At 30.3% G+C, this 115,343-nt stretch carries 108 protein-coding genes, 1 pseudogene and 1 riboswitch (2 of these 110 only partly in view); of the genes and pseudogenes, 90 read left to right on the forward strand and 19 right to left on the reverse strand.

Annotation, left to right across the window (positions count from 1 at the left end):
* The 15 genes from rlmD to RR561_RS01410 form a co-directional block, all read left to right on the forward strand.
* Window positions 1-697, forward strand: partial view of a 23S rRNA (uracil(1939)-C(5))-methyltransferase RlmD gene (gene rlmD, locus RR561_RS01340; RefSeq protein ID WP_332505636.1) — the 3' portion only. Its footprint begins 668 nt before the window's first position; 697 of the gene's 1,365 nt are visible here — the last part of the coding sequence; the start codon falls outside the window, past its left edge; the stop codon is at window positions 695-697.
* 199 nt (window positions 698-896) lie between these two features.
* Complete coding sequence (locus RR561_RS01345) at window positions 897-2,195, forward strand: protein kinase domain-containing protein (protein ID WP_332505637.1); 1,299 nt, start codon at window positions 897-899, stop codon at window positions 2,193-2,195.
* An 88-nt stretch (window positions 2,196-2,283) separates the two neighbouring features.
* Window positions 2,284-3,165: a hypothetical protein gene (locus tag RR561_RS01350; protein ID WP_332505638.1), complete on the forward strand. Its 882-nt coding sequence runs from the start codon at window positions 2,284-2,286 to the stop codon at window positions 3,163-3,165.
* Between the two features lie 128 nt (window positions 3,166-3,293).
* Entirely contained in the window at window positions 3,294-3,509 is a 216-nt protein-coding gene (locus RR561_RS01355) for a hypothetical protein (RefSeq protein WP_332505639.1), read from the forward strand.
* The gene (locus tag RR561_RS01360; RefSeq protein WP_332505640.1) at window positions 3,503-3,742 is read left to right on the forward strand and encodes a hypothetical protein; all 240 of its coding nucleotides are present in this window, start codon (window positions 3,503-3,505) and stop codon (window positions 3,740-3,742) included. Before RR561_RS01355 ends, RR561_RS01360 begins: the two co-directional genes overlap by 7 nt.
* Window positions 3,743-3,868: 126 nt before the next feature.
* Window positions 3,869-4,825, forward strand: a complete 957-nt coding sequence (locus RR561_RS01365) for a hypothetical protein (protein WP_332505641.1) — start codon at window positions 3,869-3,871, stop codon at window positions 4,823-4,825.
* A gap of 515 nt (window positions 4,826-5,340) precedes the next feature.
* Complete coding sequence (locus RR561_RS01370) at window positions 5,341-5,562, forward strand: helix-turn-helix domain-containing protein (protein WP_332505642.1); 222 nt, start codon at window positions 5,341-5,343, stop codon at window positions 5,560-5,562.
* Window positions 5,563-5,582: 20 nt separating this feature from the next.
* Window positions 5,583-6,188, forward strand: a complete 606-nt coding sequence (locus tag RR561_RS01375) for a DUF1819 family protein (RefSeq protein WP_332505643.1) — start codon at window positions 5,583-5,585, stop codon at window positions 6,186-6,188.
* 14 nt (window positions 6,189-6,202) lie between these two features.
* Window positions 6,203-6,760 carry a DUF1788 domain-containing protein gene (locus RR561_RS01380; protein ID WP_332505644.1) on the forward strand — a complete coding sequence of 186 codons (558 nt, stop codon included), beginning with the start codon at window positions 6,203-6,205 and terminating at the stop codon, window positions 6,758-6,760.
* A gap of 20 nt (window positions 6,761-6,780) precedes the next feature.
* Window positions 6,781-10,374 carry a BREX system P-loop protein BrxC gene (gene brxC / locus RR561_RS01385; RefSeq protein ID WP_332505645.1) on the forward strand — a complete coding sequence of 1,198 codons (3,594 nt, stop codon included), beginning with the start codon at window positions 6,781-6,783 and terminating at the stop codon, window positions 10,372-10,374.
* Window positions 10,375-10,403: 29 nt separating this feature from the next.
* Window positions 10,404-13,937, forward strand: coding sequence for a BREX-1 system adenine-specific DNA-methyltransferase PglX (gene pglX, locus RR561_RS01390; RefSeq protein ID WP_332505646.1), 3,534 nt, complete (start codon window positions 10,404-10,406; stop codon window positions 13,935-13,937).
* Window positions 13,938-13,951: 14 nt separating this feature from the next.
* Window positions 13,952-16,546 (forward strand): BREX-1 system phosphatase PglZ type A, encoded by a 2,595-nt coding sequence (gene pglZ / locus RR561_RS01395; protein ID WP_332505647.1) that lies wholly within the window; start codon window positions 13,952-13,954, stop codon window positions 16,544-16,546.
* Window positions 16,547-16,562: 16 nt separating this feature from the next.
* Window positions 16,563-18,611 (forward strand): protease Lon-related BREX system protein BrxL, encoded by a 2,049-nt coding sequence (gene brxL, locus RR561_RS01400; RefSeq protein WP_332505648.1) that lies wholly within the window; start codon window positions 16,563-16,565, stop codon window positions 18,609-18,611.
* Window positions 18,612-18,674: 63 nt separating this feature from the next.
* Window positions 18,675-19,631 (forward strand): nucleotidyltransferase domain-containing protein, encoded by a 957-nt coding sequence (locus tag RR561_RS01405; protein WP_332505649.1) that lies wholly within the window; start codon window positions 18,675-18,677, stop codon window positions 19,629-19,631.
* Window positions 19,615-20,163, forward strand: a complete 549-nt coding sequence (locus RR561_RS01410; RefSeq protein ID WP_332505650.1) for a hypothetical protein — start codon at window positions 19,615-19,617, stop codon at window positions 20,161-20,163. Before RR561_RS01405 ends, RR561_RS01410 begins: the two co-directional genes overlap by 17 nt.
* 173 nt (window positions 20,164-20,336) lie before the next feature.
* Here the strand turns inward: RR561_RS01410 and RR561_RS01415 are convergent, their stop codons facing one another.
* On the reverse strand, window positions 20,337-20,690 hold the full coding sequence (locus RR561_RS01415; protein ID WP_332505651.1) for a plasmid mobilization protein: 354 nt from the start codon (window positions 20,688-20,690) through the stop codon (window positions 20,337-20,339).
* A 400-nt stretch (window positions 20,691-21,090) separates the two neighbouring features.
* On the opposite strand from RR561_RS01415, the gene RR561_RS01420 reads away from it, so the two are divergent.
* Together RR561_RS01420 and RR561_RS01425 are read left to right on the forward strand one after the other, a co-directional pair.
* Entirely contained in the window at window positions 21,091-21,225 is a 135-nt protein-coding gene (locus tag RR561_RS01420) for an SHOCT domain-containing protein (RefSeq protein WP_332505825.1), read from the forward strand.
* Window positions 21,226-21,281: 56 nt separating this feature from the next.
* Window positions 21,282-21,602 (forward strand): annotated as a pseudogene (locus tag RR561_RS01425) (recombinase family protein); the annotation flags it as partial.
* A 99-nt stretch (window positions 21,603-21,701) separates the two neighbouring features.
* Here RR561_RS01425 and RR561_RS01430 read toward each other — a convergent pair.
* From RR561_RS01430 to RR561_RS01440, 3 genes are all read right to left on the reverse strand, one after another.
* The gene (locus RR561_RS01430; RefSeq protein ID WP_332505653.1) at window positions 21,702-22,418 is read right to left on the reverse strand and encodes a permease; all 717 of its coding nucleotides are present in this window, start codon (window positions 22,416-22,418) and stop codon (window positions 21,702-21,704) included.
* Complete coding sequence (locus tag RR561_RS01435) at window positions 22,415-22,801, reverse strand: permease (protein ID WP_332505654.1); 387 nt, start codon at window positions 22,799-22,801, stop codon at window positions 22,415-22,417. The genes RR561_RS01430 and RR561_RS01435 overlap by 4 nt, the downstream gene beginning before the upstream one ends.
* A 112-nt stretch (window positions 22,802-22,913) precedes the next feature.
* Complete coding sequence (locus RR561_RS01440) at window positions 22,914-23,228, reverse strand: cupin domain-containing protein (RefSeq protein ID WP_058258301.1); 315 nt, start codon at window positions 23,226-23,228, stop codon at window positions 22,914-22,916.
* 121 nt (window positions 23,229-23,349) lie between these two features.
* Between RR561_RS01440 and RR561_RS01445 the strand changes: the two genes are divergently transcribed.
* From RR561_RS01445 to RR561_RS01530, 18 genes are all read left to right on the forward strand, one after another.
* On the forward strand, window positions 23,350-23,988 hold the full coding sequence (locus tag RR561_RS01445; protein WP_106776106.1) for a Crp/Fnr family transcriptional regulator: 639 nt from the start codon (window positions 23,350-23,352) through the stop codon (window positions 23,986-23,988).
* Window positions 23,989-24,156: 168 nt separating this feature from the next.
* Window positions 24,157-24,402, forward strand: a complete 246-nt coding sequence (locus RR561_RS01450) for an SHOCT domain-containing protein (protein ID WP_332505655.1) — start codon at window positions 24,157-24,159, stop codon at window positions 24,400-24,402.
* A 52-nt stretch (window positions 24,403-24,454) separates the two neighbouring features.
* On the forward strand, window positions 24,455-25,012 hold the full coding sequence (locus RR561_RS01455; protein WP_332505656.1) for a recombinase family protein: 558 nt from the start codon (window positions 24,455-24,457) through the stop codon (window positions 25,010-25,012).
* Window positions 25,013-25,969, forward strand: a complete 957-nt coding sequence (locus tag RR561_RS01460) for a recombinase family protein (RefSeq protein ID WP_332505657.1) — start codon at window positions 25,013-25,015, stop codon at window positions 25,967-25,969.
* 49 nt (window positions 25,970-26,018) lie between these two features.
* A complete protein-coding gene (locus tag RR561_RS01465; protein ID WP_332505658.1) occupies window positions 26,019-26,447 on the forward strand; it encodes a recombinase in 429 nt (142 codons plus the stop codon).
* Window positions 26,437-27,357 (forward strand): recombinase zinc beta ribbon domain-containing protein, encoded by a 921-nt coding sequence (locus RR561_RS01470; protein WP_332505659.1) that lies wholly within the window; start codon window positions 26,437-26,439, stop codon window positions 27,355-27,357. Before RR561_RS01465 ends, RR561_RS01470 begins: the two co-directional genes overlap by 11 nt.
* Before the next feature lie 142 nt (window positions 27,358-27,499).
* Window positions 27,500-27,724 carry a helix-turn-helix domain-containing protein gene (locus RR561_RS01475; RefSeq protein WP_106776109.1) on the forward strand — a complete coding sequence of 75 codons (225 nt, stop codon included), beginning with the start codon at window positions 27,500-27,502 and terminating at the stop codon, window positions 27,722-27,724.
* Window positions 27,725-27,802: 78 nt separating this feature from the next.
* Window positions 27,803-28,423, forward strand: a complete 621-nt coding sequence (locus tag RR561_RS01480; protein WP_332505660.1) for a hypothetical protein — start codon at window positions 27,803-27,805, stop codon at window positions 28,421-28,423.
* A gap of 41 nt (window positions 28,424-28,464) precedes the next feature.
* A complete protein-coding gene (locus RR561_RS01485; protein WP_106776110.1) occupies window positions 28,465-28,746 on the forward strand; it encodes a hypothetical protein in 282 nt (93 codons plus the stop codon).
* Between the two features lie 54 nt (window positions 28,747-28,800).
* Window positions 28,801-32,451: an AAA family ATPase gene (locus RR561_RS01490; protein ID WP_332505661.1), complete on the forward strand. Its 3,651-nt coding sequence runs from the start codon at window positions 28,801-28,803 to the stop codon at window positions 32,449-32,451.
* Between the two features lie 16 nt (window positions 32,452-32,467).
* Entirely contained in the window at window positions 32,468-33,772 is a 1,305-nt protein-coding gene (locus tag RR561_RS01495; protein WP_106776111.1) for an McrC family protein, read from the forward strand.
* 423 nt (window positions 33,773-34,195) lie between these two features.
* The gene (locus RR561_RS01500; RefSeq protein ID WP_106776112.1) at window positions 34,196-34,726 is read left to right on the forward strand and encodes a 2'-5' RNA ligase family protein; all 531 of its coding nucleotides are present in this window, start codon (window positions 34,196-34,198) and stop codon (window positions 34,724-34,726) included.
* A gap of 126 nt (window positions 34,727-34,852) precedes the next feature.
* A complete protein-coding gene (locus RR561_RS01505; protein WP_242969012.1) occupies window positions 34,853-35,230 on the forward strand; it encodes a hypothetical protein in 378 nt (125 codons plus the stop codon).
* A 91-nt stretch (window positions 35,231-35,321) separates the two neighbouring features.
* The gene (locus RR561_RS01510) at window positions 35,322-35,933 is read left to right on the forward strand and encodes a virulence RhuM family protein (RefSeq protein ID WP_242969013.1); all 612 of its coding nucleotides are present in this window, start codon (window positions 35,322-35,324) and stop codon (window positions 35,931-35,933) included.
* A 44-nt stretch (window positions 35,934-35,977) separates the two neighbouring features.
* Window positions 35,978-36,130 (forward strand): hypothetical protein, encoded by a 153-nt coding sequence (locus tag RR561_RS01515; protein ID WP_170062423.1) that lies wholly within the window; start codon window positions 35,978-35,980, stop codon window positions 36,128-36,130.
* Between the two features lie 86 nt (window positions 36,131-36,216).
* Window positions 36,217-36,450, forward strand: a complete 234-nt coding sequence (locus RR561_RS01520; protein WP_106776113.1) for a DUF6429 family protein — start codon at window positions 36,217-36,219, stop codon at window positions 36,448-36,450.
* Window positions 36,451-36,860: 410 nt separating this feature from the next.
* Window positions 36,861-37,463: a TetR/AcrR family transcriptional regulator gene (locus RR561_RS01525; protein WP_106776114.1), complete on the forward strand. Its 603-nt coding sequence runs from the start codon at window positions 36,861-36,863 to the stop codon at window positions 37,461-37,463.
* Window positions 37,464-37,497: 34 nt separating this feature from the next.
* Window positions 37,498-37,932 (forward strand): PEP/pyruvate-binding domain-containing protein, encoded by a 435-nt coding sequence (locus RR561_RS01530; protein ID WP_106776115.1) that lies wholly within the window; start codon window positions 37,498-37,500, stop codon window positions 37,930-37,932.
* On the opposite strand, the gene RR561_RS01535 is transcribed toward RR561_RS01530, so the two are convergent.
* Window positions 37,896-38,237, reverse strand: coding sequence for a helix-turn-helix transcriptional regulator (locus tag RR561_RS01535; protein ID WP_332505662.1), 342 nt, complete (start codon window positions 38,235-38,237; stop codon window positions 37,896-37,898). The two genes, RR561_RS01530 and RR561_RS01535, sit on opposite strands and share 37 nt — an antisense overlap.
* Before the next feature lie 267 nt (window positions 38,238-38,504).
* On the reverse strand, window positions 38,505-39,155 hold the full coding sequence (locus RR561_RS01540) for an IS3 family transposase (protein ID WP_332505826.1): 651 nt from the start codon (window positions 39,153-39,155) through the stop codon (window positions 38,505-38,507).
* A 229-nt stretch (window positions 39,156-39,384) separates the two neighbouring features.
* On the opposite strand from RR561_RS01540, the gene RR561_RS01545 reads away from it, so the two are divergent.
* Window positions 39,385-39,528, forward strand: coding sequence for a sigma factor-like helix-turn-helix DNA-binding protein (locus RR561_RS01545; protein WP_330403896.1), 144 nt, complete (start codon window positions 39,385-39,387; stop codon window positions 39,526-39,528).
* A 184-nt stretch (window positions 39,529-39,712) separates the two neighbouring features.
* On the opposite strand, the gene RR561_RS01550 is transcribed toward RR561_RS01545, so the two are convergent.
* Window positions 39,713-39,895: a hypothetical protein gene (locus RR561_RS01550; protein ID WP_207654542.1), complete on the reverse strand. Its 183-nt coding sequence runs from the start codon at window positions 39,893-39,895 to the stop codon at window positions 39,713-39,715.
* A gap of 268 nt (window positions 39,896-40,163) precedes the next feature.
* Here RR561_RS01550 and RR561_RS01555 point away from each other — a divergent pair, with 268 nt between their 5' ends.
* The 9 genes from RR561_RS01555 to RR561_RS01595 all read left to right on the forward strand — a co-directional run bounded on the left by RR561_RS01555 (window position 40,164) and on the right by RR561_RS01595 (window position 52,552).
* Window positions 40,164-40,964, forward strand: coding sequence for an SDR family NAD(P)-dependent oxidoreductase (locus RR561_RS01555; protein ID WP_106776118.1), 801 nt, complete (start codon window positions 40,164-40,166; stop codon window positions 40,962-40,964).
* Window positions 40,965-41,507: 543 nt separating this feature from the next.
* Window positions 41,508-41,831 carry a ThuA domain-containing protein gene (locus RR561_RS01560; RefSeq protein ID WP_242969014.1) on the forward strand — a complete coding sequence of 108 codons (324 nt, stop codon included), beginning with the start codon at window positions 41,508-41,510 and terminating at the stop codon, window positions 41,829-41,831.
* A 19-nt stretch (window positions 41,832-41,850) separates the two neighbouring features.
* Entirely contained in the window at window positions 41,851-42,279 is a 429-nt protein-coding gene (locus RR561_RS01565; protein WP_242969015.1) for a nitroreductase family protein, read from the forward strand.
* Between the two features lie 331 nt (window positions 42,280-42,610).
* Window positions 42,611-42,796, forward strand: a complete 186-nt coding sequence (locus RR561_RS01570) for a hypothetical protein (protein ID WP_146130756.1) — start codon at window positions 42,611-42,613, stop codon at window positions 42,794-42,796.
* Between the two features lie 435 nt (window positions 42,797-43,231).
* Window positions 43,232-44,611 (forward strand): DUF262 domain-containing protein, encoded by a 1,380-nt coding sequence (locus tag RR561_RS01575; protein ID WP_332505663.1) that lies wholly within the window; start codon window positions 43,232-43,234, stop codon window positions 44,609-44,611.
* Complete coding sequence (locus tag RR561_RS01580) at window positions 44,601-46,433, forward strand: DUF262 domain-containing protein (protein ID WP_332505664.1); 1,833 nt, start codon at window positions 44,601-44,603, stop codon at window positions 46,431-46,433. The genes RR561_RS01575 and RR561_RS01580 overlap by 11 nt, the downstream gene beginning before the upstream one ends.
* Window positions 46,434-46,686: 253 nt before the next feature.
* Window positions 46,687-48,231, forward strand: coding sequence for a type I restriction-modification system subunit M (locus RR561_RS01585; RefSeq protein WP_332505665.1), 1,545 nt, complete (start codon window positions 46,687-46,689; stop codon window positions 48,229-48,231).
* Entirely contained in the window at window positions 48,228-49,385 is a 1,158-nt protein-coding gene (locus RR561_RS01590; protein WP_332505666.1) for a restriction endonuclease subunit S, read from the forward strand. The genes RR561_RS01585 and RR561_RS01590 overlap by 4 nt, the downstream gene beginning before the upstream one ends.
* 68 nt (window positions 49,386-49,453) lie before the next feature.
* A complete protein-coding gene (locus RR561_RS01595) occupies window positions 49,454-52,552 on the forward strand; it encodes a type I restriction endonuclease subunit R (RefSeq protein ID WP_332505667.1) in 3,099 nt (1,032 codons plus the stop codon).
* 156 nt (window positions 52,553-52,708) lie between these two features.
* Here the strand turns inward: RR561_RS01595 and RR561_RS01600 are convergent, their stop codons facing one another.
* Window positions 52,709-53,542 carry a MerR family transcriptional regulator gene (locus tag RR561_RS01600; RefSeq protein ID WP_332505668.1) on the reverse strand — a complete coding sequence of 278 codons (834 nt, stop codon included), beginning with the start codon at window positions 53,540-53,542 and terminating at the stop codon, window positions 52,709-52,711.
* Window positions 53,543-53,716: 174 nt separating this feature from the next.
* Between RR561_RS01600 and RR561_RS01605 the strand changes: the two genes are divergently transcribed.
* The 4 genes from RR561_RS01605 to RR561_RS01620 all read left to right on the forward strand — a co-directional run bounded on the left by RR561_RS01605 (window position 53,717) and on the right by RR561_RS01620 (window position 59,449).
* Window positions 53,717-55,456 carry an ABC transporter ATP-binding protein gene (locus tag RR561_RS01605; protein ID WP_332505669.1) on the forward strand — a complete coding sequence of 580 codons (1,740 nt, stop codon included), beginning with the start codon at window positions 53,717-53,719 and terminating at the stop codon, window positions 55,454-55,456.
* Window positions 55,453-57,207 carry an ABC transporter ATP-binding protein gene (locus tag RR561_RS01610; protein WP_106776161.1) on the forward strand — a complete coding sequence of 585 codons (1,755 nt, stop codon included), beginning with the start codon at window positions 55,453-55,455 and terminating at the stop codon, window positions 57,205-57,207. Before RR561_RS01605 ends, RR561_RS01610 begins: the two co-directional genes overlap by 4 nt.
* 300 nt (window positions 57,208-57,507) lie before the next feature.
* Window positions 57,508-58,266, forward strand: coding sequence for an acyl-CoA dehydratase activase (locus RR561_RS01615; protein WP_332505670.1), 759 nt, complete (start codon window positions 57,508-57,510; stop codon window positions 58,264-58,266).
* 25 nt (window positions 58,267-58,291) lie between these two features.
* Window positions 58,292-59,449 carry a double-cubane-cluster-containing anaerobic reductase gene (locus RR561_RS01620; RefSeq protein WP_332505671.1) on the forward strand — a complete coding sequence of 386 codons (1,158 nt, stop codon included), beginning with the start codon at window positions 58,292-58,294 and terminating at the stop codon, window positions 59,447-59,449.
* A 405-nt stretch (window positions 59,450-59,854) separates the two neighbouring features.
* On the opposite strand, the gene RR561_RS01625 is transcribed toward RR561_RS01620, so the two are convergent.
* The 4 genes from RR561_RS01625 to RR561_RS01640 form a co-directional block, all read right to left on the reverse strand.
* Window positions 59,855-60,832, reverse strand: coding sequence for a cell wall-binding repeat-containing protein (locus RR561_RS01625; RefSeq protein ID WP_332505672.1), 978 nt, complete (start codon window positions 60,830-60,832; stop codon window positions 59,855-59,857).
* Window positions 60,833-60,857: 25 nt separating this feature from the next.
* Window positions 60,858-61,853 carry a cell wall-binding repeat-containing protein gene (locus tag RR561_RS01630; protein WP_332505673.1) on the reverse strand — a complete coding sequence of 332 codons (996 nt, stop codon included), beginning with the start codon at window positions 61,851-61,853 and terminating at the stop codon, window positions 60,858-60,860.
* Between the two features lie 615 nt (window positions 61,854-62,468).
* A complete protein-coding gene (locus tag RR561_RS01635; RefSeq protein WP_332505674.1) occupies window positions 62,469-63,785 on the reverse strand; it encodes a CynX/NimT family MFS transporter in 1,317 nt (438 codons plus the stop codon).
* A 917-nt stretch (window positions 63,786-64,702) separates the two neighbouring features.
* Window positions 64,703-65,164 (reverse strand): MarR family winged helix-turn-helix transcriptional regulator, encoded by a 462-nt coding sequence (locus RR561_RS01640; RefSeq protein ID WP_332505675.1) that lies wholly within the window; start codon window positions 65,162-65,164, stop codon window positions 64,703-64,705.
* Between the two features lie 292 nt (window positions 65,165-65,456).
* Between RR561_RS01640 and RR561_RS01645 the strand changes: the two genes are divergently transcribed.
* From RR561_RS01645 to RR561_RS01670, 6 genes are all read left to right on the forward strand, one after another.
* On the forward strand, window positions 65,457-66,434 hold the full coding sequence (locus RR561_RS01645; RefSeq protein ID WP_332505676.1) for a helix-turn-helix domain-containing protein: 978 nt from the start codon (window positions 65,457-65,459) through the stop codon (window positions 66,432-66,434).
* A 67-nt stretch (window positions 66,435-66,501) separates the two neighbouring features.
* Window positions 66,502-67,095, forward strand: a complete 594-nt coding sequence (locus RR561_RS01650; protein ID WP_332505677.1) for an MptD family putative ECF transporter S component — start codon at window positions 66,502-66,504, stop codon at window positions 67,093-67,095.
* Window positions 67,092-67,769 carry an energy-coupling factor transporter transmembrane component T family protein gene (locus RR561_RS01655; RefSeq protein ID WP_332505678.1) on the forward strand — a complete coding sequence of 226 codons (678 nt, stop codon included), beginning with the start codon at window positions 67,092-67,094 and terminating at the stop codon, window positions 67,767-67,769. The genes RR561_RS01650 and RR561_RS01655 overlap by 4 nt, the downstream gene beginning before the upstream one ends.
* Window positions 67,766-69,214, forward strand: coding sequence for an ABC transporter ATP-binding protein (locus RR561_RS01660; RefSeq protein WP_332505679.1), 1,449 nt, complete (start codon window positions 67,766-67,768; stop codon window positions 69,212-69,214). The genes RR561_RS01655 and RR561_RS01660 overlap by 4 nt, the downstream gene beginning before the upstream one ends.
* Window positions 69,215-69,555: 341 nt before the next feature.
* Window positions 69,556-70,002 carry an Lrp/AsnC family transcriptional regulator gene (locus RR561_RS01665; RefSeq protein ID WP_332505680.1) on the forward strand — a complete coding sequence of 149 codons (447 nt, stop codon included), beginning with the start codon at window positions 69,556-69,558 and terminating at the stop codon, window positions 70,000-70,002.
* Window positions 70,003-70,027: 25 nt separating this feature from the next.
* Window positions 70,028-70,945 (forward strand): NAD(P)-dependent oxidoreductase, encoded by a 918-nt coding sequence (locus RR561_RS01670; RefSeq protein ID WP_332505681.1) that lies wholly within the window; start codon window positions 70,028-70,030, stop codon window positions 70,943-70,945.
* A gap of 314 nt (window positions 70,946-71,259) precedes the next feature.
* Here RR561_RS01670 and RR561_RS01675 read toward each other — a convergent pair whose 3' ends face one another.
* Complete coding sequence (locus RR561_RS01675) at window positions 71,260-72,600, reverse strand: aminotransferase-like domain-containing protein (protein ID WP_332505682.1); 1,341 nt, start codon at window positions 72,598-72,600, stop codon at window positions 71,260-71,262.
* A 102-nt stretch (window positions 72,601-72,702) separates the two neighbouring features.
* Between RR561_RS01675 and RR561_RS01680 the strand changes: the two genes are divergently transcribed.
* From RR561_RS01680 to RR561_RS01730, 11 genes are all read left to right on the forward strand, one after another.
* Window positions 72,703-73,617, forward strand: a complete 915-nt coding sequence (locus RR561_RS01680; protein ID WP_332505683.1) for a DMT family transporter — start codon at window positions 72,703-72,705, stop codon at window positions 73,615-73,617.
* 66 nt (window positions 73,618-73,683) lie between these two features.
* Entirely contained in the window at window positions 73,684-74,040 is a 357-nt protein-coding gene (locus RR561_RS01685; RefSeq protein WP_332505684.1) for a VOC family protein, read from the forward strand.
* A gap of 183 nt (window positions 74,041-74,223) precedes the next feature.
* On the forward strand, window positions 74,224-74,703 hold the full coding sequence (locus tag RR561_RS01690; protein ID WP_442952287.1) for a Csac_0668 family 2Fe-2S cluster-binding (seleno)protein: 480 nt from the start codon (window positions 74,224-74,226) through the stop codon (window positions 74,701-74,703).
* Window positions 74,704-75,033: 330 nt separating this feature from the next.
* The gene (locus RR561_RS01695) at window positions 75,034-75,861 is read left to right on the forward strand and encodes an exodeoxyribonuclease III (RefSeq protein WP_332505686.1); all 828 of its coding nucleotides are present in this window, start codon (window positions 75,034-75,036) and stop codon (window positions 75,859-75,861) included.
* Window positions 75,862-76,497: 636 nt separating this feature from the next.
* The gene (locus RR561_RS01700) at window positions 76,498-77,091 is read left to right on the forward strand and encodes a carbonic anhydrase (protein WP_332505687.1); all 594 of its coding nucleotides are present in this window, start codon (window positions 76,498-76,500) and stop codon (window positions 77,089-77,091) included.
* 226 nt (window positions 77,092-77,317) lie between these two features.
* Complete coding sequence (locus tag RR561_RS01705) at window positions 77,318-77,860, forward strand: GNAT family N-acetyltransferase (RefSeq protein ID WP_332505688.1); 543 nt, start codon at window positions 77,318-77,320, stop codon at window positions 77,858-77,860.
* Between the two features lie 69 nt (window positions 77,861-77,929).
* Window positions 77,930-78,844, forward strand: a complete 915-nt coding sequence (locus RR561_RS01710; RefSeq protein ID WP_332505689.1) for a GNAT family N-acetyltransferase — start codon at window positions 77,930-77,932, stop codon at window positions 78,842-78,844.
* Window positions 78,845-78,958: 114 nt separating this feature from the next.
* Complete coding sequence (locus RR561_RS01715) at window positions 78,959-79,390, forward strand: VOC family protein (RefSeq protein WP_332505690.1); 432 nt, start codon at window positions 78,959-78,961, stop codon at window positions 79,388-79,390.
* 157 nt (window positions 79,391-79,547) lie between these two features.
* Entirely contained in the window at window positions 79,548-79,919 is a 372-nt protein-coding gene (locus RR561_RS01720) for a VOC family protein (protein WP_332505691.1), read from the forward strand.
* 91 nt (window positions 79,920-80,010) lie between these two features.
* A complete protein-coding gene (locus RR561_RS01725; RefSeq protein ID WP_332505692.1) occupies window positions 80,011-80,556 on the forward strand; it encodes a GNAT family N-acetyltransferase in 546 nt (181 codons plus the stop codon).
* A gap of 337 nt (window positions 80,557-80,893) precedes the next feature.
* Entirely contained in the window at window positions 80,894-81,679 is a 786-nt protein-coding gene (locus RR561_RS01730; RefSeq protein ID WP_332505693.1) for a PhzF family phenazine biosynthesis protein, read from the forward strand.
* Between the two features lie 224 nt (window positions 81,680-81,903).
* Here RR561_RS01730 and RR561_RS01735 read toward each other — a convergent pair whose 3' ends face one another.
* The gene (locus tag RR561_RS01735) at window positions 81,904-82,218 is read right to left on the reverse strand and encodes a hypothetical protein (RefSeq protein ID WP_332505694.1); all 315 of its coding nucleotides are present in this window, start codon (window positions 82,216-82,218) and stop codon (window positions 81,904-81,906) included.
* A gap of 245 nt (window positions 82,219-82,463) precedes the next feature.
* Here RR561_RS01735 and RR561_RS01740 point away from each other — a divergent pair, with 245 nt between their 5' ends.
* From RR561_RS01740 to RR561_RS01755, 4 genes are all read left to right on the forward strand, one after another.
* Window positions 82,464-83,135, forward strand: coding sequence for a flavodoxin family protein (locus tag RR561_RS01740; protein ID WP_332505695.1), 672 nt, complete (start codon window positions 82,464-82,466; stop codon window positions 83,133-83,135).
* Window positions 83,136-83,411: 276 nt separating this feature from the next.
* Window positions 83,412-83,747, forward strand: a complete 336-nt coding sequence (locus RR561_RS01745) for an LPS biosynthesis protein (RefSeq protein ID WP_332505696.1) — start codon at window positions 83,412-83,414, stop codon at window positions 83,745-83,747.
* A 304-nt stretch (window positions 83,748-84,051) separates the two neighbouring features.
* The gene (locus RR561_RS01750) at window positions 84,052-84,909 is read left to right on the forward strand and encodes an AraC family transcriptional regulator (protein ID WP_332505697.1); all 858 of its coding nucleotides are present in this window, start codon (window positions 84,052-84,054) and stop codon (window positions 84,907-84,909) included.
* A gap of 559 nt (window positions 84,910-85,468) precedes the next feature.
* Window positions 85,469-85,834: a DUF4180 domain-containing protein gene (locus RR561_RS01755; RefSeq protein ID WP_332505698.1), complete on the forward strand. Its 366-nt coding sequence runs from the start codon at window positions 85,469-85,471 to the stop codon at window positions 85,832-85,834.
* A 220-nt stretch (window positions 85,835-86,054) separates the two neighbouring features.
* On the opposite strand, the gene RR561_RS01760 is transcribed toward RR561_RS01755, so the two are convergent.
* A complete protein-coding gene (locus RR561_RS01760; RefSeq protein WP_332505699.1) occupies window positions 86,055-87,509 on the reverse strand; it encodes a hypothetical protein in 1,455 nt (484 codons plus the stop codon).
* Between the two features lie 490 nt (window positions 87,510-87,999).
* Between RR561_RS01760 and RR561_RS01765 the strand changes: the two genes are divergently transcribed.
* The 11 genes from RR561_RS01765 to prdB all read left to right on the forward strand — a co-directional run bounded on the left by RR561_RS01765 (window position 88,000) and on the right by prdB (window position 103,516).
* On the forward strand, window positions 88,000-91,986 hold the full coding sequence (locus RR561_RS01765; protein WP_332505700.1) for a Cna B-type domain-containing protein: 3,987 nt from the start codon (window positions 88,000-88,002) through the stop codon (window positions 91,984-91,986).
* Window positions 91,961-92,662, forward strand: a complete 702-nt coding sequence (locus tag RR561_RS01770; protein ID WP_332505701.1) for a class C sortase — start codon at window positions 91,961-91,963, stop codon at window positions 92,660-92,662. Before RR561_RS01765 ends, RR561_RS01770 begins: the two co-directional genes overlap by 26 nt.
* A 150-nt stretch (window positions 92,663-92,812) precedes the next feature.
* The gene (locus tag RR561_RS01775; RefSeq protein WP_332505702.1) at window positions 92,813-93,154 is read left to right on the forward strand and encodes a zinc ribbon domain-containing protein YjdM; all 342 of its coding nucleotides are present in this window, start codon (window positions 92,813-92,815) and stop codon (window positions 93,152-93,154) included.
* Between the two features lie 96 nt (window positions 93,155-93,250).
* Entirely contained in the window at window positions 93,251-94,699 is a 1,449-nt protein-coding gene (locus tag RR561_RS01780; protein ID WP_332505703.1) for a DEAD/DEAH box helicase, read from the forward strand.
* A 393-nt stretch (window positions 94,700-95,092) separates the two neighbouring features.
* Window positions 95,093-96,457: a sensor histidine kinase gene (locus RR561_RS01785; RefSeq protein WP_332505704.1), complete on the forward strand. Its 1,365-nt coding sequence runs from the start codon at window positions 95,093-95,095 to the stop codon at window positions 96,455-96,457.
* A gap of 21 nt (window positions 96,458-96,478) precedes the next feature.
* Window positions 96,479-97,192 carry a LytR/AlgR family response regulator transcription factor gene (locus tag RR561_RS01790; RefSeq protein WP_332505705.1) on the forward strand — a complete coding sequence of 238 codons (714 nt, stop codon included), beginning with the start codon at window positions 96,479-96,481 and terminating at the stop codon, window positions 97,190-97,192.
* A gap of 732 nt (window positions 97,193-97,924) precedes the next feature.
* Window positions 97,925-99,169: a glycine/sarcosine/betaine reductase component B subunit gene (locus tag RR561_RS01795; RefSeq protein WP_332505706.1), complete on the forward strand. Its 1,245-nt coding sequence runs from the start codon at window positions 97,925-97,927 to the stop codon at window positions 99,167-99,169.
* Window positions 99,144-100,481, forward strand: coding sequence for a proline reductase-associated electron transfer protein PrdC (prdC, locus tag RR561_RS01800; protein ID WP_332505707.1), 1,338 nt, complete (start codon window positions 99,144-99,146; stop codon window positions 100,479-100,481). The genes RR561_RS01795 and prdC overlap by 26 nt, the downstream gene beginning before the upstream one ends.
* A gap of 66 nt (window positions 100,482-100,547) precedes the next feature.
* On the forward strand, window positions 100,548-102,329 hold the full coding sequence (prdA, locus tag RR561_RS01805) for a D-proline reductase (dithiol) proprotein PrdA (protein ID WP_332505708.1): 1,782 nt from the start codon (window positions 100,548-100,550) through the stop codon (window positions 102,327-102,329).
* Window position 102,330: 1 nt separating this feature from the next.
* The gene (locus RR561_RS01810) at window positions 102,331-102,750 is read left to right on the forward strand and encodes a CBO2463/CBO2479 domain-containing protein (protein WP_332505709.1); all 420 of its coding nucleotides are present in this window, start codon (window positions 102,331-102,333) and stop codon (window positions 102,748-102,750) included.
* 40 nt (window positions 102,751-102,790) lie between these two features.
* The gene (prdB, locus tag RR561_RS01815; RefSeq protein WP_332505710.1) at window positions 102,791-103,516 is read left to right on the forward strand and encodes a D-proline reductase (dithiol) protein PrdB; all 726 of its coding nucleotides are present in this window, start codon (window positions 102,791-102,793) and stop codon (window positions 103,514-103,516) included.
* An 88-nt stretch (window positions 103,517-103,604) separates the two neighbouring features.
* Here the strand turns inward: prdB and RR561_RS01820 are convergent, their stop codons facing one another.
* Window positions 103,605-103,832 carry a DUF2798 domain-containing protein gene (locus RR561_RS01820; RefSeq protein WP_332505711.1) on the reverse strand — a complete coding sequence of 76 codons (228 nt, stop codon included), beginning with the start codon at window positions 103,830-103,832 and terminating at the stop codon, window positions 103,605-103,607.
* 594 nt (window positions 103,833-104,426) lie between these two features.
* Window positions 104,427-104,589: riboswitch (M-box (ykoK) riboswitch) on the forward strand.
* A 68-nt stretch (window positions 104,590-104,657) separates the two neighbouring features.
* On the opposite strand from RR561_RS01820, the gene RR561_RS01825 reads away from it, so the two are divergent.
* The 6 genes from RR561_RS01825 to RR561_RS01850 all read left to right on the forward strand — a co-directional run bounded on the left by RR561_RS01825 (window position 104,658) and on the right by RR561_RS01850 (window position 109,534).
* Window positions 104,658-105,332 (forward strand): MgtC/SapB family protein, encoded by a 675-nt coding sequence (locus RR561_RS01825; RefSeq protein ID WP_332505712.1) that lies wholly within the window; start codon window positions 104,658-104,660, stop codon window positions 105,330-105,332.
* A 212-nt stretch (window positions 105,333-105,544) separates the two neighbouring features.
* Window positions 105,545-105,874 carry a tRNA-binding protein gene (locus tag RR561_RS01830; protein WP_332505713.1) on the forward strand — a complete coding sequence of 110 codons (330 nt, stop codon included), beginning with the start codon at window positions 105,545-105,547 and terminating at the stop codon, window positions 105,872-105,874.
* Between the two features lie 150 nt (window positions 105,875-106,024).
* Window positions 106,025-106,447 carry a GNAT family N-acetyltransferase gene (locus tag RR561_RS01835; protein WP_332505714.1) on the forward strand — a complete coding sequence of 141 codons (423 nt, stop codon included), beginning with the start codon at window positions 106,025-106,027 and terminating at the stop codon, window positions 106,445-106,447.
* A gap of 32 nt (window positions 106,448-106,479) precedes the next feature.
* Entirely contained in the window at window positions 106,480-106,749 is a 270-nt protein-coding gene (locus tag RR561_RS01840) for a hypothetical protein (RefSeq protein ID WP_332505715.1), read from the forward strand.
* Window positions 106,750-107,213: 464 nt separating this feature from the next.
* A complete protein-coding gene (locus RR561_RS01845) occupies window positions 107,214-107,672 on the forward strand; it encodes a hypothetical protein (RefSeq protein WP_332505716.1) in 459 nt (152 codons plus the stop codon).
* A 764-nt stretch (window positions 107,673-108,436) separates the two neighbouring features.
* Window positions 108,437-109,534: a glycerol dehydrogenase gene (locus RR561_RS01850; RefSeq protein WP_332505717.1), complete on the forward strand. Its 1,098-nt coding sequence runs from the start codon at window positions 108,437-108,439 to the stop codon at window positions 109,532-109,534.
* Between the two features lie 482 nt (window positions 109,535-110,016).
* On the opposite strand, the gene RR561_RS01855 is transcribed toward RR561_RS01850, so the two are convergent.
* Genes RR561_RS01855 through RR561_RS01865 form a run of 3 tightly spaced genes read right to left on the reverse strand, consistent with a single transcriptional unit; the run spans window position 110,017 to window position 111,889 of the window.
* Window positions 110,017-110,832 carry a hypothetical protein gene (locus tag RR561_RS01855; RefSeq protein ID WP_332505718.1) on the reverse strand — a complete coding sequence of 272 codons (816 nt, stop codon included), beginning with the start codon at window positions 110,830-110,832 and terminating at the stop codon, window positions 110,017-110,019.
* Entirely contained in the window at window positions 110,826-111,524 is a 699-nt protein-coding gene (locus RR561_RS01860) for an ABC transporter ATP-binding protein (protein ID WP_332505719.1), read from the reverse strand. Before RR561_RS01860 ends, RR561_RS01855 begins: the two co-directional genes overlap by 7 nt.
* Complete coding sequence (locus RR561_RS01865; RefSeq protein ID WP_332505720.1) at window positions 111,524-111,889, reverse strand: GntR family transcriptional regulator; 366 nt, start codon at window positions 111,887-111,889, stop codon at window positions 111,524-111,526. Before RR561_RS01865 ends, RR561_RS01860 begins: the two co-directional genes overlap by 1 nt.
* A 331-nt stretch (window positions 111,890-112,220) precedes the next feature.
* Between RR561_RS01865 and RR561_RS01870 the strand changes: the two genes are divergently transcribed.
* From RR561_RS01870 to RR561_RS01880, 3 genes are all read left to right on the forward strand, one after another.
* Entirely contained in the window at window positions 112,221-112,439 is a 219-nt protein-coding gene (locus tag RR561_RS01870; RefSeq protein ID WP_332505721.1) for a YdbC family protein, read from the forward strand.
* Window positions 112,440-112,805: 366 nt separating this feature from the next.
* Window positions 112,806-114,599 carry an oleate hydratase gene (locus RR561_RS01875; protein WP_332505722.1) on the forward strand — a complete coding sequence of 598 codons (1,794 nt, stop codon included), beginning with the start codon at window positions 112,806-112,808 and terminating at the stop codon, window positions 114,597-114,599.
* A gap of 108 nt (window positions 114,600-114,707) precedes the next feature.
* Window positions 114,708-115,343, forward strand: the 5' portion of a protein-coding gene (locus RR561_RS01880) for a hypothetical protein (RefSeq protein ID WP_332505723.1). The gene runs 1,464 nt beyond the window's last position; the window shows 636 of its 2,100 coding nt (coding positions 1-636); it begins with the start codon at window positions 114,708-114,710; its stop codon lies off the right edge, out of view.

Below are 115,343 nucleotides of genomic sequence, written 5' to 3' on the forward strand. Positions count from 1 at the left end.
GAATGAATTTGCAAATATGTTGAGATCTCTAGAGTTGGAAAATGAAATAGTAAGCATACTTCATACTATAAATGACGGAATGGCAGACGCAGTTCAATGTGACGAACTAAGAGTGATATACGGAAGAGACTACTTTAATGAAGAAGTTCTAGGACTTAAATTCAAGGTATCTCCTTTCTCATTCTTCCAAACAAACACAAAGGGAGCAGAGAAGCTATATGAAATAGCCAGAGACTTTGCAGGAGATAAGGGAGATGGCAAGGTTGTATTTGACCTTTACAGTGGAACAGGTACAATAGGTCAGCTAATGGCTCAAAGTGCAAGAAAAGTATACGGAATAGAATTGGTAGAAGAAGCAGTAGAAGCAGCCAATCAAAATGCCAAGCTAAACAATCTAGACAACTGCCAATTCATAGCAGGTGACGTAGCTAAGGTAGTCAGCGAACTTCCAGAAAAGGCAGACCTAATAATAGTAGACCCACCAAGAGCGGGTGTACTAGGAAATGGTGTAAAAGATATAGCTGAATTTGGAGCAGGAGAAATCGTATATGTCAGCTGTAACCCAAAGTCATTGGTAGACAACCTAGTTGAATTTCAGTCTAGGGGGTATAAGGTGGAGAAGGTTCAGTTGATGGACATGTTCCCGAATACACCGCATGTTGAGACGGTAGTGTTGATGTCAAGAAAATGCAGATAGTTATATCAATATAAATGTGGAGTTTGGCAATGAAGAAGAGCAGATTCCTATTGATGGAATAGCGAAAAGAGCCAAAGAATATAAATATATACAATAAAAAAAGCAATATAATGGAGATGTTTTGATGAAACATGTATAATAAAGAAAAGTTATAGTATTATAAAATTTTATACTACGAGTCATAATAAGGGGGGGTTATATGGCGAGAAAGGCTGATGTTAAAGGTGGTAATGGTGATATAATATTTAATATAGAAGCTGGTACTGCTAGAAAGTATTTGAGAAACACCTCTACCCTAGAACGGGTTCAACGATTTAAACGAGAACTCGATCTCTTTCAAGAAATTTGCAAACATCCAATACCAAACGTTGTCGAAGTATTAGATGTTTATATTAATAATGATAAAGTTTCTGAGTCTTATATTGAAATGAAAAAATATGATGGTTCTCTGTATGATATTTTAGAAATAACAAGGGGAAATGTTAAAATATCATTTGAACTGATTTTACCAGTTATTAAGGCACTACATACCCTTTGTGAGGGTAATCCACCGATCTACCACAGGGATATCAAACCGGATAACATCCTGCTTTTGAAAGTAGATAATGTGTACACGTTGCATCTAACAGATTTCGGAACCTGCTTTTTGAATGATGGAAGCGAACGAATAACCCCTGACAATATAGCTGTTGGTCCTAGAATGTTTATTGCTCCAGAATATGAAAAGGGGCGTGTAGAAGCAGTAACTGAAAAAGGAGATATATTTTCTATAGGAAAAGTAATATGGTGTATGATCAATGGTGTAGAAGATGACTTTATGCCATCTAATTTCTGGTTTGTAAAGGAATACGATCTGACAAAACGTTTCCCTGATAACTTTGACATGGTTATTGCGAATACTATTATTGCATCATGCCTAAATATTAACCCAAATGAAAGGAGCAACTATTCGACTTTGATTAAACAAATTGAGAACTATTCCGAAACTGGAAAGCTGTCACTAGAGGAAGAACGTCAATATAAAGTTAAGTTGTACCAGGAGAAGCGAGGAATGGAACTTTTAGAGATAAAAGAAAAAAACAGGTTACTGGTTAATAACTTCAGCCAGTGCTTTGTCAAAGCACTGGCTGAATTAGCCCAAGTACATCCTGGTTTTGATTTGATTGAAAAACTTAATGAAGAGTATTGTAGAAAGTCAAAAGATGGAATTGACTATACATCTATTAATGTTGAGGATAATTCAGCACACTACTTATATGATATTACTCATGATCGCATTTATTTTTCGATTAATTATAATCCAGCTCATGGTGAGGAGAGATATTGTAATGTTACTATTTGGTACAAAATATCAACATCACAGAATGGAAGAACAATTAGATTTAGCTATGCTGAAAATGGATCAATGATATGTGATTTTAATGGAATATCCGAACTTTTAGATGTAAGCGTTTTGGAAAAAATCATGAACTCTATAATTGATGAATATATCGAATAGAGTTACAATTTAACTTCTCATTATGTTTATTAATATAAAGGCTTCTAATTTTTATATGAAATAATTTATCTGATTTTAATAGGGTTCCATGATGATAGCTTGTGGAGATATGTTTCAAAATAGTACAACCGTGGAGACGGTTGTAGCTTTAATTGTCGGGTGGCAGACTGCGGATGAAAAAAATGTGCTGAAAAAATATTTTGATTTTGAGAAGAAGTATTCGGATAGAAGATCGGATGGAGAATTAAAAAGTACTACACTAAAAAAAAGATATTTTAAAAATGTATTTGCTTCTTTAAATCAAGGTAATATAGAATTTATTCTTGATCTTTTTTCTATATTTGATAATAATGTATTATTGTATTTTTCTGTTAGCAGTAAAATTGAATATATAATAAATCAACTGTTTTCAAATTATAAAAATAATATTTGGGAAGACATGGATATGATGAGATATTCCATAGTTAAAGCAATAGTGAGCTATCAACAAGAAGAAATTATTTTGGGCATGTATAAAAATACAGGTGAATTAGTTCAGTTGTTGAAAATTTTTTTTAATAAAAGAGTTAATGCTAATAAAACTAATCCAAAATTGAAAGAACACGAAACTCTTGCATTTAAACAAATTTTGATATTATTAGATGATATAAACGCAAAATTTGATATTAATTGGAATTATGATATTGCTTTTTATGGTTTTAAAAATTATCTGATAGAAAAGGATATCTCTAAGTATTTATTATTTTTAGATAGAGAGGGTGACGATAGTAATACATTAAAGGCCGCAAAACAAGTAGGATTGACTTTTGTAACAGAAGTTGATTCAAAAGAAATAACAGGGATTAGAATGGCTGATATGCTTGTAGGTATAATTTCTAAATTACTTAAATCTTTATATGAGGAATTGAGATATAATTCTATTGAAGACGGATTAAATAAAAAAATCTTAGGGAAGATTGGTTCAATTTAAATGAACAACAATTACTTCTATATAAAAAGTTAACATATATTATTTGCAAAGTTAACAATGCTTGGTATAAGTCGTTTTGTGGGATTTATTCTGATGATTTTATTCTTTTAGTTTCTCTACTTAACTATATGAGTAGTTTTGATACAGTTAATGAAATTAAAGCTGTAGATAAGAAAATGCACGGTGAACACTTTAATGCATATGCTTGCAAGGAATTGGAAAGTTATTTTGTGAGAATGGGATCGAAGTTGCCAATTGATCCAATTCCAGGAGGGGAAAGGACTATTTTTATAATCAAAGAGGGGCAAAAGAGTTCTTTAATTCATCAAAGCAACCGTTGTTAAAAATAAATGAAGTATCTAAGATTTTTAACATCTTGTCAGTTGGTATTTCAAATGATGGTAATGCAATGATAACAGTTTCTGATAATAAGAATTTTCTGTGCTATAGACTTCCGAATGAATTATTTGAATGGGCAATGACTTGTGTAGACTTTGCGAATATGGGTGATAATGTATTTCCATCAAAAGTGAAGTTTACAAAAAACGGTGACAGTTATTATGCAGATATCCTATAAAAGTAAAATGATTTGATAGTATTTATAATTAGTGAAGCTTTAAGGGTTATAAATGTTTAAAAAAAGATAAGTAATATTTGTTAATAAGTTAAAATCATATTTTAAATCTATGGGGAGGGAATAGAAATGGCCAGTATTTGGAGATTGCATACAAAAACAGATGGAAAAAATGTTGCTAAGTATTGTATTGAAAATAAGGTGATAGCATTAGGGTGGAGTCTTTGTGATTTGCATATTAAAGATCATGATGAAGAAAGTTTAATTAGAAAAGAAAGAGAAAAAATTAGAACATTAGACGATTATACAAAAATAATAGAGAGATATAATATATATGGAGGTAAGCTTGATGGAAATATTAAAAGACTTACTACCAACATGGAACAAGATGATCTAATATGGTTAAGAGATAAAGGTGTTTTTTATTTAGGTAGAGTAACAGAGAAAAGCTTATACTCTTATAAAGTTGATGACTTCACTTTGGAAAATGATGCGACTAATCAATTGACAAATATAGACTGGTATGAAATAGGAGATGTATCTAAAGTGCCAGGCTCGTTAGCTAATAAATTTATAATGGGTTATACACTTCAACGGATTCACGATAATTCAATAGGAATATTTTCAAAACTAAAATATAATGAAAAATCTGGAAAAGAAATATATGCTAGTATTAATTTTGATATAAATAAAGATTCATTCTTTTCATTACTATCGCCTGAAGATCTAGAAGATTTATTAGCCTTGTGGTTATATAAAGAATTTGAATATATTACTATACCTTCAACAAATAAAAGATCTACTCAGCTATATGAATATGTTATGATTAATACTGTAACTGGGGAAAATGTTTTTACACAGGTAAAACAAGGATCTACGAAAATAGATGCAAATAATTATAAAGATTTAAACGGTGAAGTTTGGTTATTAACCACTAAAGGAACAGTACAAAATGAGGGTGTATCAGCAAAAATTAAAGTGGCAGATCCCAACGTGATAAAAAACTTTGCATTATCTGAAGATAACTATAACTTATTGCCAGAAAAGATAAAAAGCTGGGGAAGATATTATAAAAATAAGAGATAGGTTTATATAGTAAAAGCATTAAGCAAAAGTGCTTAGAAAATATTTTGATATTTTAGTGTTGTTAATTATAGTTAGTGGATACAAAAAAATAAAGATAAAAATGAAAAATCAGCAAGGGGGTAAAGCTTGCTGATTTTTCTATATATGGATTTAGAACTATCAAGAGAAAACTATAGAACTATTAAAATGAAAAAAATTACCATAGAAAGATTAGATTGATAGAGCAATATTTATATTTAGAAGAGAATAAAAAAAGTAATTCTATTAAAGTCGTATATAAACTGAAATGGTGTTTATTGCAATTAGCTTGGGATGGATTAGTAGTAAATGAATCATCAGTTGATGTGTTAATTTTTAGAGCTAGGACTTATAGTCTAATAAGGTTAAAAATCTATGTAAGAAATGGTTCAAATTTGTATATATTCAAAACTATATAATCATGATACAATTAAATATGGATATAATTTACGCAAACACGTAGAAGTATTATATATAGAAAATAATAAGGAGGATATATGGGATTCAGCTACAATAAACTTTGGAAGATTTTAATTGACAAAGATATGAATAAGACAGAGTTCCAGAAAGCTGTTGAATTGAGTCCTACCACAGTAGCAAAACTAGGTAAGAATGAGACAGTAAATATGGAAATTCTAGCTCGCATTTGTGATTATTTTGAATGCAGCATAGAAGACATAGTTTCTTACAGTCCTAAAAAAAGAAATCATGAAAATTAAGATGAATAAGGAGGTGCTTTATGGATAGTAATGCGCCATATATAGCTTCTCTTACAAGAGAACCTTTTATGTATTATGAAATGAAAGTAACTGCAAAGTTACTTATGGAAGGATTAAGTGAAAAAGAAGCTATAGATAAAATATTTAAAGAAAATCTTTATCAGTATCCTACAGAAAGAAGCCTTAAAATAAGAGCAAGAGCTTGTATAAGAAGATTAAATGCACTTGAAGACAAAGAACTTATATCCTGGATTATAAATAGACCAATAGATATCTCAAGACAAATTTGTCTATTTGCAATGATGAAAGATTCAAGGCTTACATGGGAGTTTATGGTTACTGTTATTGGAGAGAAATACAGAACTCGGAATTTTTCTTATGGCAGAATGGATCTAAATATATTTTTTAATAGACTTCAAGAACAAAATGATACTGTAGCAAGTTGGAGTGATTCAACAATTAACAAGCTTAAATCGGTATTTTCTAGTCTATTAAAAGAAAATGGATACATAGATAAAACCAGTTCTAAAAGGATTAATGAAGTGCTTTTAGATTATAAACTAAAAAATAAAATAATAGAAAGTGGAGATGCAACTTGTCTTTCAGCTTTCAATTACTTTGAGTAAAGGAGTGTAGCAGAGTGAGTAATATAAATGAAAAACTTGATAGATTAAGAAGTTTATTTCAAGATCAAGATTTTCTTACGGGAAAAGGGCTTAGTAACGAAGTAAATATACGCATGTTTTGCTATAATCCCGAAGATGAGATGGTTGTAAGACATTTTACAAAGCAACTTGAAAAGGATAATTCCCTGGATTGCAATCTTATTTGCTATAATCTTTATAATGTGTTTTTGGAAATATGTGAGGAGAAAAATATTATTAATAAGATTCCAGATATGGAAAAAAAGAATGGAAGCGAACGTCTTAAAGATAAAATATTAAAGTTTTCAACAACAAAAGCTTTTGCAAAAAAAATGCAGTATGAGCCACATGAGAAAGGAGATGTTCTTCTACTTACGGGAGTGGGTGAAGTATATCCTTTTATGAGGATTCATTCTCTTTTAGAAGAATTGCAGACATTATTTGATGATATTCCTATAGTTGTTCTTTATCCAGGAGGTTTTGATGGTAGATCAGTAATATTATTTAATGAATTTACACCAAATGAGTACTATAGGGCATTTAATATAATTTAAAAAGTAGGGAGGGAATGTAATTGAGAATACAAAATATGTTTTATGATGACATCAATAGAGAGATAAATGGTGTTATTAAAGTTGATCAAGATACGCAAGGTATAATAGAACAGGAGCTTTCAGAATATGTTATTACGAGGGAACTTAAGAAACACTTTATAAGTTTCTTTAATTACTATTCAGATTCTTTTGATAAACCCACTTCTGATACAGGTGTATGGATCTCTGGCTTCTTTGGAAGTGGTAAATCTCACTTCTTGAAAATACTTTCATATATTTTAGAAAATAAAGAAGTAAATAGAATTAAGACTGTAGAGAGATTCAGAGAAAAATTCATTGATGATTCAGCAACTTTTATGCTGATTGATAAATCAACACAGGATCTTACAGAAACAATTCTATTTAATATTGATATAGAAGGGCCTATGGAAAAAAACAAGACAGCAGTTTTAAGAGTATTTGCTAAGATGTTTTATAAACACCTTGGATTTTATGGTGAAAATCTTAAAGTTGCAAAACTTGAACAATATGTTGATAGGAGAGAAAAAACAGAAGAGTTTAGACGTGTTTTTGAAGAAAAAAATGGTGATTCATGGATGAATTCAAGAGATGTATTTGATTTCTGTGAAGATGAAGTAGTTGAAACACTTAAGCAAGTTCTTGGTATGAGTGAAACAGCAGCGAGAAACTGGTTTGACTCATCTGAAGAAATTGATATTTCAATAGCACAGCTTGTGTCTGAAATTAAAGAGTATGTTAATAGTAAGCCAGATAATTATAGGCTTCTTTTCATGATTGATGAGGTAGGACAGTATGTAGGTGCTGATACTGATATGCTTCTTAATCTTCAATCTTTAGTTGAAAAGATAGGCTCTGAGTGTATGGGAAAAGTCTGGGTAATGTGTACTGGACAGGAGGCTCTTGATGAAATAATTAAAACAAGGGCAGATGAGTTTTCAAGAATACAGGCAAGATTCAAGACAAGGCTTTCACTTTCTTCATCATCAGCAGATGAGGTTATTCAAAAGAGAATTCTAAAGAAAAATAATGAGTCCAAAGCTTATCTTGAAGATGTTTATGATAAACAGGAAAGTGTTATGGACAATCTCTTTAAATTTAGAGAAGCAGTCGGAGATATAAGAGGTTTTGAAGGACCGGGAGAATTCTCTGTAAACTTTCCCTTTGTGCCATATCAGTTCATCCTTATGCAGAAGGTATTTTCTGAAATTAGAAAACATGGTAATGCAGGAAAGCATTTATCAGGTGGAGAAAGATCTATGCTTTCTGGATTTCAGGAAGCTGCACAAAGGGTTCAGGATAGGGATGAGTATGCAATAATTCCTTTTTGGATGTTTTATGACACAGTTCATACTTTTCTTGATAGTTCAATTAGAAGAGTAATAGAAAGAGCAGAAAGAGCAGCACGAGATGATAAGGGTCTTGAACCTATAGATGCTAATGTCTTGAAGCTTCTTTACATGATTAGGTATGTTGAAGATATACCTGCAAATCTTGATAATATTATAATTATGATGGCTGAAGATATAAGAGTGGATAAGATTGATGAAAGAAACAAGATTCAAAAATCACTAGATAGGCTTATTCACCAGAACTATATTGCAAGAACAGGAGATACATATAATTTTCTTACTGATGCAGAGCAAGATGTAGAAAGAGAAATCAGAGATGAATATGTAGATCCAAGCGAGATTACAAGAAAAATTTCTGAAATGATTTTTGGGAATATATATACAACAAAAAAATTCCGTTATGAAAAGAAATATGACTTTGAATTTGATAAAAAAGTAGATGGTGTAAATTATGGTAATCCAGTTGGAGGAATGGAACTAGAGATTCTTACTATTGCAACAAACGTAATAGATAAACAGGAACTTAGACTGATGACTGAATCTCAGAACAAGGTTCTTGTGGTACTTGAGGATACGGAATACTACAACTTCATAGAAAATGCTATGAAAATAGATAAGTTTGCAAGAAAGAAGAATATCCCACAACTTCCAAAATCAATGCAAGATATTATAAGAAGTAAACAAGACGATGCTGAGCATTTTAAAGAGGATGCCTTAGTGGAACTTAAAGAGGCTTTTATGAAAGCAAAGTTTTATATAAATGGAGATAGGGCTACAGTAAAAGCTGGAACACCACAAGCTAAAATTGATGAAGCATTAGAGTATCTAGTTTCTAATGTATATAATAAACTTGACTTGATTACAAAAAATGCAGATTCAGATGAAGATATTTATAAGATTCTTGATGGAAGAGAAGATGATGGTATAATGCCAGGACTAGAGTCCAACAGAAAGGCAGCAACTGAGATTGAAACCTACCTAATAGCTCAAAACCAGCAACACCTTCCTACCAATATGGCAGATGTTCAGAAAAGATTCACATCTATTCCTTATGGATGGCGAGAAAGAGATGTTGCAGCTGTAGTTGCAAGATTAATCTATGAACAAAAAGTAATTGTTAAATACGGTGGAGAAACCATAAGAACAGATGATGAGAGGCTTCCAGAACTTTTATATAAGAGAAGTGAAATAGGGAAAACAAAGATTCAAAAACGTGAAATGATAAGTATTCAAAAGATAAAAGAGGCAAGAGACTTTTTAAGAGAATTCTTTGATCTTATGGATGTGCCAGAAGATGATGATGGACTTGTAGATTTTATTATTTTAAAATTTGAAAAACTAGAAGTGCATTATGATGAATTACTTAATAAATATGAGGGCAATAACTATCCTGATAAAAAGAAAATAATTGAAGCCAAGGCTACTGTATCAGATTTACTTTATGCAAAGACAGATAATATCGCCCTTGTAAACAAACTTATTGATATGGAAGATGAGCTTGAAGATATGCAGGAAGATATGGAATCTATCGAAGACTTCTTTAAGTCACAGGTAGATACATTTGATGAAGCAAGAAGACTGGAAAGCTTGCTTCGTTCAGACCTTGATTACCTTCAAAATGAAAGCGAAGTAAACGATGCACTTAATAAAATTAGACTTATAGTCGATATTAATCCCAAAAAAGACAATTTTGATTATAGTGATGTTCCCAGACTTAATAATTATATGAAGGTTGTAAGAGAAGGACATAATAGGCTTCTTAATGGCAAGCGTGAAAAAATCCTTGAAATTGTAAGGCAGTGTATGGAAGAAATCCATAGTGGAGATAGAAATGATAGTTTTATCTTAGATATAATTAAAAAGACTGATGATTTTTATACACAAAAGAAAAAGGAAATTGCTGAAACAGAAAGTCTTAGAATTCTTGATGGATTTATTCCTAGTCTTTGGTCTGAAAAGGATCGGGCTGTTAAAGATATAATTGCTATTGAAAAAAGTAATGCTGAAGCTGAAAGAAGACGTAATAATGAAGAAGGAAAGCAAAGTAGAGAAAATTATATAGTAAAAGAAAATGAAGTATCAGCTAAGCCTCAAAAGAAAAAGCATATTAAGAAATTCTATAGGCAATCAATATTCCCTGCAAGAACTCTTGAAAGTGAGAGTGAAATAAGGGAATATGTAAAGAGTATTGAAAAAAACCTTATGACTCTCTTAGGAGATTGTGATGGTGTAGAAATAGAATAAGAATAAGAAAAAGAAAGGAATGGGAGGATATGAATAAAGCAGCGATAAAAAACTTTGCAATCTGGGCAAGAAGAGAACTTATCGAAAAAGTTACTAAGAAAGCAAAGATATATGGAATAGAAAAAGATAAAGAAATGAAGGAGATGGATACTGCTCTTAATGGGCAGGTCCTGACTTCTGATGATAAAAAAGCAAGAAGAATATTAATTGAAAAAATAGATAAAGATGGCTTTTATGAAACTATAGAAGAGGTTGCTTATACATGGTTTAACCGTTTTATAGCCATAAGATTCATGGAAGTAAATGGATATATGCCTAGCCATATAAGAGTTTTCACTTCAGAAAATAATGAGTTTGAACCTCAGATTCTGTCAGAAGCTATACATATTGATTTACCAGGGCTTGATAAGTCAAAGGTTCTAGAACTTTATAATGCTGGTAACAAGGAAGAGGAACTTTTCAATTATCTTTTTATCACTCAATGTAATGCTTTAAACGAAGTTCTTCCAGGAATGTTTCAAAAACTAAATGACTACACAGAGCTTCTTCTCCCAGATGGGCTTTTAAGAGATGATTCTGTAATAGATGTAATGATAAGTGAAATACCTGAGGAAGACTGGAAAGAACAAGTTCAGATAATAGGGTGGCTGTATCAATATTATAATGAGGAAATAAAGGATAATGTTATCAATGTTACAAAGAGGAAGAGTATTGAAAAAAAGGATATCCCAGCTGCTACACAAATATTTACTACTGATTGGGTAGTTAGATATATAGTTGATAATTCATTAGGAAGATATTGGGTTGAACGAAATCCTGATAGCGATTTAAAAGATAAACTTGAATTCTTTATAATGCCAAAGAATGGTGAAATAGAATATATTGATGAAAAAATAGATCCAAGGCATTTAAGGATACTTGACAACTGTGTTGGCTCAGGTCATTTTCCTTTATATGAATTTGATGTTCTTATGGAGATATACAAGGAATGTGGATATAGGGAAAGGGAAGCCGCTGAATATATTTTAAGTGAGAATCTATATGGTTTAGACATAGATGAGAGGGCAAGGCAACTTGCATATTTTTCACTTATGATGAAAGCCCGTTCTTACAGTAGGAGAATTTTAAATAAAGGCATTGAGCCCCATATATATGCAATACCTGATTCTAATAATATAGATAGAAAATACTTTGAAATATTTGGGAATAGCTTAGCGGTAGAAGAAAAAGAAGAAGCAAGAAAATCAATAGAAAAACTATTAGCTACTTTTAAAGATGGAAAAAACTATGGTTCCATTTTAAAAGTTGAAAAAGTTGACTTTGAACTTTGTAGAAGATTTATAGAAGATATGGATTTAGGACAAATAGATTTATTTACTTATAATTTTGACGAATTCCAAAAGGAGATAAAGAATATAATCGATGTAGCTGAAGTTATGACTATAAAATATGATGTTGTAGCTACAAATCCACCATATCTAAATAGGATGAATGGACAACTTAAAGAATATGTCAATAAAAATTATAGGGATTATAAGACGGATTTATTTTCAGTATTCATGTATAGAAACTTCGATTTTTGTAAACCAAGTGGATATTCAGGTTTTATGACACCCAATGTATGGATGTTTTTAAAATCATACGAGGAATTGAGAAAGTTCATTGTTGAAAACAAATCGATAGACTCATTAATACAGATAGCAAAAGGGGCTTTTTTTCAAGAAGCAACAGTTGATGTTATCGCATTTGTTTTTAAAAATTCGACTTCAAATAATCCAGGTAAATATATAAGGCTAGAGGAATTTAAGGGTGGTATGGAAGTTCAGAAAGAAAAAGTTCTTGAAGCAATAGAAAATCCACATTGTGTGTATTTCTATGAGACAAACACAGATAATTTTTTAAAAATCCCTGGAATACCAATAGCATATTGGATTAGTCAGAATGCAATAGATAATTATGTTAAAGGAAAATTAGTTAAAGAGATTTCAAGTCCTAAAACTGGCATGACAACGGCTGATAATAATAGATTTTTAAGATTTTGGCATGAAATCAGTATAACCAAAATGAAAGATGATGCAAAAAGTGCTGAGGAGGCATTAATCTCAAAGATGAAATGGTTTCCTTATTGCAAAGGCGGTGGATATAAACGTTGGTATGGATATAATGAATATGTTGTAAATTGGGAAAATGATGGATTTGAAATAAAAAACAATATTAAACCTAATGGGAAAAAGGCGGCAAGTGTAAGAAATGAAGATATGTATTTTAAAAAAATTATAACATGGTCTACTATAACTTCGAGCATTTTTTCCTGTAGATATGTATCAAATGGACACTTATTTGATTCTGGGGGATCAAGTATAAAAGCAAAAGATAATATAGAATATTTGCTTGCTGTTTTAAATAGTAAAATAGGACAATTCTATTTAGATATATCTAATGCAACAATTAATTATCAACCTGGGGATATTGGAAGAATCCCAATTATTTATTCAACAAATCACATTGATAATATTAACAAAATAGCAAAAAATAATATTGAAATTTCAAATCAAGATTGGGATATGCACGAAACCTCATGGGGCTTTGGAAAGTCTCCATTACTTTCAAATAAAGTGGATGGAAGAGTCAAAACAGCTTATGAATCATATAAATTTGAAGTGAATGAAAGATTTACAAAGCTTAAAGAAAATGAGGAAGAACTAAATTGTATACTTATAGGGATATATAATCTTGAAGATGAGGTTACTCCTGTAGTATCTGATAGAGATATTACAGTAGCTAAAATCTTTGATGATAAAAAAGATATAGATGACGAAATAAAAGGTAATAAGTATGTGATGACTCGTGAAGATGTGGTGAAGAATTTCTTATCCTACTTTATTGGTTGTGCCATGGGAAGGTATTCTCTAGATGAAGAAGGTCTTGTATTTGCAGGTGGAGAGTTTGATTTTTCAAAATACAATAGCTTTAAAGCAGATAAAGAAGGTATTCTTCCGGTAACAGATCAAGAGTATTTTAAAGATGATATTGTAGAGAGTTTTGTTAAGTTCTTAAAAGTTACTTTTGGAGAAGAACATCTAAATGAAAATCTTGATTTTATAGCTTCAGAGCTTAAAGGTAGGCAGAGTGATAGCAGTAGGAAAAGAATAAGAAATTATTTCTTAAATGATTTTTATAAGGATCACTGTAAGATGTATCAAAAACTCCCTATTTATTGGCAATATGACTCTGGTAAGAATGATGCTTGTAGGGGCTTGTTTTACCTTCATAGATATGATAAGGATATGTTTGCTAGAATAAGAATCAACTATGTTTTTGAAATACAGGATAGATATAAACAAGAACTTGCAAGAGTGGAAGAAACCATAACAAAATCAAGTGGTAGTCAAAAAATAGAACTTCAAAAGCGTGCAGATGAACTTAAAAAGAAAATTATTGAGTCTCAACAATTTGAAGAGAAAGTCCAGCACATAGCAGATTCTTATATAGAAATAGACCTAGATGATGGTGTAAAAGAAAATTATAAAATATTTAAGGATGTATTGGCTAAGATTAAATAGAGGAGGTGGCAGGTTTGGATTTAGAAGAAATTTTAAAAGACTTGCAGAAAAGATTTAAGGAACCCTATCCTGAATTTTATAATAGGAGAATTATCTTTTGGATGGATAGGGATAGAGAATTTGAAGATGAAATTGATAATCTTGAAATCCCAGATGTAAAAACAATAAAAATGTCTGAAAACAATAAGTTCAGAGTAAAAAAACTACTGTCTTTTGATGATCAAGAATCAGACTTTCTTGTTTACTGTCCTCTTATTTTCAATATCAAAGAAGATAACTGGATAAATGATGTTATGAAATACAGTGAGGAATTTAGGGCGGATCTTGTATCTATACAGATTGACGAAATGAATTTACCAGATAGCATTGCTATTAGAAAATCTATAAAAGTTTATAAGAAGTTCTTTAATGCTAAAGCAAGAAGAGAACTTATAAAGAAAAAGGCAAGTAGAATTGAAAATCCCGCACATTTAGAACTTGCTATTATGAGTGAGATTGCAGGATGTGAAATGCAGCCAGGACTTATTATCAGAGAAGTTTTGAAAGCAGGTATTGAAAATGATGAGAATGATATTTATCAGGAATTTATAAATTATGAAATAGATGAAACTTTCTGGAGAATGGTAGGACAAGGAACAGGTTATCAAAGTGAAGAAAAGAGCCTAGAAAATTTATCTATTCATATACTGCTTACTGCAGCTTCAAGAAATATAAATAAAGAAGTATTTATAGGACTTGATAATTTTATTTCTAGGCCACATGAAGCTTTTTGTTTTCAATTTGTCGAGGACTGGCTTAGAAATGCTAATGAGAAAAGGAGCCTATATGAACTTGTCCGTTATGTAGAAAAAGAAATTCAACTTGATGAAAGACTGATGAATCTTGATATATCACATTTTGAGAGCAACGAAGCTTTTCCATGTGTTGATGAAATTATACTTATAAAGCTTATGACAAACATTAAAAATGACATCATAGATCCTGAAGATATTTCAGGTATATGTGATAAAAGAAGAGTTGGAGCCTGGTATGAAGAATTTAATTCATACTATGAAGGCATTTATAACATGGGCAAAATGAAGGATTTCTATAATAAAAACCAAGCATCATTCCATATGACAAGTGCGAAGGAAGTTTGGAAATCCTATACAGATAAATTTTATTTAATGGATACCTATTATAGAAAATTTCAGAGGGCATATCAGAAAAGCCTTAGAAATTCAAATGCTAAGCTTGATGATTTATTTAAATTTACGGTAGATAGGGCTGAAGGTATATATAAGCATTGGTTCCTAGATGATCTCCTTACTAACTGGTCTAATGTTAGCGGTAGAGAGTTTGAAGAGTATGGAAAAATTTCTGAGATTAAACAGCAGGTTGACTTCTATGACAATAATATTAAAAATGCTAAGACAAAAGTCTATGTAATTATTTCAGATGCAATGCGTTATGAGGTGGCAAAAGAGCTTGCTATAGAATTAAAACAGGATATGCAATGTAAGATAGAAATTGATGATATGGCGGGGATATTCCCTACTATTACACCTTTTGGAATGGCTGCATTGCTTCCTAATAATGGGCTTCAAACTGAAATTAGAAATAATAATCTCAAAGTTCTTATTGATGGCGAATCAACAGATATGCCTAATAGAGAAAAGGTTTTACAAAAGGCTAATAAGGATTCTAGAGTGCTTAAATATGACGATTTGATTCATATGAAGAGAGAAGAGAGAAAAGCTCAAGTAAAAGGTATGGAAGTTGTTTATATATATCATGATCAAATAGATGCAGCCAGCCATACATCAGATTCAAATGTTTTCTCTGCTTGTGATAAGGCTATAGATGAAATTAAGAATCTGGTTAGAATTCTTGTGCATGAGTTTTCAGCTGTAAATATAATGATTACCTCAGATCATGGTTTTCTTTATACTTATGAAGAGTTTACTGAGGATGATAAGGTATCTAAAGAAGGCTTTGAAGGTGTTGTTGATTACGGTAGAAGATATGCAATAATGGACAATTCCGCTAATCCAAGTTTCTTGATGCCTATAAAATTTGTTGATGAAGGATCGGGGCTTAAAGGATTTGCACCGAAGCATAATATTCGTATTAAAAAGCAAGGTGGAGGAATCAACTTTGTTCATGGAGGAATCTCACTTCAGGAAATGGTAGTTCCATTAATTAGATACAGACATTTAAGAAATGATAACAAAGAATACCAGAGAAACAGGAATAAATATGATATTAAACCTGTAGAACTTAATATTTTATCAACAGTAAGAAAAATAAGCAATATGATATTCAACCTGTCTTTCTATCAAAGTGAAATGCTTTCAGTAAATAGAGAAGCTGCTAATTTCCTTCTTTATTTTGTTGATGAATATGGAGAGAAAGTCTCTGATGAAGTTCGTATTATAGCTGATAAAAATACTGAGAATGAGCAAGATAGAGTATTTAATGTAACATTTAACTTGAAAGCTGGGAAATATGATAATAAAAAGACTTATAACCTTGTTATTTATGAAGAGTCAGGTCAGATTCTTCCAAAGAAGATTGAGTTTGCAATAGATATTCCCTTTGCCACAGGTGAATATGATTTCTTTAGTTAAGGAGGGGTGACTAGATATGGAAGATGTGAGTTCAAGAACTGTAATAAAGCAAAAACTTAGAGAAAATTTTGACGGGAAAATAGTAGCAAAAGATTTGACTAAAAAAATCAAAGAAGGAGCTAATGTTCCTGTATATGTTTTGGAGTTTTTGCTTGGGCAGTATTGCAGTAGTGATGATGAAGAAATTATAGAAAAAGGTGTTGCTACAGTTAAAAAGATTCTTTCAGATAACTTTGTTAGACCAGATGAAGCTCAGAAAATACTTTCTATATTAAGAGAAAAAGGTAGCTTTTCCATTATAGATAAGGTAACAGTAAAACTAAACATAAGAAAAAATAGGTATGAAGCGGAGTTTTCAAACCTAGGACTTAGTGATATTCCAGTACCAGAAGAATATCCAACAAGATATGATAGGCTTCTTTGTGGTGGTATATGGTGTATGATTCAACTTGATTATGATTATGATGAGAATGAGCAGAACAAAAATCCTATTAGCATTACAAGGCTTACACCTATTCAAATGCCACAGGTGGATATAAAAGAGCTTAAAGAAGGTAGAAGCAAATTTACAAAAGAAGAATGGATAGATGTTATGCTTCGTTCTATTGGTATGGAGCCTAATGAATTTGAAGAAAGAGAAAAATGGTTGTTGCTTACAAGATTAATTCCACTTGTGGAAAATAATTTTAATCTATGTGAATTGGGTCCCAGAAGTACAGGGAAATCTCATATTTATAAGGAGATTTCCCCTAATAGTATTCTTGTGTCTGGAGGACAGACTACTGTTGCAAATTTGTTTTACAATATGGGAAGAAAAACAATTGGTCTTGTAGGGCTTTGGGATTGTGTAGCATTTGATGAAGTTGCAGGAATAAAATTCAAAGATAATGATGGTATACAGATTATGAAAGACTATATGGCATCAGGCTCTTTTGCAAGGGGAAAAGAAGAAAAAGCCGCATCGGCTTCAATGGTATTTGTAGGTAATATTAATCAAAGTGTAGATGTACTTTTGAAAACTTCCAGCTTGTTTGATCCATTTCCAGAGGAAATGGCAATAGATACAGCTTTTCTTGATAGAATGCATTGTTATCTTCCGGGTTGGGAGATTCCTAAATTTAGACCTGAGCATTTTACAAATGATTACGGTTTTATTACTGATTATCTTGCAGAATTTATGAGGGAACTTCGCAAGGATCAGTATGGAGATAGCTTAGACAAGTATTTTAGATTAGGCAAGAATCTCAATCAAAGAGATACTATTGCAGTTAGAAAAATGGTTAATGGATATTTGAAAATTGTATATCCACATGGTGAATTTATAAAAGATGATCTTGAAGAAATACTATGCTTATCTCTTGAGATGAGAAGAAGAGTGAAGGAGCAACTAAAGAAAATAGGTGGTATGGAATTTTATGATGTAAACTTCTCATATATAGATTTAGATACTTTTGAGGAAAAATATGTAGGCGTTCCTGAACAGGGAGCTGATAAACTAATTCCTGATGGTATGCTAAATCCAGGACAAGTTTATACAATTGCTAGTGGAGGAAATGGAATGATTGGTTGCTATAGACTGGAGTCTCAAATGCTTCCTGGTAATGGAAAATTTGATAGAACAGGACTTGGGACTAATCGTGAAGCTAAGGAAGCAAGTAATACAGCCTTTAATTATCTAAAAGCCAATGGTAATAGAATTAGTGGTTCAATAAGTACAACTACCCAAAATTATATTATAAACTATCAAGATTTACAGGGTATAGGAATGACAGGAAATCTAGGTCTTCCTACTCTAATTGCATTATGCTCAATTGCCCTTGGAAAACCTGTTTTAAGTAACTTGGCGGTACTTGGAGAAATAAGTATCGGTGGAAGTATTATGAAGGTTACAGAAATTGCAGATAGTCTTCAAGTTGCACTTGATAGTGGAGCAAAGAAAGTTCTTATACCTAGCACGTCCTTTGTAGATTTTGGAACAGTACCTGCAGAACTAATGAGTGCCTTTCAAATAATTCCATATCAAAGTGCCGAAGATGCTGTATTTAAAGCTTTGGGGGTGGAGTGATTTTGAATATATTAGTAATAAAACTTGTCATTATAAAATGTTGAAAGGGGTTGACTTAATTTTATGATTTTTACTGAAGAACAATTAAAAGATTATGCTAAGCCACTTAGTGAAACTGAAGAAAATCAATGTAAAAATGCTATAAGAATGGTATCAAATGCATTAAAAGATTTGGGTCTTAGTGAAAATGAAATGGAGACTATATATGGTGCTTCTACAGCATATCAAATTAGAATGAGTGGTGGTCTTAGTGGGTATGATATTAAATTGTTTTTGCAAGGTTCTTATGCAAATAATACAAATGTAAGAGGACATAGCGATGTTGACATTGCAGTAGTACAGGAGGATATATTTCGACCTGCATACAGATTAAATGTATCTGGAGCAGACTATGGATTTACAAATGCTACTCCCAGGGTTAAAAGCTTTAAAGATGAAGTTGAGGATGTTTTAAGAAAGTATTTTGATAAAGATATTGAAAGAAAAAATAAATCAATAAAAATTAATGGTAACTCATATAGAAAAGATACCGATAGTGTACCATCAATGAGACATAGAAACTATAGGCAAGATTATACATTTGATAAAGAAAACTATATCGGTGGTATTTTAATAAAAGCTGATGATGGCCAAGAAATAATTAATTACCCAGAGCAACACATAAAAAATGGAGTAGAAAAAAACAATGATACAAATTATTACTTTAAAAAGATGGTTAGAATTGCTAAAGAACTTAGATACCAAATGAAAGATTTAAGATATCCATATGCCCAAAAAGCAAGTTCTTTTGGTGTAGAATGTCTTTTGTGGAATGTTCCAAATGAATACTTTACCAAATACAGTACTTATCGTTACGCTTTTGATGAGATTGTTGGGTACCTATATGATAATAGATATTCTGTTATTAATTTTCTGGAAGTTAATAACATAAAAAAGTTATGTGATGATTCACCTGATAGACGAGACATTTACAAAGGATTTATAGAAGAATTGAAAGGTTTTTATGAATATGAAATCTAAAATTAATTACTTATTAAAGTTATCAGCAATCGTTTGTGGTGTTATCTTCCTAATTTTAAAATATTTTAAAGGATCAGGTTCATTGTTAGATAATTGGGAGCTAATTACAGAGGCGGCAGGATATAGTGCTATATTTACTTTGGTATATGAAAAATTCATTTGGAGAATAGACCCTTTAATTAAAATACCTAAATTAGAAAAAGAATATGATGGAATAATAAAATATGAATTTAATGGATCCCGAGGAACTAAGAATGTAGATATAGAGATTTTCCAAACATTAACTACTATAAATATTTCAATAAAAAGTGATGAAATTACAAGTAATAGTATAACAAGTGAGTTAATAGAAGAAAACAATCAATTCATACTATACTATACCTATATTACCCAGCCAAAGAATGAATTTAGTGATAATAATCCAATTCAATATGGTACTAGCAAGCTTTTAGTTGATAATAAGGATGAATTTCATGGAATATATTGGACAACCAGTAAGACTAAAGGAGATATTTATTTTAAATCAAAATAAAAAGAGGTCGAGAATTTCTACCTCTCTACCTCTTTACCTAAATAATTATCATAGTTTTCCTTATACTGATATAATCTATCTTGCTCTAGGCGGGACTGATTGAGTTTCTCAATAAGAGACTCTTTTTTATATGAAGATTTTCAAGGTCTTCATATATCTTTGTAATTGCCATTTTACTCAGCCTTATTCATATATTTTCTTGTCAGGATATTTTGAATTTTAATTATTTCTCTTGAGATATCATCATTTTCTTTTTTCAAATCCTGAATATCTTCTCTATAGATTATTCCAGTAATATTTACTCTCTTTGTTATCTGATTAAGGTTACTAGAATTCTTCCCTATTAGAGTTTGTAGCCTTCTAAAAACATCCATATCAATTACAAATATAGGGGCTTCAAGGACACATTTTCTAATAAAATGTCCCATTGACTTTGACTTACTTATTTCAAGTTTCTTCTTAAAAAGTTCTTTTTCTTCTGTTGTTAACTTAATTTCAAGACGTTCATTCCTAAATCTATTTGCCATATGAATCCTCCTTTTCTTTTTATTTATAAGAGGGTATTAGGGGTGTCCCCTAAATCATTCCGATAGGAACAAGTAGAAAATTGGATAAAAAGAAGCGAACCTAAAAGGGTTCGCTTCATCAATTTTCTCGTAAGTGTCCGTACACTTACTGTGCTTGCTTATTAAAGTTTTTAAAAGCAGGCATTAAGCTAAGTATTTGATTTATTTTCTAATATTACCGCACTATGGATAAAATGTCAGCGTGGATTAGCCGCTTTTGGTGTGCATTTTTGTTTATTCTTTTCAAAAACTTTTTAAAATAGCGAATCAAGCGGGTCATATTTTCACTGTTATATATATAGGGGGACTTAAGTAGCCTTATGAGAATAAAGAAAGTCTTGGTGGTCTTTTAAAGGAGGACATATTAGAATATAGCATTCAGCTTGCCATGCTTAGGCAATTATTAAGTGAAAAGCTAATAAACAAGCAAGAATACTTTAAGATTAAAAAGCTTCTTATGGAAAAATATAAGATTTCTTCAGATTTGACCTGCTAAATTTAACTAGTCGCGGTAGAATAGGATTGTATAGAAGAATACAAAAGTGAGGTGAGATTATGAAGAAGGTTGAAGTTATAAAAGGTGAAGGTCTTTTAAACGGTAGAAGAAATGGTGAAGAGATAAAATTAAAAAGAGTGGCAGCCTATTGTAGGGTTAGTACCGATAGTGAGGATCAGCTTCAAAGTTATCATTCCCAGGTCAAATATTATACAGACTTAATCAATGAAAATCCTGATTGGACTATGGCGGGAATCTATGCTGATGAAGCCATCACAGGCACACAGATAGACAAAAGACTGGATTTTCAAAGGCTAATAAATGATTGTATGAATGGTGATATAGATATGATTATCACCAAATCTATATCCAGATTTTATGATTAACATTTATTTACTACAAAATGATAAAGGCCATGCTGTCTAGATTAAAATCTAGACAGCATGGCCTTTATTCATGGTTTTAGTTTGATGAATCTATAAATCACTTTCAATCGCCTTAACTGGGCAAACCTTTACTGCTTCATTAAGTTTTTCCTTATTTACTGTATCTTCATCATAATCCTTAACAAAAGCTTTTTTCCCATCCATTTTAAATACTTCAGGGTAAGTTTTAACACATGAGCTACATCCAATACAAGCCTTTTTATTAATTTCTATACCAACTTTTAATTCTTCCTTATTCGGAATATCTTCATCTTTTATTATTTTATTAGTAATCCAAGAAAATATGATTATAGCTAAAACAGTTAGAACCCAACGTATGATCATAAACTTAGGACCTAGGAATTTTGCCTCGTTTAAAAGCATTGGTATCTTAATTACAGCCCAAGAGCTTAAAATAACTACAATATTTCTTATAGAAGCTCCTTTTTTATGAAGCATTATTGATATTGGGAAGGCAGCATAAATAGGACCTGCTGAAATGCTACCAATTATAAATGATAAGACTAACCCTTTTCCCTTTGCTTCCTTTCCTAAAAGTTGCATTATCTTATCCTTAGGAACCCATAAATCTAAAAGGGCTGTTAAAACAAAAATTACAGGCATTATTATCAACATTTCTTTTATATAATAAGCACTATTTTTGACTGACTCAAAGGCCATTGTTGGCCTAAAAATACTTATTAAAAGGTATACAAGAAGAACTAGTATAAAAAATAAATTATCTTTTGCTTTTTTAATTATGTTCATATAATTACCCCCATTACAAGTGCAATAACTATTGCAAAAACAAAGCTAAAGCCGTTACGAACTAAGGTGAATTTAGTACCAAACTCCTTTTTTTCCAGTGGAAATGTAACAAGTCCAACCATGGTAAGAGTAGTCAAGAAAGCTACTGAAGGGACAGTACCTACTCCTGCATCTACTAAAGTTCCTATCAAAGGAAAGGCTATAAATGCTGGAACGAGGGTAATTGTTCCAAGTAAAGCCGAACCAACAGTTGCCAGAAAAAGAGACTGCTTGCTTACAAAGCTTGCAATTTCTGTAGGGGGTAAAAATGTTAGGATTAGACCTATTGCTAAAATAATAGAAAAAATGCTTATGGCCATACCTTTTCCCATATTAAGTGCCATTTTTAAAGCCTTTTTCGTTTTAGCACCATCCTTTTTAAAGGATATGAAAAGAAAAACAAGAGTAATTAACCATAAAATAATTGTAAATATATCCACTTTTATCGCCCTCCTTTTAAGCTTTTGGTGCTGGTGCTTTTACAACAATGATTTCTAGTGTTTCTTTATGAAGATTTTTTACATTCATTTTTGTCCCCTCTGGAATCTTTAATAAGGTATTGTAGCTGTATTCATGAGCTTCTTGTTCATCTAAAGCTATAGATAGAACTCCTCTTATAACAGTCATATAGACATTGGAGTTTGAATAATGCTCTGGTAAACCTTCATTCTCATTAAAAACCATGTGTAGATAATGTATATTTTCATCGAATATAACTTTTTCTACTGCTTTTTCATTGCCTTTTGATAAATTAAATGTTTTTTCTATCATTCTAAATCTCTCCTTTATTATTTTAAAATTAAACTTTATATTTCAATCTTACCATCATAAAACTAAATACAATAGACACCTATGTTTCTTTTTGTTATAATTAAAATAAAAAGGAGAACTTATGATTAATATATTAGAGAATATATCACTCTTTAGAAATGTAGATACTTTACTTTTAAAAAATGTGATTGGAACCTATAATCTTCAAAATAGAATTTATAATAAGGGTAAAACTGTTCATGACCAAAACGAAGTTTGTTCTGGAATAGATGTAATTCTATCAGGCAAGCTTGTTGCTTACTCTTTAACTAGTCATGGTTCAGAAACAACTGTATTTGAATTTACTAGTGGTGGTGTAGTAGGGGCTAATCTTTTGTTTGGTGATAATAACAAATATCCTTTAAATATTTATAGTATAGAGGAAACTAGTCTGATATATATCCCCAAATCTGCTGTAGACACATTGTTGAAAGATCAGCTTTTTGCAATAGAGTTTATAAAAATTTTATCTTCTAACTCACAAGCTCTTAATAGAAAAATTGCAATATACACCCAAAAATCTTTAAGAGAAAATCTCATAAACTACCTGTCTGCTCAAGCCAATATTCAAAATTCTAAAACAATCTATCTTCCCATAAGTAAAAAACAACTTGCAGACCATCTTGGTGTTCAAAGGCCTTCTTTATTTCGTGAATTAAAAAACATGAAGGATGAAGGACTGATTGAAATTAATAACAGAATAATTACTTTACTGATTTAGTAAACATCTAATATTCTCCACCCTTTACTAGTGATTAATGCCTTTATAAAATATGATTAACGTATAAAAGCCTGTGGGAAAACTCCTGCAGGCATTTTTTTATGTTCTTTTTTAAATAACCTCAACTTTTAGCCTTTCCTGTGGCTATTAAGTAGGAGGTAGTGCTATATGAAAGAAATAGAAAATAAAAAGACAAGTAAAATATCCAATGCAATTTTAGAAGAGGAAAATTTATCTACAAGAATATCTGATGATCAGCTGCAAGGAGAATTTAACTATTCACAGGCTGAAAAAATCTTAAAAAAAATGTTTAATAAGGGGCTAATAGACGAGGTGGAATTTAACAAAATTACTGAATTAAATCGTGAAACGTTCTCACCTATTTTAGTAAAGATAATGCCCTTAAATCGTTGATATATAAGGGTTTTAACCGTAACATGTGACCTAGCAAAGAGGAGGTGAGACAGTGATAAAGATAACAAAAATTGAAGCAAATAGACCAGATCCGTTTGCTAATCCCAAATTAAGGGTTGCTGCTTATTGTAGAGTATCTACAGATAGTAATGAACAACTTGAAAGCCTAAAAGCACAAACAACTTATTATGAAAAACATATAAAAGCTAATCCTGAATGGGAGTATGCAGGTATTTATTATGATGAGGGGATTAGTGGCACTAAAAAAGAAAATAGAGAAGGTCTACAAAGTCTTATAGCAGCTTGTGAAAATAAGCAAATTGATTTGATAATTACAAAATCTATAAGTAGATTGGCTAGAAATACAATGGACTGCCTTGAGATGGTTAGACAGTTAATTGAAATTGGAGTGTTTATATATTTTGAAAAAGAAAATATTAACACCCAGTCCATGGAAAGTGAGCTAATGCTTTCTATCTTAAGTAGTCTAGCAGAGAGCGAGTCAACATCCATTTCAGAAAACAATAAATGGGCAGTTCAGAAACGATTTCAAAATGGGACCTTTAAAATAGCATATCCACCATATGGCTATGAAAATATAGATGGGTAAATGGTAGTAAATAAAGAGCAGGCTGAAATAGTAAAGTACATTTTTAGTCAAGCTTTAGCTGGTAAGGGAACTGGGAAAATAGCTAATGCACTTAATAATAGAAACATTCCTTCTAAAAGAGGAGGCAAATGGTCAGGAACTACTATTCGTGGAATTTTAGTAAATGAAAAATATGTAGGTGACGCTCTTTTGCAGAAAACATACACAGATAGTAGTTTTAATAGACGTACCAACTATGGAGAGAAAAATAAGTACCTTATTCAAGATCATCACGAGACAATTATAAGCCGAGAGGATTTTGAAAAGGCTGATTTAATCTTGGAACAAAGAGCAAGGGAAAAGGGAATTGAAAAAAGGAATTCAAAATATCAAAACAGATACAGCTTCTCAAGTAAGATAATTTGCTCCGAATGCGGAGGGACCTTTAAAAGAGGAATCCATTCTACAGGCAAAATCAAATATGTAGCGTGGACCTGCAATACGCATCTGACGCATAAAGAGGAATGTTCCATGCTCTTTATCAGGGATGAGGATATAAAGAATGCTTTTATAACCATGATGAATAAGTTAATCTTTGGCAAAGATTTTATTTTAAAACCTCTCTTTAATAAAATTAAAATAATGAGCAAATCAGGCAACCGTTCAAAGATTGAGACTCTAGAAAAACAAATTGAAAGCAATAGAAAGCAACAAGATTTACTAGTAAGCCTTATGGCCAAGAAATATTTAGAGCCAGCTCTTTTTAACAAGGAAAAGAATAAACTTCAAATGGAGGAAAATAACCTTATAGAAGAAAAAGAAGGTCTAATCCAAGACTTAAATGGAGAGTTATCAAAAGGACAGGAAGTTAGTAGTCTAATAAAATATACAAATAAAACGGCTATGTTAACAGCTTTTGATGATGAAGCTTTTATTCATCATGTGGATAGAATTATAGTTTTTCAAGAGAAGAGATAGGCTTTGTTTTAAAGTGTGGAGTTAGACTTAGGGAAAGGATGTGAGGTTTATGGGACATACACCTTATGGATACAAGATAGAAAATGGTGCAGCTTTTATTGATGAGGAAAAAGCTAATAGGATACAAGCCTTTTTTAAGGAATATTTATCTGGACTATCCTTAAGTGCTGCAGCTAAGAAGGCAGGTATTAATGCTTACCATGGGACAGCGGGAAATATGCTAAGAAACAAAAAGTATCTAGGAGATGGATTTTACCCAGCCATAGTTGACAAAGAAATATTTGAACAGGCGGAAATTGAAAGGCAAAAAAGAGCCAGGAAGCTAGGCAGAGTATATGAAAGTAAAGAGCAAGAAAAGCCAGAGCAAGAGTTTGATTTTACTATAGGTTCTATAGATGAAGATTATGAAGACCCTTTTACTCAAGCTGAATATGTTTATGGCTTAATAAGAAGAAAGGAGCATTCAAATGATACCTAATAGGAATGTAGTTATTATTCCATCAATGAAGCGATCTGGTAATAACGGTAATAAAGATGAAATACCTAAACTAAGAGTAGCTGCATATTGCAGAGTTTCCACAGATAGTGAAGAACAGTCCAGCAGCTACGATGTGCAAATAGAGCACTATACTGAATTTATTAAAAAGAAAAATGAAGGACATCTTCCCCAGTATTATGTTGAAAATAGCCATGAATCGATTATTCCCAAAGAATTATACTTGCAAGTTCAGGAGGAAATTCATCGAAGAAGCAATATCTACACAGGAGAAGGCAAGAACAAACGAATTTATAGTAGTAAGTACGCATTAAGTGCCATCACCTTCTGTGGAGATTGTGGCGATATTTATAGACGGGTCTATTGGAATATCCACGGAAGAAAAGAATTTGTCTGGCGATGTGTGACTAGAATCGAGCAAGGTCCTGAAGTTTGTAAGAACCGAACCGTAAAAGAAGATGAGCTCTACGGTGCTGTAATGACCGCAATTAATAAGCTGCTTGCAGGTGGGAACAATATGATAAAGACACTGGAAGAGAATATTCATGCGGTGATTGGCGAAACCACAGAATACCAAATTTCAGAGATTAACAACTCACTAGAGGAAAAACAAAAAGAACTCATCAAGCTGGCTAATAAGGGGCAAGACTATGAACACTTGGCAGAAGAGATTGATGAGCTGAGAGACAAGCGACAGACCCTTTTAGTAGAAGATGCCTCCCTTAGTGGCGAGAACGAGCGAATCAATGAGTTGATTGAATTTATCCGCAAGAACAAATTCCGCACCTTAGAATATGACGATAAGCTTGTAAGGAAGATAATCCAGAACGTTACAGTCTATGAAGACCACTTCGTCATATCCTTTAAATCTGGTATTGAAATGGAAATATGAAAAACAGAAGTAAATAGCCCATGACTCTGAAGTAGAGTTGTGGGTTTTCTTATGCTTGCTGATTATAATAATATTTTAATAACTATTGTGTTTATCAACCAAATGGTTTATAATATTCTTAGCGTAAACTTGGAGGTGCTGTATGACTACGGCAGAAATGATTAAAGAACTGTGTGAGCAAATGAATATAAGTGTTTCCGAACTTGCTAGACGTATCGGACAGACTCCACAGAATTTCAATAAAAAATTACAACGAGAAACAGTAACCTTGGATGAGTTGAAGGCCATAGCTGACGCCTTGGATATTAAATTTGAGCAGGTATTCACTTTGCCTGATGGCAATGAAATAAAGACTGGTAATGAGTAAAGGAGGTGGCCTGATATGATGATCAGTCCAGAAAGTTATTATGAAGAGTACCTTAAAGGAAAAACTAGAGAACAGATAGTGTCGACGATCCGGGGACTTAAGCAAGAAATAGGTCGCCTTAAAAATACGATGGAAAGCCCTGAATATGGCATTAAAGAAATCGTGCATCCGAGTGAAGATACGCGTCTGCACTGTACTCGTGAATACCTGGAAAGAGCGAGACAAGCCTATGCTGAAGCTAGTGGGACTTATACCTTATCAAAATCAGAACAAAAGGCTGCTGACTTTAATGCGAATATAGATGCAATCTGCAAGATTACATTTAGCATCGGAGGCTTCTTTGGAGGCTACCGGAGCTATGTTGTAGAACTAACAGATGGATTGAAAGCCTATACAAAAATATGGGAAGGTGAAAAACTACTCTCGCTATGGGATGAGTATAACGAAGAGCCTTTTAGAAAGGACACTTTTATTGATGTACTTAAGGATCTTCACATTGGTGAATGGCGTAGACGATATTCTACTGAACGCTTCGGATACACGGTATGTGATGGTACCCAATGGGAGTTAGAATTTGAATACAACAATGGCTATAAGCCAGTAAGATTTAATGGTGACAACTCATACCCTTATAACTTCGATAAGTTCCAGATGCTATTTGGTATTGAGGAAGCTGGGGAGGAAGAAGATGATGAGTAGGTTTACAATTTATTTGGCTCAAATTGAAAGGAGGCAAATATTTGGAATGTAAGTTATATTATCCACAAAATGAGGAATTAATCGTTCTTACATATTATAAAAAATGGGAGAAAAAAATAAAATACATTGAAAAAAGTTACAGTTCATTTATGGGGTCATATGTAGTGTTTTTTCATCTATTTGATGCAAGCGATCGGGAAACAATTAACATATATCATGATGATGAGAAAATTTTAGATTCAATTATTCGGGAGGCAGTTTATGAAAACTATATTGATTTATCTAAGTATTATCAATATGATCAGCTAGATCTGGATACTTAATAGAAGGACCGAATAAACAAATTTAGAATAAAATTTAATTGAAGGGGTGTTTAGATGGGAAAAGATGAGACCATGAGAGATAACATAATAACAGAATGGATTATTTCTGGAAATCCTAAAAAGTATAATGTAGTTGGTGCTTTTCATGAACTAGGTAAAGTAGATTGGAAACAGAGTACGAATATTTCTGAAGGTGATATCGTTTATATTTACGTTTCTGACACAATCCAAGCGGTACGTTTTAAATGCAGAGCAAATAAAGTTAATATGAAACAGCCGGATATTGATGATAGTAAATTTGACGTTTCAGGGGAATTTGACGGAACTTATGGAAGATACATGGAACTGGAAATGTTAGAGGAATTTCCAGAAACATTATTTTCTAGAAAGATATTAGAGAATTATGGATTTTCTTCACCACAGAGTCCAATACGACTTCCTGTACAATTGAAAACATACATGGACTTGATTCAAAAATTAAGGGATTCTGAAGAAATGGATCCTGATAAACACGATGGTACTTATGAGCTCGTTAGAGAAACTATAAGGGCTTATTCAGAAATGGATGATCTAAGTGTTTGTGATTACAATGACTTAAATCTTGTTTATCTTATGACGGTAGGTACATGGAAGCACAAAGTCTTATCAAAGAAGAAAATTATTGATTCTAGTAATCTTCCTGGAAAAAGTAAAGAGAAACTTAAGGCCTTACTTGATCTTATTTGGAAAAGAGCTCAAAACAAAGAGTATACAAATAGTGATGGGTCTTTTGGAATGTTTGGCACTGGTTTTTTTTCATTTAAGGGAAAGACAGATAAAGATTCTCCTCAAAAATTTATAAAAGCCTGTGTAGACATACTTGATATTGAAGATGATGATCAGATTTTCGATAGATTTGAAAAAGTGTTGGATAAAAAATATCATGGTATGAAAGCCGCATCTGCATCAATGGTATTACACTGCTTAAAACCATTTACATTTCCTATTTTCAATAGCAATATGGGTTCTGACAATATATACGTTTATCTTGGAATTGATCTAGATAAGAAAACAGAAGTACATACTTATATAAGGAACTGTCGCCAAGTAAAAAAATACAGAGACGAAAAATTTAATATAAAGAATTATAGAATTTTTGATATGGCTGCTTGGAACATAGGAAAAGAACACTCACAGACAGATATTGACTATATTGGTGTTCTTGATTATTTGGATAACAACCGAGATATTCCTTACTCAAATCCTGAAGCTCAAGGTGTTGAAGAGAAAGAAAAACAACGTTTACTAGAAATTAAACATAAAGGTCAGGCTACAGTAGCTGAAATGAAAAAAATGGTTGCTATTTGTAACGAACGGTTTGGGTTAGATAAATGTGAACCCATGTCATGGCTTGACGGCTCAAACACAAAAACAAGAAGATATCTAAGGGCCCAGATGAAATATGGACAGTATGGGGATAATCCTATTAGTATCTCGATCTTTGTAGAGTTATCTGATGAAACTAATAAAAGTAGGTATCGTTTTAGTTTGGAAATAAAGAATGACAGTTCGGATAAGTATCAGATGAAAAAATATCATAGTTTTTTGGATTTGCCAGTTGATAAAGAAAACTCTCTTGTTTATGTTTCTGGAAGTAATGAATTTGGTGCCACAAAGGTTTTAAGTGAATCTGTAGATGAAATAAATCAGAAAATTGCTGATGGTGTTTATAAAAAAGTTCAACTTTGTAGAGTCCAAGAGTGGGTGGATGAATTAACCAATGATGATTATGAAAATGTAATGTTTGAGGCGATTGAATCATTGATCCCTTACTATGAGCACGTTCTAGGAATCGAAAATATAACATACTGGCCAAGTTTAGAAGAATATAATCCCAATATTAGTAAAGATGAATGGTTAAATATTTTATTAGACGAAGGAATCACTAGTAAAGAAGATTTAAAAATGTTCAAGTGCATGCTTCTAGAGGGAGGAGAATCAACATGTGCGAATCTCGCTACAAGGCATGGTAACACTGCTTCATCATACAATATGAGAGGAAGCAATTATGGCAAGAAAATTGTAGATGCAATCGATCACGTCACACCATGCCCGGATGGAGAAAAAAATAGATATTTTCCAATTCCTTTTGTGGGAAGAAATGTCATAGAAGATGGGAATAAAAGATATTCATGGAAGCTTAGGGATGAGTTAAAGGAGGCATTAGAAGAGATGAACTTATCAAAAATGGATCTAACCAATTTGGAAGCTCAAGACATTGAGTATGATAAAAATCTAATACTATATGGACCTCCTGGAACCGGAAAGACATATCATTCTGCCACATATGCAGTAGCAATTTGTGACAATAAGTCTTTGGATGAGTTAACCGATTATGATGCTGTCATGAAACGTTACAATGAGTTAAAGAATGAGCAACGTATTGTGTTCACTACATTTCATCAATCATATGGGTACGAAGAGTTTATTGAAGGTATTAAACCTGTGATCTCAGATGAACGTTCTGATGGTAGCGGAGATGTATCTTATAAAGTTGTGCCAGGCATATTTAAAAGATTCTGTGAAACTGCAAAGAAAACAAAAGTGAAAATGGATAAATTTGATATACCAGAAGATGCATCGGTATGGAAAGCAACAGTGCGTACTTCTGTTAGTGAAGACTGCTTTAAGAATAATCGTGTACGTATTGATTGGGGGATAGAGAGTAAAGGTGCTTCAGCATTTGTTAATGACATGAAACTTGGTGACATTATTATAACTACAAATGGTTCGAGAAGTAAGATAAATGGTATTGCCGTTATCACAAAAGATGAAGCATATTCTCTTGATAGCGAAGATGATGCAACTACAAGAGATGTAATGTGGCTAGCAACACATATAGATGAAGATATAAAAGACATTAATATGAATAGGATGTTGCATAGGATGACCGTTGCCCGTGTTCCAGCCATGCAGGTTAGTGACATCGTCTCCTTAGCAAAAAAATATAACTCTGATCTATATAACACTGAAATTGAGCAAAATGAGAAACCATATGTATTTATAATAGATGAAATTAATAGAGGAAATATATCAAAAATCTTTGGTGAATTGATCACCCTTATAGAGTGTACAAAGCGAGAAGGAATGCCAGAAGCTACTGAAGCTGTACTACCTTATTCAGGGGATCCTTTTAGTATACCTAAAAATGTTTATATACTTGGAACGATGAATACTGCTGATAGATCCATTGCTCTGATGGATACAGCACTAAGAAGAAGATTTAGCTTTTTAGAAATGATGCCTGAAACGGAAATATTACGTTCCATAGGAGCAGACAAGGTTGGAGATCTAAATGTAGCAGATATGCTTGATGTAATCAATGAAAGAATTGGTTTTTTGTATGATAGAGAGCATACAATTGGCCATGCATTTTTTACAGATTTAAAGGATGACGCTTCAATTGAACGATTGAAATGTATTTTTGAAAAATCAGTAATTCCTTTATTACAGGAGTACTTTTATGAAGACTACCAAAAAATCCAGATGATCCTGGGTGATGATGGTAAAGAAAATCCTGACTTGAAATTTATAAAAGATGAAAAAGTGATTGCAAAGAATATTTTCAAAGGTAATGTTGAAGATATTATAGATTTGCCAGAAAAGAAATATTCTATTAATAAAGAAGCATTGTCCAATATTCAAAGCTATATAGAGATACTGTAAAGTGTGGTGAGAAAACATGGGTAAACCGTTTGAGGTAAGAGAATATGATTCAATTATCTGCAATAGTGATTATAAGAATGAAAATAAATACAAGTACCTCATTAAAAAGGAATTTGATAACATAGAAACGTTTATCTATGAATTTTCGGGAAGTAAAGAAAATGCAGATGTATTAGATTTTATGCGTATAGGGTATCGAAGAAATGTTGGTGAGACAATTACCATCAAGAATTATGTTGGTCTAATTCAGATGAAGGATGGGTTTCAGGTTCAAGTTCTACCAAAGATTTCATTTGGAGATGGAGAAGATCCAGGAAATGTTAAGACTAAGAGAGTTTTTCTGCGCATGTTACGTAGCATGAAAGACTTTCCAAGTAAGGTTTTTAATGACGCCAGTCTTAAAATAGATCATATGAATCTATATGAAATTTTTATTAATATGTATCTACAGGAAGTTCGTCATTTGGTGAAACGAGGCATTAAGTCAGCTTATATTTCTCAAGAGGATAATCTGCGGTATTACAAGGGAAAGCTTCTGGTAGGACAGCATTTACGTAACAATTTAGTGCATAAAGAACGTTTTTATGTTGGGTATGAAGAGTTCTTAATGAATAGGCCAGAAAATAAGCTGGTGAAATCAACTTTAGAAAAACTGCAGAAAATAACTACCAGTGCAGAAAATTCAAAAGAGATAAGACAGTTACTTACTGCTTTTGAGTTGGTTGAATCATCTGTAAATTATCAAAAGGATTTTTCTAAAGTAGTTATAGATAGGAATACAAAAGACTATGAAATGTTAATGCAATGGTCAAAAGTATTTCTAATGAATAAGAGTTTTACTACCTTTTCTGGTGCTACAACATCAAGAGCTTTACTGTTTCCAATGGAAAGTGTATATGAAAGTTATGTAGCCCAACAAATGAAAAAAGCATTTCGGCCAAGTGGCTGGGAAATATCAAGTCAAGATAAAGGGCATTATCTGTTTGTAGAACCGAGAAGACAATTTGCATTACGACCTGATATTGTTCTTAGAAGGAATGATCGTACAATAATTCTGGATACTAAGTGGAAAAATCTTATTAATAATGAAAGAGTCAATTATGGGATTTCTCAAAGTGATATGTATCAGATGTATGCTTATTCCAAAAAATATGAAACAGCTGAAATATGGTTGTTGTACCCGATTAACGACGAAATGAGAAATACGAGTCATATAAAATTCGATAGCGGTGATGGGACGACTGTAAATTTGTTTTTTGTTGATGTAGCAGATATTGAGTTAAGCCTCGCGAAATTAAAAAGCATATTAGAAGTAGAATAATAAATTATAGTGGGTTACAAGTGAACATGACCAGCACCTAGAAAATAGGTAGTTGATAAGTTCCCCCAAACGACAGTCAATCTTGGATATGTTCCCTAATATGCATCTCGATAAAAATGGGACAAAAATTGGTCTCAAAAAATTGACTAAATAGCTATAAAGTCCTCTCAAGGCACGTTGAAGCAGTAATTCTGATGACGTATTGTGGTGATGAGGGGAAATAATAGAGAATGACCACAACATATGGTGGTTTGAGGGTAGAATTTGGGTCAAAAAACGGTGTCTTTTCACCGGTTTTTGACCCTTTTAAATAGGGCATATTTGGGGAGGAAATGGTTATATTTGATTGATATATTGATAAGGGAATTATATACTATAGAATAAGTTATATCGAAGTAAAGTTAAAAGATCAGGGGGTATTAAATGGATTTTCAACATGAATCATATATAGTTCTTGATTTACCAAGTCCAGTAAAAGAAAAAATATATGATATTAGAGACTATCATAAAGATACACTGAGGGCCTCATTACCGGTTGAAATAACTGTGGCTGGTTCAAGTGGTGTTGGGGTAATTGAACCTGGACAAGATAAGGAGGTAGTTTTTAATACGATAAAAAACATAGCAATGAACACAAGTCCAATACTTGCTTCATTTGAAGAAGTATTAAGGTTTCCTGGTACAGACTTATTTGTATTTACCCTAAAGAACGAAGAGAGATTTAGATTGTTACACGAAGAAATAATAAAATCTGGTATTAAATTTAAGCCTAATAAATTTCCATATAGGCCATATTGTACCTTAAGAAGCAGAACTCCTATATCCGACAAAGAAGTAGAAGAAATCATGGGAACTAAGTTATCGGATGAATTCATACTTGATACAATTTCAATCTACATGGTTGATAAAATTCCTTTGAATAGATTATATACTGTTAAACTTTCAGGGAAATAATAATAAATTATTAAATAACAATATTTATATAATGTACATCAGTAGGTTGTTGTTAATTATATTATATAATCTTGAATACTAAAATTATAATGAGTAGTAAACATAAAGGTGGTGCCTCTTTTTTTTATGTCTAAAAACAGAAAGAGAGAAATGAGAACAATGTCAAAATTATTTATGTATGGAACATCCTTGGAAGGAATAGAGCAATTGATGGTTATGGTTCCTAATTTCCAGCCAAGGAGAAGTGGTATAGTGATCAATAATTATTTTAACTGCGAAGGAGGTGCTAGAGAATGCAATTGTAATGTTAACAATAGCTGGCATAAATGTGGATACATTGGTTCGGATTTGAAAATTAATGTGGATAGATGTAGATATACGAATCTAGTCAGAGTATGCTTTGGAAAGATAAATAATTATTTTTTAAAAGAAAGATTAAAGAATTTAACAAATAATTTTAAAGGTGAAGTATTTTTAAATCAAAATCATAAAAAAAAATTCTAATAGTTTGATGAATTGGATAAGAAAATGTTATATAATAAAGTAAAAGCAAAAAAAATTGTCTGAAGATAATAAACATTAGGGAGGTTTGGTTTTGAATATAAATCAAAAAGGTGAAATTCTAATTTATCAAACTGAAAAAGGCGAAACTAAGATAGATGTTTATATGGAAGATGGTACTATATGGCTTACACAAAAAAATATTGCACAATTATATGGGAGAAATGTAAATACTATCAATGAACATATTAAAAATATTATTTCAGATGAAGAATTACAAGAAGATTCAACTATTCGGGAATTCCGAATAGTTCAAAATGAAGGTGGTCGTGAGGTTACAAGAGATATAAAATTCTATAATCTTGATATGATTCTAGCTATAGGTTATAGGGTTCGCTCCAATGTGGGGATTCAATTCAGAAATTGGACAAGTAAAATTTTAAAGGAATATATGAAAAAAGGATTTGTAATGAATGATGAAAGGTTAAAAAACCCTAAAAAATTTGGTGATGATTATTTTGATGAACTAATAGAAAGAATACGTGATATTAGGGCATCAGAAAAAAGATTTTATCAGAAGATTAAAGATATATATAGTTTATCTGTCGATTATAATCCTGCTACAGAAGATACAAAGATTGTGAAGACCTTCTTAAGAACAATATTATTGATGAGTATGAACTTGGAGAAGCAGAAGATATTGTAATAAGTAAGCATAAACCAGTTTGTATTAATAAAGTAGGTATATCCGTGCTTGATGATGTTGGGGGATTAAGTGGATTTGCAGATTTACTAGGAACTATCTATGAAGGAGAAGATAAGGAAGAAGTATTTAGTGCTCGTGCATGGGCAAAGAGCCTGGGATGGAGTGCTACAAAAGTTTCTAATAAAATGATGTTATAACTATAAATTGGGTTGCAAAAACATGCATATGAATTGCATAGTAAAGGGAGGATTTTAAAGTAGATAAAACAACTCCGGAAAAAGCAATGAAAGAATTGACAATTATATTAATGTATTTATCAAGATTTAATGAAGGCAACTGTTTTGATTTAAGCATGGATATGACTTGGAAAGGGTACAATTTTGATATTATTAATGAGTTGGATGAAGAGGATTATATTATGCAGGGGAGTTATCGTTCCAAGTCTGTTGCAATAACTGAAGAAGGTATAAGATTAGCACAAAGTCTTTTGAATAAATATAATATAAAGGATTGGTAATAATCATAGAAATATAAATTGTAATGAATAAAGCCTTCAAAAGATATATTTTGAGGGTTTTGTTGCTTACAATTTGAAATAATTGAAAAATATATAGTATGGCTGAATTATTTGAAAAGAAATTATAGAGAGTCAAAATTAGTAAATAAGATACCAAAGTTTTATATTTTCTAAGTGGATATTAAAGCTTTTTCTAAGGGATACACCTTACCAACAAAGGGGGTAATATCTCCCTACAACATCATTATTGACCTCTCAAGGCAGGTTGAAAGGATTTTAAAGGTAAAAAGCTTATAAAAGCAAGAAATGGTAAAAAATATATTTTTGAAAATAGCTGTATATCATTTATACATAATTCACTAATGGGTGATAAAAGCTAAGATAATTATATCGTAACAGAGATGAGTAAAATGGCTAAGGGAACCATACTGACACCAGAGCAGCAATTGGAACGCCGACGTGAAATAAAAAACACTACACTACAGCTTTTTGCAAAAAAGGGTTTTCGTAAAACATCCATGCGTGAAATCTCGAAAGCTCTTGGCATGGGAAAATCAAGTATATATGATTTTTTTGAATCTAAAGATGAAATAGTAGTGTTTGCATTTGAAGAAACAATGGTTGCCGTTGTTGAGAAAACTAAAAAAATATCCGCATCAGACTTGCCACCGGATGAGTCATTGCGTGAGATTATGCGAAATGATCTAGCCTACACAAAGGAAAACAAGCACTTAATCGGATGGTTGAATGCGGAAGTAAGTTATTTGGAAAAACCATACCAAAAGCGATTGCATGATGTCAGGCATCAATATCAAAGTATCATACAGGCTGTCATAGATAAGGGGATAAATTTAGGGTTATTCCGAGAAACTAACTCACTACTAGCAACAAAGTTACTTATAAATTCTATGATTTCTATCGCCTATACTTCCCGACTAACCGGAACTATGGAAGAAATGTTGGAAGAAGCCATGAACATTTTTTTATATGGCATAGAAAATACAAATAAATAAAAAACTTCAAATACTTGCAAAGGAGGTTTTATAAATGAATAAAATATATACTTTGCCACTTTTTGATGAACTAGCGACACTTGAAAACGTTGGTGGAAAAGGAATGTCACTTTCTAAGCTAATTGAGGCTGGTATACCTGTGCCGGATGGTTTCCACGTTACCACCGATGCTTATAAACAGTATATGAATGATAATGAAATCAGTGATTCTATCACTGCACTACTTGATAGTACCGACCCAAGTGATACTAACGGGCTTGAAGCGGTATCACAAAAGATTAGTGAATTATTTGTTAAAGGTGTCATTCCAAGCGAAATAGAAAAAGAAATCATATTTTCCTACAACCATTTGGGGACTACCCCTGTTGCCGTTCGTTCCTCCGGTACTGCCGAGGATTTGCCAGGAGCTTCTTTTGCAGGTCAACATGAAACCTACCCTATTTCTTTTCTACATTGTATTAAAGGTTGACTAATGGTTAAATCTTTGTCATCTATTTCATCAAGTAGGCTTTCAAGTTGTCTGCACCGTGTTGGATTTTCCGCCTTTTTATTCGGAAAAAAGAGTTGGTCTACAGACACATCTAAAATGGTAACAAGTTCATAAAAAACTTGCAGGCTTGGGTGCTGTCCACTATTTTCAATAGATGCAATATATTGAGGTGCAATGTTCATTTTATCTGCTAATTGATTTCTCGACATTCCCTTTGTATTTCTTGCTTCCTTTATAGCTTGACCCAAAGCTTTGAAATCGTATTTTTCAACTTTTTTCTTCATATTTTAGTTCACCCTGCTACATTTTACAGTTCAACCTTTAGTCTTGAATATGAGTGGATCTATGTCAATACTTTGGACAGAAATTTAGGTTTTTATTGAATTCCCGCCATCATTAGCAATCCAAACATAAATGCTTGTGATTTATCACCCGTAGGCCATAAACTAAAAGTAAGCTATGTTTTGCCTGGTAATGGGATATTGTAGCATTTACTTATCAAGCCCCGTTGGGTCGCTAACACCTACTTCTGGCTTAAAGTCTAAATCAAACTATGCTGCTCTACATATTTGTTCAAACTTATCTGGTGTCATATAGTTAATTGATGAATGAATTCTTTTTCTATTATAAAATCCTTTAATGCACTGAAATAACACTAGATTGGCATGGTCATAATCTATAAATGTATTCAGGTATACACATTCCTTTTTCAGTAATGCATGGAAGCTCTCTATGCAGGTATTATCATAGGGACAGCCTTTGGCACTGTATGATAATTTAAATGCACTGGATTCTACAGCTTCACGATATTCATTAGATGTATATTGCGAACCCCTATCTGAGTGTATAATTAGAACCTTATCAGGCTTTTGTATTGCTATGGCATTGTCTAATGCCTTTAATACTATAGATGTATCCATGGTCTTTGAATAACTATATCCTACTATTTTTTGAGTATGCAAATCTAAGATCGATGCTAAGTAAGTCCATCCATCTTTTATAGAATGTATATAGGTAATATCAGCTGCCCATTTTTCATTTATTTTAGTTGTTGAAAAGTCTCTATTTAACAGGTTTTCACCTTTATCATATACCTTATTCTTGGATTTATAGGGTTTATATTTCTTTATTACAATAGATTTTATGCCAAGATATTTCATATGCCTTTGGACTCGTTTAATACTAATCTTTTCATAACCAATTTCTTACTGCTGTTACACTTATGCTATATTCACTGGCTACATCCTTTGGTGCTTGTCCTGATATTACTAATTCGGCAATCATTGTTTTAAATTCATCTGTATAGATTTTTCTTTTAGATATTTTACGGAAACTTCCTTCCTTAGTTTGAGTATATATAAAACCTTATTTAGTGTCCATACCTATATACTAACACCATATCTCGAAAAGGACGTCGCTCGGCGATTGCATGTGCAACTTCATAATCTGAATGAGCCATATAAAGAGGTTTTTACTTTACGAGTGTTCGGAGAACTGCCATTCTCACAAATCGGTGAATTGTTTGGGAAAACTGATGGTTGGGCTAGACTAGTTTTTTACAGAGCAAAAAAATAATTACAGGGGCCGATGATCGGAAATATCATGGCAAACTTTATGTAATCTTAGAGCATGATAAATTTGTTGTAAGAATAGATATCCACCATTAAAAGACCGTTGAATATTCTTATCAATTTGCTTTGATTGATTATATTTCACAAGAACATCCCTATTTTGTTCATTTTTCTTCTTATTTAATCCATCAATATATTTCTTTATATTTCTTTGCCCATTCAATAGAATCTTGACCATTTAATTTTTCCTCTAGATCCTTAAGGGTGCCAAGTTTTTCAACAATTTTAGTAGTCCATTTATTTCCTTCTACAATATCTTTAATTACATAAAGAGAAGTAGCATTTTTTGATTTAGAAAAATATAGTCTCATAATGGTAGAACCTCCAATCTATTACATTACAACAGATTACGATAAACTACGCAAGAATTGTTTTTTAAGTTTGACAAAAAAATAAAGCCATCTCAATGACTTTAGCGATTATTTTTATGGTCAACTGTCAAAGACCCGAGAAGTCAAACAATTTTTAAATTGCTTATTGATTAACAATCTTAGTTAATGTATACTATATATACTAGATTAACTTTCTGTTAATCCTTAAAATACACAAAAACAGTAATGAACATGGAGGTATGTAATTATGGACAGATTAAAAGGTAAGGTTGCATTGGTAACAGGTTCAACAAGTGGTATTGGTATTGGAATCGCAAAGGTGTTTGCAAGAGAAGGTGCTAAGGTTGTTGTTACTGGAAGAAGAGAAGAAAAAGGACAAGTTGTTGTTGATGCCATTACTAAAGAAGGCGGAGAAGCGGCATATTTATATAGTGACATCACTAAACCTGAATCTATAAAAGATTTACTTCAAGGTGTTGTCGATAAATATGGTAAATTAGATATTTTGGTAAATAATGCTGCCAATGTAACCCTTGCTGATGGGACAATTGAAGAGCTTACCACTGAAATGTGGGATGCTATAATGGAAAGTGATTTAAGAAGTGTATTTATAGCAACTAAGGAAGCGATTCCTCACATGAGAGCAAATGGAAAAGGTTCCATTATAAACATTGGTTCTATGGCTTCTTGTGCAGGAGACTTAGGAACTTCAGCATATGCTTCTGCAAAAGCAGGTGTAAATCTTTTAACTGAATCTACTGCCGTACAGTATGGAAAGGAAAATATTCGTTGCAACTGCATTCGCCCAGGTCTTATTGTAACACCTGAGAACAAGGAGCAACTACCTCAGTTGTTAATAGATATATTCATGAGCAATATTCTTGTTAACAGATATGGTAATCCTGAGGATATTGGAAACCTTGCTCTGTTTTTAGGTTCTGACGAAAGTGAGTATATTACAGGTCAAATTTTAAACGTAGATGGTGGAAGCAATGCTCATGCGCCAACTGTAGCTCAGTTTAGAGAAGCCGGCTCAAAAACTTGGTAAGAAATAGCTAGGTTAATAGTATAATTTATTGATAAGAGTTACCGTGAGGTAGCTCTTTTTTTATACCGAATATTAAAAAAGGTAAATAAATAATTTAACCTACTTAGTCTAAATACACAAAATAAGGTAAAGGCATACATTCACCTTACTTTTTAATTAAATACTTCTTATTAATTAAACAATAATTAAGTTTTATTTTATTATTGATTTGAAAATAAGTTAAGTATATCTCATCTTTGACAGTTGTGAGACAATAAAACCCTGAAACCTATTGTAATTACAATAAATTTCAGGGTTGTTATATATTTTAAAAGTGTCTAATATTTTTTTTGGTTTCTATAAAATATTTTTCGTTTGCTTTATAGATAGAATTTCATGGCATGTATATTTTTCCCCAATTTTTTTTCAAGGAGACGATATATGATAAGCGAAATAAAACAGGTAGTAAAATGTGCAATTATTCTATGATCACGACTTAAATATACAGGTCTGGCTACCTTTCACGGAGGAATTAATTGGTTTGAACAAGAAAGATACTATGAGATGATAGGGGGATTCTATCTTTATGATACCAAATCGGAAGACTATCAAATTAAGATAGTAAATAAGAATAATGTTGTTACCAAAGAGCAAAATGACTTTATAATTCATAGTGAAAAATACTTCCTACAGAGTGACCCTACAAATGATGTGCTGGCATTTGGAAACTTTTCAGGCATAGATATGCCTATAGCTTGGACTAGAAACTATGGGCAGGGAAGAGTTTTTTATACAGCCTTAGCACATACAGTGGAAGAATTATTTAGCGAAGAAAGCTTAGAAATGATATTAAATGGAATAGATTGGTGTGCAGAAAAAATTATTTAATTATAAGGATGGTATGAATATGTTAAAAGATTTACTAATAAAGCGAAGAAGTATAAGAAATTTTAGGTGTCGAGAAATATCAAATGATATAATAGAATCAATACTTGAAGCAGGGAGATTGTCGCCTTCTGGAGGAAACGAACAGCCTTGGATCTTTGGAGTGATAACTGATAGGAATGTGATTGACATCGTTGCTGATATTACTTACAGTCAAAAGTGGATTAGATCAGCTCCTTTATTAATAGTATTGGTAACTAGATTAGTTGAGGATGAACGTGGAGAAAGAGATATCCATAAGTCTCGATTCCCACATTGGGAAAAAGAAATTGAAAATATGGATAAAGATTTGTTCTCCTGTCTCAATCTTGAGGAGCATCAAACCAAAATACCTGGTACTCATATGGTACTTCAAGCCCTTGAGTATGGCACTGGTTCAACATGGATATAGCATTTTGATGTTAAGATGCTGGGGGAACTGTTAGGGTTACCTAACAATCATATTCCATCAGAAATCATAGCCTTCGGCTATCCCGAGAAGGAGACAACTTGTAGGAAGAAAAAAGATTTAGAGAAAATTGTATTTTTCAATAAGTACAATTAAATGGGTTATACCAGACAATTTTTTAGCAATACATCTTTTCACCAAGGGGATACTATATCCTTACGACATCATTACTGTCATCTCAAAGAAGTGGCACATTATATTGCGAGTATCAGGGTGATAGGATAATACTAGGTGGAAAGGCAGTCTTATACTCTATTGCCGAGATAGACTTTTAATGGAGGAGTGTGTATTTACTTCGATAGATTATATGATTCCAGGTATTACCAAAAAAACCAGTGATTTCCTGTATGAACCAGATGGTGACAGCTATGGGCTAGTCAATGAATTGGAACAGTGGCTTGAGTACATGAATGGGCAAGGAAATACTTTGATTTATAAGGCAATGATAGAATTTATGTAGATATTTTATAAAAATGGTTGAATGTTAGGATTGTTGAAAATATAATCTGACGCCAAGGGGGTAATATCAACCTACGACATCTTTATTGACTTCTCAAGGCATGTTGAGACGGTAGTGTTGATGTCAAGGATAGAAAAGTAAGTTAAGTAAAAAATGATTTCCGTGATTTTGAATCTACTTTTGAGTTAGAAGGATAATCACGGATTTTTGCTTTGTATAAAGTATCTAGGAAAGGTAAAAAATACTAACGATAATCAAGATGAACAAAATAAATAATTGAATTATTTATTAAATAAATATAATATAATATATAAGTGTCTGATATATAAATTTTGTGGATTGCTCAGAAATGCGTGTAACTTTGTGCATCATAGTTACAGCTTTGAAGAAGTAGGTTAGCTTTATTAAGATTATAGAAAAAGTAAGGGGAGTATAATGGCATTAGTTCAAAAAGATTTAAAAATAAGCAAAATAAAAGAATTATTTACTATGGATTTAATTTTGCCTTCATATCAGAGACCATATAGTTGGAGTGTCAAAGCAAGTAATACATTGTTTAATGATACATTTCAGGCTTTTAAAAATGGAATTAAGGAATATCGCCTTGGATCAATAATTTTACATAAAGAAGAAGCTGAAAAGTATAGTATTGTTGATGGACAACAAAGGCTTACGACTTTATCAATTTTGATTTATTGTTTAAGATATGATGAAAATGGTATATTGAAAGAAAAATATAGTGAACTGTCTGATGAAAAAGGTATGTTGAAAGAAAGATATAGTGAACTATCTGAGAGGAATATTATCAGAAATTTCAAAGTATTAGATAGAAGAATTAAGGAATTAAAAGATGATGAACTTCGAGACTATGAAGAATATCTACTAAATCAATGCACAGTCGTTCAAATTGTCACTGATAGCGAGCAAGAGGCATTTCAATTTTTTGACTCACAAAATTATCGTGGAAAGGCATTGTCACCTCATGATTTATTGAAGTCATATCATCTAAGAGAGATGGATAGCGAATCTGAAAAGCAAAAAGTTGAAATTATAAAGCAGTGGGAAGAGATTAAGCAAGAGGATTTAGATGATCTATTTAAAATTTATTTATACCCATTAACTCAATGGTATAAAAGAAAAGAAGGTTTAGGTTACTCTTCAAGTAAAATTGACTCCTTCAAAGGAATTAAGGAAGTAAGTTTCAAAGGAATTGAGGCAGCAAGTGTCTACAATTATTTAACCTACCATACAGCTAGTAATTTATATGTAGAAGAATATGCTAATAATGAATGGCATAACTTAAAATACTTGAATCAATTTCAATTAACGCAACCTTTAATAGCAGGGAAAAGGTTTTTTAATTACACACTTCATTATGAAAAATTATTAGAGAAAATACAAAAAAAGCTTGAAAATTATCTTAAAGAAGATCAAGTTCCAAGCAAACGTTCTGGTGATATTTATATTAAGCAGTTGTATGAATGCTCGTTATTATTCTTTGCAGATAGGTTTGGGCTTGAGAGCCTAACTGAATCTGTTATGAAATTACTTTATTCATGGAGTTACTCATTAAGATTGACAATGTATGCAGTATATCCGAAGACAATCAATAAATATGCAATAGGGCAACATAAAAGAGCAAATTATGGAATTGATATGTTTTCCAAAATTAGTGAAATGAGAAATCCAGAAGAATTAAAGTTGCTTGTGCTTGAACGACCAAAGATTGATGAGAAGAATAATAATAGAGAAAAATATAAAGCAGTGTATGATTTATTATGTGAGTGGAATGGATGGTGTGAAAATGAAGGATGATTTAAAAGAAATATCTGTATTACACATATTTGATGAGGAAAATTATCTAGTGCCGATTTATCAACGTAATTATGCTTGGAAGGAAACTCAAATAGTACAATTAATTGAGGATATAGAAAGCTCTAAAAGTAACTATTTTTTAGGAAACTTAATTGTGAACCAAAGAGATAATAATGTTTACGAAGTTATTGATGGTCAGCAAAGACTAACAACTTTATACCTTCTAGAAAAATATCTAGGGATAATACTTAGAAAAGAAGCTTTTCGTTTCGAGGCACGTGAAATATCAAACCGTACCCTTTCTTACCTTACAGATAGTAAGCATGAATCAATTGAAAAATTAATACGAGCAGAGAATTTGGAAGACTTATCAGCAGAAATTTTGAATGGTTTTAAAATTATAGAAAACTATTTTAAGATGAAAAATATTGATAAAAAGAAATTTATTAAAAAGTTAGAGCAAGTTTTTCTTATAAAAATTCAAGTCCCAAAAGATATCGACTTAAACCATTATTTTGAGATTATGAATACACGTGGAGAACAATTGGAAGTTCATGAAATAGCTAAGGCTAAATTATTAGAAGTACTTGAAGATGATGATAGAAAGGCTGCTTCTTTGATTTGGGAAAAATGTTCTGATATGAGTTTGTATGTTCAGATGCAATTCGATGTGAACATAAGAAATAGCATATTTAACAAGGATTGGAGTGACCTATGTGAATCAATTGAAAATTTTGATTCAATAAAAAAAGAAATTTCTATAGACGAGAAGCAGAGTGGTAAAAAATCTTTGATTGATATATTGAAAAGTAATGAATTATCTAGTGATTCTCAATATGAATATGAAAGTGAAAATGAAAATGAACGTTTTGAATCAATTCTCTCATTTCCTGATTTCTTATTGCAGGTAAATGCAGTTATGAGAGAATATGAAGAAGAGGATGTAAGCCTTGACGATAAAGAATTCCTTAAAAGTCTATCGTGGATATGGCTAGCAAATGAAAAAGAAAAAGCAAAAGAAAATGCAAAAGATTTTTTATTTAATTTGCTGAAGTGTAGAGTCTTATTTGACAAGTATATTTTGAAACGTGAATTTACTAAAGACTATAAAAGTACTGGAAGATGGTCTTTGCAAACCCTAAAGAAAGATGATCACATAGCTAAGTACAAAGCCACTTTAGGTAATGAAGGCGATAATAAGAGGCTAAGAACTCTTCAATCCTGCCTGCGTATTACTTATACATCAGCAAAAACTATGCACTGGATTACCCTTGTTTTATCCAACTTATTGAAGAATGAAAAAACCGATATTATAAATATACTAGAAGATTATTGCAGGGGTAAAGTTATTGAGTCAGATTTAGAAAATAGCAGTGGATTTGGATTTAAAGGAATTGTATTTACTTACCTCGATTATTTAATATATAGGGATGGCTATTCATACAAAGGGGAGAAAATTATATCAGCAATGCAAGAAGATTGGCAATTCCAATTTAGAAACTCGATAGAACATTTTTATCCACAACATCCAGTTGAAGGAGAAGTTTGGGAATATGAAAATTTAAATGGATTTGGAAATCTAGCTTTAATAACAGTATCTGGAAACTCCAGTCTCTCCAATTTATCTCCTGATAGAAAAATAGAAATAGATAAAAATATTATCAAACAAAGCTTAAAGTTGAAAATTATGGCAAAGATGACAAGTATGGGTAATGGTAAATGGACAAAAGACAAGTCAGATGATCATAAAGAAAAGATGTTTGACATTTTTAGAAATGATATTTCATACCTAAAAAGTAAAGGGGAAAGATCTAGATTATAGAATATAGTATAAAGCCTTACTTTGATTGATATGAGAGCACTAAGGCAAAGCTAGTCACATAGGTATAGCCTTATTCATAAGTAATATAGATAAAATAGCAAACAATGTAGCGATTATAGGATGATTTTGCTTCATTAATTCTATAGATTAAAGGTTTAAGTAACTTATATATAGATGTATATGTTATAATATATAAGTAGTTAGTAAAATAAATAGTTAAAATAAACTATTAAAATAATTGGAGGAACGGTATATGTCAAGTAGTCAACAAAGGGCGGAACTTCAGGCACAGATTTGGAAAATAGCCAATGACGTCAGGGGTTCAGTAGATGGATGGGATTTTAAGCAATATGTCCTAGGGACTCTTTTTTATAGATTTATAAGTGAACATTTTTCTAGTCATATGGAAAATGGTGATGCATTTAAATATGCGGATCTTTCAGATGATGCAATAGGTAAAGATATACAAGATGATGCAATTAAATCAAAGGGTTACTTTATATATCCTAGCCAAATTTTTTCAAATATAGCTAAAAATGCTAATACAAATGAAAGTTTAAATACAGACTTGGCAACAATATTTTCTTCAATAGAAAGTTCAGCAAATGGATATCCATCAGAGCAAGAAATAAAAGGACTTTTTGCTGATTTTGATACAACAAGTAATAGGTTAGGAAATACTGTAAAAGATAAAAATAGTCGCTTGGCTGCAGTAATAAAAGGTGTTGAAGGTCTAAAGTTAGGAAATTTTGAAGAAAATCAAATTGATCTTTTTGGTGATGCCTATGAATTTTTAATATCAAATTATGCAGCAAATGCAGGAAAGTCAGGGGGAGAATTCTTTACCCCTCAATGTGTTTCTGAACTTATCGCTAAGCTTGCTATACACAAGCAAGAAAAAATAAATAAAATTTACGATCCAGCAGCTGGATCAGGGTCATTACTATTACAAGCAAAAAAACAATTTGATGATCACATAATTCAGGATGGTTTTTTTGGTCAAGAAATAAATCATACAACTTATAACCTTGCACGTATGAATATGTTTTTACACAATATAAACTATGATAAATTTAATATAAGCTTAGGAAATACACTGACGGATCCAAAATTTGGAGATGATAAACCTTTCGATGCGATAGTTTCAAACCCACCTTATTCAGTAAAATGGATAGGAAAGGATGATCCAACTTTAATAAATGATGAAAGATTTGCTCCAGCAGGGGTACTTGCTCCAAAATCAAAAGCTGACTTTGCTTTTGTACTTCATAGTCTTAGCTATCTATCAAGTAAAGGACGTGCAGCTATAGTTTGTTTCCCAGGTATTTTTTATAGAGGTGGAGCAGAACAGAAGATAAGAAAATATTTAATTGAAAATAATTTTATTGAAACGGTTATTTCACTAGCACCAAATCTTTTCTATGGAACTTCAATATCTGTAAATATATTAGTGTTATCAAAAAGTAAGTTGGATAATAATGTTCAATTTATAGATGCAAGTGGAGAAGATTTCTATAAAAAAGAAACAAATAATAATATTCTGACAGAAAAACATATAGAAAATATTATAGATATATTTGATAGCAAAGAAGATATTGATTATGTTTCAAAATCAGTTACACCTAAAATAATAGAAGAAAATGATTATAATCTATCTGTGAGTAGCTATGTTGAGGCAAAAGACACTAGAGAAGTAATTGATATAGTAGAACTTAATAAAGAAATAAAATCAACAGTTGAAAAAATAGATACTTTAAGAATAGAAATAGATAAAATAATTGAGGAGATTCAATCATGATAGATGAAAAATTTATGAAAGAACTTCTTGATGGAGTGGAAGTTCAGTGGAAGACATTGGGAGAAGTAATTGATGTAATTACAGCGCCAGAAAAAGTAAAACGAGAAATGTATCGTGAAAAAGGTAAAATACCTATTGTTGACCAGGGAATTAAGTTTATAGCAGGTTACACAGATGAAGATATAAAAACTGTGAAATTTGAAGAATGCATTATATTTGGAGATCATTCAGAGCATATTAAATATGTAAATTTTGAATTTATTCAAGGGGCTGATGGGTTAAAGATTCTTAACTCTAAAAAAGATAATACCAAATATATATTCTATTCTTTTAAAAATTTTTATAAAAAAGAACTTAATTACAAAAGGCATTGGTCTTCAGCAAAAGAAACTTTAATCCCAATCCCACCTCTAGATATTCAAGAAAAAATTGTCAAAATTTTAGATAATTTTACAGAGCTTACAGCAGAGCTTACAGCAGAGCTTACAGCTCGTAAAAAGCAATATGAATACTATAGAGATGAATTATTAACTTTTGATGATAATGAAGTAGAATGGAAAAAATTGGGAGATGTTTCAAAAATACAGAGAGGAGCTTCACCACGTCCTATATCAAAATATATTACGAATAGTGATGATGGTGTTCCTTGGATAAAAATAGGAGATACTACATTAGATTCTAAATATGTAATTAAAACAAGTCAAAAAATTACAAGAGAAGGATCTCAAAAGTCTAGAATACTAAAGAAAGGAGATTTTATTATATCAAATTCTATGAGTTTTGGACGACCATACATATTGGATATTGATGGTGCTATTCATGATGGGTGGGCATCAATTAGTGATTTTAATAATGAATTTAATTCGGATTTTTTATATCATTTATTGTCCTCTAATTTAGTTCAAAGTTATTGGTTAAGTAAAATTAATAGTGGTTCAGTAAGTAATTTAAATTCAGAGATTATAAAGTCGTTAATATTACCTATACCATCTCTTGAAGAACAAGAACGTATTGTGTCCATTTTAGATAAGTTTGATACTTTGACTTCATCTATAACTGAAGGTTTGCCTCGTGAGATAGAACTAAGACAAAAACAATATGAATATTATAGAGATATGTTGCTTAATTTTCCAAAAGAAAAAGAAGATAAATAGATTTTAAAATATTAAAGACCTTCTTGAATTTTATAAATCTGTTTTAAAGATATTTGAAGGAGAAATATATGTATACTTATAAGACTGTTGCAGAATCAAATAATTTTATAGTTTTAGACAAATTTGATAAGTCTTTACAGGTTTGTGAGAGTTATCAAAATGAATATGATTTGGAAAGAGAACTGATTGAAGATTTAAAGAATCAGGGCTATGAATATCTTCCAAATTTAAGAAGTCCTGAAAAAATGTTAGAAAATGTTCGTGTACAATTAGAAAAATTAAATGATGTGAAGTTTACTGATGCTGAATGGATTAGGTTTTGTGATAGCTATTTAGATAATCCAAGTGATACTCCCATTGATAAAGCTAGAAAAATTCATAATGATTATATTTATGATTTTGTTTTTGATGATGACCATATTCAAAATATTTATCTAGTTGATAAAAAGAATGTTGGAAATAATAAAATGCAGGTTATTTCTCAATTTGAACAAGTAGGTAGCTATGCGAATAGATATGATGTTACTATTTTAGTGAATGGCTTACCCTTGGTACAGATTGAACTCAAAAAACGTGGGATAGCTATTCGTGAGGCTTTCAATCAGGTACATAGATACAGTAAGGAAAGTTTTAATTCAGAGAATTCATTGTATAAGTTTTTGCAGATTTTTGTAATTTCAAATGGTACGGATAGTAGGTATTTTGCAAATACTACGAAAAGGGATAAAAATAGTTTTGATTTTACTATGAACTGGGCAAGGGCAGATAATACTTTGATTAAAGACTTAAAGGATTTTACAGCTACATTTTTTGAGAAGAATACTTTATTAAATATTCTGTTGAAGTATTCTGTTTTTGATATTAATGATAATCTTTTGATTATGCGTCCATATCAAATTGCAGCTACAGAGAGAATTTTATGGAAGATTAAGAGTTCCTATATCTCTAAAGCTTGGAGCAATTCTGATAGTGGTGGATATATTTGGCATACAACTGGATCTGGTAAAACGCTTACTAGCTTCAAGGCTGCTCGTTTAGCTACAGAGTTAGATTTTATAGATAAGGTATTTTTTGTTGTAGACAGAAAAGATTTAGATTATCAAACTATGAAGGAGTATCAACGTTTTTCTCCTGATAGTGTCAATGGTTCAGATAGTACAGCAGGTCTGAAAAGAAATATAGAAAAAGATGATAATAAAATTATTGTTACAACAATTCAAAAATTGAATAACCTTATAAAAGGTGAAATAAATTTACCTATATATGACAAACAAGTTGTTTTTATTTTTGATGAGGCTCATAGATCACAATTTGGAGAGGCTCAAAAAAATATTAAAAAGAAATTCAAAAAGTTTTATCAGTTTGGATTTACAGGAACTCCTATTTTTCCAGAAAATGCTTTAGGTTCGGAAACTACTTCATCAGTGTTTGGTAGAGAGCTACATTCTTATGTGATTACTGATGCTATTCGAGATGAAAAAGTTTTAAAGTTTAAAGTTGATTATAATGACGTCAGATTAAGATTCAAATCTATTGAGATGGAGCAAGATGAAAAGAAGCTATCGGCAGCTGAAAACAAGGAGGCTCTTTTACATCCTGAGAGAATTAGAGAGGTTTCAGAGTATATTTTAGATAATTTTAGGACAAAAACTCATCGTCTAAAGGGGAATGGAACAGGATTCAACGCTATGTTTGCTGTAAGTAGTGTAGATGCTGCTAAACTTTATTATGAGTCGCTCAATAAATTACAGGAAGATAGGGATAATCCACTTAAGATAGCTACAATTTTTTCTTTTGCTGCAAATGAAGAGCAGATGTCTATTGGTGAGATTTTAGATGAGAGCTTTGAACCTTCTGCAATGGATTCAAGTGCGAAGGAATTCTTAAGCTATGCAATTAAAGATTACAATAAAATGTTTAGGACAAACTATAGTGTAGAAAGCAATCAATTCCAAAATTACTATCGAGATCTTGCTAAGAGGGTTAAGAATAGAGAGATTGATTTATTAATTGTTGTGGGAATGTTTTTAACTGGCTTTGATGCACCGAGGCTAAATACATTGTTTGTAGATAAAAATCTTAGATATCACGGTTTGATGCAGGCATTTTCAAGAACAAATCGTATTTATGATGCGACTAAAACATTTGGAAATATCGTCACTTTTAGAGATTTAGAAAAGGCGACAGTAGATACAATTACACTTTTTGGAGATAAAAATACAAAAAATGTTGTTCTTGAAAAAAGTTATAAAGAATATATGGAAGGCTTTGATGACTTACTGACTGGAGATACACATAGAGGGTATCTCGATATTGTAGGGGAGTTAAATAAGAAGTTTCCTAGTACAGAGGATATTGTTACTGAAAAGGATAAAAAAGAATTCACTAAATTATTTGGAGAATACCTCCGTGTTGAAAATATATTACAAAATTACGATGAATTTTCAATATTAAAGAGCTTACAAGATATAGATATAGAGGATACTGAAGAAATAGAAGATATAAAAAATCACTATGCTATAACAGATGAAGATATATGTCATATGAGGGACATAGAAGTTCCTAGTGAAAGGTTAATTCAGGACTACAGGTCTTCTTATAATGATATTAGAGAATGGGCTAGACATGATAAACTTTCAGAAAGAATGGAAGAGAGTTCTATTGAATGGGATGATGTAGTGTTTGAAGTAGATCTTTTAAAATCTCAAGAAATTAATTTAGATTATATACTTGAACTTATTTTTGAAAATAACAAAAAAACAAAGGATAAGGAAACACTTGTTGAAGAGGTACGTCGCCTTATTCGTTCTAGTGTTGGAAATCGTGCAAAAGAAAGTCTAGTAGTTGATTTTATAAATAAAACGAATTTAGATGGAATAGAGGATAAGGCTAGTATTATAGATGCTTTCTTTTCATTTGCTCAGGCTGAGCAAAGTCGTGAGGCAGATGAATTAATAGAGGATGAAAAGCTTAATGAAGATGCAGCGAAAAGATATATTTTAAATTCATTAAGGAAAGAATATGCTAGTGAAAATGGTACTGAACTCAATGAAGTACTTCCTAGAATGAGCCCTCTTAACCCTAAATATCTAACAAAGAAACAAGGTGTTTTTCAAAGAATATCTAGTTTTGTAGATAAATTTAAAGGTGTGGGTGGAAGTCTTTAATAAGGATATAATTGAATAAAAATATAAAAGCTAGGATATAAGTTATTTTAATTATTAAGATACTTTATAGCCTAGCTTTATTTATAAAAACTTTTAGAAAGTATTAGTATTATTGCGAATAGTTGATAGAAAAAGAATTAAATGTTTAATATATAATTAATTATCTTGCAGTTCACCATCAATTTCAAGCAATATCAATGTAACATAGTCGTCCCTATTTTTTGTGCCAATCTCAAATATCATATACTCCTCATAGGCGTTGGCTCCAAGCTTTATATTGTGTTCCTCTGCGTACTTGATAATCTCTTTATAGATCTTATCAATATCATTATAGCTACCTTTGTAGTAGACCTGTAGATAGTAACCTTCTTTTCTTATGAGAGTATCATTACCTTCATCATAATTGTTAGTCTTTGTATAGATATAAGAAAAATTATCGAGCTTTCCGTCTAGTATATTTTTAACGGTAAGTGATGTTCCTAGAAAGTCAATCATACTTGTATTGTTATTTTTTCTAAATTCAATCAAAGTTGTTTCAAAGTTGGAGAAGGAGTTGTCGTCATTCATAGATGTACTGCGTATAGCTTTCATAGCTTTATGATAGACTATTTCAATTATATTGTACTCTGAGGACATTGCACTTTCCGTTAGCTCTTTAAGAGAATCTATTTCACGTTTAGTATTTTCAAGCTTTACAATTTCTTTAGCTACATCTTCAGATTTTTGCTCCAAGAGTTCTACTAGTTTTGTTGGATTTCTTTCATCCATAAATTTTTTAATTTCTTTTAGTGGCATTCCTAGTTTTTTTAAAGCAGATATAATGGAAAAAGTATCTATTTGGCGGAAGGAATAGTAACGGTAGCCATTTTCTTTTGTGATTTCAGGTTGAAATAGACCGATCTCATCATAATGGAATAAAATATGCTTGGCTATTCCACATATATTTGCAAACTGTCCTGTTGTCAAATATTCACTTTTATTTTCAGACATATAATAACCTCAATTCTAAATTATATTTTAAAGATTTGATTTTTATGGTCAATATTTTAAATAAAAAATTATTTCTTGACTATAAGATAACCTTATAGTTTATAATAGAAAAACAGTCGTCTGCTGTCAAGTATTATGACTGAATTATTATAAAGAAGATAAAGGGGTTATGTTATGAAGTTAATGTTAAAGTATCTAAAAAGATATCCGAAACTAATCCTGTTAAATATAATAGGTATTCTCAGCTTTGTTATAGTACAGCTTGGAATTCCAACTATTATGGCATGGATAATTGATAATGGAATAGCGAATGGCGATATAAGATATGTCAAAAATATGGGGATTGTAATGTTGATTGTATCTATTATTGGAGGTTTAGGTACGGTTTTACTAACTTTTGCCTCATCAAGAATTTCAACCTATATGATTCGAGATATTAGAAATGATGTTTTTGCTCATTCACAGAAGCTTTCACACACAGAATACAATAAATTTGGTGTATCATCAATGATTACAAGAACAACTAATGATGGATTTCAATTAATGCTATTTTCTAATATGTTGTTTAGAACGGCACTTTTAGCACCAGTAATGATTGTTATTAGTGTTTTTATGACTGTTAGAACAAGTGTTGACTTGTCTTTGATTATAGGGGCAAGTTTACCATTTATAGTTGTGGGAGTTATTATCCTTGCAAAGTTAACTGGTCCACTTTCTGAGAAACAACAAAAGGGAATGGATCAATTAAATCTTATTTCAAGGGAAAATTTAACAGGAGTTCGTGAAATTAGAGCTTTTAGAAAAAGTGAATTTGAGGCAGAGCGTTTTTCACAAACTAATGAAGAGTATGCGACTAACTCAAAGAAATTATTTAAAATAATGTCTTTTACGCAACCAGCATTTTTCTTATTATTGAATTTTGTAATGATAGCAGTATTTTGGATATCAAGTTTAATGATTGATAAGGGTACTCTACAGATTGGTCAGTTGGTTGCATTTTTAGATTATCAGTTCCACGCTATGTTATCGATTATGCTATTTTCAATGGTGTTTGTAATGTATCCAAGAGCACAGGTATCTGCTAACCGTATTCAAGAATTACTCGATGAAAAGTCGTCAGTTAAAAGTCCGAAAGAGAATAGTGTTGTAGATACTTTGGATAAAAGTAAAGGAAGCCTAGAATTTGATAATGTTAGTTTTCAGTATCCAGATGGAGAGCTAGCTGTTTTAAATAATATATCGTTTCTTGCAAATAAGGGTGAGACAGTAGCATTTATAGGGAGTACAGGAAGCGGAAAGAGTACATTGATTAATTTAATTCCAAGGTTTTATGATGTTACAAGTGGTTCAATTAAAATTGATGGCTTAGATATTCGTTACTATGAGCTCAATAAACTACGTCAAAAAATTGGTTTTATACCTCAAAAGGCTTTTTTATTTAAGGGAACTATTGAAGAAAATATTAGATTTGGTAAGGAAGATGCAACAGAAGAGGAATTAAAGCATGCAATTGAAATAGCGCAGGCAAAAGATTTTATTGAAAACAAGCCAAATAAATTAGAGGAATATATAAGTGAAGGTGCAAAAAATATATCGGGAGGTCAAAAGCAAAGACTTTCTATCGCTAGGGCCTTGATAAGAAAGCCTGAAATTTATATTTTTGATGATAGTTTTTCTGCTCTTGATTATAAGACAGATGCGGCTTTACGTTCAGCACTAAAAGAAGAAACAAAAGAATCTATTGTTTTTATAGTTGCACAAAGGATTAGTACAATAATGGATGCTGATAAGATAATAGTATTGAATGAAGGAGAAGTGGTTGGAGTAGGCACTCATAATGAACTACTAAAATCTTGCAATATATACTATGAAATTGCAGAATCACAATTAACAAAGGAGGAACTAGGACTATGAAGAAACTCTATCCATATATAAAGCCATACTTGAAATTTTTTATAGTTGCTATATTTCTTACTTTGGCATATTCTATATTTTTATCGGCAGCACCGATGGTTGAGGGATTTATTACAACAAGGCTTAAAGATGATGTTGTTGATATTATGAACAAAGTACCGGGAGCAAGTATAAGTTTTGCTTATATTATTAATATATTAAAAATATTATTTCTTATATATATGGGAAATGCAATTTGTAACTATGGATCACAATATTTTTTGACAAACGCTATTCAAAATACTATGCGTGATCTGAGAAATGATGTGCAAAAGAAAATTGCAAAATTACCAATTAGTTATTTTGATAAACGTACGGTTGGAGATATCTTGAGTATCATCTCAAATGATATAGATACTATATCAAATGCACTACAGCAAAGTTTGTCGAAAATATTGAGTGCTTTTTTGTCTATTACTTTTGCTATAGCACTAATGTTTTATATAAATCCAATTATGGCTATAGTCGCAATTTTGCTGATACCAGGAAGTGCTATTATTATGAGATTTATTATGAAACATTCTTCTGATTTATTTAAAAGCCAGCAGGAGGCACTTGGAAGTTTAAATGGATACATTCAAGAAAGATATACAGGAGTAAATGAAATAAAACTCTATGGAAAGCAAGAAGATTCTATAGAAGAATTCAAGGATATTAATAGCAATCTCTGTGAAAATGGATTTAAGGCACAATTTATATCTGGGCTAATGTCTCCGCTAATATCTTTGATTACATATATAGCAATTGTAGCAGTTTGTATATTGGGTGCTGTATTTACAATTACAGGAGCTATCACAATAGGACAGCTTCAGGCATTTGTACGTTATATGTGGCAGCTAAATGAACCACTAGAGCAGGTAACACAATTATCAGCATCAATTCAATCTGCTATGGCAGCATCTAAAAGAGTGTTTGAATTTTTATCAGAAAAAGAAGAAGTGCCAAAAGTTGACAGCCCTATAAAGTTAGACAAGGTAGAGGGAAATGTTAGTTTTGAAGAAGTATCTTTTGCATATAATAAAGATAAAGAGCTTATTGAAGATTTAAATGTCAATGTAAAAAGTGGGCAGATGGTAGCCATTGTTGGACCAACAGGTGCAGGAAAGACAACTCTTATAAATCTTTTGATGCGTTTTTATGACGTTAATAAAGGTGCTATTAAAGTTGATGGTGTCAACATTAAAGATATGAAAAGAGATGATTTACGTTCAATATTTGCTATGGTTTTACAGGATACTTGGCTCTACAATGGAACGATTGCTGACAATATAAAGTACGGAAAAGAAGATGCAACACAAGAGGAAATTATAAATGCTGCAAAAATTGCAAATGTGCATCATTTTATTAAAACGCAACCTGATGGATATAATATGATACTAAATGAAGAATCTTCAAATATATCTGCTGGTGAAAAACAGCTTTTGACAATAGCAAGAGCATTTTTAGCAGATCCAGCAATTTTAATTTTAGATGAGGCGACTAGTTCAGTTGATACTAGACTAGAACTAATGCTTCAGACAGCTATGAAAAATATTATGGAGGGGAGAACTAGCTTTGTAATTGCCCATAGACTTTCAACAATTAAAAATGCAGACCTAATCCTTGTTATGAACAATGGAACTATTATTGAACAAGGAAACCATAATGAATTAATGGAAAAGAAGGGCTTTTATGAGAAGCTGTATATGAGTCAGTTTCAAAATCAAGCATAGGCTTTTATAGAAAAAAGATGTTAGTATCTTATAATCTAAAATGATATATATGGTTGTGATTTTTCACTTAATTATGTAAAAGAAAAATTGACTGTATAGATAAAAAGAGTGGGTAGATAAAAATACCCACTCTTTTTTTGTGTTTAAAAAAAATTAAAAATTCTAAAAAAAGAATACTATTAGTTTTAGCTATAACAAAATATAAGATTATAACATTTCTCTATAAGCATTATGATTTGATTAAGCTATCAAGATAAAATGTTAAAATAGTAGTGTAATTAAAATAGAAGGGGGGATTATATGAAAAATATAGGAATAGATATAGGTTCAAGTTGTGCAAAGGTATGCGTAATGGACGATGATATTATAGAAAATAATTTTATGCTTCCAACTGGATATAATTCAAGAAAAACAGCCGAAGATATTAGACAAATGCTTGAAAAAAGTGGGATAGATATAGAAAATTCAAATATAATGGCAACTGGATATGGAAGGGTATCAGTTCCATATGCCAATGAGATAATGACTGAAATATCATGTCATGGAAAAGGTGCATACTATTTATTTGGGGAAAACGCAACAGTAATAGATATAGGTGGACAGGACACAAAGGTTATCTCACTAAAGAAGGGTCGAGTAATGAAATTTCTTATGAATGATAAGTGTTCTGCAGGAACAGGAAAATTTATAGAGATAATGTCAGATAGATTGGGGCTTACATTTGATGAGCTTGAAGAAATAGCTGCAAAGGGCAAGGAAACTACAATCAGTTCAATGTGTACAGTGTTTGCAGAGTCTGAGATAATTAGCCTCATAGGTGAGGGAACTCCCAGAGAAGATATCGCAAACGGTGTAATAAATTCGGTTGTGGAAAAAGTAGTTCAGCTTGCTGCTCAGATTCCAGCAGATAAATATATACTAACAGGTGGTTTTTGTGAGAATGATTACTTTATAAAGGAGCTTTCAAAAGCTCTTGATGGACCTGTTTATTCAGATTCGAAAGCAAGATTTGCTGGAGCGATAGGGGCTGCAGTTTATGCAGGAGAATTAGAAGATTAAAATTTTGATGATTAAAGGAGAAATAATGAAGGATTTAAGTTTACCAAAGAAATTTGAAGAATATATAGATGTAAGAAAAGAAGGTTTTATAAGGGCAATGGATTATAAAAAAAAGGGAGGTAAAATTGCAGGATGTCTTTGCACATATACTCCACAAGAAATATTGGATGCAGGTGGTATAGGAAATGTTGGACTTTGTGGCACAAGTAATGAGACAATCCCTGATGCAGAGAAGGTTCTTCCTAAGAATCTATGTCCTCTAATTAAATCTACTTACGGATTTGCAATGACTGAAAAATGTCCATATACATATTTTTCCGATATTATAATAGGAGAAACAACTTGTGATGGAAAAAAGAAGATGTATGAATTACTTGGAGAAATAAAGGATGTTCATATAATGCATCTTCCACAGGGAAAAGACAGACCATATATATATGATAATTGGTACAATGAATGTGTCTATCTTAAAGAAGTTCTAGAAAATAAATTTGAAATAGAGATCACTGAGGAAAATCTTAGAGAAGCTGCTAAAAAAAGAAATGAGTTAAGAAAATTATATGTAGAAATGTATCAGCTTCAAAAGAATATCCCTCCAGTAATGAAGGGTACGGACATAATGATAGCCATGCAGAAGGGAACATTTGCCCTTGATGTGGATACTCAGATAGAAAATATAAAAGAGTTGATAAAAGAATCAAAAGAGAGTTATTTTGAAAAAGGAGAAAGACCTGTATCAAAAAAAGAAAAAAGAATATTGATAACAGGATGTCCATCTGGAGGATTGATTGAAAAGGTGGGAATTGCAATAGAAGAAAATGGTGGAGTAATAGTATGCAAGGATGACTGTGGAGGAGAAAGAACAAATACTCAGATGATAAATGAAAATGCTGAAGATATAATGAGAGCTATATCAGATAGATATATGGAAATAAATTGTTCAGTATTCACACCTAATGATGCAAGAATGAAAAATACTGTAAACATGGTTGAAGAGTATAAGGTAGATGGAGTAATAGAGCTGGTACTTCAGGCATGTCATACATTCAATGTAGAAGCCACTAAAATGGAAAGAGCAGTAGAAGATGTAGGTGTACCTTACATGAAGCTTGAAACAGACTACTCAACAACAGATAGCGGTCAGATGCAGACAAGAATAGCGGCATTTATCGAAATGCTATAAAACATTTAATATCTTAATGGATATATTCATAGCTAGAAATTTGGCTGTAACTATTTTCAAATAAAGTGAAAAAATTTAGAAATTTTTACTTTACTGTATATAACTATTACTTATAGGTATTATATTCTATTTAGGAAGAAAAACGAGTAAATTCTATAATTAAAAAACTATTATAGCAGTAAAAGCGTGTAGAATAGTTTATGTAAAACATGTAAAATAAAAAGAGCTATCAAAATAATCGATAGCTCTCTTTTCATTTATGGAATTGATTAGTTTTAAATGTATAAAATATATGGTTTCATATATTTAAATTTATATTATAATAGTCTGAGTTGTAGATAAGCTAAATTATAACTATATTGAATTACAAGCATATCATAGAAAAATTCATATTATATTTATAAACTATTGTACTTCTATTATTTCATTTAATTCTTTTTCGACAGCCTCGGATACTGAGTTTTCACCACCGACTATTATTGCCTTTTTAATGTTTTTATTTGATTGAATATATTCCTTAGTATCTTTATTTAGATGATTTGAATTAGTCAACAAAACGGCAGCGTTGTTTTTAGCAGCCAAAGGTCCAGCACAAAGTGCATCAGGGAAATCTTCTCCACTAGTTAAAACAATGGTATCTATATCCTTATTTAACATACTTTTATATGCCTTTGCAATCTCAACTGCTGTTTTGTAACGATCACTTCCAGCTAGTCTATTTTTTTCTTCTGCCTGCTTTGGAATTGAACTAGTACCTCCAAATATAATATAAGACATTTTTGCTACGTTATCATCATTTCCTTTATAAGGGAAGAACGATAAAAAATTAGATTTATAGCTATATTGATAGACAAATGGAGCCGCAGCTAAAGCATCTGCAAAGTTATGTGAGTTTACAACACTATATGAATCACCAATAGCTATTAGGTTTCTTATATTAAATGATTCAGTATTTATTTTATAGGCTGTTTCTATTCGATCTTTACCACTGATACGCTTAACATTAAAATTATTTCTTTTAAGAGAATTTTCTATTTCTGATGATATTGAATTTTCGCCACCCAATATATAAATGTTTTTTACATTGAGTCTACCGATCTCATCAAGAACTTTAGAGTCTAGTGTATCTTTAGTTGATAAAAATAAAGGACTGTTTAATTCAGCAGCAAATCGACCACCAAATAGTGCATCTGAGAAATTTTCTCCTGAAGCTATAACTACATCATTAGAATTATTAAAGAAATTCTCACTAACCGCTACAGACGTAGTGTATCTGTTACTAGAAGAAATTCTAGTGACAGAACTATCCTCAGCAAAAACACTTCCACTAATAAAAAATAGTGCCAATCCAAGACAGGTAAAATATTTAAAAATTTTGTTCATATTAAAACTCCTTTGTTATAAATTATTAATTTATTATTTCATTTAATTCCTTTTCGACAGCCTCGGATACTGAGTTTTCACCACCGACTATTATTGCCTTTTTAATGTTTTTATTTGATTGAATATATTCCTTAGTATCTTTATTTAGATGATTTGAATTAGTCAACAAAACGGCAGCGTTGTTTTTAGCAGCCAAAGGTCCAGCACAAAGTGCATCAGGGAAATCTTCTCCACTAGTTAAAACAATGGTATCTATATCCTTATTTAATATACTTTTATATGCCTTTGCTACTTCAACTGCTGTTTTGTAGCGATCACTTCCAGCTAGTCTATACTTTTCGTATTCATTTTTTGGAACAGATGATTCTCCTCCAAATACCATATAGGCCATTCCACGATTTGTATCTGTATCTACGGCAATTAAAGGTAATTTAGTAGTGTTTGATACATTATATGTATGCATAAATGGAACGGCAGACAAGGCATCAGCAAATATTTTTCCATTATATATTCCAGCTACATCACTTGCACCAAAAGTATTATAAAGCTTAAGTAACTGAGAATTTACAAGTTCTGATGTTTTATATCTATTTTCTCCAGAAATTCTTTCTAGCATTTGTGAATAAGGATTAATAGTTTTCTCTACTTTTTTCGAAATTGTGTTTTCTCCACCTATTAGAAATACATTTGGAAATTTAAAATCACCTAATGTAGATAACACATCTTCAGATATTGAGGATTTTTTAGTTAACATTAGTGGTGAATCATATTCACTCGCTAGAAATCCCGCAGATAAAGCATCTGGAAAACTTTCTCCACCAGCGATTACGCAGTATCGTACATCTGAATCACTACTTCTTAAATATTTAGTTATATTTAAAGAAGTTTCATATCGATCTTTACCTGAAATTCTCTCGACATTTTCATTGGCAGTTTCTTCTGCTAATGATGTTGCATTCATAGAAAACAACAAAAGAGAAGCTAGTGCAAAGATTGGTATCTTTTTACTTATTTTTTTCATTTTATTCTCCTTTTGAAACACAATAATTTTATACTAAATAAAATATACTCTTTTAAATAAAGTTAGTCAATAGTAAAAAGGTTTCATTATATTACAAAAGAATATACAAAAATATACAAAAAATATACAAAAAATACATCAATCTAAACATATAAAAATCTATACAAACAAACAAACAAACAAACATACATACATATAAGCATAGATTTAGAGTATCACTATTTTTAAGAAACATGTATATAACTACATATGCAGAGCAATCATAATTCAAATGATAGAAAAATATGAAAAATTGCTAGAGTATTAGATACGAAATTTTCAAACTTTTAAGCACAAAATCCCTAGCTCTTCATTTAAGAAAGCTAGGGATTTGAACTCATTACTATATGTCATGGATCTAGTTAAATATGATTGTATATACTTTTGATCTAGTACATAACTTAAACTGTATTGTAATTAAACTGTATTGTAATTAAACTGCATTGTAATTAAACTGCATTGTAATTAAACTGTATTGTAATTAAACTGTATTGTAATTTAATTGTATTGTTAAGTATAATTTTATTAATAAGAATATATAGTTTGTGTAAATATCCTATCAATAATGTATAAAACTTACATGGCTTGCTTGTGATTATCAGCAACGTATAAATCACGTGATGCTCCTAGGCCAGCTATCAAGCATGTAGCAGAAAATCCAATAAGAATGACAAGAGGCATTGACCAGTTGCTAGTGGAGTCATGTAAATATCCAAAGAACATTGGTCCAAAGGCAGCAAGTAGATATCCAATTGCTTGAGCCATGCCAGATAATCTAGCAGCTTCATCTGCATTTTTCGTTCTCAAATTGAAAAACATCATTGATAGGCTAAAGTTAAAGCCTGCTCCAATTCCAAGTATAATTATAAATAAAAATACAAATCCTGAATTTCCAAATAAAAGTAAACCTAAAAGCCCTATAATTACGCATACAGAACCCAAAGTGACCAAAGATCGCTGGCTTGCTCTACGCCCTGCAAGAACCGAACCAACAAATGTCATAGGTATTAGGGCAAGTTGCATAAGAGAAAGCATCCAACCAGCATTTCCAGAGCTCATACCTTGTTGAATCAAGATGTCTGGTAGCCATGCAACCATACAGTAAAAGACCATGGATTGTAGTCCCATGTATATAGTGACTTGCCATGCCAAAGGTGATTTCCACATACTAGTTTTCTCAGCAGTAGGCTTATGTTTATTAATTGCTTCATTAATTTCTGTGCTTGCTTTAAATTCATCTGATATTTTGCTAGTGTTGGTCAAATTTTCTAGGTCAAATTTTTCTTGTCTTTTTCTTTTTAGTTGAGGAATCCATATTATTATTGATACAAAGCTAAGTATTGCCCAAACTCTCAAAGCTCCTGACCAACCTAATCCCAAACCTAGCGCTAGTGGGATACTGATGCCAGATGCAAGTGCTGCAAAAATATTCATAAAAACTGAGTAAAGACCAGTCATAAGACCTATTTGTTCTGGAAATTCCTTTTTAATGAAACTAGGTATTAAGACATTACCCACTGAAATGGATAGACCTATTACTACTGTTCCTAAAAATAGGCCAAAACCAGCTGACCATGAACGTAGTAAAATTCCTACTGTAAGCATGATTACTGAGTAAAATATTACCACTTCGGTTTCAAACTTACGAGCAATAGCAGGTACTAAAGGTGAGAATAAGGCAAAGGCAAATAAAGGTAGTGTGGTGATCATCCCCGCCAATGTATTTGAAATATGCAGACTTTCTCTTATTAAACTAACCAAGGGGCCAACAGATGTTAAAGGTGCCCTTAGGTTTGCAGCTATAAACAAAATACCTATAATCATTATCATTGAACTGCTTTTTTTTGAATGTGAATCTAGATTCTTTCCGTTTTTATTATTTGTTTGATTCATTTGTAAAATTTCTCCTTAAAAATATTATTATTCTTTTTAAAATGTTAATTATTGTGAAATAATTTATTGTATCACTTAAAATAATGAGAAAAAATATTCATTATAGTTATTGAAATTAGTAATAATAAAAACTACTTAAATAAAAGGGATGAATAACTTCAAAAATTAATGATATTTAAAGCTACTATAATTTGTGAGATTTATTACTAATAATAAAATATTTATCTAAATAAAATTATTTTTTAACCAAAAATGCTATATTTGTAAGTAATTTTACCTTTTTCCTATTATCTAAAATTATAACAGTTAATTAATAACTGTTTAATAACTAAAACTTATTTGAATAAGGCGATTTTTACTTAAAAGAAGTCATGAAAGTTACAAAATGCATCTATACATATTTAACAGGTTACATATAAACTCATAATTTATATATAAGTACGTTTTTATCTCAATTTTATTATTATTTTTTCAATTTAGTCTTAAAATTCACTTATGTGTATATGTACCATACACTTTGATAAAAATATTAGTTTATTTTTTAATTTTAAAATTCTCAACTTCTATTATTAAAAAATTCAATAATAGAAAATTTATGTGGGTTTATTAAAGGGAGAATATAGGTAATTAGTCAAGATTTCCCATAAAATCCCTTTATCAGACCTTTTCTAGTGCTTTTTTAAGACATTATTATAGTTTTATATTATTTTATAGATACAATATAAATGTATTCCTCTGCTAGAACTATTATTACTACTCTTAATTCTTATTGATGGTTCTTATTGCTACTAATTATTGATGGCTATTATCACTAATAAAATCTTTATAAATATTCAAGATGATAATTAGTTCTTAAATTAGTAGCATCAAAAGATTTATCAAAAAGAGTATAAGTAAAATATAGTTATAAAAAATTATTATTCATCAAAATTTTTAACTTTATCTATCATATCTATTAAAAAAGATGATAAAAATTCTAACTCTTCCTCAGAAGCATCTTTCAATTCGTCCTCAACCATATTGTTTAGTACAGAATGGTAATGCATATGGTTTTTATGAGCCATTTCTCCCTTTTCAGTCAAACTCAATGAATATCTAGATAAATTAAGATCATCTATTTCCTTTAGAACTAGAGCCTTTCTCTCTAGTTTTTTGAGAATTTCGGAAACTGCCCCTTTTGTCACTCCCAAAATATCAGCTAATCCACCAACGTGAATTCCAGGGTGTTCAGCAATAGTCATTATTACATGTATTTCAGAGTAAAAAATAGGAACATCTGTCCCATAGTAACGGGTCTTTTTGTCTAGATTTACCAAAGAAATTGCTAACTGTAGAGAATCATATGCAATCTTATGTTTTTTGTTTGTTATTTTTTCCATATCAATAGTATATGGTTGCTATACGCTTTTGTCAAGTAAATATTTAATTGAAATACAAGCATGTAAATAAGAAATTTTACAGTAAATTAAAAGTTTAAAGTTTAATATAAAGATAACTTGCTCTAAGGTAATTATGAAAAAAACATATTATTATAAATTGAGATTAATCAATCCTAACTCAGAATAATAATCATTAGACTTTAGATAAAAGATGCAGTATACTTTGTGTAGTAAGTAGATTGTAGTTTACTATTAAGAAAGGATATATAAAGTTTAGAGGAGACTAATTCAAATGGATTACATAAACCATCTTTATGGTAGGAGTGATAAAAAGATAAAAGAAATAGCTGACGGAACTATTTATGAATATAAGAAAAATGATAAAGAAAAATATGTTGTGACGGAGTATGAATTGTTTAAAGGTGTGAAGGTTTTTTATAATGATATCCACATAGGTGAAATTACAAATAGAGTATCAAATGATAATTTAAGTGGGAAAAGATACGAAATAAATCATTGTAGAGAAGGACGATTTGAATGTGTTCTTAAAGATGGAACTATTACATATATGGAGGCTGGTGATTTTGCAATTAACTTAATAAGTAATAGGGCAATAGAGTCAGTGTTTCCGATAAGTCATTACCACGGGCTTACATTTTATATAATACCATCAGAGTTTGATGAAGAACTGTTGTTTTTAGAAAAAATGTTTGGATTAAAATATAATGATATTTTGGAAAGCTTGTGTTCTGAAAATACTTTATTTATTAAAAGGGCTACCCCAGAAATACAACATATATTTTTTGAAATGTATAGAGTTCCAAATGATATTATAATTTCCTATTTAAAGGTAAAGTTTCAGGAATTATTTCTATATCTCACAACAGTTGATAAAAATATTGCATACGATGAAAGAGCCTACTTTACAAAAAGTAATGTAGATGTAATGAAAAAAATTCATGAGTATATTTTAGATAAATATTATGAAACAAATACTTATGAAGAACTTTCGCTATTATTTAATGTTGGAACAACAACTATGAAAAATTGCTATAAAAGTATATATGGGGAGTCTATAAGTGACAGTATTAGAAAGAAAAGATTGGAAACAGCTGCGAATTTATTAAAGAATGCTAAGATATCTGTTACTGATATAGCAATTAAAATAGGATATGCGGATCACTCTAAATTTTCGAAAGCATTTAAAAAAATGTATAATATAACTCCATCCGAGTATAGAAAAATATCTAATGGGGCACAAGATGTCTGATTAGACAAGAAAGATAGTTTTGATGATGATAATATAGACATTGAAATGAAAATAGGAGGAAATGTTTATGGAAAAATCAAAAAAACTATCGGTAAAAGACTTGGCGACGATAGGAATATTTTCAGCAATAATGATTGTGGTTTTTATAGTATTTTCAATGATTACAGGAGCATCATTATTTTTTAATATGATATTCAATGCTGTTTTTGTTGCATTAATTTTGGGACCCTTCTTTGTTTATATGTCAATGAAAGTAGGAAAGCCAGGAGTAGCATTGATTTATAATATTTTACAAGCGGTTCTAGCAACAGTATTTATGGGACCATTTATGATTCCTTGGTTCCTTGGAGCAGGTATCATTGCAGAGCTTTCTATGTTAGGTGGAGATAGCTATAGAAATATTAAAAGAATTACAATAGCATGGACTATTACTTCACTTGCAAGAGCAACACATGGAATGAGTGAAATATGGTTCTTTAAAAAAGCATTTTTAAAAACTGGGGTATCCCCTGAACAGTTTAATCTTCAAACTCAGTACTATACAGATGTTAAATGGGTTATAATTTCCCTTGCACTGACTGTAGTAGCGGCTACAATTGGATGCTATTTAGGGAATAAAATGACAGAAAAACATTTTAAAAAGACAGGTATTATTAAGTGATAAGATTGGACTTTCGCTCCAAACTTACAGTATTCCTAAGTACAGTATTTTTGGCATCGATTTTATCCAAAGATACTGTATTTTTTTTACTTACCGCTATTTTGCTTTTATACTTGTTTGTATCAGGATATGGCAAATTCACAAAAAAAATTACGATAGCTATTTTTTTAGTAGCTGTGCTAAGGGTTCTATCTAGAGGTAATGGATTCGGTATACTTTTACCCGAAATGTTTCTCTTTATTATACTCAGAACATTGGTAATCATTTTATCGGTGATTCCAATTATAAAAACGCCACCAGGAGAACTTATGGCGGTTATGAAAAAACTAAAAGTACATAGAAATATTTCTCTTCCATTGATATTCATGATGCGTTTTTTACCAGTTATAAAAAGTGAGTTCTCAGAGATTATTGATTCTTTAAAATTAAGAGGAATGATTTCTATAAAAAAGCCCTTTACAACTATGGAATATTTATTTGTACCAATGATGTTTTCTGCATCTAAAATTGCAGAAGAACTAGCTGCAGCTTCAGAAGTTAGGGGGATATCTTCAAAGGGAGTTCAGACATCTAGAAGAGAGATTAAATTTAGAAGAAAAGATTTTATTGTACTTTTTCTTACGATTTTTCTTACGATAGGCTTATATTATATGGAAAGGGTAGTAATTATATGATCAAATTACAGAATTTATATTTCTCATATTTGCAAAATGATAATTATAATCTTAAAGATATAAATTTAGAAGTTAAAAAGGGAGAGGTAGTGGCCTTGATTGGATCAAGTGGTTGTGGTAAAACAAGCTTGACCAGAATAATAAATGGACTTGCATATAAATTTTATGAAGGAAATGTTGAAGGAAGCATATTGATTGATGGGATGAATCCTTATGATAAAGAACTTTATGAAATTGGGAAAAAAGTAGGTTCTATATTTCAAAATCCAAAAAGTCAGTTTTTTGCAGAGCTTGTTGAGGATGAAATAGCTTTCGGCTTAGAAAATAATGGAGTAGAAGCTGAGAAAATTTCTGGGAAAATAGAATCGGCATTAGATTCGATTAACGGGAAAAAGTTAATTGATAAAAACTTGTTCCAACTGTCTAGTGGAGAAAAGCAAAAAGTAGCTATTGCATCAATAAATGCTATAGACCCTCCTATATATGTATTTGATGAACCATCTGCAAATCTTGATATGGAAAGTGTAGAATCATTGAAAGGGTTGATGTCATCCTTAAAGAAGGCTGGGAAAACTATGGTAATATCTGAGCATCGTATATACTATCTCAGAGGAATTGTTGATAAATATTACTTTATAGAAAATGGAGAAATAACTGCTTGTTATACAGAGGAAGAGTTAAGTAAAAAATCAAGCGGTGAATATGAAAAATTAGGTTTGCGGACATACGAGTTGGATTCTATTAGTCCTACATTCGAAAAAATAAATGGAAAAAACACTTTTAAGTTGGAAGAATTATATTTTTCATATAAGGGAAAAGAGATACTTGAAAATTTAAACTATAGCTTTGTAAGTGGTAACATATATGGCATAGTTGGTGAAAATGGTATAGGAAAAAGTAGCTTATCAAAGATTCTGAGTGGCTTATTAAGGGAGAAAAAAGGGGCCATATACTATAATGATAGAAAACTAAAAAAATCAGATAGAAGAAGGATAATTTATTATTTGTCGACTAATCCAGATAGTAATTTATTTGAAGTTACCCCTGAAGAAGAGTTAAAATTGAACGATATAGATGTAGATGCCAAAAAAATTCTTGAGGATTTTCAATTAGAAAATACCAGTGATTTGCACCCACAGATTTTATCTGGTGGCCAAAAACAAAGGTTGACTATAGCTGCAGCAGAGCTATTAGAAAGAGAAGTATATATATTTGATGAGCCGACAAGTGGTTTGGATGGTAAAAATATGCATTTAATTGCAAATAAAATAAAAGAACTAAAGAAGAAAAATAAAATTGTAATTGTTATTTCTCACGACTATGAATTTTTAATGGAGTCATGCAACCGCATTTTGAGTTTTAACGGGAGCAGCCTTGAAGAAATCAGTGATTTGAAAGATGAGATTAGCATATTGGATATATTGAAAGGGAATATTAAAATTTGAAAAATATTACTGAAAATAAACTAAAAAAATATAGATTGATAAAAATATAAAAATTTCTAGTTAAAACTATCAATCAGCCTAGATTATAACTAAAATCATTAAAAATAAATTGAAAATATTATCCCTATATTTATATAAATATAGGGATAATATTTTTTGATTGCTTTTATGTTGCGAATAGTAACTATAAAGATATGTTTTGCTTAGAATAACAAGTAATGGTATCTGAAATTTATTGTACAAAGGATTATTTGTTACGAATAGTACTAAATAGATTCACTATGATGACTTAATATTATTTTGATGATAATATAGATTACATATAGTAAGGGGTGAGGCTAATGGATGATTTAGATTTGGAAATTATTAGTATTATTAGCAAGAATGCTAGAATATCTCATGAGGAAATAAGTAGGATGCTTCATATTTCAAGGCAGGCAATCCATCAAAGAGTAAAAAGGTTAGAAGAAAGTGGTGTAATAAAAGGATATAAAAGTATAATTGATTGGGATAAGCTAGGAGAAAGTACTAGAGCGTATGTTTATATAAAAGTGAATATGTCAAATTTTAAAGATGACATAAAAGAATATGTTGGAATAAAAGTTCCTAATCTAGTCGTAGAGGAGTGTCAAAGAATACATGGAGATTGGTGTGTAGTATTTAAGGTAAGGGCAAAATCTACGATGGATATTACAAATTTTATTGATCAGTTGTGGAAAGTAAAATCTACAATGGATACTTCAACAACTTTTATTTTATCAACAATAATTGAAGATGGAGTAGAATAAATATATATTGAAAGGATTATAATTTATGAAGTTTAAAAAAATAGTTTGCGTGGATAATACGGGATTGGAAAATTGGGCAATAAAAAAATTGGGAAAGTATTCTGCAGAAGACGTTGAAATTTTCAAAGATTATCCAGAAAATGATGATGAAATTATTAAGAGAATAAAGGGCGCGGACTGTGTTCTTGTATCTTGGAATACACAAATAAGTAAGAGGGTTATAGAAGAGAGTAAGGATTTAAAGTATATAGGAATGTGTTGTAGTCTTTATGATGAAAGTTCTGCAAATGTTGATATTGTAGCTGCAAGACAAAATAGTATTGAAGTTAGAGGGATTAGAGATTATGGAGATGAGGGGTTAGTTGAATTTATTGTAAGTGAGTTAATAAGATTATTAAAGGGCTTAGGAAATCAGCAATGGAAAAATGAGGCTGTTGAATTAACACAAAGAAAAGTCGGCATAATTGGTATGGGTACAACAGGTAAAATGTTAGCAAGAATGTTATCTGATTTTGGTATGGATGTTTATTATTTTAATAGAAGTAGAAAAAGTGACATAGAAAATGAAGGAATAAAATATCTGCCACTTAGTGAACTTTTACAGACTGTAGAAATTATATCCACTCATTTACCTAAGAACACAGTACTGCTTGGAAAAGATGAATTCGACTTATTTGGTGAAGGTAAAATATTGATAAACACGTCTTTAGGAGTTCCGTTTGAAGTGGGGGCATTTTTAGAGTGGATAAAGGGAAAAGAGAACTATGCTATTTTTGATGGAGATGGGTCAGGAGCTAACAAAGAAAAATTTGAAGAATTTTCTAATATAATAATATCAGAAAAAGTAGCTGGATGGACGAAAGAAGCTAGAGAACGCTTATCTAATAAGGTTTTAAAAAATATTCAAGATATTTTGGATATTAAGAAAGATCATATACTTTAAAAAATGTATACAAATATAAATGTATAAAAATGTAAATGTATACAAATATAAATGTATACAAATAGGAGGTGACTACAGGCTTACTAAGAAGGTAAAAACAGAGAGTGACTATAACACTCTTATATTTGAAAGATAATATAGGTTAGATGAAAAATTATTAGTTCGAATGTTATATAGGGTAATTCATTTATACATAGGTAGCTTAAATCTTAATAAAAAGAGTTAAACATAGAAATATTAATTAAATAAATAAGAAAAGTAAATAAAATAATTTATAAAAGGTATCTGTGTACATATGCAGATACCTTTTAAAACTAAAAAAATAATTTTTCGAGATTATCTAAAAGCAAGTTAGTTCCAACTTCAATATTTGAATTACTTATATTAGATAGTTCAATCAGCAAGTAGTGGTTGGGGTTATCTACAATATCAAAATAATAAGGATCAGACTTTATCAAATGGACATTGTCCTGTTTACATATATCAATCAATTTTTTTTCATTGATATTTTTAGGGAGTTTAATATGTGTTTTTAGAGCTTGGGGTGGTAAGTACTCCAAAATCTTTGATATAGGATGTCTTTTTACAGTATCTACAAAAGTTTTTGTTTTTTCGGTATAATTTTTTCTAATATCTTTTATATGACTTTCATACATTCCACTAGAGATGTATATTTCAAGAGCAGCTTGTGAAAATACAGAGCTTGATATATCAGCATTTATTTTATAATGTCTAAAAATTGAAGAAAGCTGTGGTGGTAAAATACAGGCTCCTACTCTTAGACCTGGAAACATTATTTTTGAGAAACTTTTCAGGTAAATAACTTTGTCAGAACTATCATAAGTGTATAGAGGATCATTTTTGCTGTTGCTATCAAAATCAGCCATATAATCATCTTCGACTATATATACATTGTACTTTTGGGCAAGATTTAGAAGTTGTATTTTCTCTTTTTTAGATAAAGAAAAACCTAGTGGATTTTGAAATCTTGATGTGATATAGAAAAACTTAATATCATATTCTATAAAAATATTTTTAATTTTTTCTATATCGAGTTTTTGATTTTTTCTAGCTACAGTGACAACAGGTATATTATAAAGTTTAAGCAATTCTATAATTTGAGGATAAGTAGGTTCTTCTATGAGTATAGTTTTATTTTCATTTGGAAGAGGCATTAGGCATAGAATATTGAGGGCCTGTTGAACTCCAGAAGTAATAAAAATATCTTCCTCTTTTGAAAAAACTTGAGAACTATATAATAAGTTCTGTACAACTTTTATAAGAGCGGATAAACCGTTAGATAAATTATAATTAAATAAATCTTTTTGATATATATCAAAAGCTCTATTTATACAATGTTGAAAATCACTATATGGAAAATCGGCCCAATTTGGTGAGGCATTTTTAAAGTCAAAAACATTATTATCTTCTTTATTTTCCTTAAATAGTTTATCAACGACATAGTATCCACTTTTGTGCTTGCTGTAAATAAAATGTTGCTCCTCTAGAACTTTTAGAGCTTGAGAAACAGTTTGTTTACTACAATTAAAATCTTCTGCTAATTGTCTTATTGAAGGTAATTTGGCACCTGATGACAACTCATTATTCTGTATTTTATTTGAAATTTTATCAACAATTATATTGTATTTAAACATAATTTTCTCCTTTATTTTTTGTCCTAGGACAGTTCTCTTTTTATTATATTGTATCATTTTCCAATCTACACTACAATGATATATAAGAAGGAGGTTCTTATTATGAATGATACTAAAAAAGCTTATATAGCTACATTGACACAAGTTACAATAATCGGTTTTTCATTTATGTTCGTTAAGGTTGCCTTGGAGTATGTTTCACCCCTAGTTTTATTGTCATATCGTTTCTTTTTTGCTTTATTGGCTTCTTTATTGCCAATAATAATAAAAAAAGTAAGCATAGAGATAAAGCCTAGTGATATTCTCAAGATATTACCTTTATCATTATTTTATCCAGTATTATTTTTTGGATTTCAGTCATTTGGGCTTCTATATTCTAGTTCAACAGAAGCTGGAATAATTATTGCGACTGCACCTATTTTTACAGCAATTTTATCCAATATTTTCTTGAAGGAAAAAACGACAAGAATGCAGAATTTATTTATATGTTTTTCTATGAGTGGTATTATCTATATTTCCGTGGTTAATAGCATGCAGATTGAAGGATTTTCTATATTTGGAACAATTCTTTTGATTTTATCAACAATATCGATGGCTTTTTACAATATTATGTCAAGAAAATTGTCTAAAACTTATTCTTATTACACACTTACATTTATAATGACCTTAATTGGATTTATTATTTTTACTGTTTTGAGTATAGGAAACTATGTCATAGATCCAAAGGCAATTTCTATTATTGAGCCTTTGACATCTCCAAAATTTTTATTTGCCATAATTTATTTGGGTGTATTTTCATCATTTGTAAGCTCATTACTGACAAATTACGCCTTATCAAAATTGGAAGCTTCAAAAGTAAGTGTCTTCTCAAATTTAACACCAATTATCACACTTTTTGTAGGTGTATTTATTTTAAGTGAGCAGATTAATTACAAGCATGTGATAGGAATCGCAGTTACAATAATAGGTGTGTTAGGAACAAATTTATTTGGAAGAAAAAAGAAAAAGAATATATAAAATATTCTAACTTTTTACTTGATTAATCTTATATAGCTTGTTAATATAAGTTAAGGAGGGATGTATATGAAATTAAATTATATTACCATTATGGTAAGAGATATTAAAAAATCACTTGCATTTTATCAAGAATTGGCAGATTTAAAGGCAGTAAATAGTATAAGCCTTGAAGATGGTGAAATTGTATTTTTAGCCAATGTCAAGGGAGAAACTATGATAGAGCTAATTGAATTTAAAGATGCAGAGAAAGTATCAACAAAAGGAATGGTGATGAGCTTCTTAGTAGAGAATGATTTTGAAAAACTAAGAGAAAAGGCATTGTCACTTGGATATACACCATCAGAAATTATAGACATAGGACAAAAGCCGAAACATTTTACAGTTGAAGATCCTGATGGAATAGTTGTCGAGTTTAGTATATAGTGTGGATAAATAATTATCTAAAAGGAGCGATTTATAGATTGCTCCTTTTTGTTTATAAAGAATAAAGAAAAGCTATACTAATATTTTAATAATATATAATAAAAAATCATAAAAGCAATTGTTTGACACATAGATAAAATAATAAGTATAATATCAATATAGCTGTATAATATATAATAAAAAATGGAGGAAAAAATGAACGCTGAAAATAAATGCTCTTGTAGCGAAAAAACATCTATAAATGATGGTGTACAAAGTTTGTGCCCTAGATGTTGTAAAGAAGGAATTTTAGTGAAAAATGTTACAGTTAGACATTTAGTATTAGACGAATTAAAAGGTAATGTAGGAAATGAGGATTACTATTTATGTATGTCAGAAGATTGTGATATTACATATTATAATATAGAAAGCAATAAAAAGTTTTACAAAGAGGAATTAAATGTTCCAATATGGTTTAAAAAAGATGCCAATCCAAAATATGCCTGCTACTGTAGTAAAGTAACAGAAGAAGAAGTAATTGAAGCAGTAAGAAATGGTGCAAAAGATATGAAAGAGGTGTTGAAAATAACAGGTGCAATGAGAAATTCTGACTGTCAAAATAAAAATCCACTAGGCAGCTGTTGTCACCATATCATCCAAGGCGCTATGGACAAAGCTTTATAAAAATATATATAAAATGCAAGAGATTTGTAAAGTTTTATAGAGCAATTTAGAATTGTTCTATGATTTGATTTTGGATAAGCTACAATAAATTTTCAAATTATATAAAAAGATATGTATAAAAGATATGTATAAAAGATATATATAAAAGATATGTATAAAAGATATGTAAAAAAAGATATGTATAAAAAGAAATTTGTTATTAGATTTAGGAATGATATAAATTAGTAATATAGAAAAATATTATAATAAAGTAAAATGAATAAATTAGATGGTTTATGGGTAAACTATCATAATATTGGATAGATATTAAAAGAAAATGGGAGGAAAATTATGAGATTTATTTCATGGAATATTGATTCGCTAAATGCGGCACTAACATCTGATTCGGCACGTGCTATTTTGTCGAGAGATGTATTAAATACAATTATAGAGTACGGCCCAGATATTATAGCTTTACAGGAGACTAAGCTATCAAGTAAGGGACCTACCAAGAAGCACCTAACTATTTTAGAAGAGATGTTTCCAGAGTATGAAATTGCTTGGAAGAGTTCAGTAGAACCTGCTCGTAAAGGATATGCTGGAACGATGTTTTTGTACAAAAACAATCTAAAGCCAGAAGTTTCTTTTCCAGAGATAGGTGCACCTAGCACTATGGATTTGGAGGGAAGAATTATCACGCTTGAATTTGATGAATTCTATATAACACAGGTTTATACTCCAAATGCTGGAGATGGTCTGAGTCGCTTGGAAGAACGTCAGGTTTGGGATGAAAAGTATGCAGATTATCTAGCTAGTTTGGATAAAGAAAAGTATGTAATAGCTACTGGTGATTTTAATGTAGCTCACAAGGAGATAGATCTAGCCCATCCAAAAAACAATCAGAATTCAGCAGGTTTTACTGATGAAGAGCGTCAAGGGTTTACAAATCTTTTGCAAAGAGGATTCGTGGATAGTTTCCGTCATATTCATGGAGATACAACAGATGTCTATACTTGGTGGGGACAACGTGTAAAAACTAGCAAGATAAACAATTCTGGATGGAGAATTGATTATTGGATAGTTAGTGAGAGAATAGCTGATAAGGTAAAAAAATCTGAAATGGTTGATTCTGGACCTAGACAAGACCATACACCTATACTTCTAGAAATCGAACTATAAACTATAAGAAATAATAGAACAAGGTGAAACTATATATTAAAATAAAAACTAAAATTATCTATTTATAATAAAAAGGTATATTGGCTTAGTAAAAAGGTATATTGGTTTTAGTAAAAAGATATATGGGCTTTGATAAAGAAGAGATATATGCTTTAGTAAAAAAGTATACTGAATTAAATAAAAAATATTAGTTTACAATAATATACATTGGAAATTTAATTATATAACTTTTGAAAAGACACTGAAATCAGTGTCTTTTTTGCTTTTAAATATTCTTATGAAAGTCCTTTGAAAATGCTTCTAATTATTTACCAAAATATATATTTTGATGATATGAGCTCAATGTATTTTTAATTGAATTGTCATATTGAATCTATGAAACGAAAAAGTAGTATAATTTAGTAATTTTTTATAATTTTTTGATTGGTGATTCAAATGAATGGATATTTAAGTGAATACAGTAAAAGATATCAAAGAAATAATTTTATTATAGTTAAGTAGATATTTTGCTTGTGAGCTTTAGATCAAAAAATTTATAAGAAAAATAAATTGTATAGACTTTTTAGAAAATTTTGCTATAATATAAATAAAATAAAATGACTTTTGCTATAAATAAATGGCTATGGAGGAAATGATATGAGAGATAAATTATTAGAACTATTAAACTACAATGAAGAATTTCGAAAAAGAGTAGGACAGTCATATTTTGATAAGATTCAGGGGATACAGACTCCTTGGCTTACATTAGTTGCCTGTTGTGATTCACGTATTCATACAAATATAATGATGGATGATGCTACCAATGAGGTATTTGAAATTAGAGTGATAGGTAATGTTATAGAAAATGCACTTGGATCTGTAGATTATGGAGTCTATCAGCTTCGTACGCCAATGTTATTTATAATGGGACATTCAGACTGTGGCGCAATAAAGGGAAGCTTAGACGATAGAGGAAAGCTTCAGGAGTCTATTGAAAACACACTAGAGCCAATCAGAAAGAATACCAAAATAGATGCAGGTAAAAAGCTCAGCAACTATGTCATAGATAATATTGAAAATCAAGTTGAATATGCATTAAATAGATATAAAACATTAGTTGAAAGTGGAGAATTAGTTATTGTTGGTGGGTATTATGATTTTGACAATTCATGTAGCGAAGGTTGCGGCAAAATAGTATTGGTAAATTATAATGGAGACCCTGTCTATAAAAATAGTTATGAAATATTATAATTTTTATGATATATTTAAGGCCTAGATGTGGATTTCTAGGCCTTATTATAGATACAGACAATTGTATAAATAACAAATGAAAATACTTTTTGTGAAAAGCTTTCTATATGTACAATTATGTGGATCTCATATACTATGGAAATGGGAAATACTTGTATTTGCTAGATGTTAGTAAAAAACTACTGCAATTAATTTTTATTATTAAAAATAAAATTGAGAGGATAATATGAATATAACTTATAAAATATTTAAAAAAAATGATACAAAAGATAACATGTTGGATAATTTTGATAGATATCAAGATGTTAAATACTGTTGGAGAAAAGTTGATGGAATTTGGAAATTAAAAAATATAGAATTTATAGAGCAGTGGGATGAAAAAGAAAAATTAGAAATAATAGAGTCTCTAAGGGAAACAGTGTCTAATAAAGGGTTTGTTTATGTAGCTTTATTAGATGATAAATTATTGGGATTTTCTTCAGTAGAATCTAATTTAATAGGTTCAAAGAAACAATATGCAGTTTTGCATCATATATATGTAAGCAAGGAGTTTAGAGGCCAAAATATTGGAAAAAATTTGTTTGACAAAAGCTGTGAATTTGCAAGAAATATAGGTGCATCATTATTATATATTTCAGCTCATTCATCCGAAGAAAGCCAGTTGTTTTATAGAAAAATGTCTTGTGTCGATGCCAAGGAAATTGATAAAGAGTTATTCGAACTTGAACCATGTGATAGACATTTAGAGTTTGATTTGCATAAAAAATAAAGATAAAAAAAGATAAAAACAAATATAAATATAAAACAAATATAAATATAAAATGAATATAAATATAAAATGAATATAAATATTAAAAATTTAGAGGAGAAAAATATGTTGGAATATAGAAGTTTAGAAGAAACGAGTATAGAAACGCTTCATAAAGCTTTTTTAAATGCTTTTTCAGATTATGAGGTTAATATGGATTTTTCACTCGAAAAATTCAAAAATATGTTGCAAAGAAAATCATATCTTGCAAAAATATCTATGGGCGTATTTGACAATGGATTATTGGTTGGTTTTGTTATGAATGGATTTAGAGTAATAAATGGAAAGACAACTGCATATGATATGGGAACGGGAGTTGTGGCTGACTATAGAAGAAAAGGTATTACAAGTAGTATGCTCTTAAATATTAAAAAAATACTTAAAGACGAAGGTATAAAACAATATTTGCTTGAGGTAATACAGACAAATAACTCTGCAGTGGAATTATATAAAAAAGAAGGATTCAAAGTAATAAGAGATTTACAATGTTTTAAGATGAAGAAAAAAGATTATCTTTATAAGGATGATTGTAATATAAATAGTTATAAGATAGAAAATGTTGATAAGACAGAATTTAAAAAGTTTAAAACAGAAGAGTTGATGGCATTTTGGGATTTTGAACCTTCATGGCAAAATTCTATGGATTCAGTCAAAGCCCTGGCCGATAATTTTTCCTATTCATTTGCTTTTCATGATAATAAAATAGTTGGATATGGGATAATAGATAAAAATACAGGTGATATAGTGCAGTTGGCAGTCGATAAAAATCATAGAAGAAATGATATATCAAAATGTATTTTGCACCATTTGTTTAAGGCCACTAATTCAGATGATATTACAGTTAACAATATAGATAGTAAAGGTAGTGAAACAATAAAAAGTCTCAAAAAATTAGGATTTGAACACAATGTTGATCAATTTGAAATGATTATAGGGATGTACTAGTATTAGTCTATTCAAAGGAATATACTTTAGGTAAGAGTAAATTTTTTGAATATTAAAATAACAGATGAAAATTCTAAATGAAGCAAGTGATTAGTACTTTTTAAGGAGATATGTATGAATAAAATAACATGTATTTGTCTAGGTGTTAGAGATATGGAGAAGGCCGTTAAGTTCTATAGAGATGATCTTGGATTCAAAACAGATAGTAGGGAAAACAATCCTGCAGTATGCTTTTTTGACACGCCTGGAACAAAATTTGAACTTTATCCTCTTGATTTACTGGCCAAAGATATTGATGAATCAAACCCACCACAAATTAACAATGGATTTTCTGGGATAACTTTAGCCTACAATGTAGAGAAAAAAGAAGATGTAGATAAAGTAGTTGAGTTGGTCAAAAATGCGGGAGGCAAGATTGTAAAAGAAGCGCAATCAGTATTTTGGGGAGGATATCATGCATATTTCTCAGATTTGGATGGATATTACTGGGAAGTTGTGTGGGGAGAAGATTTTAAGTTTGACAAAGATGGTTTGCTAGTATTTTAAAGCAATAGTTTTTAAATTATACTAAATAATAAATTGCATAAAAATATGAGAAACTAAATACTATGTAAGTATGTTTTCTATTCTAAATTAAAGTTAGTTATGTTAAACAATATAGGTCTATTATGTTTTAATTGTATAAAATAAGGGAGGCATTTAAATGAGTATTCAAGTAAAGTATACAACTATTATTGTTGATGATATGGAAGAGTCTATAAAGTTTTACAGAGAGGTTTTAGGATTTGAAATTGATAGTGTATATAGACTACCACCAAAGGGCGAACCTGTAGTTGGTAGTATTACATTAATGAAATCTGAGGGAGATACTATGGTAGAGCTCATAAAAAATAATGAATATAATACTGGCTTTTATTCAATAGGAATGGAAGTAAATGATATGGAGACTACAATAAATGAACTGAAAGAAAAAGGAGCAAAGATTATTGCAGAGCCAGTTAATACTGGAGTTGGAAGTTGTGCCTTTATTGAAGATCCAAATGGAGTGAAAATATGTATAATTCATCATTTTTAAAGCTGTATTATATATATTAAGTGATTTTAAAATAAAGTTAATGTTGTAATTTACAGTGAAAATTCAGGCTATTTTATGAGAGGAGTCAAGTATGGATTTGTATACAGAAAGACTATTACTTAGACCGTGGAAGGAAATGGACGCTGAAAGTCTATATGAATATGCCAAGGATCCAAGAGTAGGTCCAATTGTAGGATGGCCAGTTCATACTAGTGTGAGAAACAGTAGGGACATAATAAAAAATTTGCTTTCAAATGAAGAAAACTATGCTATTTGTTTAAAAAAGGATGAAAGACCTATAGGTTGTGTGAGCTTGATGATCGGAGGAGCTAGCAGCTTAAATCTAACCGACAAGCAAGGTGAGATAGGTTTTTGGATAGGTGTCCCTTTTTGGGGAAATGGACTAGTTCCAGAGGCAGTGAATGAGCTGATTAGATATGGATTTGAAGAACTCAATCTCGAAAAAATATGGTGTAGATATTTTGATGGAAATATAAAGTCAAAAAGAGTTCAAGAAAAATGTGGTTTCAAGTATAAAACTACTAGAGAAAATGTATATGTAGAACTGATGGATGAGATTCGGACTGAGCATATAAATGTTCTAAACAATAATGAATGGAAAAAGGTAAATATTTAGTATAAAAAATATGAGTTGGAGTGATAGTTAATATTATTTTTAATAAAAGAAAGTATCATTGATAAATTATGTAATATTGATAAAAAATATATTTATTGCTTATAGTATTCATTAATATATAAGGTGTTATTGATAGAAAAACAATATTATAACTTTTTTAGAACAAAAAACATGTTACAATAAAATTATATACAAATATACTTATACAATTAAAATTGTGTGGATAGCTTCAAATGGCATAGAAAGTGGATAGATATTGCTTTTAAAAGAATATTATTTGTATAGAGATTATAATCACTAATATTTGTAAAGACTTAAGTTTAGAGGAGGAATCAAGATGAAACAATATGTTGTCGATGCATTTACTGACAAACCTTTCGCTGGAAATCCAGCAGCTGTATGTGTGCTGGATAAATGGCCTAGTGAAGATTATATGATGAAAGTGGCAATCGAAAATAATTTATCAGAAACAGCCTTTATTGTTAAGGAGGGGGATCTACTTCATCTTCGTTGGTTTACACCAGGGGGAGAGGTTGACCTTTGTGGACATGCAACACTAGCAAGCGCCTATGTCTACTTTAATTTCTATGAAAAGGATTTAAAGGAAATAATATTTAAAACTTTATCTGGAAATCTTACTGTTGTGAGAAAAGATGATATGTATGAAATGGATTTTCCAGCATATGATTTGAAAGAGGTCGAAGTAACTGATGAAATGGAAGATGCAATCGGAGCTCGTCCTTTGGCTGCATTTATGGGACGTGACCTTGTATGTGTGTTAGAAAACGAAAGCTTAGTGAGGGAAAAAACTCCTGACTTAGAAAAAGTAAAAAAACTTGATGGATTATTACTTCATACAACAGCAGCAGGAACAGATGTAGACTGTGTATCTCGTAGCTTCCCACCTAAATTAAATATTTCAGAAGATCCAGTTTGTGGTTCAGGTCATTGCCATATAGTTCCTTATTGGGTTAAACAGCTAGGGAAAAATGATATAGTGGCCTATCAGGCTAGTAAGCGTGGTGGAACATTGTATTGTAGGCAAGAGGGAAACAGAATGAAATTGGCAGGTAAGGCAGCGCTATTTTCAATTGATGAAATATTTGCCTTAGAAGAAGTATAATTTAAGCCATAAATAAAATTAATTATATAAAAACTATAAAATATTGAAGCAAACTTATTTATAGAAAATTATAGCGCAAGTATATAGTATCTTGCTATAAAAATACGTGACTCCCTCTCATAATAGCAAATTATTATCGAGAGGGTTTTTATTTTAAAAATAAAAATCCTACTATCTGTATTGATAGCAGGATATGTATTCCTATTATAATCTAAACTTATATATTAGAACCAAAAACTAAGGCAATTGCCAACCTGTCTGTTTATACATCTAAATGCTGCTGGAAAGAATGATAATACAATCTTTATAAGCAACATAATAGAAAAAACAAATAGAATCTTTATAGATAGGTTCATATTTGGAAGGGCAAATAGCTGAACTACAAAAATCACTCCTGTAATAAGCATAAGCATATTTAAAAATATATTACCAAGCCCTTTTATAATAGATGTTGTTAAATTTAAAAAACCGAATAGAATAAAAGCTATTAGCATAATAAATTTAACAGGCAACAAAAATATGTTTGCAATTAATCTCATTAAAATCATCTCTCTTCCATATAGTTGATACAATTTTACTAAAAATAGTTGATAAAGTCAAATTTTGATATTTGAATAAGAAGTTCTTTAAAATAACAATAAGATAAAATATGAAAGTGAGTTTAATAAAAAGAGTGTATAAAATTTTAAAAAAAAGCTATATAGTCTACGGAGCGTGGATTGTTTGTGTAATATATTTTTTGTATACTAATTTATAGATAATTTATAGTGAAAGGAGAAAAATTATGAAATTTATAGCGTTTAATGGAAGTCCATCAGGAGAAAATAGTGCAACAAAGAAAATGATAAATTCTTTTTTAGAAGGAGCAAAAGATGCTGGTGCCGAAGTAGAATCGTATAATTTAATAGATTATGATATCAAGCAGTGTAAGGGATGTTTTGCCTGTTGGTTTCAAACACCTGGCAAGTGTGTAATAAATGATGATATGAAAAATTTATTGCAGGCCTATCAAACTGCTGATGTGGTGTGCTTTGGATCACCAGTTTTTTCATGGAATATGACAGGTATATTAAAAAATTTTGTTGACAGATTGGTAGTTTTAAAGAGTCCTTTGATTGCTCAAGAAGAAGGAAGCTTTGATATGGAAGATAGTAAAGTAAGAAATCAAAAATATGTTGCTATATCTAATGCTGGCTTTCCAGGAGAAAAGAATTTTGAAATTATAAAAGCGGCTTTTTCATGTTGTAATCCAAGCTTGGAGATATACAGAAATTGTGGGAAATTACTCAAGTCAAAAAATCCTTCAGTAAAATCAGTTGTAAAAGAATATCTTGATACAGTAAAGCAGTGTGGATATGAAATGGCATCTGAAGGAAAGGTTAGCGAGACGTCTTTGAAAAATTTAGAGATGCCATTAATGAGTACAGAAGAGTACGTGAAATTCCTAGGAATGTAGTTGGATTGAAAGACTTTATAGATTTACAAATTTTTGTAATCAACAAAAGCAAAATTGAAGCTTTATAACTAAGATTTTTATATGATAAGAAGTATTCAGAAAAATAAGTATTTAGATAATCATGATTATTCTGTATTGATTGATTATTAGAGATAGTATTGATTTTAGTGGATTTCATTGCTAGAATAAGCATGTAGCGTTTTGAACTACTAATTAATATGTCAACAATCAAAATTTAAATATAGAAATAATTATGTTTACAGAAGGGATATTAATATGAAAATTGAAGGCAATCAGAAAGAATTGGACGCAATGAAGCTATTCCACGAGGGAAATCGAAAGGAAGGTCTAAAAGTCCAAGAGGAATTTGCAAAAGAGTTCCGTGAAGAATATAAAGAGAAAGATCATTGCCCATGCAAGAAAGCATGTCGATATCATGGAAACTGTAAGGAATGTGTAGCGATACACAGAGCTCATCAAGAGCATGTACCAAACTGTATGAGACCAATCATTAACACAAAGTTAAAGGCGCTTTCTGAATTGACAGAACATACATTGGCAGATGAGATAGAGCCACCTAAAGAAATACTTAGAAAAGAATTTACAAAATAAGAATCAATTTATGTAATAAAATATTATCTGTACAATTATCTTGAAAGTGAATTTTAATGAAGCTAAGGTTTTAAAATAGTAAAAACAAAATATTTTAGATGAAATCTTGATAAGGACTTTCCTTTATAGCCAATTTAAGAGATAATAGATTTATCTACAAAACTTCCAAAGCAAATAGTGTTATTTTGGAAGTTTTTTGTATATAAATATTTAAAACACACTAACTGACAAAAGAAAGCATTTAATGTCGGGAAGATTCACTATATAAACTTGTATAATAGATTTATGACAGGGAGGTAAATATATGAGATGGACGGAAACAATAAGTGATGCAATTACTTTTATAGAAGAAAATATAACAGAGGAACTCACTATAGACAAGATAGCAAATGAAGTAAATATATCACCATTTTATTTTCAAAAGGGATTTTCTATGCTATGTGGATACACTGTAGCAGAATATATAAGAAAGAGAAGGCTAGCACTCGCTGCTATAGAATTACTGTCGAGTGATATAAAAATAATTGATATAGCTATGAAGTATGGTTATGATTCACCAGATAGCTTTTCAAAATCCTTTGTTCGTTTTCATGGTAAGACACCATCGCAAGTTAGAAAGGATAAGTCTACAATTAAATCATTTGCTCCACTGTCAATTAAGTTTACTTTAGAAGGAGGATATTCTATGGATTATAAAATTATTGAAAAAGATGAATTTCAAGTATTAGGATTGCAAAGAAGTTTTAAGTATGAAAATGCCATGAAAGAGGTACCTGTGTTGTGGGGAGAGTTCTTTCAAAAATCACAGGATAGTAAGATATCTCCTATTTATGGAATAAATACGGATGAATCTATGCAAGGTAATACCTTTGAGTATATGATTGCAGACAATTACGATGGGTCTAGAGATATTCCAGAAGGTTTTAAGACGAAACTAATACCAAAGTTTCTGTGGGCTACATTTACTTGTAAGGGCCCTATGCCAGAAGCAATGCAAGATATAAATAAGAAAATATATTCAGAATGGCTAGCTAATTGCAAAGAATATGAAATTGCAGCAGGTTATTGCATAGAGGTGTACGATGATCCTTCAAAATATAAAAATGGGATAAGGGATGAAAATTATTATAGTGAAATATGGATACCTATAAATAAGAAATAGAATTATATATAATTAATAGTATTATATATAATTAATATTAATACAATAATAACAAAATAATATATAATAACAAAAACCTGTAAAATATTTTACAGGTTTTATCTTTTGAAAAAGAAAGTCTTTATATATGATAAAAAAATAGATTTGTATAGAATTAAAAAAGGAATAGATTTATATAAATTGGAAAAAAGAAACCCTGCTTGCATTTTATTAATATATGAAAATTATAAGGAAAATATTTTATAAGACGGATAATTAAACTATTTTCGAAAAATAATATAGCATATAATATAGTTTTAAAGAATAAGTAACTGCTGTATAAAAATAAATAAATAAAAACTATAAAAATATATAAATAAAATTATGAGAATGTATAAATAAAACTATACATATAATATTGTGAAAGTATAAAAAAATATTTATATTTAGATAAATATATGTTACAATAAGTTTCAATATTACTTATTTATATAGCGATTTATTAAAAATAATTAAATTAAAAATAATCAAATCAAAGTATGATATTTAATAAAAATTCTACTACAAAGGAGGAAAATATATGAAAATTAATGTAGTAAAGAATAATAATGTAGAAGTAGCTATTGTGGAGAGTAGAGATATTCTCATAAAAGATGTGCAATCTGCAATTGATTTATTTGCCACAGTTGAATATGAAACTGGTGTTAGCAGAATAGTTATAGAAAAGGAAGCAATTTGTGAGGAGTTTTTTGATCTAAAAACAAAAATAGCAGGAGATATTTTACAGAAATTTATAAACTATAAAAAGAAAATAGCTATTGTTGGTGATTTTTCAAGATATGATAGTAAGAGTTTAAAAGATTTTATCTATGAATGTAATAATGGTAGGGATATATTTTTCCTAACTAGTAGAGAAGAAGCAATAAAAAAATTAAGTCAGAACTAGTACTAAAGTACATGCGAGTTTATATATAAAGAAATTTTATTAGATTTATAAGATATTAAATATATAACAAAAATCTCAAAAAGGGGGATTCGATTATTCGAGTCTCCCTATTTAAATTGAAAATTTTGAAAAAAAATCAATTTATATATATTTTACTTATAATTTAATTTTAATATAGTAAGTTTAGAATGTTTGTTATTTAAGTAAATTTATACCTCTATTATATATCTATTATTTTTTCCTGAACATTTTCAACTTCGATTTCGTTATCAAAAAACTTTTTAGAAAACTTTTTTAAATAAGTATCTTTTAAAACAGTATCAAGCTCAATTGTATGTACATTTCCATTAGAAATTTTGGATTCAAGTACCTCATTAAAGACATTTGTTTTTAGTATATGAATTTTTTCATCTTTATATTCGTCACCCATTACATATAATATACTAAGTCCTTCAGCACACAAAAATGCCAACTTAGGAAGCTTGCTATCCACAATTTTTACTTTATTAATATTATGTTCATTCAAATATTTATCTAACCGAATATAATAATTAATTCTTTCTTTTTCTTCTATATCAATCATTCCAATAAGGGGTATGACAATTTCTCCTGTGATTAGAAATTCAGTTATAGCATCTGTGGATATATATACATCTGTGTCTTCAGTAACGACTTTATTAAAAATTTTCATTATTATATCTAATATATACTTATGTCCATTTATCTGTTCAAAGTCATTTTTTTCGATTAAAAAGCCTAGTGGTAAGAAACTATATATTCTATCTATCTTTTCCTTAATTACGTTCTCAAAAAGAGCAGGATTTTCCTTCAAAATATCAATTGCCTCAGATCGAGTGTAACTGAATTTTTGAGGATTTTTTTTAATTAATGAATTTTCAAATTTAGATAAATAGCTATCTTTATTAATAAAAGTCATTAGTAATGTTCCATCCATTAAAACATTAAATAGCAGTAGAAACTGACCCTTCATTAATAAGAAAGAAGAATCTGAGTCCATTTTCATTTCAAATAAGTTTAAATTTAAGCTCTTTCTTGAATTCACTATCTTTTCCACAGTACAAAAATCATGATTTTTATATGTTTTTTCGAAGGTATCAAGATCAAAAAAATGGTTGTAGTTAATGTTTCTTATTTTTTTTGGTATTGTAAATTTAATGTGTTTAAATATATCGTAATATAATTGACTAAATAGCCTTAAGCTGCTACTGATTTCAATTTGATTATCAACATTTTTTCTATAATAATCTGATATTATTATGCATGCCATATTCAAAACGGATTCACGACCTATAAAGCTGTCAGTTTTGTTATTATGTTCAAAGATAGCATCATTTTTTCTGGATGAATAATTATTTTCTAAAGCATAATCTATGGCATGAATTAAAAAAACTTTAAGTTCATACATTGATCTGAAATCATACAGAAGGGGAAATATATTTTTAAACTTTAGGTGGCAGTCATACTCATATATCGACTCGGCAAAAAAATGTGCAGCTTTTTTACTAAATTGATTTTTTTCTTCGGCAATTGGTATAGTTTTTCCAGATAGTATTTTACTTAAGCTACTAGGTGATATATTCATAGCAATAGCAAAATCAGTCTTTTGAACTCCAGCAATACTGAATAGATTTTCTAATAATTCTGAAATTTTCATCATTTACTCCTTTTTAAATTATACAGGTATTTTTTGAAAATATGATTTCAAAAAAATTTAATAAAAAATAATAAACATCATAGTCATTATTTTCTTAAAATAAAAACAATTGAAAACAACATAATAAACTACTAAAACTATTATAACAGATTTAATATAAAAAAAAATGTTATTTTATATTTTCCAAAAGAAGAAAATTATTTCAAATAAATTGTAAAGAATAACAATTTAGGTAAGGATAATTATTCAAATTTTCAAGCAAGAAAAAAAAATTGGAGGTAAAATAGTTTTTGGATATAAATATCGAGAAAATATAAAAATAGTAAAAATATTTATGAATTATTTATTAAAATTAAATAATAAGGGTATGAATACTCTGAGACTGAGAATGTAATTAAAATTAAATCAATAATCAATTAAGAATAGTGTGAGTTAAAAGTAATAAAAAAATATTTATTGCTAGAAAATCAAAAAATTAGGAGGAAGAAAGATGTTTAGGAAAATTAGTAGTGTTTTTATTGCATTTGTGTTTTTAATTAATAATGTATTTTTTAATTATGAAAATACAAGGGTTCATGCACAGAGCAATATTGTCAATTCAGTAGAAGTTGAATCAAATGAAATATCACATATGGAAAACACAAAGATTACAGTCAACTTTGGTGGTTATGGAACGAAAGTTGCAAATGGACAAAAAGTGGATATTAGATTTGATGGTCAAAGTGCTGAACTTAAATTATCAGATAAAGCCATAGAATTGAAAGATTCTGTAGGAAATTCATTAGGGAAGGTAGATTTTAGTGGAAACACAGCTACAATCACTTTTAATGAATATGCTGAAAGTTTGGATGATATTGAAGGTAATTTTTATTTTTATGGGCAAGGAATCTATACTGGCAATCAAAATGAACCTGGTCAAGGTGATATATCAATAAATTATGGCAATGGAAGCCAGAATATAAAGGTGAATTATGGTGGAAAAGGCGGAACAGAAACTAGTAATGTATATAGTAAGAAAGGGGTTACATCTACAGATAATCCTGACAGAGTAGACTGGGTATTTAATGCAAATATGGCAAAAAAGCCTGTTAATTATCCCAGTGAACAAGTATCTTACGTTATTGAGGATGTTTTAGATGACACTATGGAATGGGACTTAGAAACTATAAAATCAAATCCATATATAGTTAACTTTGAAGGCGGATATGCAAGTAGAATTTATGATAGTTGGGTTAGTCTAGAAAAAGCTAAGGAAATAGGCATAAAAATCGAGATATCTGGACAAAAGTTAAGAATAGAAATTCCAAGAGCAGTCTATAATGGTTCTTCATACTTTTCTATATTGGACAAGACCTCGATAAGTGTGAGACTAGCAGCTAAAATAAAAGATGAAGTTTTAGAAAATAATAGTATTGATTATGTAAATAATAAATCAGATGTCATAATAAACGGAGCTGATCAAACATGGAAAGTAGAGCCAAATGATAAAAGTGACTCAGCGAAAATATATAGACAAGGTGGAGCTGCACATGGAACTAAACCTGGAGAATTAAAAGTTGTTAAAAGAATAGAAGGTAAAGACATTGGAATACCAGATGTCATATTTGAATTAAAAAGAGCCGATAAGAAAAATATAATTATTAAAGGCGAAGATAGGGGAAATAAAATAGATATAAAAACAGATAAAGATGGTATTGCAAATATAAAAGGTCTTCCTGTTGGCGAATATACGATAAAAGAAAAATCAGCTCCAGAGTGGATTAACTTTAAAGAAGAAGATGCTATAACAAAAACATTTGAGGTAAAAAGTAGTGATAAAACTGGAACCCTTCTTGAAATAAATAATGAAAAAAAGAAAAGAAGTATAGCTGTAGAGAAAAAATGGGAAAATATATCATCTGATAAACCAAGTATAAAAATACAATTATTAAAAAATGGTGAACCAGAAGGTGAAGAAATAGAACTGAAAAATGGTGATAGTAAATATCAATGGGAAAATTTAGATCAAAGTGATGATTATGGAAAGGAAAATAAATACACAGTTAAAGAAATTGGAGAAGATAATGGTAAAATTCAACTAAATGAAGAATGGTATACTGTTGAATTGTCTGGGGATATGGATTCTGGATTTGAAATATTAAATAAAAGAGATAAGTTACCAGAGCCTACATTACCAAAGACAAGGAAAATTTCTATAGCAAAGAATTGGAAAGATAGTGAAGGAAATAAGATGAATTCACCAGTGGACAGTATAGAGATAGCTCTATATAAAAATGAAAAACCCACAGGAGAGAAAGCTATATTAAATAATTTGAATAATTGGATGTACGAATTTGATAACTTGAAATATTCTGAAAAAGATAGCGATATAGAAAATGAATATACAATCAAAGAAGTAGGAGAAGAAGGTGGAAAAGTAAACTTTGATGGCAAGTGGTATAAGGTTGAGTTGTCTGGTGATATGAATAGTGGATACAACTTAGAGAATAAGCAGCTAAAACCATGGACACCGATGGAGCCAGCCTTGAGAAAGATATCGGTAATTAAGGATTGGAAAGATAGTGAAGGGAATAAGATAAGTTCACCAGTAAAGGGTATAACAGTTGAACTTTATAAAAATGGAGTATCAACAGGAATCAAGAAAGAGCTAAATAACTCCAACAACTGGTCAACAGAGTTTGAAAACCTAAGATATTCGGATTCCCTGGGTCTATCTGAGCATAATTATACTGTAAAAGAAGTTGGGGAAGAAGATGGAAAAGTAAACTTTGATGGGAAATGGTATAAGGTAGAATTATCGGGAAACATGAAGTCAGGCTATAAGGTTACGAATAAAAAAAATAGATCATTGACACCGATGGAGCCATCTTTGAGAAAGATATCGGTAATTAAGGATTGGAAAGATAGTGAAGGAAATAAGATAAGCTCGCCAGTAGATAGTGTGGAAGTTGAACTCTATAAAAATGGTGAAACAACAGGGTATAAAAGAGAGCTAAATAAAGAAAATAACTGGTCAGCTGATTTTGATAAACTAAAATACTCAGAGGAATTAAATGGAAAAGAAAATGAGTATACAATTAAAGAGGTTGGAGAAGAAGGTGGAAAGATAAAGTTAGATAATAAGTGGTATAAGGTCGAGTTGTCTGGTGATATGAGTAGTGGATACAACTTAGAGAATAAGCAGCTAAAACCATGGACACCGATGGAGCCATCTTTGAGAAAGATATCAGTGAGTAAGGATTGGAAAGATAGTGAAGGGAATAAGATAAGTTCACCAGCAAAGGGTATAACAGTTGAACTTTATAAAAATGGTGAAGCAACAGGAATCAAGAAAGAGCTAAATAACTCAAACAACTGGTCAACAGAATTTGAAAACTTAAGATATTCGGATTCTCTGGGGCTATCTGAGCATAATTATACTGTAAAAGAGATTGGTGGAGAGAATGGAAAAATAGATTTTAACGGTAAGAAATATAACGTAGAAGTATCAGGTAACATGAGGTGTGGATTTACGATTATCAATAGAAAGGCTAAAGTAAAAGAAACTGGTACACCAAATGATCCAGGTCAATCAAATAAACCAAATTCTATTATAAAAATAAAATTTGAAAAAAAATGGATTGATGATACTAATAAAGAAATAAAGCCTCCAGTAGACAAATTAACAGTAGAGCTATATAGAGATGGGGTTGCAACAGGTCAGACAAAAGAATTGAGTGACTCTAATAATTGGTCATCTAAATTTGAAGCTCTAAAGTATAAGTATAAAAATGGAAAAAGAGAATATAATTATACAATAAAAGAAGTTGGAGAATATGATGGATATATCCAATTTGGAGATATGTGGTATAAGTCAAGTATTGAGTCCAATAAGAAAAATTTATTTGTGATAACAAATAAAGCAGTTGATAAATTTATGAATGCAGCTCCTATTTCAAAAGATATAAGTGTTATAAAGATATGGGAAGACAAGGATGGAAAAAAAATATCTTCTCCAGTGGATAGTATAAAAGTAGAGCTGTATAAAAACGGTAAGGGCACAGGTAAGGTAAAAGAGTTAAATAAGTCAAATAATTGGACTACTAAGTTTGAAAAGGTCAAGTTGTTAGATGAATCTAGTGGTGAAGATATTAAATATACAGTTAAAGAACTAGATGTTGAGGATGGTAAAGTTAATCTAGATGGAAATATATTCGAGGTAAGTATCTCTGGAAATATAAAGGATGGATTTGAGATTACTAATAGAAGAGTAGAAAAAGCTATGTTTGGACCAAATAATACCAAAAAGAGCAATATAAAAAACTCGTCATCTAATAACTCGAATTCAGGCAAAAACTCAAACTCTAAGACACTGCCTAAAACAGGTGAGGCAATCTATCCAAAGATGTATGCGATAATTTTAGCTATATCTGGCTTGATATTATTCTTTGTAGGATATATGAGGAAAAAGAATGAAAAAGAAAAAAAGATTAAATAAAAATTCTTTAATTCAACTTGTTGGTATACTATTAATTCTAAGCTCTTTAGTCTATATAGGGTACTATAAGCTTAGAGTAACATATAGAAAAAATAGTATTGAACAAAGTAAAGAAGAATTTATAAACGAAAATAAAAATAATAAAGAAATTGTCAATGAAGTGAGTAAAAATAATAAAGAAAAAATATTGGTAGATAATTTAGTAGGATTTGATAACTCACAAAAAAGGTCTAAAGAAAGTGCTAATAAAGAAAAATTGAACACTGTAGCTTTTTTAGAAGTTGATAAATTAGGAATAGTACTCCCAGTATTTCAAGGAACTAGTGACAGAGAACTAAGAGATGGAGTTGGACTTGTGGAGGGTACGGACTATCCTTCTGATCAATTATCAACAGTAAGTGTATTGGCTGGGCATAGGGGCGGATACAATGGCGAGCAGACATTTTTAAACATTGATAAATTAAATAATGGTGATGAAATAAGAGTAACAACTAAAGGCAAAGAACTCTTGTATAGGGTAGTTGAAAAAAAGATAATTGAAAGTACAGATTGGAGCCATTTTACAAAAGAGGATAATCAATCTAAACTAATACTTCTATCTTGTCATCCCTATCCACAGAACCATCAAAGAATACTAGTTATATCAAACCTAGTAGAAGAAAGGCAAATTACCTAATTTTAGACGGAGAATTAATAAAGTTTTAAATGAGTAGTTTATTGAAAAACGATGACTTACAATATAAGTAAAAATATTTAAAAATAAAATTAAAAATAGAGGAGCTTTTTAACTTTGTATAGGTTATAATGGTAGTTTGGAGGTGATAAAATGAGTATGCCAAACTGTCCAAAATGTAACGGAGAGTATACATATGAAGATGGAAATTCTTATGTTTGTCCAGATTGTTTTCATGAATGGACACAAAAAGATATGGAAGCATTAGTGGAAGAAGAAATTATTAAAGATGCTGTTGGTAACGAATTAAAAGATGGAGATAATGTAACAATAATAAAGGATCTGAAAGTAAAAGGTTCGTCTGAAGTCTTAAAGCAAGGTACTAAAGTAAAGGGAATACTTCTAAGAGATGCGGGAGATGGCCATGACATCAGTTGCAAGATTTCAGGATTTGGAAGTATGAATCTTAAATCAGAAGTAGTAAAAAAAATATAACTTTAAACCTCTTGGATAATTATCTAGGAGGTTTTTTGTGTAAATAAGTTCAAAATAGTATATAATACTATTATATATATATAGAAAAGAGGAAATATGAAAGAAGTAGAATTTAACAAACTAAAATTAAAGAAAGAAATTTTGAAGGCAATAGATTTGTTAGGGTATAAGACACTTACAAAAGTTCAAAAGGAAACAATACCATACATACTAGAAGAAAAAGATGTTGTGGTAAAATCAGAAACTGGAAGTGGAAAAACACTAGCATTTGCTATTCCAATATGTAATGATGTCGTATGGGATGAAAGAAGCCCGCAAGCATTGGTAATAGTACCAACACGTGAATTAGCTATACAGGTAAAAAAAGACTTTTTTGAAGTTGGAAGACTTAGAAGACTAAAGACAGTGGATATCTATGGAAAATCACCATACATGAAGCAAGAAACCGCACTTAAAGCTAGAGCACATGTTGTAGTAGGAACTCCGGGGAGAATAATAGATCATATTGAAAGAGGTAATTTAAGAACAGATAAAATAAAGTATTTAGTATTAGATGAGTCAGATGAAATGTTGAATATGGGATTTTTGGATCAAGTAGAAACAATAATAGAAAATCTTCCTAAAAATAGAACGAATCTGCTTTTCTCAGCAACTATGCCTGAAGATATTGAAAAGCTATCTTCAAAATATATGAATAATCCAAAGTATGTTGAGATAGAGTCTAATGAAAATGCATTTGATAGAATAGAACAAATCGCCTATAAAGTTGAAGCGTCAAATAAATTAGATACTTTAAAAAATCTGACTATATTGGAAAATCCAGATAACTGTATAGTATTTTGTAATACTAGAGACGCAGTGGAAGAAGTATATAGCTATCTAGATGAAAATGATTATAAAGTTGACAAGATACATGGTGGGATGGAGCAAGACGACAGAACAAAAGTAATGCAGGATTTTAAAATGGGCAAATTTAGATATTTAGTTGCTACAGATGTTGCTGCAAGAGGAATTGATGTTGAGGATATAACCCACGTAATAAACTACGATATACCAAGAGATATAGAGCCATATATCCATAGAATAGGAAGAACTGGGCGTAAGAAAAAGACTGGAAAAGCAATATCATTTTATAGAAATAATCAAGGAAAGTATTTATCTGAGGTAGAGTCTTATACAGGAAGAAAAATAATTAAAAAAGATATATCAGAACTGACAATAGAAGACGAAAATATAAAAGATTTTGAAGAAAAAATGAGAGAAAAGCAAGTAGGAGCTAGACTAAAAGGAAAAGAATTAAATAAAGGAATAATAAAACTTCATATAAATGCTGGGAAAAAGACAAAGATGAGAGCGGGAGATATTGTAGGAGCAATATCAAATATTGACGGTGTCAGTGCAGAAGATATTGGGGTAATAGATATCATACCAGTTTCTAGTTTTGTTGAAATTCTAAACGGCAAGGGTGAATACGTTTTAAAAGAGTTGCAGAAGGTAAAAATTAAGGGAAGAATAAGAAATGTAACAAAGGCAACAAGACAATAATATAAATATATATTTAGTAATAAATTATAAAAAATTGAACAATATTGTTATGTTCAAGATATGAATTTTTAAGACTTATAAGTCTATAACTAATTTTTGTACGGAAGTATTTTTATGAGATTATTATAAGTAATAGTATATGGCACGGAAGTAAAATTTAAATAAAACCAGTGAAGGGGGGATTCAAGAAATTTGAATTCCTCTTTTGTATATAAAATAAATATAATAGATATCTATATAAAGCATACTTATATCGGAATATAGGAAATTTTTATATCCACTTATCACATAATATGACCTTTTGACCATAAATGATTGTAATACTAGGATTTCACTTGTAAAATAAAATTAAATCAGTACTGAAGTATTTACAAATAATAAGGAGGGATAAATATGTTGATAGACAGTATAATAGAAAATGGCATAATTTTCTATGTTCAAAATTTTTTAGTGGCTATGACAATGATATATTTCATTGCTACTAGAAAAGAAGATCTAATAAAATTAAAAAATGTTTTAATAGACGCTTTATTTGTGGCAGTATTTATAGCAATTGCAATGGGGATATTTAGTAGCAAGATAATACCATATTATGTTATTAAAGTGATAGAGCCAGGTGGAGGTCTAAATATTATAGTATTTATAATGACTATGGTATATATTAAGCTTAGATATAAAACGAATTATACCTTTGTTTTGGGAATTAGTTTTTTCTTTGCATCTGTAATAGTACAGTTGATAGTGGTATATATATCATTGTCTATTAGGTCAGTATTATTTCCTGCAGAAAATTTAAGTGATTTATCTGGTTTGATAGAAATAATATTAACTTGGATAGTGATACCTGACGTATTTTTAATGTTATTTGCTTATAAGGCTAATAAGTGGATGAGTAAAAATGGGTTTTATCTATCAAAAAGAGATCAGATAATAATAATAACTTCAAATATTTTACTTTTAATAACGATATCTGTTTTAGATGGAATTTTAGCATTAGTAGCCTATGAAAGTCCAAAAGAAATATTTTCATTTAGCTTAATCAATAGTAAAATTTTCACTATAAAAATAATTTTATTGCTATTTGCAATGTTAAATATGTATTTTTATTTGACTACGAATAATTTACAGAGAAAGTTGTATGAAAAAGATACAGAAGATATACTAAAAGATTATTCTGCTAGTTATATAGATAAGGCAAAAGAATATAGCGAAAAAATGTCTAAACTAGTGCATGATTTTAAGAATCATATAATGGTATTGGATTCTCTTTCGGATAATAAGGAAGAGATGCAAAAGTATATTGAACCACTATTAAAAAATGCCAAAGTGGATGATATTGTGATTACAGGAAATAAATTAGCAGATATAGTCTTGAATGAAAAAGTTGAGGATATGAAAAAATATAATATAGAATATGATATTAAGGCAGCGATACCGCCAGATATATCTATTGATGATTATGATTTGACTTCTATATTATTTAATACAATAGACAATGCCATAGAGGCATCTTCCCATGTTGATGGAGAGAGAAAAATTTATATTGATATATTTTCTAAGGGGAATAATTTGGTATATAATATTAGTAATAACTATGTAGAAAATCTTCTAGGAGATAGAAATTATGCCGATAAGCCGAAACTAAAGAGAGGTATAGGTATGAAGCTAGTAAAAGATATAGTAGAAAAATATAAGGGTGATGTTGATATTTCACAAGATAAAGGAATCTATGAATTGAGACTTTTCATAAAAATATAAGAAATTTAGAAAGGTGATACTATGATTAAGGCTATAATCTGTGAAGATGATTATGATTTTTCAAAAAAGGTCAAAAAGAGTATAGAGAGTTATTTTAGAGATGAAAATATAGAAGTTACTATAAATATAGCAAATAGTGCTAAAAGTTTAATAGAAAATGCAGAAGAGCTTGAGTATAATATTTTCTTTTTTGATATAGAAATAGGTAAAGATGATGGTATTGAGTTGGCCAATTATATACGAGAAGGTAATAAAAATGCTATATTTATATTCATTACTAATAAAAATGATAGGGTATATGAAGTATTTTCACTGGACACCTTTGGATTTGTTAGAAAAGATCATTTTAATATTGATTTTCCTTTAATCATGGATAGATTGATGAAATCGATAAGTCAGTATACATATAGATATTTAATAAATACTAAAAACAAGGAATATAAGCTAACTATAAATGATATAAAGTATATAGAAAGAGTTGCAGGAGTAATAGTTATACACAGGGATTCTGAGCAGATAACTACAAGTTATAGATACTTTACAGAACTACCATTTAATATAGAAAAAAATAAAAACTTCGGAGAAGTATATAGAGGCGTATTTGTAAACTATAAGTATCTTGAAAATATTGATATAGACTTTGTATTATTAGACAATGAAAAAAGGTTACCTTTATCAAGAAGAAAGAGAAAAGTGATCAAAGAGGAATATAAAAATTATATACTGGAGAAGTGATATGAGAATAAGTAATTTCAAAATAGAACTCCCAGTTTGGATAGTATTATATTTCGCTTAAAATATAAGAAACAATAAAGCTATATAAAAATAACAGACATACATTAAATAGAGAGTAAATAAATGGAAAGTAGATGAATAGAAAGTAGATAAATAGAAAGTAGATAAAAGAAGTCACCTAAATGCTTATAATGATTTAGGTGGCTATTTTTTTATTTAAATATAACTGGAATAAATTTGAAAAGAATAGTTTTTGAAAATGATTTCTAAAATTGAGTGTAGTTAATATTATTCTGAAAAAAATAGTATGTTTTTTATAAATTCGCTATAGTCAGAAAATTGTAAAACTGTCAAAAATTTGTCATTATGAATATAAAATTTCTACAAAAAAGTGAAAGCATTGCTATAAGCTGGTTATAAAATAAAAAACATATAAAAATAAAATTGTTTTTATATTAAAACAAATAAAATGTTTCAAAAACTGACAGATTATTATCAAGGTGAAAGATTATTAAGATTTAACAAGCTTATTAAGTCAATTTAAAAGGTTAAAAAATTATTTATCTTAGTAGTTTTTGAAATATATGAACATTCTGTTAAAAAACAGATTATTGGCATGAAAGTTGCAATATGTAATAATAGAAAATATAAATGATAAGTATTTATTATTTCGATAAATACTCCTGTTTACTATTACAATTGATAGAAGTAGTTTTTATAGGGGGGGATATTATGGGTTTGGGTCCGAGTATTAAGATGACAACATTACATCATTTTAACTGTCCAGTCACAAGATTGTTGAACAAAGAGGAAAATCTAGAATTTGTAGGGATAATAGTAGATGGAGTATCAGAGCTTTATGATGATAAAATCTATACTGCAAAAAGAACGGCAGATATGGCACAGGCTATGAGAGTTGATGGAGCTATAGTAGCAATAGATGGATGGGGAAATCACCATGTTGATTTTGTGAATGTAATAGAACAATTAGGCATGAAAAATATTCCTTCAGTAGGTCTTAGTTTTGTAGGTCTACAGGGAAGACTTGTGTGTACTAATAAATATGTAGATTGTGTAGTAGATTTTAATAAAGGTGAAAGCGGCTATGAAAATTGTGTTGTAGGAGATAATAATCTTACTGAGTATGATGCAATGAAAGCTATAGCACTTTTAAAATTAAAATTAAAAAGAGCAGGAAAAGAAGTCGATGAAAGTAATTTTGAAAAAAAGATTTTAAATAAATTATTATTTAAAAAATACAATATAAAAAAAGTTGAGTTTGGAAATAGTACAAAAATTTCTAGAGAAATATTGACTATAAATCGTGAATTAGCAGACAAATTTAAAGGTATGGAAGAAAGAATAGAAAATATAAAGGTGAATATAATAGATCCTTTTGAACATAATATTTTAGTTAATTCTAATTTAGATTTTATGCCAATTGCCTGTAAGGTGAGAGGTGAGTTGGGACGAGGTGTTACAAGTGTATTATCAGGTGTGACTTTAATGTTGACAGGTGTTGAAAAAACATCTGGCTTTCAACCTTCAAATATTGGATCTTCAGAAGGTATGCTAGATAAAATGGTCAAATTTGATCAAGATGGAACTCCTAAACGTTCTGATTACATAATCCATGTAGATATTGAATTTAAAGATGGAGAAGCTAGGACAGCAGAGGGGATAGTAGCTGCACATAAAATAGCAGATATGATTCTTTCAGATATAAGAAACGAAATTAAAAATATAGACGATATGGCATATGAGAAAGAAGAATTTTATGATCTAGAAAAATCAAATAAAAGAAAAGTAATGTTAGTAAAAATTGTATCTGGGCTTGGCAATATGTATGACACATCAATGTTTCCGTTTGAGCCTGGAGGATTTATTGGATCTAGAAAGATGATGAACTCTAGCAATCTACCTTATGTGATTTCACCGAATCAATGTAAGGATGGAGCTATACATTCATTGTTATAAATTTATAGGGGGTATTCAAATGCAAAATAGATATGATTTCCCACTTGTTCAAGGGGTGGGAGCACCTAGTGAGCCCATTTTAAAAGTGGGGGAAAAGGTTTTGAGAGGTCAATTAATAGCGAAATATCCAGATAAAAGTCTGGGACAAAATATTCACTCTAGCGTAACAGGTTTAGTAGATAGTGTAGATGAACAAAAGATTACAATACTTGCTGAAGAAGTTCAAAGTGATGATTATGTGAAGCTTAGATCTACAGAGCCTCTAGATATTATAAAGGAGGCTGGAATAGTTGGCTTGGGAGGAGCAGGATTTCCTACTCATGTAAAACTAGCCACGTCCTTTGAAAAGGGTGGAGTTGTAATCATAAATGCAGCAGAGTGTGAACCTATACTAGATCACAATATAGAATTTATAAATGAAAATCCTGATTATGTCATCAAAGCATTAAAAACAGTTATGAAAATAGTGAATGCTCAGGATGGGGTAATCGGTATAAAAAATTTACATAGTGAAGAAATAAGACTACTGAATGAAAATATAGATGATAAAAGCATTTCTATTAAAGGCCTGGAAAACATGTATCCAATGGGAGAAGAAAGAGCCTTGATAAGAGAAGTACTAGGACAACTTTTGGAAGTTGATAAACTTCCAATGGCAGCGGGTGCGATAGTTATAAATTTAGAAACCATATGTAGAATTCAAGAAGCTATAGATCTAAAGAAGCCTTTAATAGATAAGGATTTAACTGTTGGAGGGAAAATAAATGGTGATCTTATTAAAACATTTAGAAACGTTCCAATAGGTACAAAAGTTGGAGAGATGATAGAAAGAGCTGGTGGTATATCTTCAAGTTATGGTGAAATAATAATGGGAGGACCATTTACAGGTAAAAGAACAACTCTTGATTCTCCAGTGGTTAAAACTACAGGAGGAATTATAGTGGCTGAGGAATTCTGGAAGGGACCAGAAAAGATTGGTCTGTTGGTGTGTGCTTGTGGTGCGAATAAGGAAAGATTAGAAGAAATAGCAGACAGCATGGGATCTAAAGTAGTGGGGGTTGAATATTGTAAGCAAGCAATAGAAATGAAAAATAAAACTCATAAGTGTGAAAATCCAGGAGTATGTCCAGGACAAGTACAAAAGGTTATGGCTTTGAAGAAAGAAGGGGCACAGGCCCTTTTAATAAGTAATTGTACAGACTGTTCAAATACAGTTATGTCTTGTGCGCCACAATTAAAATTGCCAGTATATCACTGTACTGATGGTGCTTTGAGAGCTGTAAATATGAAGCTAGTAAGAAGAATGAAGTAAAAAATAGAACTTTCCATCCTATTAATTAAGGATGTTAAGATAAATATTTTGGAAGGAGTGGTGAAAGTGTCAATAACACAAGAAACAGTAAAAGCACATTTGAAAGATCCAGCTATTTTCTGCTGCCGTAGGGATAAGGGGACTGTTATCAGCCCAGCAGATCTAGAAGATCCAAGTCTATTTGATGATATGGTAGATGCAGGATTATTAACATTGACTGATGAAGGCTTAACAATTGAGCAGGTAATAGGTAAAACATTGCTTGATGACTGTGAAGCCCTAACTCCAATTACATCAGATGTATTGGATGGTGTAAATGAAGTTGAAGAAATAGTTGAAAGTGTAGCAAAGCCAGAAGAAACGATTGAAGCGATAGCCCCAGGACAGAAGGAAATATTTGGAGGAGGAAACAGTATGATTCATGTAAAAATCGACAAATTAGAAGGACTTACTCTTGATATTCCAGCAGGAACTTCTTTAGGAGGTATGCCAGTAGCTGGAGAACCTGTAATAGCTGAAGAAAAGATTGGCGAAAAAAAGGTTATAAGAAAATTATTAAAGCAACATATAAAAATTAATGATGCTGAAATAGGAAAAGAAACTTCAATAAAAAATGGTAAGATAACTATAGATGAAGATATAGTTAAAAAGGCTATTCTTGAAGATGAGTTATGCAAGAATATGACTTTGGATGTGATTAGACCTGAAGATCGCCATATCTATACTGAAACTATAATGGATGTTGTTCCAATTGCAACAAAGGTTGAAGGAGAAGTAGGTAGTGGAGTAACAAAAGTAGCGGATGGGGTAGTATTCATGCTAACAGGAGTAGATGAAGATGGAGTCCAGATACATGAGTTTGGTTCTTCAGAAGGTTTCTTAGATGAAAAGATGTACTTTGGCCATCCTGGTTGCGCAGATGAAGACGATATTATTATTCGTTGTCATGTAGTAATAGAAAGACTTTCAGGAATGACTAGACCAGGACCTTTCGCAGCTCATAAGTGCCAAGATTATATAATTCAGGCAATAAGAGAAGAGCTTAAAAAATATGAAGGCGAAGTAGTTCGTGAAGAAGTGTGTGAAGATGTAAGAAGAAAGGGTGCTCCAAGAGTTGTTTTAATTAAGGAAATTATGGGACAGGGAGCAATGCATGATAATGTACTTTGCCCATTTGAACCTTGTGGAGTATCTGGAGGTAGAAAAAATGTTGATATAGGAAACGTACCAGTATTACTTACTCCTAACCAAGTTAGGGATGGTTCAATACACGCACTTACTTGTATAGGACCTGCAACTAAGGAAATGACTCGTCACTACATACGTGAGCCATTGGTAGAAGGTTTAGCTACAGATAGTGAATTTGACCTTATAGGTGTTGTATTTGTTGGTTCGCCTCAGGTAAATGATGAAAAACTTTGGGTATCTGAAAGACTAGGATCATTACTAGAAGGACTAGATGTTGATGGTTGTATAATCACTACAGAAGGATTTGGAAATAACCATATAGACTTTATAGAACATATTGGTCAGGCTGGAAAGCGTAATATACCAGTAGTTGGCGTATCATTCTGTGCATATCAAGGACAGTTGGTTGTAGGTAACGAATATGCTACAGCTATGATTGAAGAAAATATGGATATGGGTGGATTTGAAAATGACGTAGCTGGTTGTTCTTGTGTAACTCCAGAAGTAGCTGCTCGTGCTATACAGATGCTTAAGAATCAAATGTTGGGAATAGAAATTAAGCCAGCTCCAAAGAAATGGAATAATGATGTAATAAATTCAAATAATAAAATATTAGGTCTACCAGAGACAAAGTTACTAGATAGCGGAACTCTTCACTAAAATGATAAACTATCAAATTAATCCAGTTTTGATGGGTGGAAAAGTAAAAAGTATATCTGCTGACGGAATCGTAAAGATAAATCTTAATGGTAGACTAGGGGTTATCAAGATTCCTAAAGAATTGGTTGTAAACAGTGAACAGCTAGACGTTGATAAAAGACTAAAGTTTTTCTTTAGTTATATAAAGGTTGTTGATGATTGTTTAGAATTTGATGATTCGGATTTGAATGCAGAATATGGAGTAGAGCCAACGTTGCTAGGTGGTGTATTTGAAAAAGTAAATGATACAGCCGTTGAAGTATCCATAATGAATGGACAGGGATCTGTAGCAGTGCCACGTCGTTGGATTTTTACAGAAAAAGAATTAGAAGAAAAATTTAACTGCGAGTTTTATTTAAGCTGCATAGAGGTACTAAGCTAATATTACTCGATCTATATATAAATTTAAGGAGGAAAATTTCATGAAATTAACAGGTAAAGAAGGAATGCAATCAGAAATATTTGTTCCAGTGACTCCTAAGCCAGTATTTGTAGAACTAAAGAAACCTTTAAGTGAGTGCAAGGTAGCATTTATCACTGCAGGAGGAATTCATATAAAGTCACAGACACCATTTAACACATCCGGAGATTTCTCATACAGAGCTATACCATTTGATACACCTTCATCAGAATTGATGGTTACTCATGGTGGATTTGATAACTCTGATATAAATAAGGACGTAAATGCAATGTTCCCTATAGATAGATTACATGAATTAGTAAAGGAAGGATTCATAGGATCATTGCCAAAGGAAACATATACATTTATGGGGGGTGGCGGAAACGTCGAAAAGTTTAAAAATGAGACTGGTCCAGAAATAGCTAGAAAGCTAAAAGAACAGGATGTTGATATAGTAGTTTGTACAGGTGGATGCGGAACTTGTCACCGTTCAGCTACAATAGTAACTCGTTGCTGTGAAGAGGCTGGAATGAGCTGTGTAGTAATAGCTGCACTTCCTCCAATCGCTCGTCAGCAGGGTGCTCCAAGAATAACAGCTCCACACGTTCCAATAGGATCAAACGCTGGAGAACCAAATAATAAGGCTATGCAAACTGCTATATTAAAGGAATCTTTGGAGTGGGTAAGAGATTGCCCAAGCTTTAATACTACAAAGATACTTCCTTATGAGTATAGACATAACGTATAAAATTTATAAGCTTGCTTCATTAAAATAATATAAAAATAGTGGTGATACAAAATTGTATCACCACTATTTTATTTAACTTAAATAAAAATTAATGATCTACTATTTTATTTACGATCTTTTCAGCTAGTGGTATAAAAATATTAGCTAATGGTACAGAGATAGCGGTACCAACTAGAGCAGATTTCAAAAATGCTATTAGAAAGCCATCTCTAAATCCATAGTTTATAATTACCATTGCCAAAGAAATAGGAACTGATATAAATACAGCTGCAAGACATGAAAATACAACATTTCTATACTTTTTATTGATTCTCAACATGATCATCCTTTCTATAAATCAATCAAGTTTTTATTGTAATATAAATTATTGTATATACAATTTCCAAAACTCTGATTATATTTATTATACTACAGATAATAAAAAAATTCTATTAATTTGGTAAGTATAATAAAATAGTTCTATTATAAGATAAATGAACTATTAAAAATATTAAGTGGAAATTGCGGTGTTGAAAATATAAAAATATGACATAGAAAAAGCTAGAATTTATAAAAAACTAAGATCTAGAAAAGATAGACTATAGAAAAAACTAAAAGCTAGAAAAAATTAGGATATAGAAAAAACTAAAAGCTAGAAAAAGCTAGAATATAGAAAAAGATATAAACTATAGAAAAAAATAATAATATTAAAATATAGTTATTGAGGCAAAAAATAGATATAGTTTTACCAATCTATATCTATATATAAATTAAAATTATTGATATAACTTTAAGATAGTAAGCAGTAAAGACTATAGATAACAAAAATAAAAAGATATCTTATGAGTAAAATAGAAAAATAAGCTAAAAAGATAGCTATATATAAAATTGACTTTTTAAATAAACAATGATATTCTTTAATTAATGATATAAATAGGCTCGGTAGGTAAGGCTACTATGAGGATACGGATTGTTGCCGCGAAATAATGGAGACATTATAAGTAGGTTTGAACAGTCAAGGTCGATTTTAAGGCTTTGAATAATACAATTACATTGCCTCATAGAGTTAAAGCTCATACGAGATGAATCTGCTTATTAGCCACAGATCTCGTTGAGGTTTGTGGTTTTTTATTATTGAAAATTTAGAAAAGGAGGTGTATGTATGAGCATTTATGATTTTGCAATAAGGCTATTGGCAGCAATATTTTTTGGACTTATAATAGGTATAGAAAGAAATATGACAGGACATGCTGTTGGTATCAAAACAAATGTGTTGGTGTGTTTGAGTTCCTGTATGTTTGTATTGTTCCCAACAGTGGTAGGCTCACCCGATGTGGTGAGAAATTCAGCACAGGTTATAACAGGTGTGGGTTTTCTAGGTAGTGGTATAATATTCAAAGATGGACGAAATGTAAGGGGAATCAACACGGCTGCCACAATCTGGTGTACAGCAGGTGTCGGTATGATTACTAGTTCAGGTAAAATAACATTTGCAGCTCTTTCTACACTTCTTTTGATTCTTAGTAATTTATTGCTAAAACCTCTAGCAGAAAAATTAGATCCAAATTATGAATTTGATGAGGATGGAAATATTTACCAAATATCAATTACTTGTGATGATAAAAAAGAATTTTTTGTAAGAGCAATGATACTTAATGAAATGGAAACCTCAATATTTAAGTTGGTATCATTAGAAAGCGTAGACGTTTCTGAAGCAAAGGTAAAGATTATAGCAGAATTCTTATGTAGCAAGAGAAGAGATGATATAGCGGAGAATCTAATAGCAAAAATTAGTATGGAAGAGGGTGTCTTTAATACTTACTGGAAGTTGGTATAGCACTATAAATACATCAAATATTAAGGAAGATATATTAATTATTATATATATTTAAGAAAAAAACAGTATTAAAGATAGCAATTTAAAATAAATATTATTAATAAAAATGGTGTGGAAAATAATGTTATTTTAACATTAAAAAACTTATACATATGTATAACTGAATAAACACAAGTAAATAAATATAAGTAAATAAAAATTTGGAGGATATTATGATTGGAATTGAAGATTTTAACAAGGTTGAAGTAAGAGTGGGAACAATAATTGATGCGAAAATAAATAAAGGAGCGAGAAAGCCAGCCTATGCGCTAAAAATAGATTTTGGAGATGAGATTGGAATTAAAAAATCATCTGCACAGATCACAGAACTTTATACTTTGGAAAGTCTATTAAATAAACAGGTAATATGTTGTGTGAATCTAACACCGATGCATGTATCATCTGTAAAGAGTGAGGTTCGTATATTGGGGTCTGATTCTGAGCAGGGAATAGTGCTTTTAGGGTTAGATGAAGAAGTTAAAAATGGAGATTTAATTTGCTAAGATAGTATTTATATATATGAAAAATTTTATAACGTAAAATATTTAAGAGTTGTACATAATATATTATTTTGATTAGAAAAGCATATATAAAATAATTCGAAAAAATCAGAAAAAATAAATAAAGGATAATTATTGAAAGGAGTATCAAAAGTGATTGAAAAGTTGGAATTAAAAGATTTAGATGAGATAATGGATATATGGCTAAAAACTAATATATCGGCACATAGTTTTATTGATTCAAACTATTGGAAAAGCAATTTTGATATGGTGAAAAAAATGATGCAGGAATCCGAAATATATGTGTATAAAGAAAATAATGAAATATATGGATTTGTTGGATTAATGAACGATTACATTGCGGGTATATTTGTATCAGAGAGATATCAATCATATGGAGTAGGTAAAAAATTATTGGATTATATAAAAAGTAGGAAGAATGTACTAACACTTTCTGTCTACAAAAATAATAAAAGAGCGGTAAAATTTTACACTAGAGAAAAATTCACAGTAGTTAAAGAAGGAATTGATGATAGTAATGACGAAAAAGAACTAACTATGGAGTGGAAAAAATAGATAGGGGTTATAATTAGAAAGGTGAGGTATTATTGTATACATTAAATAGGATATTTATGGTAATATTTGTTGCGGGAATGCTTGCTAGTTGCATAGGTATGTTCTTACTAATAGGAAGTATATTTATAAAAAGTTTAGAAGTAAAGAGAAGGACATTAGGAGTATTTTTTGTTATTTCACTGGCAGTTTTCTTTACGGCTTCTATTGCTTATACAAAAACTTTATCAAAAGAGGAAATAAGAAATGTTGAAAAATATAATAGGGAAAATATCGATAAAGAAAATAAAAATAGTAGTAAGTAAAAATAGTAGTAAGTAAAAATAGTAGTAAGTAAAATAATAGTAAATAGGAATAAAAAAAGTGAAAATTAGAAAAAACAAATCTAGTTGTAGACCTTATTTTTAAATATATATTATATCTAGATAGTATGTATATCATCTGAAAGAAGCAGGCATAAAATTATGTCTGTTTTTTATTTAGAGAGACTTATTAAAAATTAAAATGATATACTTTGCAAGTAGTAAGAAAAGATATATTTAAGTCTATGATAAGTATCATATTTAGTTTTTATATTTATATCAAAAAGAAAATTTATTACTGAGATATATGGGAAATGAATTATCAGTTATAATATTTCTTTAAAAGAATAAATATCTGAATATTGTGCGAATAATTGATTTTATATATACAATATGTTAAAATTAAGGTAAGAATATTCGAAATTATATTGAAGTATAGTAAGGATATATAGAAAAAAGGTGAAAAAATGAAAATAAAAAAGAAACAATTTTTAGATAAAGTAAGGACAAGACTTATTTCATTCAGGTTACCTAGAGATATGGTAGATCAAATTATATCTGAAATAGAGATTAAGTATGATTTTGAACTTGAGAGAGGAAGAAGTGATGATGATATTATAAAGGGATATTCAAGTGCAGAAGAACTGGCCAATAAATATGCATCTATATTTGGTTATAATAAAAAACATGTCGATAAATTTGCAGATAATAGAGAGCTTACTTTTTTAGATCGCTTTCAAGATTGGAAAAAGGACAGCGAACAGGAACTAGACTATACTAGAGAGAAAAAAGAAAGCAAAAACAGAGAAAATACTAAAAGTAAAAACACTAAAAGCACGAAAAATAAAAAAAATACCAAAGAAATTGCTAATAATTTAGAAAAAGCATTTAATGTATATAATGATTTTTCTGATATATTTAAATAATAAAACTAAGATATTTAAACAAAAAAGTTAAGATATTTAAATGATGAAATTAAGATATTTAGAAAGAATGTATATAAACTTATAAAAAGCAACAGTGCAAACTGTTGTTTTTTATTTTATAAAGATAAAAATTTCAAAGAGCAAGTTTATAAGGTATTTAGATATGAAACTGAAAATGAAATAGAGAAAAATTAGAATATAACAGTAGGATATTAAGGTGAGATTTTCTTATGTTTGGGTAAATTAATATGTCAAAATAATAGTGGAGAGGCTATTAATTCTAAAGAAACTTATAAAATTAAAATATTAAATATAAAATTTGCTAAATAATATTATATATTAAAAATAACTATTATAAAGAAAAATAAGATTATTTTAAAAAACAAAGTTATTAAAAAAACAATTAAAAATGATATTGTTTTACATATTTATACAATAATATTAAATAAACTAAATATAGTAAATAAATATAGAAAATAGCAATAATTAGAGAATATATAATATATATTTACAATATAAAATAAAAAACTTAAATATATATTATAAAAAAGTAATAAAATTTTGCGATTTACCTTGCAATTTTATGTATTATGAGTATATAATAGTAGATAATGAGTTAGCTTTTTAACAATAATTATCTTGCTTTAAACTATTTTAAAAGGTATTTTAATGAGATTTTTATACATTTGTAATGCAATATTTTGTAATAATTTATTGGCTAGCCCAAAAATTTGAATTTATTATGCAACTAGGAGGAGAAAGATATGTTAAAGTTAATACGTGCACCACACAAGTATGTTCAGGGTAAGGGAGCCTTAAATGACTTCTATAATCAAACAAAGGATTTGGGAAAGAGATTTTTATTTATTTGCTCAAATAGTGGAAATAAGTATTGTAGTGGGGATATCAAAAAAAGCTTTGGAGATGCAGATGCATATACAAGATTTGAGGTTTTTGCTGGCATTAGCTCAAATGGTGAAATAGATAAAATGAGAAAAATTGTTAGAGATGATAAAATAGATGTTGTTGTAGCATTAGGTGGTGGATCAGCAATAGACACAGCTAAGGCAACAGCGTACTTTGAAGATAAAAAGATAGTAGTAGTTCCAACAGTAGTAGCTACTGATGCTCCATGTACAGGGCTATCAGTAATATACAATGATGACGCAACATTTGATAGATACATATTCTATCCATCTAATCCAGACACTGTTATAGTGGATACTCAAGTTATTGCCAATGCTCCAACTAAGTTTTTGGTAGCAGGTATGGGGGATGCATTAGGAACATATTATGAGGCAAGGGCTTGTGTACGTGTTGGTGCTCCTTCTCTTGAAAATGGAGGAATATCTAAATCTGCAATGGCTCTATGTAAACTTTGCTATGAAATACTATTAGAAAATGGAGCTATGGCAAAAGAAGCTGCACAACAAAAATTAGTGACTCCAGCAGTAGAATCAATAGTTGAAGCTGCAACATATCTAAGTGGAGTAGGTGCCGATAATGGTGGACTAGCAGCAGCACATTCTATATATAATGGATTTACAAGTCTAGAAGAATGTGAGAAAACTAATCATGGTGAGTTGGTAGCCTTTGGTACAGTAGTTCAGTTGATATTAGAAAATGCACCAAAAGCAGAAATAGAAGAAGTAATGAATTTTATGGCTAGTGTGGGTCTACCTTTAACATTAGAAGAAGTAGGGGTTACTGACTTGTCTAGAGTAATAATAGCCTGTGAGAAAGCTTGTGCAGAAGGAGAAACTATCCATAATATGGTAGGGAATATGACTCCAGAAGTATTGAGAGATGCCGTTTTAGCAACAGATATCTTAGGCAAAAAGTATTATGAACAATGTAAGTAATTGAAATTATCAAGAGCTACTCTTTTGAGTGGCTCTTTTTTTATGTGAAAATTAATTTAAAAGGGTCTATTTGTTTATCAATAATTTAATAAAATAAATTCTATATATGACAAAAATGTAGGATAATTCTAATTATTATGAAATTATGTGGGTATAGTTTGATAACTATTAAAGTAGGATGTACTATTGATAATAACTATTATGATTATAGATAAAGTGATTGATTAAAAGGACAAAGCTTGCTATAATTAAGGTGTTGAGAAGTTATTGATGTGGTAAGACTGATGATATTTTATATTATTAGATATGGTTGTTGTAACGAAATATTATGCAATCTATAACTTAAATTATTCTGTATGAAGGAGAGCTTTGCTCTCCTTTTAACGTTCATAAATAAATATTATGAACTATAAATATAAAAAGAGATATTGGAATTCCAATATCTCTTTTTATATTAAGTTAGTTTTTATTTTAGATTAGTTTTATTCTAAGTTTAGCTTTTTACTCATTATATATATTACTAAACCACCAGCAATTGCTATATAAACTAGTGAAAGTAAACTTCCTTTAAGCATTACATTTTGCATGAATGAAGTCATTTCTACTAAATACTGTCCTCCCTGAGTAGCAGCATTGTGTCCAGTTTCAAAATCTCTAGACATATTTTTAAATAATTGATTTGATAACACTGAAGACAAAATATTAAACGCAAAGTAAGTTAAAAAACCATATATATATTTGTGGTTTATACACTGTCTTAAATGTGCAACTGCAACAGAAAGGTAAAGTACCAATGTTGAAGATATAGTAGATATTACCATACCTATAAAACCTTCAAATACCAATAAAGGTATACTGATATTTAATTTATTAGCCTCAGTAAACATTCCAGAACAAACTTCTTGTAGATTAAATATATTGATCTTGGAAGCACTTGGAGCCGCAAACAATAATGCAGCAACTATAAATACTATTATAGATATAAATGTATATAGAAGCATTGTTATTGCTTTAGAAGACATAAGTGTAAGTGGGCTTACAGGTAATGTATTTGATAGATAACCTTCATCTCCAAATATTGAAGTTGAAAATCTCTTGATAGTTACATACAAATTAACAAATATAAAAATTGCAATAATAGCTATCAATAATGTTATCATAATGCCTGTAAAAATATTTTGGCTACCACTAGTAATTGTAAATCCATTGATTAAAAAGATGGCTAGAAGTGCTGCATATAGTGGTAAAAAATATCGTGCACAAGCCTTAAATTCATATTTTATAAGTTTTCCTAGCATTTGAATACCTCCCTAAACAATGCATCTACTGACATTCCTTTTTCAGTTCTTATATCATCTGTATTTTCATGTAGTACAATTTCACCATTGTTCAAAAATGCCACTTCATCACATATGCCTTCTATTTCTGAAATTAAGTGAGTAACTATAATAAGTGTAGAATCCTCTGGATAGTTATTTAATATAGTTTTTATAACATAACTTCTAGCAGCAGGGTCAACTCCCCCTATAGGTTCATCAAGGATATATAGTTTTGCCTTTCTAGACATTACTAGAATTAATTGTACTTTTTCTTTTGAACCCTTTGAAAGATTTTTAATCTTTGAGTCAAGTGATATATCTAGGTCTTCTAACATATCGTGAGCTTTTTGTACATCGAAATCCTCATAGAAATCTTCAAAGTATTCTACTATATCTTCAACTTTCATCCAGTCACTAATATAAGTTCTTTCAGGAAGATAAGAAACAAAGCTCTTAGTTTCTGTACCAGGCGCAAGACCATCTATTAATACAGTACCTGAATCTGGTGTCAAAAGCCCATTTACTATTTTTATCAGTGTTGATTTACCACTTGCATTTGGACCCATCAGACCTACAATCTTACCACTGTCTACACTTAAATTTATATTCTTAAGAACATTTTTATTACCATAAGATTTTTTAAGTCCTTGAATTTCTAAAATTTTACTCATTATATATCCTCCTTCAGTAAGTGTTTAAGAGATGTATAAATCTCTTCCTTTGAATATCCTTGTGAATAAAGTTTTTCTAACATAATTCTTATCTCTACTTCAATCTGTTTATCTTTTACAGATAAAATCAAGTTTTTATCATCTGTAACAAATTTTCCAACCGCTCTTTTTGAATGAACTAAACCTGATGCTTCAAGATCTGAAAGAGCCCTTTGAACTGTATTTGGATTAACTTCATACATGTCAGCATAAGTCCTTACAGATTCTAACTTTTGATTGGGTTCAAGCTTTCCAGAGATAATTTGGTTCCTAATCATTTCAGCAATCTGAATATAAATAGGTATATTTGTATCAAATTCTTGCATAAAAAGCCTCCTATATATTGTATATAATATTTTTGACTATGTAAGTGGTATAACATATATTTATGAATAAGTAAAATATAAAATCCAAATACATATAAGTCGTTGTATCACTGTATTAATTGATTAATACAATAATACAACGATACAGATAAAATGTCAATATTTTTTTGAAATAAATTTTGATAGTAGAAAAATATTATAATCATCCCTAAAATTTTATGCTTACTTTTAAGCTCAATAAATAGCAAAATTATTCTATTAATGATAAAATAATATAAGAAAGTTTATAAGTATGGATAATTGTTTACTAAAATATAAAAAGGAGGTAGCTATGGCTATTAAATACGAAATCAAGGAAAATATAGGAACTTTATCAACTTCATCTAAAGGGTGGCTAAAAGAACTAAATTTAGTTAGCTGGAATGATAGAGATGTAAAGTTTGATATAAGGGAGTGGAGTGAGGATCATAGCAAGATGAGTAAGGGAATAACTCTTTCTAATGAAGAAGTTCGCGAACTTAAGGATTTATTAAATAAAATAGATATCTAAAAAATAAAATGATCTAAGAGTAATGAGTAGCTTTAGAAATATTACAAATTGGTAATATTTAAAATTCATAATATAGATAATAAGTAATAATTAGTTAAGCCATATTTTAAAATTATAAAGTATGGCTTATTTTAAGTTTTTTATTATTTAATAAGAAAAAGCTTAAAAGATTTAAAGTTCGGAATTGTTAGACAAATAAACTTAGATGCCTAAAAATTAAACAAACAAGATAATATATCTAATGAAAGTTTTAGCGATAACCCTTATCATATATATAAATAGACAACTAGAGATTCCTCAATATTGAGATCAAATAGTTATTTATCTATTATTTAATAATATTTTTATGAAAGCGGGGCATTTATTATGAAACTCAAAACTTACGATGAAAGATTGACACTTACAAATGGTGTATATCATGCACTTGTAAATACAAGAAAGCCAAAGGGAATAGAAGATAAACGTGCGTATCTGATAGGTACAGGTATTGCATCCTTAGCAGCAGGTTGTTTTCTAATAAGAGATGCACATATGGATGGTAGTAAGATAACATTTCTAGAACAGCTAGAACTTCCAGGTGGTTCACTAGATGGCGAGTTACGTGCTAATATAGGATATGTAGCTCGTGGTGGACGTGAGATGGGACAGCACTTTGAATGCTTGTGGAGCTTGTTTAGTTCACTTCAATCTGCAGAAGACCCAAATATGTCAGTTCTTGATAGCTTGTACTATACAAATTATGATGATCCAAATCATAGTAATTGCCGTATCACTAAAAATAGAGGTGAAAGACATGATGATGGTAAGTTTAATCTAGGACAAAAACTTGCTATGGAACTTGCAAGTTTTGTCAGTATGTCCGATGAAGAACTTGAAAATAAATCTATAGAAGAATTTTTCTCAGAAGACCTTTTAAATACAGATTTTTGGACTTATTGGAGAACAATGTTTGCATTTGAAAACTGGCATAGTGCCTTGGAAATGAAGCTATATATGAATAGATTCATCCATCATGTAGCAGGACTACCTGATTTATCAGCTCTTCAATTTACTCGTCATGACCAGTTTACTTCAATGGTTACACCAATGGTCAATTACTTGAAAGAACATGGTGCAAACTTTGAATATGGAGTAACAGTTGACAATGTTGAGTTTACTATATCAGACAATAAGAAGGTAGCAAATAGAATACATGCATCAGATAAGGCTGGTAAAGAGATATCTATAGATCTAACAGAAAATGATTTGGTATTTATAACAAATGGTTCTATTACAGAGGGATCTGGATATGGTGATGATAACAATCCAGCACCTTTTAAAAAGGAACCACAGGGATGCTGGGAACTATGGAGAAATATAGCAGCTCAGTGTGATGAATTTGGTCATCCAGATGTTTTCTGTACAGATACAGAAAAAACAAATTGGGAGTCTTGTACAGTTACTTGCCATGATGAAAGAGTTCCAAAATATATAGAAAAAATAATTAAGAGGTCTCCATATGGTGGTAAAACTGCCAGTGGTGGTATAGTGTCTGCTATGGATTCTTCTTGGTTGATGAGCTGGACTATAAATCGTCAAGAACAATATTTTGGTCAGCCTGAGAAAGATATAGTTGTTTGGGTATATGGATTATTTACAGATGTACCAGGTGATTATATTAAGAAACCATTGAGAGACTGTACAGGTAAGGAAATAACAAAAGAATGGCTATATCATATAGGTGTTCCAGATGATGAAATAGAAGAATTGGCAAATTCTTGTACAGCTGTTCCAGTTATGATGCCTTTCATTACAGCACAGTTTATGCCTAGAGCAGCTGGAGATCGTCCATTCGTAGTACCAAAACATGCAGTTAACTTTGCATTTTTAGGACAGTTTGCAGAGACACTAGATGATCCAGGACGTGATACAGTATTTACTATAGAATACTCTGGACGTACTGCTATGGAAGCTGTATATGTGCTAACTGGAGTAGAAAAGGGTGTCCCAGAGGTATATGCATCAAGATATGACATTAGATACCTATTAAATGGAGCTCACAGCTTATTGGATGGTGAAAAACCAGATATTCCAATGTCACCATTGGTAAAGAGAAAGATAAAGAAACAGTTGGCAGGAACTGATATAGAAAAGTTACTAAAAGAATTTAATATTATTTAATTCCTTCAATAAGATTTAATAATAAAATATAAAAATATATAATGTTTAAAATCCCGTTTTGTAAAATTCGGGATTTTAACATATGTATTGGCTAAGGAGAATTAAGTTATGACAAATAGCTATGAAAATCATAATTCATATATTCCCTCAATTAAAGAATTAAGAGCAAACTATAGAAAAGAAAAAAGATATCTATTAGAAAAAGAACAAAATATATCTATGAAAAAAGAAGTTAAGAAGGAAGGTTCTTTTTTTAATTACTTCAGAGAATCTGAAATTGAAGATATAGAGAAATTTGATTATGAAAATAAATATTACAATAAATATAAAGAATATATTCAAAATGAGTATGAAACTAAAGAAGCAGAAATAGCAAGGATAAAAAATTGTATAGCATATGAAAAGTTCTTTTTAGAGTGGGAAAGAAGGGTTATATTTGAGAGTGAAGACTCCAGCATTAGATCTAATCCTGCAACTAGATACAGAGTTGATAAGATTAAAAAGTTAGAAATAGAGTTAGAAGAAACAATATCGAAATCGAATATTGCTAAAATAGTATTTAATAAAGAAAAATTATTGAGTGATATAGAAAATCAAAAAAATAAAAAATTAGTAAATGTAGACTATGTATCAAATGCTAAAGGCAAAATAAAGGAATCACTTAGGAAGGGAGTACCTGTAAATATTATAGGACATCTTGGAAGTGGTAAAACTGCTCTTGCGACAGAGGCAGCAGTTGAGTTT

The organism is Peptostreptococcus sp. (genome assembly GCF_036639115.1).
Lineage (GTDB): Bacteria > Bacillota > Clostridia > Peptostreptococcales > Peptostreptococcaceae > Peptostreptococcus.

What these genes read in the sequence shown, in the direction of transcription:
- RR561_RS01850 (WP_332505717.1), top strand. Translation starts at nt 108,437, where the DNA reads ATGTTAAAGTTAATACGTGCACCACACAAGTATGTTCAGGGTAAGGGA.
- RR561_RS01740 (WP_332505695.1), top strand. Translation starts at nt 82,464, where the DNA reads ATGAAATTTATAGCGTTTAATGGAAGTCCATCAGGAGAAAATAGTGCA.
- RR561_RS01790 (WP_332505705.1), top strand. Translation starts at nt 96,479, where the DNA reads ATGATTAAGGCTATAATCTGTGAAGATGATTATGATTTTTCAAAAAAG.
- RR561_RS01855 (WP_332505718.1), bottom strand. Translation starts at nt 110,832, where the DNA reads ATGCTAGGAAAACTTATAAAATATGAATTTAAGGCTTGTGCACGATAT.
- RR561_RS01720 (WP_332505691.1), top strand. Translation starts at nt 79,548, where the DNA reads ATGAGTATTCAAGTAAAGTATACAACTATTATTGTTGATGATATGGAA.
- RR561_RS01585 (WP_332505665.1), top strand. Translation starts at nt 46,687, where the DNA reads ATGTCAAGTAGTCAACAAAGGGCGGAACTTCAGGCACAGATTTGGAAA.
- RR561_RS01500 (WP_106776112.1), top strand. Translation starts at nt 34,196, where the DNA reads ATGGATTTTCAACATGAATCATATATAGTTCTTGATTTACCAAGTCCA.
- RR561_RS01710 (WP_332505689.1), top strand. Translation starts at nt 77,930, where the DNA reads ATGAATATAAATATTAAAAATTTAGAGGAGAAAAATATGTTGGAATAT.
- RR561_RS01530 (WP_106776115.1), top strand. Translation starts at nt 37,498, where the DNA reads ATGAATAAAATATATACTTTGCCACTTTTTGATGAACTAGCGACACTT.
- RR561_RS01775 (WP_332505702.1), top strand. Translation starts at nt 92,813, where the DNA reads ATGAGTATGCCAAACTGTCCAAAATGTAACGGAGAGTATACATATGAA.
- RR561_RS01525 (WP_106776114.1), top strand. Translation starts at nt 36,861, where the DNA reads ATGGCTAAGGGAACCATACTGACACCAGAGCAGCAATTGGAACGCCGA.
- RR561_RS01700 (WP_332505687.1), top strand. Translation starts at nt 76,498, where the DNA reads ATGAGAGATAAATTATTAGAACTATTAAACTACAATGAAGAATTTCGA.
- RR561_RS01580 (WP_332505664.1), top strand. Translation starts at nt 44,601, where the DNA reads ATGAAGGATGATTTAAAAGAAATATCTGTATTACACATATTTGATGAG.
- RR561_RS01640 (WP_332505675.1), bottom strand. Translation starts at nt 65,164, where the DNA reads ATGGAAAAAATAACAAACAAAAAACATAAGATTGCATATGATTCTCTA.
- brxL (WP_332505648.1), top strand. Translation starts at nt 16,563, where the DNA reads ATGGAAGATGTGAGTTCAAGAACTGTAATAAAGCAAAAACTTAGAGAA.
- pglX (WP_332505646.1), top strand. Translation starts at nt 10,404, where the DNA reads ATGAATAAAGCAGCGATAAAAAACTTTGCAATCTGGGCAAGAAGAGAA.
- RR561_RS01645 (WP_332505676.1), top strand. Translation starts at nt 65,457, where the DNA reads ATGGATTACATAAACCATCTTTATGGTAGGAGTGATAAAAAGATAAAA.
- RR561_RS01445 (WP_106776106.1), top strand. Translation starts at nt 23,350, where the DNA reads ATGATTAATATATTAGAGAATATATCACTCTTTAGAAATGTAGATACT.
- RR561_RS01460 (WP_332505657.1), top strand. Translation starts at nt 25,013, where the DNA reads ATGGTAGTAAATAAAGAGCAGGCTGAAATAGTAAAGTACATTTTTAGT.
- RR561_RS01785 (WP_332505704.1), top strand. Translation starts at nt 95,093, where the DNA reads ATGTTGATAGACAGTATAATAGAAAATGGCATAATTTTCTATGTTCAA.
- RR561_RS01435 (WP_332505654.1), bottom strand. Translation starts at nt 22,801, where the DNA reads ATGGCACTTAATATGGGAAAAGGTATGGCCATAAGCATTTTTTCTATT.
- RR561_RS01725 (WP_332505692.1), top strand. Translation starts at nt 80,011, where the DNA reads ATGGATTTGTATACAGAAAGACTATTACTTAGACCGTGGAAGGAAATG.
- RR561_RS01675 (WP_332505682.1), bottom strand. Translation starts at nt 72,600, where the DNA reads ATGTTTAAATACAATATAATTGTTGATAAAATTTCAAATAAAATACAG.
- RR561_RS01430 (WP_332505653.1), bottom strand. Translation starts at nt 22,418, where the DNA reads ATGAACATAATTAAAAAAGCAAAAGATAATTTATTTTTTATACTAGTT.
- RR561_RS01865 (WP_332505720.1), bottom strand. Translation starts at nt 111,889, where the DNA reads ATGCAAGAATTTGATACAAATATACCTATTTATATTCAGATTGCTGAA.
- RR561_RS01520 (WP_106776113.1), top strand. Translation starts at nt 36,217, where the DNA reads ATGAAAGAATTGACAATTATATTAATGTATTTATCAAGATTTAATGAA.
- RR561_RS01345 (WP_332505637.1), top strand. Translation starts at nt 897, where the DNA reads ATGGCGAGAAAGGCTGATGTTAAAGGTGGTAATGGTGATATAATATTT.
- RR561_RS01730 (WP_332505693.1), top strand. Translation starts at nt 80,894, where the DNA reads ATGAAACAATATGTTGTCGATGCATTTACTGACAAACCTTTCGCTGGA.
- RR561_RS01630 (WP_332505673.1), bottom strand. Translation starts at nt 61,853, where the DNA reads ATGAAAAAAATAAGTAAAAAGATACCAATCTTTGCACTAGCTTCTCTT.
- RR561_RS01670 (WP_332505681.1), top strand. Translation starts at nt 70,028, where the DNA reads ATGAAGTTTAAAAAAATAGTTTGCGTGGATAATACGGGATTGGAAAAT.
- RR561_RS01825 (WP_332505712.1), top strand. Translation starts at nt 104,658, where the DNA reads ATGAGCATTTATGATTTTGCAATAAGGCTATTGGCAGCAATATTTTTT.
- RR561_RS01620 (WP_332505671.1), top strand. Translation starts at nt 58,292, where the DNA reads ATGAAGGATTTAAGTTTACCAAAGAAATTTGAAGAATATATAGATGTA.
- RR561_RS01665 (WP_332505680.1), top strand. Translation starts at nt 69,556, where the DNA reads ATGGATGATTTAGATTTGGAAATTATTAGTATTATTAGCAAGAATGCT.
- RR561_RS01635 (WP_332505674.1), bottom strand. Translation starts at nt 63,785, where the DNA reads ATGAATCAAACAAATAATAAAAACGGAAAGAATCTAGATTCACATTCA.
- RR561_RS01370 (WP_332505642.1), top strand. Translation starts at nt 5,341, where the DNA reads ATGGGATTCAGCTACAATAAACTTTGGAAGATTTTAATTGACAAAGAT.
- RR561_RS01475 (WP_106776109.1), top strand. Translation starts at nt 27,500, where the DNA reads ATGACTACGGCAGAAATGATTAAAGAACTGTGTGAGCAAATGAATATA.
- RR561_RS01375 (WP_332505643.1), top strand. Translation starts at nt 5,583, where the DNA reads ATGGATAGTAATGCGCCATATATAGCTTCTCTTACAAGAGAACCTTTT.
- RR561_RS01465 (WP_332505658.1), top strand. Translation starts at nt 26,019, where the DNA reads ATGGGACATACACCTTATGGATACAAGATAGAAAATGGTGCAGCTTTT.
- RR561_RS01550 (WP_207654542.1), bottom strand. Translation starts at nt 39,895, where the DNA reads ATGAGACTATATTTTTCTAAATCAAAAAATGCTACTTCTCTTTATGTA.
- RR561_RS01810 (WP_332505709.1), top strand. Translation starts at nt 102,331, where the DNA reads ATGATAAACTATCAAATTAATCCAGTTTTGATGGGTGGAAAAGTAAAA.
- RR561_RS01745 (WP_332505696.1), top strand. Translation starts at nt 83,412, where the DNA reads ATGAAAATTGAAGGCAATCAGAAAGAATTGGACGCAATGAAGCTATTC.
- RR561_RS01760 (WP_332505699.1), bottom strand. Translation starts at nt 87,509, where the DNA reads ATGAAAATTTCAGAATTATTAGAAAATCTATTCAGTATTGCTGGAGTT.
- RR561_RS01570 (WP_146130756.1), top strand. Translation starts at nt 42,611, where the DNA reads ATGGAGGAGTGTGTATTTACTTCGATAGATTATATGATTCCAGGTATT.
- RR561_RS01610 (WP_106776161.1), top strand. Translation starts at nt 55,453, where the DNA reads ATGAAGAAACTCTATCCATATATAAAGCCATACTTGAAATTTTTTATA.
- RR561_RS01845 (WP_332505716.1), top strand. Translation starts at nt 107,214, where the DNA reads ATGAAAATAAAAAAGAAACAATTTTTAGATAAAGTAAGGACAAGACTT.
- prdB (WP_332505710.1), top strand. Translation starts at nt 102,791, where the DNA reads ATGAAATTAACAGGTAAAGAAGGAATGCAATCAGAAATATTTGTTCCA.
- RR561_RS01440 (WP_058258301.1), bottom strand. Translation starts at nt 23,228, where the DNA reads ATGATAGAAAAAACATTTAATTTATCAAAAGGCAATGAAAAAGCAGTA.
- RR561_RS01870 (WP_332505721.1), top strand. Translation starts at nt 112,221, where the DNA reads ATGGCTATTAAATACGAAATCAAGGAAAATATAGGAACTTTATCAACT.
- RR561_RS01690 (WP_442952287.1), top strand. Translation starts at nt 74,224, where the DNA reads ATGGAGGAAAAAATGAACGCTGAAAATAAATGCTCTTGTAGCGAAAAA.
- RR561_RS01575 (WP_332505663.1), top strand. Translation starts at nt 43,232, where the DNA reads ATGGCATTAGTTCAAAAAGATTTAAAAATAAGCAAAATAAAAGAATTA.
- RR561_RS01605 (WP_332505669.1), top strand. Translation starts at nt 53,717, where the DNA reads ATGAAGTTAATGTTAAAGTATCTAAAAAGATATCCGAAACTAATCCTG.
- RR561_RS01755 (WP_332505698.1), top strand. Translation starts at nt 85,469, where the DNA reads ATGAAAATTAATGTAGTAAAGAATAATAATGTAGAAGTAGCTATTGTG.
- RR561_RS01830 (WP_332505713.1), top strand. Translation starts at nt 105,545, where the DNA reads ATGATTGGAATTGAAGATTTTAACAAGGTTGAAGTAAGAGTGGGAACA.
- RR561_RS01780 (WP_332505703.1), top strand. Translation starts at nt 93,251, where the DNA reads ATGAAAGAAGTAGAATTTAACAAACTAAAATTAAAGAAAGAAATTTTG.
- RR561_RS01405 (WP_332505649.1), top strand. Translation starts at nt 18,675, where the DNA reads ATGATTTTTACTGAAGAACAATTAAAAGATTATGCTAAGCCACTTAGT.
- RR561_RS01795 (WP_332505706.1), top strand. Translation starts at nt 97,925, where the DNA reads ATGGGTTTGGGTCCGAGTATTAAGATGACAACATTACATCATTTTAAC.
- RR561_RS01365 (WP_332505641.1), top strand. Translation starts at nt 3,869, where the DNA reads ATGGCCAGTATTTGGAGATTGCATACAAAAACAGATGGAAAAAATGTT.
- RR561_RS01350 (WP_332505638.1), top strand. Translation starts at nt 2,284, where the DNA reads ATGATGATAGCTTGTGGAGATATGTTTCAAAATAGTACAACCGTGGAG.
- prdC (WP_332505707.1), top strand. Translation starts at nt 99,144, where the DNA reads ATGGAGCTATACATTCATTGTTATAAATTTATAGGGGGTATTCAAATG.
- RR561_RS01470 (WP_332505659.1), top strand. Translation starts at nt 26,437, where the DNA reads ATGATACCTAATAGGAATGTAGTTATTATTCCATCAATGAAGCGATCT.
- RR561_RS01680 (WP_332505683.1), top strand. Translation starts at nt 72,703, where the DNA reads ATGAATGATACTAAAAAAGCTTATATAGCTACATTGACACAAGTTACA.
- RR561_RS01555 (WP_106776118.1), top strand. Translation starts at nt 40,164, where the DNA reads ATGGACAGATTAAAAGGTAAGGTTGCATTGGTAACAGGTTCAACAAGT.
- RR561_RS01660 (WP_332505679.1), top strand. Translation starts at nt 67,766, where the DNA reads ATGATCAAATTACAGAATTTATATTTCTCATATTTGCAAAATGATAAT.
- RR561_RS01705 (WP_332505688.1), top strand. Translation starts at nt 77,318, where the DNA reads ATGAATATAACTTATAAAATATTTAAAAAAAATGATACAAAAGATAAC.
- RR561_RS01735 (WP_332505694.1), bottom strand. Translation starts at nt 82,218, where the DNA reads ATGAGATTAATTGCAAACATATTTTTGTTGCCTGTTAAATTTATTATG.
- RR561_RS01685 (WP_332505684.1), top strand. Translation starts at nt 73,684, where the DNA reads ATGAAATTAAATTATATTACCATTATGGTAAGAGATATTAAAAAATCA.
- RR561_RS01600 (WP_332505668.1), bottom strand. Translation starts at nt 53,542, where the DNA reads ATGTCTGAAAATAAAAGTGAATATTTGACAACAGGACAGTTTGCAAAT.
- RR561_RS01765 (WP_332505700.1), top strand. Translation starts at nt 88,000, where the DNA reads ATGTTTAGGAAAATTAGTAGTGTTTTTATTGCATTTGTGTTTTTAATT.
- RR561_RS01715 (WP_332505690.1), top strand. Translation starts at nt 78,959, where the DNA reads ATGAATAAAATAACATGTATTTGTCTAGGTGTTAGAGATATGGAGAAG.
- RR561_RS01595 (WP_332505667.1), top strand. Translation starts at nt 49,454, where the DNA reads ATGTATACTTATAAGACTGTTGCAGAATCAAATAATTTTATAGTTTTA.
- RR561_RS01770 (WP_332505701.1), top strand. Translation starts at nt 91,961, where the DNA reads ATGAAAAAGAAAAAAAGATTAAATAAAAATTCTTTAATTCAACTTGTT.
- RR561_RS01860 (WP_332505719.1), bottom strand. Translation starts at nt 111,524, where the DNA reads ATGAGTAAAATTTTAGAAATTCAAGGACTTAAAAAATCTTATGGTAAT.
- RR561_RS01590 (WP_332505666.1), top strand. Translation starts at nt 48,228, where the DNA reads ATGATAGATGAAAAATTTATGAAAGAACTTCTTGATGGAGTGGAAGTT.
- RR561_RS01750 (WP_332505697.1), top strand. Translation starts at nt 84,052, where the DNA reads ATGAGATGGACGGAAACAATAAGTGATGCAATTACTTTTATAGAAGAA.
- RR561_RS01565 (WP_242969015.1), top strand. Translation starts at nt 41,851, where the DNA reads ATGTTAAAAGATTTACTAATAAAGCGAAGAAGTATAAGAAATTTTAGG.
- RR561_RS01505 (WP_242969012.1), top strand. Translation starts at nt 34,853, where the DNA reads ATGTCTAAAAACAGAAAGAGAGAAATGAGAACAATGTCAAAATTATTT.
- RR561_RS01615 (WP_332505670.1), top strand. Translation starts at nt 57,508, where the DNA reads ATGAAAAATATAGGAATAGATATAGGTTCAAGTTGTGCAAAGGTATGC.
- RR561_RS01650 (WP_332505677.1), top strand. Translation starts at nt 66,502, where the DNA reads ATGGAAAAATCAAAAAAACTATCGGTAAAAGACTTGGCGACGATAGGA.
- RR561_RS01625 (WP_332505672.1), bottom strand. Translation starts at nt 60,832, where the DNA reads ATGAACAAAATTTTTAAATATTTTACCTGTCTTGGATTGGCACTATTT.
- RR561_RS01490 (WP_332505661.1), top strand. Translation starts at nt 28,801, where the DNA reads ATGGGAAAAGATGAGACCATGAGAGATAACATAATAACAGAATGGATT.
- RR561_RS01415 (WP_332505651.1), bottom strand. Translation starts at nt 20,690, where the DNA reads ATGGCAAATAGATTTAGGAATGAACGTCTTGAAATTAAGTTAACAACA.
- RR561_RS01355 (WP_332505639.1), top strand. Translation starts at nt 3,294, where the DNA reads ATGAGTAGTTTTGATACAGTTAATGAAATTAAAGCTGTAGATAAGAAA.
- RR561_RS01410 (WP_332505650.1), top strand. Translation starts at nt 19,615, where the DNA reads ATGAATATGAAATCTAAAATTAATTACTTATTAAAGTTATCAGCAATC.
- RR561_RS01875 (WP_332505722.1), top strand. Translation starts at nt 112,806, where the DNA reads ATGAAACTCAAAACTTACGATGAAAGATTGACACTTACAAATGGTGTA.
- RR561_RS01535 (WP_332505662.1), bottom strand. Translation starts at nt 38,237, where the DNA reads ATGAAGAAAAAAGTTGAAAAATACGATTTCAAAGCTTTGGGTCAAGCT.
- RR561_RS01495 (WP_106776111.1), top strand. Translation starts at nt 32,468, where the DNA reads ATGGGTAAACCGTTTGAGGTAAGAGAATATGATTCAATTATCTGCAAT.
- RR561_RS01560 (WP_242969014.1), top strand. Translation starts at nt 41,508, where the DNA reads ATGATAGGGGGATTCTATCTTTATGATACCAAATCGGAAGACTATCAA.
- RR561_RS01695 (WP_332505686.1), top strand. Translation starts at nt 75,034, where the DNA reads ATGAGATTTATTTCATGGAATATTGATTCGCTAAATGCGGCACTAACA.
- RR561_RS01450 (WP_332505655.1), top strand. Translation starts at nt 24,157, where the DNA reads ATGAAAGAAATAGAAAATAAAAAGACAAGTAAAATATCCAATGCAATT.